The 111811-nt window shown below is 70.3% G+C and carries 102 protein-coding genes and 10 pseudogenes (1 of these 112 cut by a window edge); 55 read left to right on the top strand and 57 right to left on the bottom strand.

Features of this window, described 5'->3' with window-relative positions; genetic code table 11:
- The 3 genes from ACZ5SK_RS29175 to ACZ5SK_RS29165 form a co-directional block, all read left to right on the top strand.
- Window positions 1-212, top strand: partial view of an NADP-dependent oxidoreductase gene (locus ACZ5SK_RS29175; protein ID WP_468576693.1) — the 3' portion only. It extends 694 nt beyond the left edge of the window; 212 of the gene's 906 nt are visible here — the last part of the coding sequence; the start codon falls outside the window, past its left edge; its stop codon occupies window positions 210-212.
- Window positions 213-276: 64 nt separating this feature from the next.
- A complete protein-coding gene (locus tag ACZ5SK_RS29170) occupies window positions 277-1338 on the top strand; it encodes an alkene reductase (protein WP_468415410.1) in 1062 nt (353 codons plus the stop codon).
- Window positions 1339-1359: 21 nt separating this feature from the next.
- Window positions 1360-1839 carry a MarR family winged helix-turn-helix transcriptional regulator gene (locus tag ACZ5SK_RS29165; protein ID WP_334580317.1) on the top strand — a complete coding sequence of 160 codons (480 nt, stop codon included), beginning with the start codon at window positions 1360-1362 and terminating at the stop codon, window positions 1837-1839.
- Window positions 1840-2040: 201 nt separating this feature from the next.
- Here ACZ5SK_RS29165 and ACZ5SK_RS29160 read toward each other — a convergent pair whose 3' ends face one another.
- Window positions 2041-2565 (bottom strand): hypothetical protein, encoded by a 525-nt coding sequence (locus ACZ5SK_RS29160; protein WP_334580315.1) that lies wholly within the window; start codon window positions 2563-2565, stop codon window positions 2041-2043.
- A 328-nt stretch (window positions 2566-2893) separates the two neighbouring features.
- Here ACZ5SK_RS29160 and ACZ5SK_RS29155 point away from each other — a divergent pair, with 328 nt between their 5' ends.
- Complete coding sequence (locus ACZ5SK_RS29155; protein ID WP_334580314.1) at window positions 2894-3670, top strand: maleylpyruvate isomerase family mycothiol-dependent enzyme; 777 nt, start codon at window positions 2894-2896, stop codon at window positions 3668-3670.
- Window positions 3671-3712: 42 nt separating this feature from the next.
- On the opposite strand, the gene ACZ5SK_RS29150 is transcribed toward ACZ5SK_RS29155, so the two are convergent.
- Both ACZ5SK_RS29150 and ACZ5SK_RS29145 read right to left on the bottom strand, forming a co-directional pair.
- Complete coding sequence (locus ACZ5SK_RS29150; RefSeq protein WP_457494256.1) at window positions 3713-5632, bottom strand: hypothetical protein; 1920 nt, start codon at window positions 5630-5632, stop codon at window positions 3713-3715.
- Window positions 5633-5801: 169 nt separating this feature from the next.
- Window positions 5802-5981 carry a hypothetical protein gene (locus ACZ5SK_RS29145; RefSeq protein ID WP_334580311.1) on the bottom strand — a complete coding sequence of 60 codons (180 nt, stop codon included), beginning with the start codon at window positions 5979-5981 and terminating at the stop codon, window positions 5802-5804.
- Between the two features lie 204 nt (window positions 5982-6185).
- On the opposite strand from ACZ5SK_RS29145, the gene ACZ5SK_RS29140 reads away from it, so the two are divergent.
- Window positions 6186-8867 carry a tetratricopeptide repeat protein gene (locus ACZ5SK_RS29140; protein ID WP_334580310.1) on the top strand — a complete coding sequence of 894 codons (2682 nt, stop codon included), beginning with the start codon at window positions 6186-6188 and terminating at the stop codon, window positions 8865-8867.
- Between the two features lie 44 nt (window positions 8868-8911).
- Here ACZ5SK_RS29140 and ACZ5SK_RS29135 read toward each other — a convergent pair.
- The 4 genes and pseudogenes from ACZ5SK_RS29135 to ACZ5SK_RS29120 form a co-directional block, all read right to left on the bottom strand.
- Window positions 8912-9106 (bottom strand): annotated as a pseudogene (locus ACZ5SK_RS29135) (LysR family transcriptional regulator); the annotation flags it as partial.
- Between the two features lie 114 nt (window positions 9107-9220).
- Entirely contained in the window at window positions 9221-9904 is a 684-nt protein-coding gene (locus ACZ5SK_RS29130; protein WP_334580309.1) for a response regulator transcription factor, read from the bottom strand.
- Window positions 9905-9955: 51 nt separating this feature from the next.
- Window positions 9956-11158, bottom strand: a complete 1203-nt coding sequence (locus tag ACZ5SK_RS29125) for a sensor histidine kinase (RefSeq protein ID WP_334580308.1) — start codon at window positions 11156-11158, stop codon at window positions 9956-9958.
- Window positions 11159-11218: 60 nt separating this feature from the next.
- On the bottom strand, window positions 11219-12421 hold the full coding sequence (locus ACZ5SK_RS29120) for a sensor histidine kinase (RefSeq protein ID WP_328482074.1): 1203 nt from the start codon (window positions 12419-12421) through the stop codon (window positions 11219-11221).
- 346 nt (window positions 12422-12767) lie between these two features.
- Here ACZ5SK_RS29120 and ACZ5SK_RS29115 point away from each other — a divergent pair, with 346 nt between their 5' ends.
- Together ACZ5SK_RS29115 and ACZ5SK_RS29110 are read left to right on the top strand one after the other, a co-directional pair.
- Complete coding sequence (locus tag ACZ5SK_RS29115) at window positions 12768-13223, top strand: hypothetical protein (RefSeq protein WP_328482073.1); 456 nt, start codon at window positions 12768-12770, stop codon at window positions 13221-13223.
- Window positions 13224-13594: 371 nt separating this feature from the next.
- Window positions 13595-14290 (top strand): DUF4232 domain-containing protein, encoded by a 696-nt coding sequence (locus ACZ5SK_RS29110; protein ID WP_334580307.1) that lies wholly within the window; start codon window positions 13595-13597, stop codon window positions 14288-14290.
- A gap of 72 nt (window positions 14291-14362) precedes the next feature.
- Here the strand turns inward: ACZ5SK_RS29110 and ACZ5SK_RS29105 are convergent, their stop codons facing one another.
- From ACZ5SK_RS29105 to ACZ5SK_RS29095, 3 genes and pseudogenes are all read right to left on the bottom strand, one after another.
- A complete protein-coding gene (locus ACZ5SK_RS29105) occupies window positions 14363-15556 on the bottom strand; it encodes a N(5)-(carboxyethyl)ornithine synthase (protein ID WP_328482071.1) in 1194 nt (397 codons plus the stop codon).
- Window positions 15557-15620: 64 nt separating this feature from the next.
- The gene (locus ACZ5SK_RS29100; RefSeq protein WP_334580306.1) at window positions 15621-15893 is read right to left on the bottom strand and encodes a hypothetical protein; all 273 of its coding nucleotides are present in this window, start codon (window positions 15891-15893) and stop codon (window positions 15621-15623) included.
- Window positions 15894-16334: 441 nt separating this feature from the next.
- Window positions 16335-16533: pseudogene (locus ACZ5SK_RS29095) on the bottom strand (PIN domain-containing protein); the annotation flags it as partial.
- A gap of 110 nt (window positions 16534-16643) precedes the next feature.
- Between ACZ5SK_RS29095 and ACZ5SK_RS29090 the strand changes: the two are divergent.
- From ACZ5SK_RS29090 to ACZ5SK_RS29075, 4 genes are all read left to right on the top strand, one after another.
- Window positions 16644-17075: an Asp23/Gls24 family envelope stress response protein gene (locus tag ACZ5SK_RS29090; RefSeq protein WP_328482069.1), complete on the top strand. Its 432-nt coding sequence runs from the start codon at window positions 16644-16646 to the stop codon at window positions 17073-17075.
- A 38-nt stretch (window positions 17076-17113) separates the two neighbouring features.
- On the top strand, window positions 17114-17341 hold the full coding sequence (locus ACZ5SK_RS29085; RefSeq protein ID WP_334580304.1) for a hypothetical protein: 228 nt from the start codon (window positions 17114-17116) through the stop codon (window positions 17339-17341).
- Entirely contained in the window at window positions 17338-17784 is a 447-nt protein-coding gene (locus tag ACZ5SK_RS29080) for an Asp23/Gls24 family envelope stress response protein (RefSeq protein WP_334580303.1), read from the top strand. Before ACZ5SK_RS29085 ends, ACZ5SK_RS29080 begins: the two co-directional genes overlap by 4 nt.
- Window positions 17785-18250: 466 nt before the next feature.
- Window positions 18251-18742 (top strand): STAS domain-containing protein, encoded by a 492-nt coding sequence (locus ACZ5SK_RS29075; RefSeq protein WP_328482067.1) that lies wholly within the window; start codon window positions 18251-18253, stop codon window positions 18740-18742.
- Window positions 18743-18936: 194 nt separating this feature from the next.
- On the opposite strand, the gene ACZ5SK_RS29070 is transcribed toward ACZ5SK_RS29075, so the two are convergent.
- Window positions 18937-20256 carry a glycoside hydrolase family 32 protein gene (locus ACZ5SK_RS29070; RefSeq protein WP_334580301.1) on the bottom strand — a complete coding sequence of 440 codons (1320 nt, stop codon included), beginning with the start codon at window positions 20254-20256 and terminating at the stop codon, window positions 18937-18939.
- A 104-nt stretch (window positions 20257-20360) separates the two neighbouring features.
- Here ACZ5SK_RS29070 and ACZ5SK_RS29065 point away from each other — a divergent pair, with 104 nt between their 5' ends.
- From ACZ5SK_RS29065 to ACZ5SK_RS29040, 6 genes are all read left to right on the top strand, one after another.
- Window positions 20361-21416, top strand: coding sequence for a LacI family DNA-binding transcriptional regulator (locus ACZ5SK_RS29065; RefSeq protein ID WP_328482065.1), 1056 nt, complete (start codon window positions 20361-20363; stop codon window positions 21414-21416).
- 214 nt (window positions 21417-21630) lie between these two features.
- Entirely contained in the window at window positions 21631-22929 is a 1299-nt protein-coding gene (locus tag ACZ5SK_RS29060; protein ID WP_328482064.1) for an ABC transporter substrate-binding protein, read from the top strand.
- A gap of 106 nt (window positions 22930-23035) precedes the next feature.
- Window positions 23036-24016 carry a carbohydrate ABC transporter permease gene (locus ACZ5SK_RS29055; RefSeq protein ID WP_328482063.1) on the top strand — a complete coding sequence of 327 codons (981 nt, stop codon included), beginning with the start codon at window positions 23036-23038 and terminating at the stop codon, window positions 24014-24016.
- Entirely contained in the window at window positions 24013-24933 is a 921-nt protein-coding gene (locus tag ACZ5SK_RS29050) for a carbohydrate ABC transporter permease (RefSeq protein ID WP_334580299.1), read from the top strand. The genes ACZ5SK_RS29055 and ACZ5SK_RS29050 overlap by 4 nt, the downstream gene beginning before the upstream one ends.
- Window positions 24934-24975: 42 nt before the next feature.
- Window positions 24976-26637 carry a glycoside hydrolase family 13 protein gene (locus ACZ5SK_RS29045; protein ID WP_443041291.1) on the top strand — a complete coding sequence of 554 codons (1662 nt, stop codon included), beginning with the start codon at window positions 24976-24978 and terminating at the stop codon, window positions 26635-26637.
- A 96-nt stretch (window positions 26638-26733) separates the two neighbouring features.
- Window positions 26734-27072 carry a PfkB family carbohydrate kinase gene (locus ACZ5SK_RS29040; protein ID WP_328482060.1) on the top strand — a complete coding sequence of 113 codons (339 nt, stop codon included), beginning with the start codon at window positions 26734-26736 and terminating at the stop codon, window positions 27070-27072.
- A gap of 388 nt (window positions 27073-27460) precedes the next feature.
- Here ACZ5SK_RS29040 and ACZ5SK_RS29035 read toward each other — a convergent pair whose 3' ends face one another.
- From ACZ5SK_RS29035 to ACZ5SK_RS29000, 8 genes are all read right to left on the bottom strand, one after another.
- Window positions 27461-31030 (bottom strand): glycoside hydrolase family 32 protein, encoded by a 3570-nt coding sequence (locus ACZ5SK_RS29035; protein WP_361703417.1) that lies wholly within the window; start codon window positions 31028-31030, stop codon window positions 27461-27463.
- Window positions 31031-31112: 82 nt separating this feature from the next.
- Window positions 31113-32657 (bottom strand): glycoside hydrolase family 32 protein, encoded by a 1545-nt coding sequence (locus ACZ5SK_RS29030; protein WP_468576692.1) that lies wholly within the window; start codon window positions 32655-32657, stop codon window positions 31113-31115.
- Entirely contained in the window at window positions 32654-33706 is a 1053-nt protein-coding gene (locus ACZ5SK_RS29025) for an ATP-binding cassette domain-containing protein (protein ID WP_328482057.1), read from the bottom strand. The genes ACZ5SK_RS29030 and ACZ5SK_RS29025 overlap by 4 nt, the downstream gene beginning before the upstream one ends.
- A complete protein-coding gene (locus ACZ5SK_RS29020) occupies window positions 33703-34656 on the bottom strand; it encodes an ABC transporter ATP-binding protein (protein WP_334580296.1) in 954 nt (317 codons plus the stop codon). The genes ACZ5SK_RS29025 and ACZ5SK_RS29020 overlap by 4 nt, the downstream gene beginning before the upstream one ends.
- A gap of 3 nt (window positions 34657-34659) precedes the next feature.
- On the bottom strand, window positions 34660-35580 hold the full coding sequence (locus ACZ5SK_RS29015; RefSeq protein ID WP_328482055.1) for an ABC transporter permease: 921 nt from the start codon (window positions 35578-35580) through the stop codon (window positions 34660-34662).
- A 13-nt stretch (window positions 35581-35593) separates the two neighbouring features.
- On the bottom strand, window positions 35594-36571 hold the full coding sequence (locus tag ACZ5SK_RS29010) for an ABC transporter permease (RefSeq protein WP_468576691.1): 978 nt from the start codon (window positions 36569-36571) through the stop codon (window positions 35594-35596).
- 95 nt (window positions 36572-36666) lie between these two features.
- Entirely contained in the window at window positions 36667-38349 is a 1683-nt protein-coding gene (locus ACZ5SK_RS29005; protein ID WP_334580294.1) for an ABC transporter substrate-binding protein, read from the bottom strand.
- Between the two features lie 74 nt (window positions 38350-38423).
- Window positions 38424-39446, bottom strand: coding sequence for a LacI family DNA-binding transcriptional regulator (locus ACZ5SK_RS29000; RefSeq protein WP_328482052.1), 1023 nt, complete (start codon window positions 39444-39446; stop codon window positions 38424-38426).
- Window positions 39447-39641: 195 nt separating this feature from the next.
- Here ACZ5SK_RS29000 and ACZ5SK_RS28995 point away from each other — a divergent pair, with 195 nt between their 5' ends.
- Window positions 39642-40634: a carbohydrate kinase family protein gene (locus tag ACZ5SK_RS28995; protein ID WP_328482051.1), complete on the top strand. Its 993-nt coding sequence runs from the start codon at window positions 39642-39644 to the stop codon at window positions 40632-40634.
- A gap of 69 nt (window positions 40635-40703) precedes the next feature.
- On the opposite strand, the pseudogene ACZ5SK_RS28990 reads toward ACZ5SK_RS28995, so the two are convergent.
- A pseudogene (locus ACZ5SK_RS28990) lies at window positions 40704-40955 on the bottom strand (ImmA/IrrE family metallo-endopeptidase); the annotation flags it as partial.
- 301 nt (window positions 40956-41256) lie between these two features.
- Complete coding sequence (locus ACZ5SK_RS28985) at window positions 41257-41835, bottom strand: TetR/AcrR family transcriptional regulator (RefSeq protein WP_328482050.1); 579 nt, start codon at window positions 41833-41835, stop codon at window positions 41257-41259.
- A gap of 751 nt (window positions 41836-42586) precedes the next feature.
- On the opposite strand from ACZ5SK_RS28985, the gene ACZ5SK_RS28980 reads away from it, so the two are divergent.
- From ACZ5SK_RS28980 to ACZ5SK_RS28955, 6 genes are all read left to right on the top strand, one after another.
- Window positions 42587-43597, top strand: a complete 1011-nt coding sequence (locus ACZ5SK_RS28980) for an alpha/beta fold hydrolase (RefSeq protein ID WP_334580293.1) — start codon at window positions 42587-42589, stop codon at window positions 43595-43597.
- Between the two features lie 453 nt (window positions 43598-44050).
- Window positions 44051-44866: an oxidoreductase gene (locus tag ACZ5SK_RS28975; protein ID WP_328482048.1), complete on the top strand. Its 816-nt coding sequence runs from the start codon at window positions 44051-44053 to the stop codon at window positions 44864-44866.
- A 52-nt stretch (window positions 44867-44918) separates the two neighbouring features.
- Window positions 44919-45770, top strand: a complete 852-nt coding sequence (locus ACZ5SK_RS28970; RefSeq protein ID WP_328482047.1) for an alpha/beta fold hydrolase — start codon at window positions 44919-44921, stop codon at window positions 45768-45770.
- A 73-nt stretch (window positions 45771-45843) separates the two neighbouring features.
- On the top strand, window positions 45844-46998 hold the full coding sequence (locus ACZ5SK_RS28965) for a low temperature requirement protein A (RefSeq protein ID WP_328482046.1): 1155 nt from the start codon (window positions 45844-45846) through the stop codon (window positions 46996-46998).
- 108 nt (window positions 46999-47106) lie between these two features.
- Complete coding sequence (locus ACZ5SK_RS28960) at window positions 47107-47769, top strand: response regulator transcription factor (protein ID WP_328482045.1); 663 nt, start codon at window positions 47107-47109, stop codon at window positions 47767-47769.
- Window positions 47770-48015: 246 nt separating this feature from the next.
- Window positions 48016-48210 (top strand): class I SAM-dependent methyltransferase, encoded by a 195-nt coding sequence (locus tag ACZ5SK_RS28955; RefSeq protein WP_334580291.1) that lies wholly within the window; start codon window positions 48016-48018, stop codon window positions 48208-48210.
- 40 nt (window positions 48211-48250) lie between these two features.
- Here ACZ5SK_RS28955 and ACZ5SK_RS28950 read toward each other — a convergent pair whose 3' ends face one another.
- Window positions 48251-48382, bottom strand: a complete 132-nt coding sequence (locus tag ACZ5SK_RS28950; protein ID WP_361703429.1) for a hypothetical protein — start codon at window positions 48380-48382, stop codon at window positions 48251-48253.
- Between the two features lie 56 nt (window positions 48383-48438).
- Here ACZ5SK_RS28950 and ACZ5SK_RS28945 point away from each other — a divergent pair, with 56 nt between their 5' ends.
- Both ACZ5SK_RS28945 and ACZ5SK_RS28940 read left to right on the top strand, forming a co-directional pair.
- On the top strand, window positions 48439-49272 hold the full coding sequence (locus ACZ5SK_RS28945) for an enoyl-CoA hydratase/isomerase family protein (protein ID WP_334580289.1): 834 nt from the start codon (window positions 48439-48441) through the stop codon (window positions 49270-49272).
- Window positions 49217-49603: an MFS transporter gene (locus ACZ5SK_RS28940; RefSeq protein WP_334580288.1), complete on the top strand. Its 387-nt coding sequence runs from the start codon at window positions 49217-49219 to the stop codon at window positions 49601-49603. The genes ACZ5SK_RS28945 and ACZ5SK_RS28940 overlap by 56 nt, the downstream gene beginning before the upstream one ends.
- Before the next feature lie 157 nt (window positions 49604-49760).
- On the opposite strand, the gene ACZ5SK_RS28935 is transcribed toward ACZ5SK_RS28940, so the two are convergent.
- Both ACZ5SK_RS28935 and ACZ5SK_RS28930 read right to left on the bottom strand, forming a co-directional pair.
- Window positions 49761-50537 (bottom strand): hypothetical protein, encoded by a 777-nt coding sequence (locus ACZ5SK_RS28935; protein WP_334580287.1) that lies wholly within the window; start codon window positions 50535-50537, stop codon window positions 49761-49763.
- Between the two features lie 228 nt (window positions 50538-50765).
- Window positions 50766-51206 (bottom strand): hypothetical protein, encoded by a 441-nt coding sequence (locus ACZ5SK_RS28930; protein ID WP_328482040.1) that lies wholly within the window; start codon window positions 51204-51206, stop codon window positions 50766-50768.
- A gap of 177 nt (window positions 51207-51383) precedes the next feature.
- Between ACZ5SK_RS28930 and ACZ5SK_RS28925 the strand changes: the two are divergent.
- The 3 genes and pseudogenes from ACZ5SK_RS28925 to ACZ5SK_RS28915 form a co-directional block, all read left to right on the top strand.
- Window positions 51384-51725, top strand: a pseudogene (locus ACZ5SK_RS28925) (DUF418 domain-containing protein); the annotation flags it as partial.
- Between the two features lie 428 nt (window positions 51726-52153).
- Window positions 52154-52411, top strand: a complete 258-nt coding sequence (locus ACZ5SK_RS28920) for a type II toxin-antitoxin system VapB family antitoxin (protein ID WP_334580286.1) — start codon at window positions 52154-52156, stop codon at window positions 52409-52411.
- On the top strand, window positions 52408-52821 hold the full coding sequence (locus ACZ5SK_RS28915) for a PIN domain nuclease (protein WP_328482038.1): 414 nt from the start codon (window positions 52408-52410) through the stop codon (window positions 52819-52821). The genes ACZ5SK_RS28920 and ACZ5SK_RS28915 overlap by 4 nt, the downstream gene beginning before the upstream one ends.
- 518 nt (window positions 52822-53339) lie before the next feature.
- Here ACZ5SK_RS28915 and ACZ5SK_RS28910 read toward each other — a convergent pair.
- Window positions 53340-54434, bottom strand: coding sequence for a helix-turn-helix domain-containing protein (locus ACZ5SK_RS28910; RefSeq protein ID WP_334580283.1), 1095 nt, complete (start codon window positions 54432-54434; stop codon window positions 53340-53342).
- A gap of 69 nt (window positions 54435-54503) precedes the next feature.
- Complete coding sequence (locus ACZ5SK_RS28905) at window positions 54504-55163, bottom strand: hypothetical protein (protein ID WP_457494258.1); 660 nt, start codon at window positions 55161-55163, stop codon at window positions 54504-54506.
- Between the two features lie 233 nt (window positions 55164-55396).
- Here ACZ5SK_RS28905 and ACZ5SK_RS28900 point away from each other — a divergent pair, with 233 nt between their 5' ends.
- The 5 genes from ACZ5SK_RS28900 to ACZ5SK_RS28880 all read left to right on the top strand — a co-directional run bounded on the left by ACZ5SK_RS28900 (window position 55397) and on the right by ACZ5SK_RS28880 (window position 60634).
- On the top strand, window positions 55397-56983 hold the full coding sequence (locus ACZ5SK_RS28900; protein WP_334556120.1) for an ABC transporter substrate-binding protein: 1587 nt from the start codon (window positions 55397-55399) through the stop codon (window positions 56981-56983).
- Window positions 56984-57003: 20 nt separating this feature from the next.
- Window positions 57004-57972 carry an ABC transporter permease gene (locus ACZ5SK_RS28895; RefSeq protein WP_468576690.1) on the top strand — a complete coding sequence of 323 codons (969 nt, stop codon included), beginning with the start codon at window positions 57004-57006 and terminating at the stop codon, window positions 57970-57972.
- A gap of 154 nt (window positions 57973-58126) precedes the next feature.
- Window positions 58127-58933, top strand: coding sequence for an ABC transporter permease (locus ACZ5SK_RS28890; RefSeq protein ID WP_334556122.1), 807 nt, complete (start codon window positions 58127-58129; stop codon window positions 58931-58933).
- 56 nt (window positions 58934-58989) lie between these two features.
- Window positions 58990-59907: an ABC transporter ATP-binding protein gene (locus tag ACZ5SK_RS28885; RefSeq protein WP_468576724.1), complete on the top strand. Its 918-nt coding sequence runs from the start codon at window positions 58990-58992 to the stop codon at window positions 59905-59907.
- Window positions 59900-60634, top strand: coding sequence for an ABC transporter ATP-binding protein (locus tag ACZ5SK_RS28880; RefSeq protein ID WP_468576689.1), 735 nt, complete (start codon window positions 59900-59902; stop codon window positions 60632-60634). Before ACZ5SK_RS28885 ends, ACZ5SK_RS28880 begins: the two co-directional genes overlap by 8 nt.
- Window positions 60635-60672: 38 nt before the next feature.
- On the opposite strand, the gene ACZ5SK_RS28875 is transcribed toward ACZ5SK_RS28880, so the two are convergent.
- The 6 genes from ACZ5SK_RS28875 to urtA all read right to left on the bottom strand — a co-directional run bounded on the left by ACZ5SK_RS28875 (window position 60673) and on the right by urtA (window position 66316).
- Complete coding sequence (locus ACZ5SK_RS28875; RefSeq protein WP_328431421.1) at window positions 60673-61314, bottom strand: superoxide dismutase; 642 nt, start codon at window positions 61312-61314, stop codon at window positions 60673-60675.
- Between the two features lie 152 nt (window positions 61315-61466).
- The gene (gene urtE / locus ACZ5SK_RS28870; RefSeq protein WP_468576688.1) at window positions 61467-62159 is read right to left on the bottom strand and encodes an urea ABC transporter ATP-binding subunit UrtE; all 693 of its coding nucleotides are present in this window, start codon (window positions 62157-62159) and stop codon (window positions 61467-61469) included.
- A 5-nt stretch (window positions 62160-62164) separates the two neighbouring features.
- Entirely contained in the window at window positions 62165-62962 is a 798-nt protein-coding gene (urtD, locus tag ACZ5SK_RS28865; protein WP_334556126.1) for an urea ABC transporter ATP-binding protein UrtD, read from the bottom strand.
- Complete coding sequence (gene urtC / locus ACZ5SK_RS28860; protein WP_334556127.1) at window positions 62959-64080, bottom strand: urea ABC transporter permease subunit UrtC; 1122 nt, start codon at window positions 64078-64080, stop codon at window positions 62959-62961. The genes urtD and urtC overlap by 4 nt, the downstream gene beginning before the upstream one ends.
- On the bottom strand, window positions 64077-64964 hold the full coding sequence (gene urtB, locus ACZ5SK_RS28855; protein ID WP_334556128.1) for an urea ABC transporter permease subunit UrtB: 888 nt from the start codon (window positions 64962-64964) through the stop codon (window positions 64077-64079). Before urtB ends, urtC begins: the two co-directional genes overlap by 4 nt.
- Window positions 64965-65059: 95 nt before the next feature.
- Window positions 65060-66316, bottom strand: coding sequence for an urea ABC transporter substrate-binding protein (urtA, locus tag ACZ5SK_RS28850; RefSeq protein ID WP_266395301.1), 1257 nt, complete (start codon window positions 66314-66316; stop codon window positions 65060-65062).
- Between the two features lie 405 nt (window positions 66317-66721).
- Here urtA and ACZ5SK_RS28845 point away from each other — a divergent pair, with 405 nt between their 5' ends.
- Window positions 66722-67192: a MarR family winged helix-turn-helix transcriptional regulator gene (locus tag ACZ5SK_RS28845; RefSeq protein WP_457494263.1), complete on the top strand. Its 471-nt coding sequence runs from the start codon at window positions 66722-66724 to the stop codon at window positions 67190-67192.
- Here ACZ5SK_RS28845 and ACZ5SK_RS28840 read toward each other — a convergent pair.
- From ACZ5SK_RS28840 to ACZ5SK_RS28830, 3 genes are all read right to left on the bottom strand, one after another.
- A complete protein-coding gene (locus ACZ5SK_RS28840; RefSeq protein WP_468415428.1) occupies window positions 67149-68267 on the bottom strand; it encodes a substrate-binding domain-containing protein in 1119 nt (372 codons plus the stop codon). The two genes, ACZ5SK_RS28845 and ACZ5SK_RS28840, sit on opposite strands and share 44 nt — an antisense overlap.
- Before the next feature lie 143 nt (window positions 68268-68410).
- A complete protein-coding gene (nicT, locus tag ACZ5SK_RS28835) occupies window positions 68411-69568 on the bottom strand; it encodes a Nickel transporter NicT (RefSeq protein WP_468155560.1) in 1158 nt (385 codons plus the stop codon).
- 156 nt (window positions 69569-69724) lie between these two features.
- Window positions 69725-70174, bottom strand: coding sequence for a GNAT family N-acetyltransferase (locus tag ACZ5SK_RS28830; RefSeq protein WP_361703462.1), 450 nt, complete (start codon window positions 70172-70174; stop codon window positions 69725-69727).
- A gap of 166 nt (window positions 70175-70340) precedes the next feature.
- On the opposite strand from ACZ5SK_RS28830, the gene ACZ5SK_RS28825 reads away from it, so the two are divergent.
- The 5 genes and pseudogenes from ACZ5SK_RS28825 (at window position 70341) to ACZ5SK_RS28805 (ending at window position 73713) form a co-directional block, all read left to right on the top strand.
- Window positions 70341-70649, top strand: a complete 309-nt coding sequence (locus ACZ5SK_RS28825) for a hypothetical protein (protein WP_433917668.1) — start codon at window positions 70341-70343, stop codon at window positions 70647-70649.
- Window positions 70649-71221: a GNAT family N-acetyltransferase gene (locus ACZ5SK_RS28820; protein ID WP_361703464.1), complete on the top strand. Its 573-nt coding sequence runs from the start codon at window positions 70649-70651 to the stop codon at window positions 71219-71221. Before ACZ5SK_RS28825 ends, ACZ5SK_RS28820 begins: the two co-directional genes overlap by 1 nt.
- A gap of 292 nt (window positions 71222-71513) precedes the next feature.
- Window positions 71514-71855 (top strand): annotated as a pseudogene (locus tag ACZ5SK_RS28815) (TSUP family transporter); the annotation flags it as partial.
- A 184-nt stretch (window positions 71856-72039) separates the two neighbouring features.
- Window positions 72040-72831, top strand: a complete 792-nt coding sequence (locus ACZ5SK_RS28810) for a COG4705 family protein (RefSeq protein ID WP_334556133.1) — start codon at window positions 72040-72042, stop codon at window positions 72829-72831.
- Window positions 72832-72879: 48 nt separating this feature from the next.
- Complete coding sequence (locus ACZ5SK_RS28805) at window positions 72880-73713, top strand: ABC transporter permease (protein WP_334556134.1); 834 nt, start codon at window positions 72880-72882, stop codon at window positions 73711-73713.
- A gap of 112 nt (window positions 73714-73825) precedes the next feature.
- On the opposite strand, the gene ACZ5SK_RS28800 is transcribed toward ACZ5SK_RS28805, so the two are convergent.
- A complete protein-coding gene (locus ACZ5SK_RS28800; protein WP_334580273.1) occupies window positions 73826-74086 on the bottom strand; it encodes a hypothetical protein in 261 nt (86 codons plus the stop codon).
- A gap of 94 nt (window positions 74087-74180) precedes the next feature.
- Here ACZ5SK_RS28800 and ACZ5SK_RS28795 point away from each other — a divergent pair.
- A pseudogene (locus tag ACZ5SK_RS28795) lies at window positions 74181-75022 on the top strand (COG4705 family protein).
- A 136-nt stretch (window positions 75023-75158) separates the two neighbouring features.
- The gene (locus ACZ5SK_RS28790) at window positions 75159-76049 is read left to right on the top strand and encodes a COG4705 family protein (RefSeq protein ID WP_334556136.1); all 891 of its coding nucleotides are present in this window, start codon (window positions 75159-75161) and stop codon (window positions 76047-76049) included.
- Between the two features lie 315 nt (window positions 76050-76364).
- Here ACZ5SK_RS28790 and ACZ5SK_RS28785 read toward each other — a convergent pair whose 3' ends face one another.
- From ACZ5SK_RS28785 to ACZ5SK_RS28765, 5 genes are read right to left on the bottom strand one after another with little or no spacing between them, the layout of a single operon-like run.
- Window positions 76365-77741, bottom strand: a complete 1377-nt coding sequence (locus ACZ5SK_RS28785) for a sensor histidine kinase (RefSeq protein ID WP_334580272.1) — start codon at window positions 77739-77741, stop codon at window positions 76365-76367.
- On the bottom strand, window positions 77738-78400 hold the full coding sequence (locus ACZ5SK_RS28780; protein ID WP_334556138.1) for a response regulator transcription factor: 663 nt from the start codon (window positions 78398-78400) through the stop codon (window positions 77738-77740). The genes ACZ5SK_RS28785 and ACZ5SK_RS28780 overlap by 4 nt, the downstream gene beginning before the upstream one ends.
- Complete coding sequence (locus ACZ5SK_RS28775; protein WP_334580271.1) at window positions 78354-79085, bottom strand: phosphatase PAP2 family protein; 732 nt, start codon at window positions 79083-79085, stop codon at window positions 78354-78356. Before ACZ5SK_RS28775 ends, ACZ5SK_RS28780 begins: the two co-directional genes overlap by 47 nt.
- Window positions 79082-79687 (bottom strand): phosphatase PAP2 family protein, encoded by a 606-nt coding sequence (locus ACZ5SK_RS28770; RefSeq protein ID WP_099964376.1) that lies wholly within the window; start codon window positions 79685-79687, stop codon window positions 79082-79084. The genes ACZ5SK_RS28775 and ACZ5SK_RS28770 overlap by 4 nt, the downstream gene beginning before the upstream one ends.
- The gene (locus ACZ5SK_RS28765; RefSeq protein WP_468576723.1) at window positions 79684-80352 is read right to left on the bottom strand and encodes a DedA family protein; all 669 of its coding nucleotides are present in this window, start codon (window positions 80350-80352) and stop codon (window positions 79684-79686) included. Before ACZ5SK_RS28765 ends, ACZ5SK_RS28770 begins: the two co-directional genes overlap by 4 nt.
- Window positions 80353-80478: 126 nt before the next feature.
- Between ACZ5SK_RS28765 and ACZ5SK_RS28760 the strand changes: the two genes are divergently transcribed.
- Together ACZ5SK_RS28760 and ACZ5SK_RS28755 are read left to right on the top strand one after the other, a co-directional pair.
- Complete coding sequence (locus ACZ5SK_RS28760) at window positions 80479-80853, top strand: BlaI/MecI/CopY family transcriptional regulator (RefSeq protein ID WP_468155555.1); 375 nt, start codon at window positions 80479-80481, stop codon at window positions 80851-80853.
- Window positions 80853-81779, top strand: coding sequence for a M56 family metallopeptidase (locus ACZ5SK_RS28755; RefSeq protein WP_361703472.1), 927 nt, complete (start codon window positions 80853-80855; stop codon window positions 81777-81779). The genes ACZ5SK_RS28760 and ACZ5SK_RS28755 overlap by 1 nt, the downstream gene beginning before the upstream one ends.
- Window positions 81780-81841: 62 nt before the next feature.
- On the opposite strand, the gene ACZ5SK_RS28750 is transcribed toward ACZ5SK_RS28755, so the two are convergent.
- Together ACZ5SK_RS28750 and ACZ5SK_RS28745 are read right to left on the bottom strand one after the other, a co-directional pair.
- Entirely contained in the window at window positions 81842-82744 is a 903-nt protein-coding gene (locus tag ACZ5SK_RS28750) for a M48 family metalloprotease (RefSeq protein ID WP_334580267.1), read from the bottom strand.
- Complete coding sequence (locus ACZ5SK_RS28745) at window positions 82741-83124, bottom strand: BlaI/MecI/CopY family transcriptional regulator (protein WP_099964380.1); 384 nt, start codon at window positions 83122-83124, stop codon at window positions 82741-82743. The genes ACZ5SK_RS28750 and ACZ5SK_RS28745 overlap by 4 nt, the downstream gene beginning before the upstream one ends.
- 110 nt (window positions 83125-83234) lie before the next feature.
- On the opposite strand from ACZ5SK_RS28745, the gene ACZ5SK_RS28740 reads away from it, so the two are divergent.
- Both ACZ5SK_RS28740 and ACZ5SK_RS28735 read left to right on the top strand, forming a co-directional pair.
- Window positions 83235-84758: a hypothetical protein gene (locus ACZ5SK_RS28740; RefSeq protein WP_334580266.1), complete on the top strand. Its 1524-nt coding sequence runs from the start codon at window positions 83235-83237 to the stop codon at window positions 84756-84758.
- Window positions 84755-85708, top strand: a complete 954-nt coding sequence (locus ACZ5SK_RS28735) for a lysylphosphatidylglycerol synthase transmembrane domain-containing protein (protein ID WP_334580265.1) — start codon at window positions 84755-84757, stop codon at window positions 85706-85708. Before ACZ5SK_RS28740 ends, ACZ5SK_RS28735 begins: the two co-directional genes overlap by 4 nt.
- 258 nt (window positions 85709-85966) lie before the next feature.
- On the opposite strand, the gene ACZ5SK_RS28730 is transcribed toward ACZ5SK_RS28735, so the two are convergent.
- Both ACZ5SK_RS28730 and ACZ5SK_RS28725 read right to left on the bottom strand, forming a co-directional pair.
- Entirely contained in the window at window positions 85967-86704 is a 738-nt protein-coding gene (locus ACZ5SK_RS28730) for a polysaccharide deacetylase family protein (RefSeq protein ID WP_334580264.1), read from the bottom strand.
- The gene (locus ACZ5SK_RS28725; protein ID WP_334580263.1) at window positions 86701-88092 is read right to left on the bottom strand and encodes an MGDG synthase family glycosyltransferase; all 1392 of its coding nucleotides are present in this window, start codon (window positions 88090-88092) and stop codon (window positions 86701-86703) included. The genes ACZ5SK_RS28730 and ACZ5SK_RS28725 overlap by 4 nt, the downstream gene beginning before the upstream one ends.
- 166 nt (window positions 88093-88258) lie before the next feature.
- On the opposite strand from ACZ5SK_RS28725, the gene ACZ5SK_RS28720 reads away from it, so the two are divergent.
- From ACZ5SK_RS28720 to ACZ5SK_RS28710, 3 genes and pseudogenes are all read left to right on the top strand, one after another.
- Complete coding sequence (locus tag ACZ5SK_RS28720; RefSeq protein ID WP_334581364.1) at window positions 88259-88672, top strand: BlaI/MecI/CopY family transcriptional regulator; 414 nt, start codon at window positions 88259-88261, stop codon at window positions 88670-88672.
- Between the two features lie 4 nt (window positions 88673-88676).
- Window positions 88677-89693, top strand: coding sequence for a M56 family metallopeptidase (locus tag ACZ5SK_RS28715; protein WP_334580262.1), 1017 nt, complete (start codon window positions 88677-88679; stop codon window positions 89691-89693).
- Window positions 89694-89883: 190 nt separating this feature from the next.
- Window positions 89884-90052 (top strand): annotated as a pseudogene (locus ACZ5SK_RS28710) (helix-turn-helix domain-containing protein); the annotation flags it as partial.
- Window positions 90053-90127: 75 nt separating this feature from the next.
- Here the strand turns inward: ACZ5SK_RS28710 and ACZ5SK_RS28705 are convergent.
- The 5 genes from ACZ5SK_RS28705 to ACZ5SK_RS28685 are packed head-to-tail and all read right to left on the bottom strand — an operon-like array spanning window position 90128 to window position 95581.
- A complete protein-coding gene (locus tag ACZ5SK_RS28705; protein ID WP_334580261.1) occupies window positions 90128-90856 on the bottom strand; it encodes a response regulator transcription factor in 729 nt (242 codons plus the stop codon).
- A gap of 52 nt (window positions 90857-90908) precedes the next feature.
- Entirely contained in the window at window positions 90909-93551 is a 2643-nt protein-coding gene (locus tag ACZ5SK_RS28700; RefSeq protein ID WP_468576687.1) for an FtsX-like permease family protein, read from the bottom strand.
- Complete coding sequence (locus tag ACZ5SK_RS28695) at window positions 93548-94237, bottom strand: ABC transporter ATP-binding protein (protein ID WP_468576686.1); 690 nt, start codon at window positions 94235-94237, stop codon at window positions 93548-93550. The genes ACZ5SK_RS28700 and ACZ5SK_RS28695 overlap by 4 nt, the downstream gene beginning before the upstream one ends.
- Complete coding sequence (locus ACZ5SK_RS28690) at window positions 94224-94955, bottom strand: ABC transporter ATP-binding protein (RefSeq protein WP_468576685.1); 732 nt, start codon at window positions 94953-94955, stop codon at window positions 94224-94226. The genes ACZ5SK_RS28695 and ACZ5SK_RS28690 overlap by 14 nt, the downstream gene beginning before the upstream one ends.
- Before the next feature lie 5 nt (window positions 94956-94960).
- The gene (locus ACZ5SK_RS28685; RefSeq protein WP_334580258.1) at window positions 94961-95581 is read right to left on the bottom strand and encodes a hypothetical protein; all 621 of its coding nucleotides are present in this window, start codon (window positions 95579-95581) and stop codon (window positions 94961-94963) included.
- 158 nt (window positions 95582-95739) lie between these two features.
- Here ACZ5SK_RS28685 and ACZ5SK_RS28680 point away from each other — a divergent pair, with 158 nt between their 5' ends.
- On the top strand, window positions 95740-97059 hold the full coding sequence (locus ACZ5SK_RS28680; RefSeq protein WP_334575865.1) for a HAMP domain-containing sensor histidine kinase: 1320 nt from the start codon (window positions 95740-95742) through the stop codon (window positions 97057-97059).
- A 7-nt stretch (window positions 97060-97066) separates the two neighbouring features.
- On the opposite strand, the gene ACZ5SK_RS28675 is transcribed toward ACZ5SK_RS28680, so the two are convergent.
- Complete coding sequence (locus ACZ5SK_RS28675) at window positions 97067-98101, bottom strand: bile acid:sodium symporter family protein (RefSeq protein WP_334580257.1); 1035 nt, start codon at window positions 98099-98101, stop codon at window positions 97067-97069.
- A 1078-nt stretch (window positions 98102-99179) separates the two neighbouring features.
- Here ACZ5SK_RS28675 and ACZ5SK_RS28670 point away from each other — a divergent pair.
- Together ACZ5SK_RS28670 and ACZ5SK_RS28665 are read left to right on the top strand one after the other, a co-directional pair.
- Window positions 99180-100079 carry a serine hydrolase gene (locus ACZ5SK_RS28670; protein ID WP_099964393.1) on the top strand — a complete coding sequence of 300 codons (900 nt, stop codon included), beginning with the start codon at window positions 99180-99182 and terminating at the stop codon, window positions 100077-100079.
- Between the two features lie 96 nt (window positions 100080-100175).
- Window positions 100176-100442, top strand: a pseudogene (locus ACZ5SK_RS28665) (site-specific integrase); the annotation flags it as partial.
- Window positions 100443-100815: 373 nt separating this feature from the next.
- On the opposite strand, the pseudogene ACZ5SK_RS28660 reads toward ACZ5SK_RS28665, so the two are convergent.
- The 4 genes and pseudogenes from ACZ5SK_RS28660 to ACZ5SK_RS28645 form a co-directional block, all read right to left on the bottom strand.
- A pseudogene (locus tag ACZ5SK_RS28660) lies at window positions 100816-101015 on the bottom strand (hypothetical protein); the annotation flags it as partial.
- A gap of 352 nt (window positions 101016-101367) precedes the next feature.
- Window positions 101368-102639: a COG4705 family protein gene (locus ACZ5SK_RS28655; protein WP_334580256.1), complete on the bottom strand. Its 1272-nt coding sequence runs from the start codon at window positions 102637-102639 to the stop codon at window positions 101368-101370.
- A 38-nt stretch (window positions 102640-102677) separates the two neighbouring features.
- Window positions 102678-103946: a sensor histidine kinase gene (locus ACZ5SK_RS28650; protein ID WP_457495705.1), complete on the bottom strand. Its 1269-nt coding sequence runs from the start codon at window positions 103944-103946 to the stop codon at window positions 102678-102680.
- Complete coding sequence (locus tag ACZ5SK_RS28645) at window positions 103937-104590, bottom strand: response regulator transcription factor (RefSeq protein ID WP_457495706.1); 654 nt, start codon at window positions 104588-104590, stop codon at window positions 103937-103939. The genes ACZ5SK_RS28650 and ACZ5SK_RS28645 overlap by 10 nt, the downstream gene beginning before the upstream one ends.
- Window positions 104591-105008: 418 nt before the next feature.
- Here ACZ5SK_RS28645 and ACZ5SK_RS28640 point away from each other — a divergent pair, with 418 nt between their 5' ends.
- The gene (locus ACZ5SK_RS28640) at window positions 105009-105389 is read left to right on the top strand and encodes an MATE family efflux transporter (protein WP_361703488.1); all 381 of its coding nucleotides are present in this window, start codon (window positions 105009-105011) and stop codon (window positions 105387-105389) included.
- A gap of 10 nt (window positions 105390-105399) precedes the next feature.
- Here the strand turns inward: ACZ5SK_RS28640 and efeB are convergent, their stop codons facing one another.
- Together efeB and efeU are read right to left on the bottom strand one after the other, a co-directional pair.
- Window positions 105400-106680 (bottom strand): iron uptake transporter deferrochelatase/peroxidase subunit, encoded by a 1281-nt coding sequence (gene efeB, locus ACZ5SK_RS28635; RefSeq protein WP_334581362.1) that lies wholly within the window; start codon window positions 106678-106680, stop codon window positions 105400-105402.
- A gap of 53 nt (window positions 106681-106733) precedes the next feature.
- Window positions 106734-108791 carry an iron uptake transporter permease EfeU gene (gene efeU, locus ACZ5SK_RS28630; RefSeq protein ID WP_334580253.1) on the bottom strand — a complete coding sequence of 686 codons (2058 nt, stop codon included), beginning with the start codon at window positions 108789-108791 and terminating at the stop codon, window positions 106734-106736.
- 934 nt (window positions 108792-109725) lie between these two features.
- Here efeU and ACZ5SK_RS28625 point away from each other — a divergent pair.
- Together ACZ5SK_RS28625 and ACZ5SK_RS28620 are read left to right on the top strand one after the other, a co-directional pair.
- Window positions 109726-109839 (top strand): annotated as a pseudogene (locus tag ACZ5SK_RS28625) (IS5/IS1182 family transposase); the annotation flags it as partial.
- Between the two features lie 541 nt (window positions 109840-110380).
- Window positions 110381-111625 carry an IS110 family RNA-guided transposase gene (locus tag ACZ5SK_RS28620; RefSeq protein WP_468576684.1) on the top strand — a complete coding sequence of 415 codons (1245 nt, stop codon included), beginning with the start codon at window positions 110381-110383 and terminating at the stop codon, window positions 111623-111625.
- Window positions 111626-111811: the final 186 nt, after the last annotated feature.

The raw sequence follows: 111811 nt of genomic DNA, 5'->3' as shown, positions 1-111811 counted from the left end.
TCGCCGACTTCCGCGCACACCAGCTCGGCATCACCTTCTCCAGCGGCGGCCGGGAACGCTCGGCCGCCCGCCTGACCGCGCTGGCGCAGGACGCCGCGACCGGCAAGCTCGTCACCACCGTCACCGCCTACCCGCTCGACCAGGCCGCCACGGCCCAGCAGGTCAGCGACGCCGGGCATGTCCGGGGCAAGCTCGTCCTCACCGTCGACTGATCACGCCCGTCTTTCCCTCTTGTCCCGATCATCACCTGGCCAACACCGCACCGAAGGACCCCTCATGCTGAACGCTCTCTGGACACCGACCACCGTCGGTGACATCCCCCTCCCACACCGCCTGGTCATGGCGCCCATGACCCGCGACCGCTCCACACCCGAAGGCGTACCGACCGAGCTGAACGCCGAGTACTACGCCCAGCGGGCCTCGCACGCGCTCATCATCACCGAGGGCACCCAGCCCTCCCCCGACGGCCAGGGCTACCTCCTCACCCCCGGCATCCACAATGACGAGCAGATCGCCGGGTGGCGCAAGGTCACCGAAGCCGTGCACGAGGCCGACGGCCGGATCGTCATCCAGGTGATGCACACCGGACGTATCGCCCACCCCGACAACACCCCGCACGGCCGTCAGCCGGTCGCCCCTTCGGCGATCCAGCCGCAGGGCGCGATGTTCACCGCGTCCGGGCCGCAGGAGATGCCCGTGCCCCGTGCGCTGTCGACGCAGGAGGTCGCGGCGACCGTCGACGACTTCCGCCGCGCCGCGGCGGCCGCCGTCTCGGCAGGCGCCGACGGCGTGGAGATCCACGGCGCCAACGGCTACCTGGTGCACCAGTTCCTCGCCGACAACACCAACCAGCGCACCGACCGCTACGGCGGCTCCCTCGAAAACCGCATCCGCTTCGCCGTCGAGGTCGCCGCTGCCGTGGCCGACGAGATCGGCGCCGACCGCACCGGCCTGCGCATCTCCCCCGGCAACCCCTACAACGACATCGCCGAGTCCGACACCGCCGAGCTGTATCCGGCGCTCCTGCGCGCCCTGAGCCCGCTCGGCCTCGCCTACCTCCACGTACTGCACGGGGGCGACGAGGAGATGCTGGGCACGCTGCGCGCGCTGTGGCCGACCACGCTGATCCTCAACCGGGCCGGCACCGACCTGCCCACCCGCGCCAAGGACGTCGACAACGGCACGGCCGACCTTGTCTCCGTCGGCGCCCTCGCGCTCGCCAACCCGGACCTGGTCGAGCGGCTACGCTCTGACGCGCCGCTGAACACCCCCGACCCGGCGACCTTCTACGGCGGCGGAGTGGCCGGCTACACCGACTACCCCACCCACACCGTCTGAGGCCGTCTGAGGAACCGCATCATGCCCGCCTCCACCCACCACACCCCCTCCACGGCCGGCGAGGGGCCGATGAGTTACGCGATCTTCCAGCTCGCCCGCGCCCACCGCGCCCGCGCCGCCGCCATACTCCGCGAGATGGATCTGCATCCCGGACAGGAACTGCTGCTCATGCAACTCCTCGACCGGGACGGCCAGACCCAGTCCGAACTGCTCGAAAGCGTCGGCCTGGACCACTCCACCGTCTCCAAGTCCCTCCGCCGCATGCAGGACGCCGGCCTGCTCGTGCGCGAGCCGGCCGCACACGACCGGCGCGTCATGGTCGTCCACCTCACCGACAAGGGCCGCGCCATGCGCGAGCCCCTGGCAGCCATGTGGCGGGCCCTGGAGGAGACCTCCGCGGTGAACCTGTCGGCGCAGCAGGCAGAGGCCTTCATCCGCACCGCCTACGCCATCGCCGACGCGATCAACGGCCGCGCTGTCCCACGGGAAGACTCCGAGTAACTCCTCTGGGCCCGCACCCCGGTTCAACACCCCGCAGGGACGGGGAGCCCTGCCCTGTCGCCGGCCGGCCGCACATCGAGGACGGGCCCGCAGCCCGGTCGCATGCCGGAGTCACGCGGTGCGTGGCCGCACCGACTGCGCAGGTTGGCCGAGGCGGACGGGGAGGGCCGGGCACGGCCCGGCCCTCCCCGTCCGCTGCCGTCAGTGCCGGCCCATGTAGTGGAAGCTGCCGTAGTGATCGTTCGTCCAGAACACGTCGCCGGTCCGGACATTGCGGACGATCCGGTTGGCGTCACGCCGGGGAATGGCGGCGTTCAACTGCTGGTGGTACACGGTCGTGTTGTACTCCTGGAACGCGCCCCCGGCGTGCACGCTGGACGGCCCGGCGTGCCCGCTGTCCATGAAGCGGCGCAGCGAGCCGTCTCGGTCCTGGTACCAGCCGCCGGTGAAGACGATCTCGTTCACCCTCTGGCGGGTGCTCGGGTTCACGAACGAGCCGGCGGTGACCCAGTCCCGGTTGCCGAGGTTGTGGAAGTTCGGCCAGCCGAGCTGCTCCCACAGGTGGATGCCCTCGTCCATGTAGGTGGGCGGCTGCTGGGGGTGCGCTGTGCTGCCGGACACGGGGGCCGGCGCCGGGGGCGGCGGGGGCGCCTGGGCAACGGACGTGCCGGCGCCGACGAGGGTCAGGCACGCGCCCAGTGCCGCCGACGCGAGACCGGCGGCCATCGCTCGCCTGGTTCGGGAAGCTCGCTTCACCTTGACTGACCCGTTGGCTGTGGGAGACATGGCACTTTTCCTTCTGTGAGACGGGCGGAACGTGGACCTCGTTCTCCGGCGCCGTACTCGACGCCGGATGACCTGGTCACGGCTCGATCGTCAAAGCCGCAGAGTTGATTGGCCAGCCGAATCATCGATGCAAACAAACTGGTCAACGGCCCGCAGCCCGAAGGTGCGGAGCGGACCGGCCAAGGAGATGCCGGGGCCGGGGTTCCCCGTCGTACCGGCTGGGAAAACCACTGTCGGGCAAATGGATCAAGATGATAGAAGTACCGCCGTGCACAAGACTCTGGAGTTTCCCGACCTGCTGCGGCTGATCGACGAACGGGCAACCGCCTTCCGCGCCGCGATCGCCGCCGCGCCCAGCCTCGACCTGCCCGTGCCGACCTGCCCCGGGTGGACGCTGTCCGACCTGGTGCAGCACATCGGCGAGGGCCGCCGCCGCTGGGCCGCCACCGTCGCGGCCGGGCCGGACGCCACGTCCAGGACCCCGGCCCAGGGTGACGCGGTCGCGCCGCAGGAGCGCGAGGCCGTGCAGGCCTGGCTGGCCGCCTCGACCGAGCTGTTGCTGGCGGCCCTGCGGGAGGCCGGTCCGGACCAGGGCTGCTTCACCGGCTGGGGTAACACGCAGACGCCGCACACCGCCGGTGGCGTCGCCCGGCACCAGGTCCAGGAGCTCGCGGTGCACACCTACGACGCCCAGCTCACCGTGGGCGAGCCGGCCTCACTGCCTGTCGAGTTGGCGCTCGACGGTGTCGAGGAGACCCTGTTCATCACCTGCTTCACGACGAGCGCCTGGCCGCACAAGCCCACCGCCTTCGACTTCCACGCCACCGAGGGCCGCTCCTGGCGCCTCACGGCCGACGGCGACGGTGCACGGACCACCCGGCTGCCCGCTACCGGCGAGGACCCGGACGCGGCAGGCGTCTCCATTCGCGGCACGGCCAGTGAACTGGTCCTCTACCTGTACGACCGCATTTCGGCGGACTCCCTGCAACTCGACGGGGATCCGGAGCTGCTCGACCTGCTCCGCGCCTGGGAACCGGAGGACTAGGGCGCGTTCCAAAGTCCCGTCTGCCCGGCGGGGTGTCGGTTTTCAGCGCAGGGCTGCCGCAGCCGCGGTGAGGATGCGGTGCAGGACGGGGACCGGGATCGCCGGGTTGGTGACCGCCTCGCATGCCGTGGCACGGTCGTGCAGCAGCCCGGCCAGGACGCGGGCCGGCAGCTGCGGATTGCGTATCGCGGTGCCGCGGACGTAGTCCGCCGGGTCGTTCAGCAGCCGCACCGCGTCGGCCGGTGACAGCCGGGGGTCCTCAGCCGCGCGGCGGCGCACCTCGGCTTCGGGATCGCGGGCGAGACGCGCGACGTCGGCCGGTGTGGACTCCGGATCGTCCAGGGCCAGGCGGCGCATTCGCCCGCTGGGGTCGCCGATGTAGCGCAGCAGGCCCGCACGGGGGAAGTTGGGGTGGCTGCGGGGCCGGTCGGGGTGGCTGAGGCTGCCGTCCCACCAGCGCCAGACCTCCAGCAGCAGGTCGGCCGGCGCGTCCTCGCACGATTCCGCCAGGAACAGGCGGACCACCCGGTCCCCGTCCCGCGCCAGGCGCGCCACGACATCCGGCGGGAGGTGCCGCGCTCGGGCCACACTGCGACGGATCAGCGGGTGGGACGAGGCGGCGAGACGGCGCATCGCGTCGGCGTCGCCGTGCAGGTCCGCGACCCAGGGCAGAGTGTGCGACCTCGACGTCGGGTCGAAGTCGTGGCGCACCGCCGCACGTTGCTCCTCCGTGAGGTCGGGGCGCAGCGCCACCGCGGAGCGGACGTCGTCCTGCGGGTCCTTTGCCAGCACGGCGACGCCATACACGCCCAGGCCCGGGTTGGCGGCCAGCGCCCGACGTACCTCCGTGTCCCCGTCCCGGACCAGCTCCGCCTCCAGGTCGGGTGCGAGGCGGCATCGTTCGAGCGCCCGGCGCGGGTCGGGCAGGGCGGCGAAGACCTCGCGAGGCATGGGTACACCGGTGTGGTGGGCGAGCAGCGCAGCCGTCCGCACCGCGTGGTCGGTGTCGGCCAGCAGCCGCTCCCGCAGCGGCGCAGCGAGGTCCTCCCACCGGGCACAGGCCGCCGCCCGCACCCGGGGATCGGCGTCGGCCGCGAGGCCGGGCAGGTGCCGTGCGGGGAGCCCCGGAAGTTCGGCGGCCCCCGCGCGAGACGGGCCGGCGAGGAGGTCGTCGTAGAGGTCCTCGGGGAGTTCGGCGCCCCAGATGCGGGCGTGCTCCGCCCAGAGCAGGCGTCGATCGGGCGACGGCTCGGCGCGGACCAGGCGTACCCACTGATCGGACGTGAGCTTGGGCCGGAAGGTGTCGGCGGGCCTTGACCGCACCCGCGGATCGGGGTGCGCCACGGCGGCGTCGAGGACGGCGGGCCGGTCACATCCGTGCAGGAAGCCCTCCTCCACATCCAGCAGCCGGATCAGCAGGTCGTCCGTCGCGGCCGGATTGAACCCGATCCGCTCCGCCCAGTGCAAAGGCCACGCACGGGGGCCGGGCACCGCCGCCCACACCTCGGCGCGCTCGGCCTCCGTCTCGCGCCCGGCGGCCACGGCGGCCTCCTCCAGCCGCTCCGGCAGCCGGTCGAGGGCCGTCACCCGAGGCCCGCCCGCGCCGGGCACCTCCGCCAGCAGCACCTGCCCGTCGAGGGAGAGCGCCACGAGCCCCACGAGCCCCAGGTCGCCAGTCAGCTCCGGCACGCCGCTCCCGGCGTACCGGACCCGGGTCCACCAGGAGTCGTTGCCGCCGATCCGGTGTCTGAGCGCGGCCACCAGGAACTCGCCCTCGACGTCGCAGAGGCGGTGCCACCACGCAGCATCGAACGCTTCGAGGGTCACGCCGTCCGGCGCCGCGATCCCCCGCGCGATCCGCCAGCCGGCCTCCGGCGGGAACAGGCTGCCCGGGCTGACGTCCTCGACGACCGTGAGTCCGGCGCATGCGAGTAGTTCATGGAGCTTCTCTCGGCGCTGCACACGGTCATGATCCCCGCCGGTTCTCGGTGGGACAAGGCCCGCAGCTCAGGCCCAACCGCCCCTCACCTGCGTACACGTCATCGACTGCGATGTCGTTCGGCGGCCCCGCCCGGACGGCTGGAATCGGCCCCCGCGTGAGCATCGGCAGTCTTTCCACGGCTGTCGCTCGCTACGACCGCTGCTTGCGCCGTGCCGACATCAGACCGATCAGTCCGACGATCGCGAGAGGGGCCGCGACGAGGGTGATGACCGGTGCCCCGCCGATGAGGCCGACGGCGTTGCCGAGGACCCCGATGAGGAGCAGTGCCCGCCATCCGGCGAGGTTGCCGCCTGTCTGTTCCTGCGTCATGTCGCTTCCTCCGCGTTGCTGGATCCGATGGAGCGGCAACGTACTTCGCCACCGACCCGCCCCGCTGCGCGCAGACCTCCCCCCAGGTGGCATCAGGGCAGGTCGGGCCGGGCGGGAGAGCGGTACGGGAAGTCCCCGGACCGGGCCGGACCGGGGGGGCGGAACCGGTCCCGTAATCCGGGCGTTCCGCCTAGAGTTGCTGAGATGGAAGAGTCGGAGTCCCCGGAGTCGGAGGAGTCACCGAGAGCGGCGTTCGCTGCTGCGCTGACGCGACTTCGGCACCGACTGCCGGATCTGTCGGACGAGGTGCTGGCCCGGCGGGCAAGCCGTACGGCGCTGCCGTCCGGACGCCGCGTCAGCGTCAACGCCCGCAGGCTCGGTGAGTGGCTGAGCGGGCGGGCGGTGCCCCGTGACTTCCATGCCGTGGTCGCCCTCGTGCGCGCCGTGGAGTCGCTGGCAGGCCCCGCCGATCCGCGGTCCTCGATCGCCGGCTGGGAGCAGCTGTGGCGCGCGGCGTACGAGGACCGCGCCCCTGCGGTGCCCGCGCCGCGTAGCGCCGCCGACCGGGCCGGAGGCGCCGCGGACGAGGTGGTCGTCGGGCGGCCGCCGAGCGACGCCGCCTCGTTGCAGGAGCGGGCGGCCCTGTCGAGTGCGATCGACGTGGCGCTGCGGGACGACGCAGTCCGGGAGGTCATCCTGACGGGGGCGGGCGGAGTGGGGAAGTCGCAACTCGCCGCAGCCGCCTTCCACCGGTCCAGGCAGCCCGGCGGGGTCCGGGTGTGGGCGCCCGCCTCATCCCATCAGTCCGTGCTCACGACGTACGCGCGCGCGTGGCGGGTGGTCTCGGGCGGGGAAGGCGGAAACGGGTGGGACGACGAGACGCAGGCCGACCTCTTCGTCGCATGGCTGCGTACGACGACGCGGCCATGGCTTGTCGTACTGGACGATGTCGACGAACCGGTGGACCTGCGGGGCCTTTGGCCGGTTGGGGAACACGGCAAGAGCATGGTGACAACCCGTCGGCGGGACGCGGCGGTGATCCGTTCGTCCTCCCGGATCGTGCAGGTCGCGACCTTCGCGCCCAAGGAGGCCGTCGACTACCTCCGCTCACGGCTCGCGGCCGGCGAAGGCGGGGACGACGAAGGGGAGCTGCACGCGCTGGCGGAAAGACTCGGCCACTTCCCGCTCGCGCTGTCCCAGGCGGCGGCGTTCCTCATCGACACCGGCATGCCCCTGACCACGTACCGTCAACTCCTGGAGGACCAACGGCAGACGCTCTCCGATCTGCTGCCGGCAACCTCCCCGGCCGACGAACACGGCGAAACCGTGGCCACCGCCTGGCAGCTCGCCCTGGACCGGGCGCAGACTCTCGCGCCCGCCGGAAGCGCCAAGGCCACCCTGGAACTTCTGTCGATGCTCGCACCGGACGGCATCACGGAGGCGGTGTTGCACACGACGGCGGCCCGCCGGTGGATCGTCCAAGGAGCGGACGCCCACAGCGACACAGGCCGCGGACCGGCACAGCCCGGCGAACGGGCCGTGCTCCTCTCGCTGCGCGCTCTGCACCGGCTCAGCCTGGTGACGCACGACCCGTCCCGCACGCCCGCGTCGGTCGAGGTGCACGCCCTCGTCCAGCGCGCCGCCCGCGAGAGCGTCCCGGAGCAGGTCCTGCCGCGCCTCGCCGTGGCGGCCGCCGACGCCATCGAGGAACTCTGGTCGTCCGCGGCGGAGAGCGCACACGAGCCCGAGACGGAGGCGGCCCTGTACCGCAGCGTCGAAGTCCTGCGCCGGACGACGGGCGGCGACCGGCTGTGGGACGGCCGCATGCACCCTGTCCTGCGCCGTATAGGCCCCTATCTGGCCGGACTCGGCCGCGACGCGGCGGCGCGGGACGTCTGCCAGGAGCTGCTGGACCTGGCGCGGCCCCGCCTCGGGGACGAGCACCGCGATGTCCTGTACCTGCGCTGCCGGATCGCCCTGGCCGCCGGCGAGCTGGGGGACGCGGCGTCGACCCGCGCTTCGCTGGAGAACATCCGGCGGGACGCCGAGCGGATCCTGGGCCCGAGGGACCCGGACACCCTGACGGTACGGCTGCACGAGGCCCGCTTCCGGATGGAAGAGGGCGCGGTGGCCGCCGCCCTGAACGACTTCACCGAACTCGCCGACCAGGCAGCCGAAGCCCTTGGCACGGGCCATCCCCTGGTACTCGACGCGCGAAGCCACGTTGCGCTCTGCCGTGGCCTGGCCGGTGACGCCGTCGGCGCGCGGGACGCCTGCGCCGCCCTCGTCGAGATGCTGGAGCAGCGGCACGGCCCCGGCCATCTGCTCACGCTGAGCGCCCTCACCAGTCTGGGCAGGTGGGCCGGAGAGGCGGGCGACACGCATGCGGCGGTCGACATCCACCTGCGGGCGGTGGCACGGTGCGAGTCCGCCGTCGGCCGCCTTCACCGGGACACCCTCATCGCCCGGCACAACCTCGCGTACTGGCGAGGACTGGCGGGCCAACACGAGCGCGCGGTCGAGGAGTTCACCGCCGCGGCCGAGGACGCCGAGCGCGCGCTCGGCGCCGACCATCCGACCACTCTCACCTACCGCGTCAACCTGAGCTTCTGGCGCGGCCTCGCCGGTGAGCCGGCCACGGCGCTCGCAGAGCTGGCCGAACTGCAGCCCAGGGTCGACAGCGTGCTCGGCTCCGACCACCCACGTGCGCTGCGGACCCGCCAGCAACGCGCCGAGCTCCTGGAACGCTCGGGCGACAGGGGCGGGGCTGCCACCCTGCTCACCTCGCTGCTGGCCGACATGATCCGTGTCCAGGGCAGCGGCCACCCGCGTACCCGCGAGGCCGCGGAAGCCCTGGCCCGCTGCGGCGAGCGGGAGATCCGGTGAGGTTCGCCGGTCTGGCGTCAGGTCCGCGTATCCGCCTCGCCGGTTCAGTCGACGGCGTCGCGCAGCAGATCCCGCAGTTTCAGTGCCGCCGGTAGCGGGGCAACAGGCAACGCCCCATGGACGGTTCGGCGCAGGGCCGAGTCGGTGAGGCGGCGCAGGACGAGTTCGTCCGGGACCGCCCGTGCGGCCGGCGAGGGCGCCAGCGCCACTCCCAACCCGGCGGCCGCGTAACCGAACTTGCGGGGCGGCAACCCGGCCAGGCGGCGAACTCAGCGCCGGCACGTCCCGCCCTCTCGGCACACGGCGCCCGCCGAGCGCGCCGCAGCGGTTGAGGCACGGCGGTGCCAAAAACCTCAGGTGATGTCCGTTCCCCAGGTTGCGGGGCTGCGAGAGGTCAGTCCGGTCTCGTATGCGAAGACGACCGCCTGGGCCCGGCTGTTCAGCATGAGCTTGCGCATGCAGCGGTGGACGTGTGTCTTGATGGTCGCCGTGCTGAGCACGAGTCGCTGGGCGATGTCGGAGTTGGACATGCCCGCCCCGACCAGCCCGAGGACTTCCAACTCCCTGGGAGTCAGTGTCTCAAGCGCGGAGTGCGGCTCCGGGCCGGCCGGGCGAGGGGTGTAGGTCTCGATGAGCTTCTTGATCACTGAGGCGCTGAACAGCATGTCGCCGGCGTGCACGGTGTCGATGGCGGCGAGCAACCGGTCCGGTGGGGTGTCTTTCAGGAGGAAGCCACAGGCACCGACCTTCAGCGCGCCGTAGACGTACTCGTCGAGGTCGAAGGTCGTCAGCACGAGGATCTTGGGGGGCGGGGGCGCAGCCTGGGCAAGGATGCGCTCGGTGGCGGTGATCCCGCTGATGCCAGGCATCCGAATGTCCATCAGGATGACGTCGGGTCTGGTCCGCGCGGCGATCTCGATGGCCTCCTCGCCATCCTGCGCCTCGCCGATGACCTCGATTCCCGGGGCGGCCCGCAGGAGTGCGACAAGTCCCGAGCGGATGAGGAACTGGTCGTCCACAACGAGCATTGTGGGCATGCGTGATGTCGCCTTCCTCCTGGCTGCCCGGCCGGGAGCCGGGACGCTTGTTCATCTGCCGCGGGACACGGGGACGGTCAGTGCGACTACGAACCCGCCCTGCGGACCGGGGCCGGCGGTCACCGTCCCACCGTAGACACCGGCCCGCTCACGCATACCGATCAAACCATGGCCGGCGTGCCCCGCGGTGGTGCCTGCCAGAACTGGTTTCTGTCCGTCGTCGGCCACCCGGACGCGGACCGCGGCCTCGTCGTAGTGCACCGTGACGCTCGCGTTCGCCGTCGGCGCGTGCTTCATGACGTTGGTGAGAGCTTCCTGGATGACCCGATAGACGCACAGGTCGACGCCCGGCGGCAGCGCGAACGGGGCACCCGTGATCCGGACGTCGACGGGGACGCCCGCGGCGGTGACACGCCGGGCCAACTGGTCCAGCCGCCCGAGTCCGGGGCTCGCGGTGGGGTCGGCCGTCCCTTCCTGGGCGCACTCGGTCCCTTCCCTGAGCACGACCAGCATGCGGCGCATTTCCGCCATCGCCTCGTGGGCGCTGCCCCCGATGGTCTCCAGCGCCGCGCGGGCCGTCCTCGGATCGGAGGTGAAGACGTATCCGGCCAGGCCGGTCTGCACGGAGATCGCAGACACGTGATGGGCGACCACATCGTGCAGTTCACGGGCTATGCTCATGCGCTCGGCCATGACGGCCCGCTGCGCCTTCTCCTCCTGCTCCAGGCGCAGTTGCTCGCCGAGCACCGCGAGCCGCTCGCCGCGCTCCGCGAGCCGGCGGGACCGGTCGCCGGTCACCCACAGGACGGCGACCGTCACGGTCACGAAGACCACACTGAGCAGGCCGATCCCGGGCTCGGCGAGCCGCGCGCCCCACAGCAACACGAGCAGCGATCCCACGGCGCACTTCGCGGCGACCTTGCGCGGGCACTGCGCCGCGACGGTGTAGAGCGCCAGGCCCAGTCCGCAGACGACGACCACGTGGTAATAGCCCAGGGTGACATAGCACAGCGTGCAGGCCGCCGTGCTGACAAGCACGGTCAGGGGAGCCCGGCGGCGCACGGCCAGCGGAAGGTAGACCAGGGCGATCAGCACGTAGGCCCATACATCGGTTTGCCGCCAGTAGCCCTGCGAGTTCGGCCAGTTGCGCAGCATGGTGCCCATGATGCCGAGCGACACCACCGCGTAGACGATGTCTGCCGCCTGCGGGAAGGCCCGGCGAACCGTCCCACCCCACGTGCGCTGCGCGAACATCGTCCGAGCGTAGGCCCCCAGCGACCGCTCCACCCGGCTTTCCACCGCAGAGACGCCCGTTCACCTGTCGCGTGGCACGGGGACGGTCAGTGCGACTTCGAACCCGCCCTGCGGGCCGGGACCAGCGGTCACCGTCCCACCGTAGATACCGGCCCGCTCACGCATGCCGATCAAACCATGGCCGGCGGCCCCCTCGGTGGTGCCGGCCATGACCGCCTCCTGTCCGTCGTCGGTCACCCGGACGCGGACCGCGGCCTCGTCGTAGTGCACCGTGACGCTCGCGTTCGCTGTCGGCGCGTGCTTCATGACGTTGGTGAGAGCTTCCTGGATGACCCGGAAGACACACAGGTCGGCGCCCGGCGGCAGGGCGAACGGGGCACCCGTGATCCGGACGTCGACGGGGACACCCGCGGCTTCGACGCGCCGGGCCAGTTGGTCCAGCCGTCCGAGCCCGGGGGTCGCGGTGTGGTCGCGCGCCGCGTCCTGGGCGCGCGCGGTCCCTTCCCTGAGCACGACCAGCATGCGGCGCATCTCCGCCATGGCCTCGTGGGCGCTGTCCGCGATGGTCTCCAGCGCCTCGCGAGCCGTCCCCGGATCGGAGGTGAAGACGTATCCGGCCAGGCCCGTCTGCACGGAGATCACCGACACGTGATGGGCGATGACGTCGTGCAGTTCACGGGCTATCTTCATGCGCTCGGCCATGACGGCCCGCTGCGCCTTCTCCTCCTGCTCCAGGCGCAGTTGCTCGGTGAGCACCGCGAGACGCTCGCCGCGCTCCGCGAGCCGGCGGGACCGGTCGCCGGTCACCCACGTGACGGCGACCATCACGGTCACGAAGGCCACACTGAACGGGCCGCTCCCGGGCTCGGCGAGCCGCGCGCCCCAGAGCAGCACGAGCAGCGATGCGGCGGCGCACTTCGCAGCAACCCTGCGCGGGCACTGCGCCGCGACGGTGTAGAGGGCCAAGCCCAGGCCGCTGACCACGACCACGTGGTAGTAGGCCAGGGTGAAGTAGAAGAACACGAGGGCCGCCGTGCAGATGAGCACGGTCAGGGGAGCCCGGCGGCGCACGGCCAGCGGAAGATAGACCAGGGCGATCAGCACGTAGGCCCATACATCGGTGTGCCGCCAGTAGCCGTGCGGGTCGGGCAGGTTGCGCAGCGCGGTGCTCGAGATCCAGACCGACACAACCGCATAGACGATGTCCGCCACCTGTGGGAAGGCCCGGCGAGCCGCCCCGCTCCATATGCGCTGCGCGAACATCGTCCGAGCGTAGGCCCCAGGCGACCGCTACAGCCAGTTTTCCACCACAGCTACAACCCTGGGGGTAGACCAGCAACCACCCTGGTTGCAAGCACAGTTCAACCCACGGTTGGTCGAGAAGCATCGGCCCCTCCAACTAGCTTCCATACACCCGGGCAGCAACGCCCGGGAAAGTTCTTCGGCAGGCGACAGGGCCCTTGGGCCCCCGCCCTGTCGTGTACTCCGTCCTGGTTTCGAGGAGACCGGACTCCCCTGTGTCCCGACGGCCACGACGGCGCTGTTCGCCGCCATGTGGTGGACGGCGATCGGTCACGAGGTCCGCAACATCGACGGAAGGAAACTCACAGTGCCCATATCGAAGATTCGAACTGCGGCCGCGGCAGCCGGCTGCGCGATCGCCCTGATCGGTATTGCCACAGCCGCTCCGGCTTCCGCAGCCCCGGCGGCGCCGGACAGCGCGCGGGCCGGCGCTGTCGCGGCAGCCGGGCGCAGCGATTTCTGCGACAGCTACGTGTGTGGAAGCGGAACGTTCACCCTCTCCGCCTCCAGAAAAAACCTCACCGGCGCCATGTCGGTGCGATTCCCCTGCGGTATCGGAGTGACCTCCGCGCGTATCCGCCTTGTCACCCATGCGGTCACCACCGGTTATCAGTACGGCGCCTGGCACACGACCACTACGTGCGGTACGTACAAGACCTTCGGCGGCCTTTCCTGGACCCAGAACGAATCGATCTACGAGTGGTACATCCAGGAGACTCGAAGCGGGGGCGGTATCGCAAACGGGAACCGGGTCCAAATCTGAACATCACGGGGGAGCTCGGCCGAGTCCCCTCTGGCCTGTGCGAGCCGGCGGTCGAGGTGGCCGATCGCCGTTCGTTCGCTGCTGCCGGCATGACGTGAGGGTGAGGCGGCTGCGGGCCGCAATCCTGGTAAGCCGGAAGGTACGGGTAGGGCCCGCACACGGGGCTGACTCCGGTCATCGGCGCTACCCGCCCGCCACCGTCCGGCCGAAGAAATCTCAGGGCAGTCCCTGAAGCGGCGAAAGGGAAGTACGACCTCCATACCTGCGTTCCCTCACGGTTACGCGGGAACGGGAGTTCAGCGATCTCCTCGCTGCGTCATTCAACCTGGTTGGTCGAAATTCGCACCACATGGCTGCACACGGGGGATCACATGTGTACTGCACACAAGAGCTGGAAGAACTACGCCCTGGGAGCCGCGGCCCTCACCGCCCTCCTCTCCGCCACGGCCTGTGAGCCGGACGGCACGAACAACGGCACAGGCACCACCCCGTCCGCCACCCCGAGCGCGACCATCTCCACTCAGTCCGGCGGCAAGGGCGCCGGCTCGCAGGACTCGGGCGCCGGCTCGCAGGACTCGGCCGGTGGGTCGGGGAACGCCGGTGGCGGTAAAACGGCGACCGCCGCCTGCACCGACGCGAACATCTCGATCGCCACCACGCTCTACGCACATGACTCGGTCCGCCACCTCCTCCTCACGGCCACCAACACCGGCGGCAAGAAATGCGCCCTGTACCGCTACCCGATCGTCCGCTTCGGCGACGGGCGGGAGGAGCAGGTCGGCCCGATGGAGTCCGAGATGAAGGGAGCCACGATCGGGCCGGGCGAGAAGGCGTACGCGGGCATGCTCCTCTTCCGGGTCGGCGCGCCGACCGAGGCCGTGGAGACGATGACCGTCAGCCTCCAGGGCCGCGTCTCCAACGCCGATGCGGACAGCGGGCCGATCGAGGTCCCGCTGCCTGACGAGGCCGACTTCCTCAACATCGACGACAACCCCCTGGTCTCGTACTGGAACGTCAGCCGCGAAAAGTCCGAGAACTACATGTTCAAGGCGGCCGGCGGCAACTGACGGTGCGACGCCACCGGCCCGGCCGTCGCGTGACACCCCGCAGAGGAAGTGACACGCCCGGTCCGGGATGTGTCAGGCCGGCTGCGCGGCGGGGTGCAGCAGCGGGGTGGGAGCGGACGCCGGGGCCTCCGGCGGGTGGGGGTAGGCGGCTGACCGGTGCTGGAAGGAGAGGATCTTCGGGTTCTGGACGACGCCGTCGCGGATCTCGATGGCCTTCCTCACCGTGACGTCGGTGTCCCATGCCCCGGGACCGCTCATGACCTTGCGCAGGTAGGGAAGGAGCGCCTCGCTGATCTCCCAGCTGGCGGAGTTCCACAGGTGGGACGGGCTGTGATCCACCGCGTAGTAGTGGCACCCCGCTCCCACCGCGGGCATGGGCTCACCGAAGGTGGTCGGACGGGCCCATGCGAAGCCCATCCCCTCGTCGCAGGCGACGTCGACGAAGAAGGTCCCCGGCCGGAACAGGGCGAGTTCCTCGTCGGTGACGAACATGAGCGGCGCGTCGGTGTCTTGCAGGACGCAGTTGACGATGATGTCGAACCCGGCCAGGTACTCCGCCAGCGGCACGGCACCGGCCGCGGTGACCGCCTGTAGCCGCGACGGATCGTCCGCCTGCTCCTCGAAGTGGCCCATCACGACCGAGGGCATCGGCGAGGCCACCGCCGCTGCGGCACGCTGGGTGAGCACGGTGACGTCGGAGACCCCCATGGCGCCGAGGCCCGTGACGGCTCCACGCGCCGTGGCGCCGAAGCTGATGACCACCGCGCGCAGGCGGCGCCCGTAGCTGCCGGTCAGCCCGCCGAGCTGGAGGGCGTGCAGCACCGAGCAGTATCCGGCGAGCTCGTTGTTCTTGTGGAACACATGGACGCTGAAGGCGCCCGTGGAGGTCCAGTGGTTCATGGCTTCCCAGGCGATCAGGGTCAGCCGTCGATCGATGCCGATCTGGGTCATCTTCTCGTCCTGCACACAGTGCGGCCACCCCCACAGCACCTGGCCCTCGCGGAGCTCGGCGATGTCGTCGTGCATCGGTTTGGGCAGCAGCACGATGTCGCACTCGGCGAGGATCCGCTCGCGCGGGCGCAGTCCGGCCACGAGGGGTCGCAGCGCGTCGTCGGCGACGCCGAAGCGTTCGCCGTATCCCTGTTCGAGGAAGATCTTCTCGCGTACGTCCGGGGCGATCCGGCCGAGGTGGGCGGGGTGCAACGGCAGGCGGAACTCGTTCTCCTTGCGGGAGGAGGCAAGTACTCCGAGACTCATCAGGCTCATGGCTTCCCCAGTATTTCGTTGGCTTCGTTCTCGGCGTGCTCGTCGCGGCTGCCCGGCATCAGGCTCAGGAGCTCTCGGCCCGGTGCCTGCGGACGCGCTCGGCCAGCGGGAGCGGCGTCTCGTCCAGGCCGTCGGCCGACCCGCTCGCCATGCGTGCGCACGTCCCGTGGCAGGCGAGGAGCTGCTTGTCGTCGCGGTGGGAGACCACCACCGCCTGGGGGTCGGCTGCGTTCCGGTAGTCGGTGCCGCAGATGAGGCAGGCCAGTCCTGAGAGCACCTCCGCGCTCGGTTCGGGACGGCCACGCCGGCGGCCGGAGATCGAATCCTGTGAATACATGCGTCTCGCATCCTCTTGAGCGGTTCGGACGTGCTGACCGGTTCGGACGTGCTGATGGGTCCAGGGCCGTCGGCGAGATGCCGGAATGCCCCGGGGGGCATCCCGGAAGCCGGTGATCCGCTACCGCTCTGCGCGGGTCCGGATACGGAAGACGGCGGGAGAGTACGAGCCTGGAGGCATGAGGCGGCTCATTTCCGGCCGGATCCGATGTGGGCCGGCCTGTGCCGTTCCCCGAGGGCGACGCCGAAACCGATGACGGCGTGCGAGGTGCGCTCGGTGCCGCAACCGTACTCCCCTCCGGACCCCGCAAGTACCGCATGCCGACGGGCACGCGGACCGACCAGGTCCGCGGGCCCGGACCCCCCGTGGGCAGCGCCCGTGGTCCCAGCCGGCAGCCGGGGCGGCCGCGCGACCTCCGACGGCGGGGTCGCGCGCCGCGCGGTCTCGCTGCTGAACCTCCTTGAGCACTCTGGCCACCGTCGCGAAGTCGTTGTCCACGTGGAGGACGGTGTCCGTGGTGGACCGCGGTCGCACACACCGACAGGTCGGTCCCTCCTGCCGCGCGATGCCGGCCTCGCCGGGTCAGTTCGTACTGGGCGGTGTCGACCCAAGGCCAGGCAGTCTTCGGAACAGGAGCCACTCGGCCGGTCACCCCCCACCCACGGTCCGCAATTCGGTCATAACTCACTAAAAAGACTACGATCTGAACGGTGAGTGCGCAGGTGGTCCCCTCAAGGAAGGAATATCCCGATGACTGAGAACACCGGCGTAAGGCACGGTGGTGCGCCCGGTTCTCGAGGCCGGACGACCGTCGCCGATGTGGTGGTGGAGAAGATCGCCGGAATGGCGGCACGGGACGTGCTCGGCGTCTATGCCCTCGGCAGTGGATTCGCCCGCTCGATGGGGTCCATGCGGGAGCGGATGCCCGGCGCCGGTAGTGGCAAATCCGCCACCCGAGGGGTCAGTGTCGAGGTCGGAGAGCTACAGGCGGCCATCGATCTGGAGATCGTCGTCGAGTACGGCGTCTCGATCACGGACGTGGCCGGTGCGGTGCGGGAGAACGTGATCTCCGCAGTGGAGCGGATGGCGGGTCGGGAAGTCGTGGAAGTCAACATCACGGTCAGCGACGTGAAGCTGCCCGAGGACGAGGACGAAAGCGAAGATCGGCAGCGTATCCAGTAGCCGGGGCGGAGCAGCCCGCTTGAGTGAAGGAGCGCGTCATGAGCAGGGCCGTGGTGGGCTTGATGGCCGGAATGGCGCTGGGTTTCGCCGCGTATTTCGGTGACTTCTGGGCTTTCCTGCTGGTGCTGGGGCTGGGTGTCGTCGGTCTCTTGATCGGGCGGTTCACGGAAGGTGATGTCGAACCGGGCGACTTCGTCCGCCGCCGAGACCGGCAGGAGCGGTTCCGCGATGACCGGCGACGGGCTCGGGGAGACTGGCGGCAGTGACTGGTGAAGACGATCGGCGTCCCGGCATTCCCCGCGGGGAGCGGGGTGCGACCACTGTTGCCGACCGGGTCGTCGCGAGGATCGCTTCCCACGTGGCGCGCGATGCGCTGAGCCGGTTCACCGAGTCGGCCGGCCACGTGCCACCCGGCCGCCGGACGCCACGCGTGACCACATCCGTGCGGCGGGCACCGGAGCGGAACACCGCAGGACGAGACGCCGAGTCTCCCGCGACACGGCAGGCGGTGCTCGGCGAGGCACGGCTGCGCATCACAGTCGAGCTCGGCTACCCGTCCGACATCGGGGCGCAGTGCGCCGCAGTGCGCCGGGAGGTTACCGAACGGCTCAGGACATGGGCGTGCATGGAGGTGTCCGACCTCGCGGTGTCGGTCGAGAGGCTCCACTCGGTACATGCGCGGCACACGGGCCAGGAGAGGGTGAGATGAGCGCGAACACCCGGCGGCAGCCGACCGGTGACAGCGACCTTCCCTCCGATTCCGGACAGGCAGCTCCGCCGCCTGGGAAAACGCTCGCGCACGCGCGGGACTCGGCCGGCCTGGACCGTCTCCCGTCGACGGTCCGACTCCGGGAAGTCCGCCACCGCGCCGACCGCGTCGCGGGGAATGGGCGGCTTCCGGCCGTCCGTCGGACCGGGTAGAGGGCTATGCTCCGTACTGACGTCCCAGACCCCGGCGGCTTGTCGTTGCTCGATACAGATGGTGCGGGGAAGCGGACCTTTTCGTTCGTCACCCGGCGCATCCCTGGAGGGAACCGGGTGGGTCCTCATGTCCTGTCGGACCGGCCGTTGCTCCACCTCCGCCGAACGTACGCCCCTGCCGGGAGCGGGCCAAGGGACAGGGAATCCCTGCGTCACCGCGTGCGCTGCCGGATGGTCGTGAGAACCGAGGCATCATGCCCCTCCCACAGCTCACCGTCTACCGCCGTGACCGAAGGAAGAGGGCGCTGCTCACCCTGACCGGTGAAATCGACCTGGAATCGACCCCACTGGTGCGCACGGCACTGGAGCGGTGTCTTGGCGACGGTATCCGCACCATCGATGTCGACCTCACGCCTGTCACCTTCTGCGACTGCAGCGGCCTCAACGCCTTCCTCCACGCCTCCCAGCAGACCACCGAGACGGGCGGGACCCTGCGCCTGCACCACCCGCCACCGATGCTGGCCCTGCTGGTCGACCTCACCGGCTGCGGGTTCCTGCTCCTCGGCCTTCCGTTCGGGCACCTGTCACCTCCACTCGGGGAGGCCCCGGCCGCGGAGCACCGGCCTGTTCCGACGGCGCCTGTCCTCTCGGGCGATGTGCGGTGGCGGCCCGATCCGTTCGGCGCCGCGACGCCTCGGGCTTCGCGCACTGAGTGGCGGCCCGAAGTCGGGGGCCACGAGGGATGAGGCAGGTCACCGGGCGGGCGCTCCGAGCATCAAGCCCCGGTGCACGTCTGGATCTCCTCGGGGATGCCACGGGGCCGGACGAGAGACATCCGTTCTGATCACCGCCCCTGGAGGCAGCGAGCTCTTGGCGCGGGTTCGTGGTCGGTCGGTGAGCCCTGGAGGCCATATCGATGTGGGGCCGGGGGCCGGCCAGGTCAGACGCACCGGCATATGGCGTGGTGCCCGGCCGCCGGGCCGGTCAGGCGCTTCGGTCGGGCAAGTTCCCAGACCTCGGCCCGCCCGCCCGCCGCATCCGTGTCACCGTCCAGCCGCAGTTGGGCGACCTCGGTGATGCGAAGGTCGGACCATGTCCCGGCCACGCCGCCGCGGAAGACCTCGACGATGCCCGCGTCCCAGAACAGCCGCAGCGGTCCGTCGAGTCCGGCGAAAGCCGCCAGGTCGACGGCCATCTCGGCTCCGTCCAGGGAGCGCAGGGCGACTGCCCGCACGCCATCCGCCGCCGTGGCGTGGAGCACCAGCTCACCGGCGGTCCTCCTGCCGTCGAGGTCAGCCGTACCGGTCACCGGTATGGGTGTCGAGGCGAGCCGAAGCCGCGTCAGTTCGGCCGCCGGCTCGCAGTGCAGGCGGCCGTGCCGTACCGAGAGTTCGCGTGGCAGGGTCATGGCGCCGACCGCCTTGCCGCCGAGGCCGGTTGGGTCCTGGTGGGTGCGTATCCAGCCGAACTGGATCCTGCGGCCGTCCGACGTCCAGTACGACTGCGGGGCGTAGAAGCGGTCGCCCACATCCGCGACGCCGGTCTTGCGTACCTCGAAGTCGGCCCCCGAGGTGGTGCCGGTCATCCACCACACCGCGGGCCCCTCCTCGCCGTCCTCGTGGATGACGGAGATCAGCAGTGCTCCTGTGCCCTCCACGGCGAAGTAGTCCGGGCACTCCCAGACCGCGCCCGGCACCTTCGAGCCGGCCCGGTCGACGAAGACTCCGTCGTAGTCCCACGTCCGCAGGTCGGGCGAGGACAGAGCGAACACCGAGCCCCCGTGGTCGCGGCGGGCGCCCGCGACCAGTTGCCGCCACAGCCCGTCCTCTCGCCACACGCTGTGGTCGCGGAATTCGGTGATGTCGTCCGCGGGTGGAGCAGGGACGAGGGGGTTGGCCGGGTCCTTGACGAAGCCCGACAGCCCGTCGTCGGCGGCGCGTGCCAGGCACGGGAGCTGGGCGTCGCCGAGGACACCGGTGTAGAGGATCGAGACCCCGCCGTCGTGCTCGACCGCGCAGCCCGAGAAGCAGGCGGTCGCGTCGTAGGGCGCGGTCTCCCGCGGGCCGGGGAGGAGCGCCACCTCGTGCTCGGTCCAGGTGAGCAGGTCCGGGGAACTGGCATGGCCCCAGTGCTGGTTGGTGAAGTCGGTGCCCTCCGGGTTGTACTGGTAGAAGAGGTGGTGCCGCCCCTTCCAGTGGATCAGCCCGTTGGGGTCGTTCATCCAGCCCTTCGCGGGGGCGTAGTGGAGCCATGCGGGCATGTCGAAGGTTCCTCTCATTGCAGGCGAAATGTGATGAAGCGCACGAGGGCCGGTCGGCGTGACAGCCGGTTCTCAGGTGCGGGGTGGTCTCGTACTCTGGCGGCGTGTCAACCCATGAAGATCACCGACCGAGGGCGGGCAGACCGCGCCGGACCGATGTCGCGCGCCTGGCGGGCGTCTCCCCCGCGACCGTCTCCTTCGTGCTCAACAAGACGGCCGGCCAGACGATCAGTGACGAGACCCGGCAGCGGGTCCTGCAAGCGGTCGCCGAACTCGGCTACCGCCCCAACCGGGCCGCGCAGGGGCTCCGCCAGGGGCGCAGCGCCACCATCGGCTTCGTCAGCCACGACGCCGACTTCGGCGTGTTCGCGGCCTCCGCGATCAAGGGGGCCCACGAGGCGTCGGTACGCCAGGGCAATCTGCTGCTCCTGGTCAACACCGGCGGTTCGAACCGCCAGGCAGCTCAGCTGGTCGGCGAACTGCTCGACCGGCAGACCGACGCCCTGATCTTCGCCGCGGCCGGCACCAGGTCGGTGGTGATCCCGGAGAGCGCCGGGCGGGTCCCGACGATCCTCGTGAACTGCTTCGTCCCGGACGACTCCACCCCGTCGATCCTTCCCGACGAGGTGCGCGGCGGCCGGGAGGCCGCCCAGGCGCTGCTCGATCTCGGCCACCGGGACATCGCCTACCTCACCGGCACGGCCAGCGCCTGGGCCACCAAGGCCCGCCTGCGGGGCTTCCGCGAGGCACTGCGCGGCGCCGGACTCGATCCGCGGGATCACACCGTGCTGTCCGGCAACTACCATGCCGACTCCGGTTACGAGCTGGCCCGCAGGCTGCTGCGGCGCGACGCCAGGCCCACGGCGATCATGTGCGGCAACGACCGGATGGCCGTCGGCGTGCTCCTGGCCCTGCTGGAGGCGGGACTCCGCGTGCCCGAGGACGTGTCGGTGATGGGCTACGACGACCAGTTCCAGCTCGCCGCGGAGATACACCCGGCACTGAGCACCGTACGGCTGCCGTACGAGGCAATGGGCCGCCTGGCCGCCGAACAACTCGCCGCCGGCGGGCCCGCCGTGCAGACCGGACGGACCTTGCTGCACTGCCCGCTCGTGATACGCGGCTCCACTGCGGCCCCGGCGCGGCCCGCCAGGGGCTGAGCCGGGCCGGGTCCGCCGCACCCGTACATCCACGGATAACTCCCTCGTAACAGCTTATTGACGCGACAAACAGGTGAGGACTAGCTTTCGGCAACTAACCCGAATTAGTAACGGCTGAGGTGACCCGGCGCAAGCCCCCGCCCCAGCAGCGAGATCACCTCAGGTGCGAGACGTCGGCCCCTGCGTCGCCGGCTCACCGACCAAGGAGGAACACATGCCCACACGGAAGCTGGTTCTCGGGGTGAGCGCCGTCAGCGCGCTCACGCTGCTCGCCACCGGCTGCTCATCCGGCTCCGACAGCAGCGCGGGTGGCGGCACGAAGACCGTCACGATCTGGACGGGCATGGACCAGCCGATCATCGACGGCCTCAAGTCCAAGCTCGCCCCCCAGGCCAAGGCCGAGGGAATCACCGTCCAGTGGCGCAAGGTCGACAACATCAACCAGCTGCTCGTGCAGAAGGTGCAGGCAGGCGACGCACCCGACATCGCACTCATGCCGCAGCCGGGCATCATCAAGGACCTCGCATCCAAGGGCAAGGTCACCCCGCTGGACGACGTCCTCGATCTCCCGGCGCTACAGAAGAGCATGACGGCGGGCACGCTGGACGTCGCCAAGGTCGACGGCAAGACCTACGGCCTGATGGTCAGCATGAACGTCAAGGGCCTGGTGTTTTACCCGAAGAAGGCGTTCGAGACCGCCGGCTACGCCGCGCCGAAGACCCTCGACGAGCTCAACACCCTCACGGCGAAGATCAAGGCCGACGGGAAGACGCCCTGGTGTCTGGGCATCGAGTCCAGTACGGCGACCGGCTGGCCGGCCACGGACTGGTTCGAGAACCTGGTCCTGAAGTACGGCGGCATCGACAAGTACAACGAGTGGATCTCACACAAGATCAAGTTCGATTCGCCGTTGGTCCGCCAGGCCGCCGCCCAGTTCGAAAAGATCGCCTTCACCGACGGCAACGTGCTCGGCGGCCGCAAGTCGATTGCCAGCAACGCCTTCGGCACCGCCGGCAACGCGATGTTCAACAGCAAGCCCGGCTGTTACATGTACCAGCAGGGCAGCTTCATCACCGGGTTCTTCCCCAAGAGCGTCCAGAAGAACCTGGACACCGAGGTCGGCGTGTTCGGCCTGCCCCCGGCCACGGCGGGCGGCGACAACCCCGTGGAGGGCGGAGGCGACACCGCCTCCATCTACAAGGACAGCCCGGCCGCCCGCAAGGTCATGAAGCTGCTCGCGGCCACCGACCTCGGCACCACCGCGGCGGGCAACGGCTCCTCCTTCATCTCCCCGCACAAGGACTTCCCCCTCAGCAACTACCCGCTGAAGACCACCCAGACGATCGCCAAGGTCGCCTACGACTCCACCGGCTTCGCCTTCGACGCCTCCGACGCCATGCCGACCGCGGTCGGCACCGGAACTTTCTGGAAGGACATGACGGCCTGGATCGCGGGTGAGGAGTCGCTGGACACGGCCCTGAAGAACATCGATGCCGGCTGGCCCGCCAACTGACCGCGCGGCAGGGCTGCCGAGGACGGGCGACCGCAGCGCCCCCGTCCGCCCTCGGCAGCCGCCGAACAGACCCGACACCAACTAGCGTTCGAGGAAGGTGACCGCAGTGGTCAGCCAAGTACTCTCGACGGTGCTCACGGTGCTGGCGGGTGTTACCGCCGCCCTGGCCGTCTACTGGGTGCTCAACAAGCTCGCCGAAGCCCTGCCGGGCCGCTGGGAAACCCGGATCAAGCCCTATCTCTACATCGCGCCGGCCATCGCGGCGATCGGGGTCTACCTGGTCTACCCGACCATCGTCACCATCGTCGACAGCTTCAAGAACAGCGACGGCTCGGGCTTCGTCGGACTGGACAACTTCAGCGAGCTCCTCGGAACACCGGCCTTCCGGCAGACCCTGCTCAACTCGCTGCTGTGGATCGCCATCGTCCCCGCCGCCTGCATCGTGGTGGGCCTACTCGTCGCCGCGCTCGCCGACCGCCTGTCGCCCAACGCCGAGAAGGCGGCCAAGACCATCATCTTCATGCCCATGGCCATCAGCGCCGTGGGCTCCGCCACGGTATGGCGCTTCATGTACGCCACCCAACCGGCCGGCACCCCGCAGACCGGCCTGCTCAACGGCGTCGTCACCGCCTTCGGCCACGACCCTGTCCCCTGGCTCCAGCAAAGCACCCTGCACTCCAACAGCATGCTGCTCATGGTCATGCTGCTGTGGGGCCAGGCCGGCTTCTCCATGGTGCTGCTGTCCGCGGCCATCAAGGGCGTCCCCGCGGACACCCTCGAGGCGGCCCGCCTGGACGGCGCGGGCGAGATGCGGATCTTCTGGCGGATCATCATCCCGCAGATCCGGGGAACGCTCATCACGGTCTTCGTCACCGTCCTCATCACCGTCATGAAGATCTTCGACGTGATCTACGTGATGACCAACGGGTCCTTCAACACCAATGTCGTCGGCCTGGAGTTCTTCAACCAGCTGTACACGAACTACGACTATGGCCACGCGTCAGCGATCGTCGTCATGCTGCTCATCGCCATCGTGCCGATCATGATCTACCAGATTCGCCACTTCAGGGCGGAGGAGTCGGCATGACCATCCAGAAGACCGCCTCGACGGCACAGCACCGCAACCGCACCCAGGCCGCCCCCGCAGAGAGCGGCAGGCGCAGCACGACGCGCGGCCGGCTCCCGGTACGGCTGAGCGTGCTGTTCGTCTGCGCCCTGTGGATCGTGCCCACCCTCGGGGTGGTCATCACGTCCTTCCGCAGCGTCGACGACGCCAATTCCAGCGGCTGGTGGACGCTGTTCGCCCACCCCGGCGGACTGACCGACCTGACCACCGGCAACTACTCCAAGGCCATCGAGCAGGCGGATCTCGGCTCGGCCTTCCTCAACAGCGTGGCCATCACGCTCCCGGCAGTCTTCCTGCCGATCCTCATCGCCGCCTTCGCCGCCTACGCCTTCACCTTCATGACGTTCAAAGGCCGCGACACCCTCTTCATCATCATCGTGAGCCTGCTCGTCGTACCGAACTACGTCGCGTTCGTCCCGATCATCAAGCTCTACGCCTCCGCGCACCTCAACGGCACCTTCCCGGCCGCCTGGCTCGCGCACATCGGCTTCGGCATGTCGATGGCCGTCTACATCCTGCGCAGCTACATGGCGACCCTGCCCAAGGACGTCATCGAGTCCGCCAAGATCGACGGCGCCAGCCACTTCCAAACCTTCTACCGACTGATCCTGCCAATGTCGACCCCCGCACTGGCCTCCTTCGCGATCTTCCAGTTCCTCTGGGTCTGGAACGACCTCCTGGTCGCCCTCATCTTCGTGGGCCCCGGCGACAAGCAGCCCATCACCGTCGCGACCAACAGCCTGCTGGGACAGCAGGGCGCCGGCTGGGAACTCGTCACGGCAGGCGGCCTGTTCTCCATACTCGTCCCCATCCTGGTCTTCCTGACCTTGCAGCGGTACTTCGTCCGCGGCCTCACCAGCGGAGCCGTCAAAGGCTGACACGAGCCGCGCCGGGACTCGACGCACCCCACCAACCCCCACATGCACACCGAACACAGTCAGGAACCCGGCAACGTGAGCACAGCACACGACCCCTGGTGGCGCTCCGCCGTGATCTACCAGGTGTACATACGCAGCTTCGCCGACGGCGACGGTGACGGAACCGGCGACATCGCCGGCCTACGCTCCCGCCTGCAATACCTGGCCTACCTCGGTGTCGACGCGATCTGGATCAACCCCTGGTATCCGTCCCCGCTGGCCGACGGCGGCTACGACGTCTCAAACTTCCGCGACATCCACCCCACGTACGGCACCCTCGACGAAGCCCGGAAGCTGATCACCGAAGCCCACGAGCTGGGCCTGCGCGTCATCCTGGACATCGTCCCCAACCACACCTCCGACCAACACGCCTGGTTCCAGAAGGCGTTGGCGGCAGCGCCCGGCTCCCCGGAACGAGACCGGTTCATCTTCCGTGACGGGAGAGGGGAGAACGGCAGCGAGCCCCCCAACGACTGGCACGCGGCCTTCGGCGGCCCCACCTGGACCCGCACGCCGGACGGACAGTGGTACCTCCACCTCTTCGCCCCCGAACAACCCGACCTCAACTGGGACAACCCCGAGGTCCGAGCCGAGTTCGAGTCCATCCTGCGCTTCTGGTTCGACCTGGGCGTGGACGGCTTCCGCATCGACGTCGCCCACGGCATGGTCAAGGACCCGGCCCTCCCGGACCTCGGCCTGACGGAGTTCTCCGTCATCGCAGGCGAGGACCAGGAGAACCACCCGCACTGGGACCGCGACGGCGTCCACGACATCTTCCGCAGCTGGCGCGCCGTCGCCGACGGCTACCCCGACCCCCTCGTCTTCGTCGCCGAGGCCCACGTCCGCCCCGGCCGCCTCGCCCACTACCTGCGCCCCGACGAACTCCACACCGCCTTCAACTTCGACTTCCTCAAGTGCGCCTTGGAGGCCGACAAGTTGAGGGAGGTGATCGACCGCACGATCACCGATCTGGCGAAGGTCGGTGCCCCCGCCACCTGGGTCCTCTCCAACCACGACGAGACACGCCACGTCACCCGCTACGGCCGCGCCCACACCGGCGTGACGACCCCGCTGCGCGACCGGCACCACCCCTCCGACCTGGCCCTCGGTACCCGCCGCGCCCGCGCAGCCGCCCTGCTCATGCTGGCCCTGCCCGGCAGCGCGTACATCTACCAGGGCGAGGAACTCGGCCTCTACGAGGTCGAAGACCTCCCCGAGTCGGCGCTCCAGGACCCCACCTGGGAACGCTCCGGCCACACCGTCCGAGGCCGCGACGGCTGCCGCGTCCCCCTCCCCTGGACCGGCGACACCCCACCCTTCGGCTTCAGCACCGCCGAAGCCGTCCCCTGGCTCCCCCAGCCCGAAAACTGGAAGTCCTACACCGCCGAGGCCAACCAGGCCGACCGCACCTCCATGCTCCAGCTCTACCGCTCCGCCCTGCGCCTGCGCCGCACCCACCCAGGCCTGCGGGGCGAGGACTTCCGCTGGCTCGACAGCCCGGACGGCACCCTGCTCTTCGAACGAGGCGACGGCGTGTCCTGCGCGGTCAACCTCAGCGAACAGCCCCTCCCCCTTCCCGAAGCCTGCACAGTGCTGCTGGCGTCAGGCCCGCTCGACAGCGGCCTGCTGCCGGCGGACACCGCCGTCTGGCTCCAGCAGGACTGACGGGACACAGACCGGGCGCGTCAGTCAACAAACTCCCCGCTACTGGCGCGCCCTCCCCCTTTGCACGATCCGCAGCCATCAGAAAGGACATCCGCCTTGACCATCGCCGTGACAGGTGAGGTACTCGTCGACTTGGTCTGGCGCACCGGCGCCGACCACCTCACACCGCACCCCGGCGGAAGCCCGGCCAACGTTGCCGTCGGCCTCCACCGCCTGGGCAGGACGGCGACCTCGATGAGCTGCTGGGGCGACGACGCCCCCGGCGCCCTGATCGGCGCCCATCTCGCCACCACCGGTGTGCCGGTCCACCGCCTGCCCAGCGCCTCCCGCCGCACCACAGTCGCCCTCGCCTACGTGGACACCGCCACAGGGGCGGCCACGTACGACTTCCTGGCCGCTGGGACCCCGAGGACCTCGCCCTCGGCCCTGACGTGACTCTGCTGCACACCGGTTCGCTGGCAGGGGTGGTCGAGCCGGGGGCGACCCGGGTCGTCGAGACGTGCCGCCGAGTGCACGACACCCCTGGGCACGCGGTCGCGGTCGACCTCAACGTCCGCCCCGCCGTCCTCCCCGACCCAACCGCCTACCGCGCGGCCATCACCCGGCTCGCCCAGCTCCGAAGTCGCGAGCAGCGGATTTCAGTCCGTTCAGGCAAAGTTGACGATCCGACACCCATAGATGCACGTTTCCGCAGGTCAGAAGCCTGCACAGGTGGGGCGGGTGGGACTCGAACCCACGGCCGACGGATTGTGAGTCCTTTGAGGATCTTGGGCGGTCCTGGCCGATCAGTGTCCGTTCATGACGTTTTTGCAGGTCACACAGGTTACTCCCGCACGTACGTGTCCTGGTACGCCGCCCTCCCCCCGAACACGTTCAAGCCGACGTGTCCGCTTGTGTACGTCGTGTCCGTCACGTCGATGATCCGGGTGCCGTTGAGGAACACCTGGATGCGGTCGCCCTCGGTGAGGACGCGGACGGGGTACGTCGTGCCGCGGCGGACCAGGGCTGGGACGCGGGCGAGGGCTTTGGCGTCGTCGAAGTAGCCGTCGGCCTTGGCGACCAGGCGGATCACTCGCAGGTCGGGGTCGATGTTGAGGCAGTAGGCGTCGGTGCCGTCGGAGGAGGCGCGCCATAGGAGGGAGAGGGCGCCGCCGGTGTCCGGGTCGGGGCCGCCGAGCCGGACCAGGGTGGTGAGGTCCAGGTCCGTCGCCGTGCGGGCCGAGATCGCGTTGGAGTCCTTGTCGAAGCTTCCGGCGCGGCCCGCGCTCTCCGTCGACCAGCGGCCGGCGGGGGTGATCGTCAGCTTGCCGACGTCCGAGCGGAATTCACCGCCGGTCGGGGCGGCCACCAGCGGCTTCACCCGATCCACCAAGCGGCAGGTGCTGTCGAGCCTGTGTACCTTGAGCGAGTCGATGTGTGCGGTGCCGCCCTTGGCGTAGAAGGCCATGCCGTCGGCGTCCGGGCCGGGGAAGATCAGGCTGGTCACGACGGCCTGTCCGTCCGCGCCGAATGCCTCGACCGAGGACGAGTCGACGTACACGCGCAGGGTCACGCGGCCGCCGGTCGTCTTCATCGGTGCGGTCGTGCGGCCCGTGAAGTACTGCGTGAAGTCGCTCAGGCCCGATGCCGAGCGGTCCACGAACAGCTCCTGCGCCTCGGCGTCGTATCCGACTGTCGTGTGCTGGTCGTCGTCGGTCCGGAGCCGGAAGCCGACCTCCGTCGCGGTGCCGAAGGTGACCTCGGCCTCGATCTCGTAGGCGATCCCCCGGACTCCCGCGAGCGGGTTCGCGGAGGTGGGGTCGACGGCGAGGTCCTTGCGGGTCGTGGTGGACGTGCGCAGGGCCGTCAGCTCCCGGACCGGGCGCTGCGCCAGGCGTACGCCGTCGGCGGTGTCCGTGAGGGTCAGTTCGCGGGGGGTGCTCAGCTGGCCGTTCCAGCCGCCGGTCGGGCCGCTGAAGGGGTAGTCCCAGTTGCTCATCCAGCCGAGCCAGACGCGGCGGTCGTCGGGCAGGCCGTAGAAGGACATGGCGGCGTAGTAGTCGCGGCCGGAGTCGGCGCGCAGGACCGTGCCGGCCTTCTGGTCGGGAGTGAAACCGGTGCCGTTCCACTCACCCGTGAAGTACTGGGCGGCTGAGCCGTTCGTGGCGCGTACGGCACCGGTGCTCAGGGTGAGGACCCACTTCACCTTGTCCTTGTCGCCGTCGACGGGGAGCGGGAAGAAGTCGGGGCACTCCCAGACGCCGGGTGTGGCCCAGTCGCCGTAGCCGAAGGAGCTGACCTGGCTCCAGGTGAGGAGGTCGGTGGAGGTGAAGAAGCGGATGTGGTCGCCGCCGGAGACGACCATCAGCCACTGGTCGTGAGCCTCGTCGCGGATGACCTTCGGGTCGCGGAAGGTCCAGCCGGCGTCGGGGCCTCCCGGGTTCTGCACGGCCGGGGTCGATTCGCCGTGCCACTGCCACGAGCGGCCCTTGTCCTTGCTGTAGGCGATGCGCACGCTGGCGTTTCCGCCCGGCTTGTCCGGGTGGTAGCTGGTGTAGTACGCGATCAGGCCCGAGCCGCCGTCGAAGAGACCGGAGGTGTCGTCGGCGTCCACGACCGCGCAGCCGGTCCAGCAGTGGCCGTAGGCGTTCCAGGGCAGGGCGCTCGGCAGGGGCTGCCAGTGGACGAGGTCGGTGCTGACCGCGTGCGCCCAGCGGCCCTCGTCCTGGTGGAAGAGGTGGTACTCGCCGTCGTGGTGCAGCAGGCCGCAGGGGTCGCTGGTGGGGCCGGTGAGCTGGGAGTAGTGGTACGTGGGGCGGTACGGCTCGGTGAAGTAGTCGGCGGTGCCGCGCACTTCGACGTTCTGGAAGTACGACGTCCCGTGCGCGGCCGCGGTGCCGAAGGCGGCGCCCTTGGTGCGGGACACGCGGGTCTTCAGCGCCCGTACGCCGTCCACGTACACCTCGATGGTTCTGCCCGTCGCGCGGGCCTCGACGCGGTAGGTGCCGCCTGACGCGATGCGCCGGACCGGGCCGGAGGCGGATGCGAGGCGGGTGCCGGAGGAGCGGTCCAGCAGGACGACGGCGTCGCGGCCGGCTTCCAGGCGGGCTTCGTAGCCGCCGGAGCCGTTCGCGGACGCGCGCAGGACGAGGCCGGCCGAGGAGGAGCGGTCGCCGGGTGTGATGTCGGCCCTCGCCACCAGGTCGCCGTCGGTGCAGGGGGCCGTGCGCAGACCGTTCTCGCCGCGGATGCCGCGCAGGTCGGGGGTCCAGGTGCCGGAGCGGGCCGTCCAGCCCTGGAGGCCGGTGGCGAGGTCGGCCGCGGCGATGTTCTCGAAGGACACCTCGCCGGCCGAAGCCGTGACGGCGAGTCGGCCCTTCGTGTGGGTGGAGTCCTGGGCGGTGATGACGGGGCTGTAGCCGTCGGGAGAGAGGAAGTCGGTCTGCCAGTGCACGCGCAGTTCGTCGTGTTCGGCTTCGACGCGCAGACGGTAGACCTTGTCGGCCTTGATGGTGGTCGCGCAGGTGCCGAGGGTGACGTCGCCGTCGATGCGGTAGAGCCTCAGCCTGCCCTGGTCCGCGTCGACTTGGACGCCGTAGCCGTGCGTGGCCGTGGCGTCGGTGCGCACCAGCAGTGAGGCGATGGCGGAGGCGTCGTGCAGGAGCAGGTCGGCCTGGAGCGTGGTGTCGTACGTCTTGGTCGTGGTGATGGCGCGGGCGGTGGCTCCCTGGGTCGGTGCCGCGCGCCAGCCCAGCGGACTCGCCGTCCAGGTGCCGCCGCTCGTGGTCCAGCCGGTGAGGTTGGTGGTGACCGAGGAGAGGGAGGGCGGGCCGAAGGTGACCTTGCCGCCCTGAGCGAGCAGGCCCAACGAGCCGCTGTCGTGGCGGTGGTCCTCGGTGTGGAGGAGCCGCTTGCCGTCGACACGCACCGTCAGCTCGGGTCCGTCGAGCGTCACTTCGAGGTCGTAGGGCTTTCCGGCCTGCGCGCCCGGGAGCGGAGCGGTGGCAAGTGTGTCGCCGCCGGCCAGGTCGTAGAGCCGTATGCGGGCGCGGCCGGGGTCGAGGGCGACCGCGTATCCGGTCGAGCCGTCGAGGGCGGCCCGGATCACCAACGCGCCTACGGAGGAGGAGGATTGGGGCGTGACGCGGGCCGCGTACGTGCCCTTGGTCGCGAGTTGCTGCTCGGACAGGGCGAGGGCGGGCCCGCGACGGTCGGCGGTCGCCTTCTGGCCGCCGTCGGAGGTGCGGGTCCAGGTGCCGGTGACGGGGATGGGGTCGGGAATCGGGGTGGCGGCGGGGGTCGCTCCGGCGGCGCTCGGGGCGGCGGCCTGTGCTGCGGGGAGGATGGTTCCGAGAGGCAGCAGGGTGGCGGCGGTTCCTCCGGCGAGCAGGAGGGAACGGCGGGACACGCTCATGGCGGCTCCTGAGGGAGAACAGGGGGTGGGCCACGGCCCGGGGGGACGTCCACCCCGCGGGCCGTGGCCGTGTGTAAGACCGTCACGGCCACAGCGGCCGGGGTCCGTCGGTGAAGGCCGACGCCATCTGCCAGGCGTCGAACCGCTCCAGGGCCACGTCGCCGTCGGCACCGATACCGACACCGACGGCCTCGTCCGGGCGGGTGGGGTAGATGCGGGCGGTCAGGGCACGCCCGTTGGCGAAGATCTCCAGTGCGGAGTGGTCGACGAGGACCCGCAGGTCGACCCGGCCGTCGGGGTCCAACGGCAGCTGCCCGTACCGGGGTTCGGTGTCGACCGTCGGGTCGAGGCTGGTGGTCTCGCGGTGCAGGCGGAGGGTGCCGCTCGCTCCGTCGTGCGACCGGCTCACCTCCACGACCGTGCGTTCCACGCCGTCCGGTGTCTCCCGGACCACGAGCCGGGCGGTCGCTCCGGGAGCGAGACGCAGGGTCGTCTCGATGTCCAGCTGGTCCCCGCGCACGGCGGGCAGCGAGGTGTACGGGTCGGCCAGCGGGCCCGCCGCCACCTCTACGCGTTCCCGCCGCAGCTCGATCAGCTCCGGCACCGGGGCCTGATGCAGGCCGCCGTCCGTGGCGACCGTGACGACCCTCGGCAGGGACATCACACCGCACCAGCCGGCCTGCGCGTTCGCCTCGTCCGTCCGGCCCTCCTGGAGCCAGCCGAACATGACGCGGCGGCCGTGCTCGTCACGGGTGGACTGGGGGGCGTAGAAGTAGCGGCCGCCGTAGTCGAGGCGGTGGAGGGCGGTCGGCGTGAAGGTGTCGCCCTGGTAGCGGCCGGTCCAGTACAGGGGGTGGTGGGTGGTGCCCTCGTCCCAGGCGGAGAAGACCAGCGCGTCGGTGCTGCCGGCCTCCTCGTCCTCGCCGAGCCGGAAGAGGTCGACGCACTCCCACATCGTGCCGGTCCAGTCGAGCTCGCCCTGGTTCTGCGAGGCGTCGCCGGTCAGCAGGGGGCCGACGTAGCGCCAGCTGCGCAGGTCGTCGGATTCGTACAGGAAGGCCGTTCCGCCGGCGCCCCGGATTCCCGACCCCACCAGCTGACGCCACACCGTGTTCTCGCCCGAGCCCTCCCGCCAGACGCAGTGGTCGCGGAAGGCCGTGATGTCGACGCCCTCCGGCGGGGCGGTGATGACGGGGTTGACCGGGTCCTTGGTCCAGTACCTCAGGTCCGCCGATCCCCTGGCCACGCAGGGGAGTTCATGCTCGTCGTGCCTGCCCGAGTAGACGAGCGTGGGCACTCCCCCGTCGTCGACGAGGACACCGGACCAGCAGCCGTCGCGGTCTGGGCCAGTGGTGCCGGGGACGAGGGCGACCGGTTCGTCGGTCCAGTGGACGAGATCGGTGCTTGTGGCGTGGCCCCAGTGGATGCGGTGGTGAGCGGCGGCGAGCGGGTTGTACTGGTAGAAGAGGTGGTAGACGCCGTTCCAGTGGCTCAGCCCGTTGGGGTCGTTGAGCCAGCCGCCGGGCGAGGTGAAGTGGAAGCGGGGGCGGTGGGGGTCGCGCAGGGCGCGTTCGGCCAGCCCCTCGGCGGTGGGACTGCCGGAGGGGAGGGTGAGGTCGTGGGTCATGCGGCGGTGGTCTCCGCTTTCTCGGTGGCGTCGGTGTCGTCCGTGGCCTCGCCGTCCGGCCGGTCGGTGGCCTTGAGGACGCGGCGGGCGATGTCGGAGGCGGGTGCGCGCAGGTGGCAGCGCACCCAGTGGGGCTGTCCGTCGTCTTCGCCGACGATGTGGCGGACGGACTCGGTGCGGCTGCACGTGCCGTCGTCGTCGTAGGGGCAGGACGTGGGGTTGAGGATCGCCTCGCGCAGGCGGGCGCGCTCGACGGGGTCGTAGCTGCCGGCCCGTTCGGGATCGGGCACGGCGGACAGAAGGAGGCGGGTGTAGGGGTGGGCGGGGGCGTCCATCACCGCCAGCGCGTCGCCGCCCTCGACGAGTTCGCCGGCGAACATGACCATCGTGGTGTCCGCGAGGTAGCGGGCGGAGCCCAGGTCGTGGGTGATGTAGAGCATGGCGATGTTCCGCTCGTCGCGCAGGCGCCGCATCAGGTTGAGCACGCCGACGCGCACGGAGACGTCCAGCATCGACGTCGGTTCGTCGGCCAGGACGATGCGCGGTTCCACCGCCAACGCGCGAGCGATGGAGACGCGCTGACGCTGGCCGCCGGAGAGTTCGTGCGGGTAGGACTGGAGCATGTCCTCGGTCAGGCCGACCGTTTTTATGAGCTCGCGCAGCGCCTCGGGAGTGGCGGAGTGGCCGTGCAGGACGAGCGCCCGGGTGAGGAAGTGCTCGATACGGTGGACGGGGTTGAGCGAGCCGAAGGGGTCCTGGAACACCATCTGGACCTTGCGGCGGTAGGCCCGTGACGCCCGGCGTCGCTCGGTGCGCAGGATGTCCTCGCCGTCGAGCAGCACCTGTCCGGCGGAGGGCTGTTCGAGGCGGGCGAGACAGCGGGCGATGGTGGACTTGCCGCTGCCGGACTCGCCGACCAGGGCGGTGATCCGGCCGGCCGGCAGGTCGAAGGAGACGTCGTTGACGGCACGGACGCGGCGCCGGGAGAAGACGGTGCCGACCTGGAAGTCCTTGGTCAGACCGCGTACGGACAGCAGGGGTTCGGTCATCGGGGGGCTCCTTCGAGGCTGCGGGCCACCCAGCGGCCGGGCGCGATCTCGCGCAGGTCGGGGATGTTCATGGAGCAGTCCGAGCGGTCCTCGGGACAGCGGACGTGGAAGCCGCAACTGTCGGCGGTGCGCGGGGCGTCGAAGAGGCCGGTGAGTTCCTGGCGCGGGCCGGTCAGCGGCGGGAAGGCGTTCATCAGCGCCTCGGTGTAGGGGTGCAGCGGATGGGCGAACAAGTCCTTGGCGTCGGCGAGTTCGACGATCCGTCCGCCGTACATCACGCCCATGCGGTCCGACAGCTCGACCATCAGGGACATGTCGTGGGTGATGAAGAGGATGGAGAAGCCCAGCTCCCGCTGGAGGTCGCGGATCTGCGCCATGATCTCCTGCTGCACGACCACGTCGAGCGCGGTGGTCGGCTCGTCCATGATCAGCAGCCGGGGGCGGAGGGCGACGGCCATGGCGATGACCACGCGCTGGCGCATGCCGCCGGAGAGCTGGTGCGGGTACGCCTTCAGCCTTCCCGGGTCGATGCCGACCAGCTGAAGCAGCTCGCCGGCCCGCTCCCGCGCGGCCCGCTTCTTCATCCGCTCGTGGGTGGTGAAGATGTCGACGATCTGCTCGCCGATGGTCAGGACGGGGTTGAGCGAGTTCATCGCCGACTGGAAGACCATGGCGATCTCCCGCCACCGGAAGGCGCGCAGCTCGCGTGCGTCCAGGGCGAGGACGTCCCTGCCCTGGAAGCGGATGCTGCCCGCGGTGATCTCCGCCGGGGGCTTCAGCAGCCGCATCACCGCGTTGGCGATGGTCGACTTGCCGCAGCCGGATTCTCCGGCGAGGCCGAAGACCTCTCCGGCGCCGATGGAGAAGGAGACGTCGTCGGCGCCCACGACGGTTCGTCCGTCGCCGCGGTATTCGACGCGCAGGCCGTTCACCTCAAGTACGGGTTCCATGGCTCAGCCCCTCCTCTCTCGGCGGGCACGGCGGTTGCGCAGCCTGGGGTTGGTGATCTCGTCGACCGCGTAGTTGACCAGCGCGATGGCGAAGGCGACGAGGGCGATGCACAGTCCGGAGGGGACGAAGGCCCACCATGCGCCGGTCATCAGCGCGCCGTCGTTGCTGGCCCAGTACAGGTTGGTGCCCCAGCTGACGACGCTGCTGTCGCCGAGGCCGAGGAACTCCAGGCCGGCCTGGGCGCCGATGCCGAAGATCACGCAGCCGAGCAGCGTGGTCATCACCACGGACGCCATGTTGGGCAGGATCTCGCGGAACATGATCCGCAGGGGGCGTTCTCCGGTGACGACGGCGGCGGCCACGAAGTCCTTGCCGCGGATCGACTTGGCCTGCGCGCGCAGGACACGGGCCGAGCCCGCCCAGCCGGTGACGACGAGGACCAGGATCACGGTGGAGGTCCCGGGCGGCAGGAACGCGGCCAGGATGATGAGCAGCGGGAGGCCGGGCAGCAGCAGGAAGATGTTGGTGACCAGGGTCAGCGCGTCGTCGACGACGCGGTCGAAGTACGCGGACGCCAGGCCGACGACGATGGCGACCGCGGTTGCCACGAGCCCCACGGTGAACCCGACGAAGAGGGAGCTTCGCGCACCCCACAGGGTGAGGGCGAGTACATCCTGTCCCTTGGCGGTCGTACCGAGCCAGTGTGCGGCCGAGGGGGTCTGGCTGCCCGTGGAGTTGATGAGCGACGGGTCACCCGGGACGAGGACGGGAGCGAGCAGGGCAAGGAGCGCGAAGAGGGCGAGCAGGATCAGCCCGGCCAGTGCCTTCCTGCTGTCGATGAGCTGGCGCAGCAGTCCGCGCCGACGGGAAGCACGTGCGGGGGCCGTCGGCGTGGTGGCCGTGGCGATTTCGATGGCGGTCATGTCGGCAGCCTCCTCAGCGGACGCGGACGCGCGGGTCGAGGCGGACGTAGACGAGGTCGACGAGGAAGTTCGCGATCAGTACCGCCGCCGTGATCGTCAGGAAGATGCCCTGCATCAGTGGGTAGTCCAGGCCCTGGACGGCCATCAGCAGCTGGTAGCCGATGCCGGGGTAGGCGAACACGACCTCGGTGAGCAGGGCGCCGCCGACGACGAAGCCGAGGGCCATGCCGAAGTTGGTGACGGAGGGCAGCATCGCGTTGCGAGCGGCGTAGCGGAACATGATCCGTGAGGGGCTGAGCCCCTTGGCCTCGGCCATGGTGATGTAGTCCTCGGCCGTTGTGGCGATCATGGTGTTGCGCATGCCGAGCATCCAGCCGCCGATGGAGACCAGCACGATGGTCAGCGCGGGCAGCACCAGGTGGGTGGCGACGTTGGAGAGGAACTCGCCGTTGAAGCCGGGGGTCAGTCCGACGTCGTAGGCGTGCCGCATGGGGAACCAGCCCAGGCTCACCCCGAACAGGTACAGCGCGCCCATGGCCAGCCAGAAGTACGGGAACGAGCCGACGAAGATCAGCAGAGGCGGGAAGGCGGAGTCGAGGACGCCGCCGCGCCGCCAGGCGGCGACGATGCCGAGCAGGTTGCCGAGCACGGCGGCGATGACGAGCGCGACGCCACCGAGGAGCAGGGTCCAGCCGATCTGCGAGCCGATCACGTCGGAGACCGGGGTGGGGAAGCGGGAGATGGAGATGCCGAGGGCGCCGGTGAAGACGCTCTTGACGTAGGAGACGTACTGCTCCCAGAGGGGGCGGTTGTCGAGGCCGAAGAGTTTCCGCAGCTGGGCTATCTGGTCGGGCTGCATGGTGCCCTGGGCCTGCGCGAACATCCGGGAGACCGGGTCGCCCGGCATGAAGCGCGGGAGAACGAAGTTCAGGGTGATGGAGGCCCAGAAGGCGAGCAGATAGAACCCCAGGTTGCGCAGGATCAGACGCACGGGTCGTGCTCCCTGTCGGTGGGGGGTGAACGTGTGGCTCGGTGCGCGGGGGCGGCCGTCCGGGGAGGAGGGCGGCCGCCGGTCCGCGGGCGGCGTCAGCTCTTGACGGGCTTCAGCGAGGTGAGCACGAGGACCGTGCTGCCGTTGCGGTTGCCGAGGGTGGCGTACGGGTTCTTCTCGGTGGGCCAGCCGGTGAAGCGGGCGTCCGTGTACGCGCCCCACTCGGGGCCGGTGAACAGCGGGACGACGGGTGCGTCCTTGTTGTACAGCTCTTGCAGACCGTTCATCTGCTCGCGCTGCGTCTTCTCGTCCGTGGCGGCGGCGAAGGCGTCGATGAGTTCGTCGGCCTTCTTGTCGCCGAAGCGGTGGTAGTTCTCGGTGGCCTGCTTGCCGACCGGCTGCACCATCTTGGTCGACATCACGCCGCGGAAGTACTCGTACGGGGTGGCGCCGTTGTTGCTCCACACGATGCCGGTGTCGAAGGTGCCGGTGTTGTACGACGACGAGACCGCCGACCAGTCGGGCGTCTTCACGGTGGCGGTGATGCCGACCTTCGCCAGGTCCTGCTTGATGATGTTGGCGACCGAGATCCAGTCGGAGGAGGCGGAGCCGACGGAGATGTCGAGGGTGAAGTTCTTGCCGTTCTTCAGCTTCCGCTTGCCGCCGCTCTCCTTGTAGCCGGCCGCGTCGAGGGCCTTGGCCGCCGCGTCGGTGTCGGACTTCGTCCAGGTGCAGGAGGCTGCCAGCGATGTGTCGCGCCACTTGTCGTACGTGCGGGTCAGGCCCGTGCAGTCGGCGGGTTCGGCGTAGCCGTTCATCGCGACCTTGGTGATCTGGTCACGGTCGACGGCCATGCTGAGCGCCTTGCGCACGGCCGGATCGTTGAACGGCGCCTTGGTGGTGTTCAGCTGCCAGTTGATCATGGCGCCGGTGGCCGGGAACCAGTAGTGGTTGTGCTTCTTGTCCTTGGCGACGAAGGACTTCTCGATGTCCGGGATGAACGACTGGGTCCAGTCCACCTCGCCGTTGGTGAAGGCGATGTTGGCGCTGTCGTTGCCGGAGAAGGCGAGCATCTGGATGCCGGCGATCTGCTGCTTCGCGGGCTGCCAGTAGTCGGGGTTCTTGCGCAGCTCGTACGACTGGCTCTGGAACTTCTCGATCTTGGTGTACGGGCCGGTGCCGACCGGGTCCGGGTTGGTGAACTTCGCCGGGTCCTTCACCTTGGACCAGATGTGCTTCGGCAGGATGTAGTGCCCGCTGATCTCGTAGAACGCGGTCGAGAACGCCTTGTCGAAGGAGAACTTCACCGTGTGGGCGTCGACCGCGGTGACCTTGTCGAGGTAGTCGAAGCCGCCGAGCACCTTCTTCTGGAGCTCGAAGGTGTAGACGACGTCGTCGGCGGTGAGCGACTGGCCGTCCGACCACTTGACGCCGTCGCGCAGCGTGAAGGTGAGGGACTTGCCGTCCTTGGCCTGCTCCCACTTGGTGGCCAGCCACGGCGTGTCCTTGGCGTCGGCCATGCTGTGCACCGCCAGCGGCTCGTAGACCGACTGGAGGGTCATGGGGGCGGCCTGCGGCGAGAGTGGGTTGAAGTTGCGCGTGAACGTCGCCAGATCCTCGCGCGGGATGGTGAGCAGCTGGTTGCCAGAAGTGTCACCGGCGCCGGCGGCGCCCGAGCCACCCGTACAGGCGGACAGGACCAGGGCCGCGGCGGCGGTCGCGGTGACTGCTCTCAGGACGGCTCGTGGCCGCCGTGAAGGTATGCGGGAGGGTGCCATAATGGAGACTCTTTTCCTCTCTTCAACACACAGGGCGAAGACGGGATGGGATTCCTCGGCGGGCTGATTAGTGGTCAGACCGACGAGCGTTCGAGCAGCGGGCAGTCGATCGTCACCCGGTGGGTGTCGAGCGGCTGCCCTGCTGCGAGGGCGGCGAGCATGTCGACGCCCTTGGTGCCCATGGCCTCGAAGGGCAGGGCGAGCGTCGTCAGCTTCGGCCGCAGATAGGCGGCGATGAGTTCCTGGTTGTCGAACCCCACCACGGCCACGTCGTGCGGGATGCGCAGCCCACGTTCCTTGATCGCGTCGTACGCGCCCATCGCCATCCGGTCGTTTCCGCAGAACAGCGCGGTCGGCCGGTCGCCGGCCGGGCGGTCCAGCAGTTCGCAGGCGGCGGTATAGGCACTGTCGGCGGTCGCCCAGCCAGGGAGAACGAGGGAGGGGTCGGGGGTGATCCCGGCCTCGCGCAGGGCGCGTTCGTACCCCTCGCGCCTGCCGATGGCGGCCGGGATGGCCGGGTCGAGGTTGATGAACCCGATGCGGGTGTGACCGGCGTCCAGGAGCCGACGGGTCGCCTTGTATCCGCCCGACACCTCGTCGGGCAGGATGCACGGCAGCTCCCCTTCGGCGTCGTAGCAGTTGACGAGCACCGTCGGCACCTCCCGGGCGGCCTTGGGGAGCGTGACGGCGCGGTGCCAGGTCGTGGCGTACAGGAGCCCTTCCACGCGGTGCTCCAGCATCTGGTCGAGCGCGGCGGCCTCCTGGGCGGGGTCGCCCTCGCTCGCGGCGATCAGCAGGAACCTCCGGTCACCCCAGGCGCGGCTCTGCGCGCCCGTGATCAACTCCCCCGCGAAGGGACCGGTCACGATCTCGGTGATCAGCCCGAACCACCCGCTGCGGTTCGCGGCCAACGCCCGCGCCCCGGCGTTGGGCCGGTAGCCGAGCTCGTCGATCGCCTCCAGGATCCGCCGACGGGTCTCCTCGGGGATGGCGGCGCCGGGCTTGTCGTTGAGGACGAAGGAGACGGTGGTCCGCGAGACACCCGCGTAGAGCGCCACATCGCTCATGGTCACGCGATGCGTCTTGTTCGTGGCCACTTCCAGTCCCTTTCGGCCGTCCGGAGGTGAGACAGCACCTCCGGTTTCGCGCTTTAATAACGCGCGTTACTTCCGTGTGGCAGGGAAGTTACGTGCGTCTTGAGCGGCATGTCAATACCTGCGCATGGGTCGCATCAGGCCACCGGCCCGGTGCCCTTCGCCCCCCGCTCTTCCCGAGAGAGGCAAGCAACCACCATGGCCCGACCCCAGGCCCCCAGCAGCGTCACCGTCCTCGGCGAGTGCGTCGCCGACGGCTTCACCGACCCCGCCCGGTCCAGCTCAGATGAACTCGCGCTGCGCGCCCTGCCCGGTGGCGGCCCCGCCAACACCGCCGTCGCCCTCGCCCGGCTCGGCACCCCCACCCGCTTCCTCGGGCGCTTCTCCACGGATGTCTTCGGCACCCTCTTCCGTGCCCGCCTCAGTGCCTCCGGCGTCGACCTGACCGGCAGCGTGACCGCCGCCCCCGAGCCCAGCACCCTCGCCGTCGCCGACCTCGACGACTCCGGCCAGGCCACCTACACGTTCTATGCCGACAGCGCCGCCGACTGGCAGTGGACCGACGACGAACTCGCCGGCGCCCGGCTGGACGATGCGGCCTGCCTGCACACCGGCTCTCTGGCGCTGATACAGCAGCCCGGCGGCAGCCGCATCGAGGACAATCTCGCCAGGGCGCGCGAGCACGTCACCGTGTCCATCGACCCCAACGTCCGGACCCAGCTCGTACCGCCCTCCGTCTACCGCGAACGGCTTCCCCGCTGGTGCGCCCTCGCCGACATCCTTCGCCTCAGCGAGGACGACCTCGCGCTGCTGCTTCCCGGTGCCGACCCCGAGGAGGCGTGCGACACCTGGCATGCCGCCGGCGCGCGCCTCGTCGTCATCACCTTGGGCGGGCGCGGCGCCCTTGCCTCCCTCGACGGCCTGCGGGTCACCGTCCCAGCCCCGGCCGTGGACGTTGTGGACACCGTCGGCGCCGGGGACTCCTTCACCGCGGGCCTGCTCCACCGCCTCGCCGCCCTCGGACACCTTGGCGGGCGACTCGACGCACTGAGCCTCGAGGACGTCACCGACTCCTGCTCCTTCGCCGCTCGCGTGGCCGCCGTGACCTGTTCCGTCCACGGCGCGAACCCGCCCTGGGTGGACGAAGCGGCGATGGAGGCCGGCGTGGAGCAGCTCCTGCCGCATGCCTGAACGTGGCATGCCCGTTCCCGCAGACAGGACTGCGGGAACGGACGTCGAATCCACACCCGCGGCGGGCATGAGGAACGCGCTGGCGAAGTCGTTCGCCTGACGTTCGGCGTCCGGTCCGGTGCAGAGGCGCTCGCCACTGCCGTGCATGACCAGGTGGCCCAGTTCGTGGGCGGCGTCGAACCTGCCGGGCTCGACGGTCTTCATCGTGTTCAGGAAGACGAACGGGACGCTGCCCCGCCATACCGCGAAGGCGTCCACCTCCAGTGAGTCCGGTGGGAGGGAGAAGACCCGGACGCCGTGGGCTTCGAGCAGGTGCACCATGTTCGGCGCCGGTGCGTTTCCGAGTTCCCATCGGGTACGGACCATCTCGGCGGCCGTCTCCGGGTCGGGTTTGCCGAGTGAGGGCAGGTCGGGGGCGGGCAGTTGGAAACGCTCGTCGATCCACTCATAACCGTGCGGAGACAAGTTTCGGTACAGGGAAAGGGGCCGAGGTGCCCCACCGCGCGTCCGCGTGGCTACGCGGGCCAACCAGCGCCGCCAGGCGTGAGTGAGGGCCGCCGACACGCTTCGGCGGCGTCGGCGGTCGGTCAGTGGATCCGGCGTCGTGTCGAGCAGTCGCGGCTCAGCCGCGTGGTCCCGCGCCGTGCAGGAGTGTGTCGATGACGAGTGCGGCCAGCGCGTCCGGGTCCTGCGCGGCTGGATCCTGGTCGGCGCCCGGCCTGTCGAGGGCTTCGCTCAGGAGGGCGTAATACACCTGCCGCGTCCAGTCCAGGTCCGCGTCCGGGGCGAGGAGTCCCTCGTTCTGCGCTCGTGCGAGGAGTTCGAGGGTGTAGGTGTCGATCTCTTCCCAGATGGCGGCTGCGGCGCTGGTATGGGGCGTGGCGTGACTGAGGGTGAAGCGCCAGGTGCCCTTGACCCGCAGGACGTTCGCGGTCACGCGGTACAGGGCCACGAGCGCGGGGGCGGAGTCGGGCCGGGCTTCCCCGATGGCGTCGAGGAGCTGCTGCTTCGCGGAGACGGCGAGCGCCTCCAGCAGCGCCTGCCGATTCGCGAACCGGCGGTGCACCGTGATCCTGGTCAGCCCCGCTGCCTCGGCGATCTGCTCCATGGAGGCACCGGCGTCGTCGGCGAGGACCCGCTCGGCCGCCTCCAAAATCGCACGCACACTGCGCTCGGCATCTGCCCGCAGCGGTCGGCCCATAGCGGTCTCCCTGTCTCGTTCGCTTTCGTCCCCACGTAGAGGATACGTGACCGCTACGGGTATCCCGATAACTGATTCTTTCCCGCCGCGCATGCGACTCTATCTGATACATAGATGATACATATTGGAGTTTGCGCCGCACCGCCCGACAGGCGACGACTCGACGAAGTCGCCGGTCAGGCAACGCTTTCGCCCTCCACGCCGGCGCCCACTCGACAGGTGCGTCGCGACAGCGGCCGGAAGCCGGCGGCACCGGCTCGCGCAGCCCACGATGTCGGCGCACGACAGATTCACCACTCCGGGGCAAACCCTCCGGTCACGACCCGCGCAATTGTCATGCTCTCGATGCTTCGGGCCCGACCCGACGGCGGCTGTCGTCATGATCCAAGGGAGCGGACTGATTCACCCTGGCGGATGACGCAGTCGAGCGCCCGGGACGACTCCCGACGACATTGCCGATCCCTAGCTTCAGCACATGTCGATCATGCGGGAGTCTCTTCGCCGCCCCCGGCTCACCGGCGTCGTCGCTCCCAGTTCCCCACCCTCGCGCAGTCCGTGACCTCTGGTCTGCATCCAAGCGGGAGGTCCCCGGACCCGTTGGGGCTTTCACATGCGTACGGGGGCGAGCCCGGTTCGACGAAGTCGCCGGGTCAGGAATAGCCCCGACTCCCGTGCGCCCGCAGAGCATTCACGGAGCGCACGGCAGGTTCAACGCGCCGGGGAGATCTCCGGCCCGACTCAAGGAATTGGCATGTCCTCAAACACTCGAGGTACCCGTATCTCCCGGCGGACCGCGGTGGCGCTGGCCAGTATGTCCGTCGTCGCGGCTGTCGTCGTCACGGCACCGAGCATGGCCAATGCCGTGAGCGGCAGCTCCGGCGGCACGCGGCACTCGGCCACCCAGGCGCAGAACGCGGAAAGCGCCAGCACCGCCCCCAACCTGCGCGCCAAGGCCGCCAACGGCGTCACCTACCAGTACCGCCGCTTCGGCCACCCCAGCGGGGGCAGCGTGCCGCTGGTCTTCTTCCAGCACTTCCGCGGCACTCTCGACAGCTGGGACCCCAAGCTCATCGACACCATCGCCGCCAAGCGTGAGGTCATCCTCGTGGACAACGTCGGTGTCGGCGGCTCCACCGGCACCACCGCCAGCACCGTCCAGCAGATGGCCCTGGACGCCATCGACTTCATCGACGCCCTCAAGCTGCCCCGCTACGACGTGTTCGGATTCTCCCTCGGCGGCGAGGTCGCCCAGGAGGTCGCCCTGCGCCGCCCCTGGCAGGTCCGCCGTGTGGTCCTGGCCGCCACCGGCCCCCAGGGCGGAGTGGACCAGCGCGCATCCGACCCGAACATCCTGCGTCGGACCCTGAAGGACACCCCGGGCCCCGAGGACTACCTTTTCCTCTTCTTCAAGAACACCGCCTCCAGCCAGGCCGCGGGAGGCGAGTTCCTCCAGCGCCTCGGGCAGCGCATCACTGACCCCGACGCCCCCTCCAGCCTCGCCACCCGCGACCGCCAGCTCACCGCGTGGTCCGAGTGGGGCATCCCCGACAAGTCCAAGCTGGTGCGCCTGAACGCCCTCTTCCAGCCGACTCTGGTCGCCGACGGCGAGAGCGACATCCTGATGCCCGCCAAGAACTCCCACCTGTTGGCCAAGTACCTCCCCAACGCGCAACTGCACATTTACCCGGACGCCGGTCACGGCTTCCTCTACCAGTACGCCGTCAAGTTCGGCACCGAGGTGAACGCCTTCCTCGACCGCTGACAGCCCCTCCCTCTGAGACGGTCGCCGGCGCCGACAGGAGCGGTGACCGCAGACCGGCCTCATGCCCGATGCCCCGCCGGAGCCGAGCCCGGCGGGGCATCGCCGTGCATCGGGCCGCCGACCTGGTCCATCCGGAGGGCAGCAGCGGGGCGGGCACCGACACAGAGGCATGCCTCCCACAGTGCCCGAGCGGGCGCTCCTCGGGTGCGGTGCGGGCGCTCCGGGGGAGGACCCGCTGACGTCGTGACCCTCCGCAAGAGATACGTGAACGCTACGGATGTCTTTTTAATTGATGCTGTCATGTTGCCTTTGAATGAGAAGTTGATACATTGGTGAAACCGATTGGAGGTTGCGGCGACGGCGACGGACCTCGGCATGACGGGCGTCCGCGTCCGACGCCGCGACCCCCACACCCCCGCAAAGACGAAGCAGTCCATGAGTCAGGAGCCCACAATGGCGACAACACGTCCGGTAGCCCTCGTGACGGGTGCGTCCTCCGGCATCGGCAAGGCGGCCGCCCTCGCGCTGGTGGCGGCGGGCCACGAGGTGGTCGGCACCAGCCGCAACACCGCGCAGGTCACCCCCCTCAAGGGCGTGACCTTCCTCGACCTCGACGTGACCAGCGACGCTTCGGTGACCGCCGCGGTCGGCGAGGTGATCGACCGCTTCGGGCGGATCGACGTCCTGGTCAACAACGCCGGCATCGGCTCGGCGGGCGCCGCCGAGGAAAGCTCCGCCGCACAGGCCCAGGGCCTCTTCGACATCAACGTCTTCGGCGTCATCCGCATGACCAACGCCGTCCTGCCACACATGCGCGCCCAGCGCAGCGGACGGATCATCAACATCTCGTCCATCGTCGGCTTCATGCCGCAGCCCTACATGGCGGTCTACGCCGCCTCCAAGCACGCCGTCGAGGGCTACTCGGAGTCCGTCGACCACGAACTCCGCGAGTACGGCGTGCGCTCCCTGCTCGTCGAACCCGCCTGGACCAACACCGCGTTCGACGCCGCCAGCGTGCGACCCGACCAGCCCCTGGACGTCTACGCCAAGCAGCGCCACGTCTTCGAGGAGTACATGGCCGGCGCGGTCAAGGACGGCGACGACCCCGCCGTCGTCGCCAAGGAGATCGTCGCGGCGGCGACCGACGCCAAGCCGAAGCTGCGCTACACCGCCGGCGCCATGACCGGGCGCGTGCGCACCATGCGCCGCATCGTGCCTTCCCGCATGTTCGATCAGCAGCTGCGCAAGCTCAACCGCCTGCCCGCCTGACCACTCCCACAAGACCGTCATGAAACGCAGCGACAGGAAAGCGAAGCCCGCCATGAGCACCTATCTGGCAGACGCGGCGAAGGACCTCACCGTGGAAGGCCCCTCCACGACGTTCACTTACCGGCGCGTCGGCCCCCGGGGCGGCATCCCGCTGGTCCTGCTGAACCGGGTCCGCGGGACCCTCGACTGGTGGGACCCGGAGTTCCTGGACCACCTCGCCGCCGCCCACGACGTGATCGTGTTCGACAACGTCGGCACCGGCTACACCACCGGCACCCCACGCGACTCCGTCGAGGGACTCGCCGACGGCACCGTCGAGTTCATCGAGGCCCTCGGCCTCACGCAGGTCGACCTGCTCGGCTGGACCCTGGGCGGCACCGTCGCCCAGCACATCGCCCGCACCCGGCCCCACCTGGTCCGCAAGCTGGTCGTGGCGGCCGCCAACCCCGGCGGGACGGTGCCCGGTGCTCCCGACCCGGACCCGAAGGTGCGGGCCACCATGACCAAGCCCGAGGTCACCGGGGACGACCTGGTGTTCCTCTTCTTCCCCGACACGGACACCGGGCGCGCCGCCGGGTACGCACACCTCGCCCGGGTCGCCACCCGGCTGGCCACCGGACGCCCCGACGTGTCCGAGGCGGCGGCCATGGGCCAGATCGCCGCGATCCAGAAGGATGCGTCGATCCCCTTCGAGCAGGTGCGCGCGGACCTGGCGACCATCCGGCAGCCGGTCCTGTACGCCACCGGCATCAAGGACGCGATGATCCCCGCCCTGGCGTCCTACACCGCTGTCCAGTACGTCCCCGACGCCACCCTCGTCGCCTACAGCGACGCCGGGCACGCCTTCCTCTTCCAGCACGCCAAGGACTTCGCCCGCCAGGTGAGCGCCTTCCTCGCCGACTGACCGTTCACACGGACACCGGCCCCACAGGAGGCACGACAAAGTCGGGACGCCTCCCGCACTGAGGAGAGTCATCGTGCAGGTGACCAGCGACCCGGCGCGCCGGGAGGTCACGCCGCTGGAGCTGTTCTTCGACCTGGTCTACGTCTTCGCGATCGGCCAGTTGTCGCACCGGCTCCTCGTACATCCCACCTGGACCGGCGCCGCCCAGGCGCTCGTGCTCTACCTCGCCGTCTATGCGGCGTGGGCGTACACCACCTGGGCGGTCACCCTCGTCCCGGCCGAGAACCCGCGGACCAGGCGGATGCTGCTGGGGGTCATGCTCGCGGGGCTGTTCATGAACGCCGCGATCCCACGAGCCTTCGGCGACGCCGGCTGGGTCTTCGTCGCCACCTTCCTGCTCATTCACATCGGCCGGACCGTATGGCTGCTGACCGTCGGCCTCGACCGGGTCAACCAGGAACATTTCATCCGCGTCCTGGTCTGGTTCGTCGCGGCCGCACCTCTGTGGCTGATCGGCGCGGCGGTCGACGGCGGCGCGCGGCTGACCTGGTGGGCCGCCGCCATCCTGATCGAGCTGGCGGGCACCTGGGCGGCGCATCCACTGCCCGGCCGCAGGCTGGACTCCCGAGAGGTCGCCTTCGCCGGCGGCCACCTGCTGGAACGCGGCCGACTGTTCATGATCATCGCGTTCGGCGAGACGATCATGACGACCGGCACCGCGCTCACCACGGCGCCGTACGCGCCGATGACGTTGCTGACCAGCAGTGTGGCGCTCACCGGAACGGTCGCGTTGTTCTGGCTGTTCTTCAGTCGCTCCGAACACGTCGTCCGCCACTACGAGCGGACCGAGGACCCCATCAGGGCCGGGCGCAGCGGCGTCCTCAGTCTCATGGCCTCCGTCGCCGGGATCATCGCCGCCGCCGCGGGCGACGAACGGGTCATCGCACCTCCGGTGGAGCACGCCGGCATCACCACCAACCTGCTCCTCTTCGGCGGGCCGGCCCTCTACATCGGGGCGCAGACCTGGCACGGGGCGGCCCTGTTCGACGCACTGAGCCCGGCACGGCTGATCACGCTGTCCGCCCTGGTCGTCGGATGCGCGGTCACGACAGCGGTGCCGGCCTGGCTGTCGGCCGTCGTCGCCGCCGCAATCGTCGTCGCGCTGGCCGTGTTCGAAGACCGCCATCAGCCGGGGAGGGCGCGTGCGAAGCCGATCCCACCGCGCTGACCTCCACCGATGCGCTTGCTCACCGACCGACTCACCGGAGCCTTCCATGAACCTTTCCACTCACACCGTCCTCGTCACCGGGGCCGGCCGGGGCCTTGGCCGGGCGCCATGACGCAGAAGGCCAGCGTGCTGATCTGCGACGATCAGGAGCTGATGCGGGCCGGCCTCCGCATGGTCGTGGACGGCCAGCCGGACCTCACGGTCGTCGGCGAGGCCGGGGACGGCGAGACGGCAGTGGCGCAGGCGCTCACCCTGCGCCCGGACCTCGTCCTCATGGAGGTACGGCTGCCTTGCCTGGACGGCATCTCGGCGACCGAGCAGGTTCGGGCCGCGTTGCCCCGGACGCAGGTACTGGCCCTCACCATGTGCGACCGCGACGAGTACGTCTACGCCTCGCTGCGTGCGGGAGCGAGCGGCTTCCTCGTCAAAGACGCGCCGACCGCCGAGCTGCTCGTGGCCATCCGCAGCGTCCTGCGCGGCGACAAGGTCATCGCCCCCTCGGTGACGCGGCGGCTGATCGACCGCTACATCACAGGTGCCCTCGCTCCGCTCACCGACGCAACGCTCGACGTGCTCTCCGACCGCGAGCGCGAGGTGCTGAGCCTGGTGGCCCGCGGGCTGAACAACGCGGAGATCGCCGGGAAGCTGTTCCTCGGCGAGACCACGGTCAAGACCCACGTGGCCAGGATCCTCACCAAGCTGCGCCTTCGCGACCGGATTCAGGCCGTCGTCATGGCCTACGAGAGCGGACTGGTTCGTCCTGGCGGGTGACCCCGTCGGGCGCTCGGGATGGTTTCCGACGACCCAGACGCTCCCTAGGTTTCGGACATGTCGATCATGCGCGAGTTCCTTCGCCGCCCCCGGCTCACCGGCGCCGTCGCCCCCCAGTTCAGCGACACTGGCGCAGGCCATGACCGCCGGCCTGGATCTGGAACACGGCGACGCCGTGGTGGAGTTGGGGTCCGGCACGGTGCGATCACCGAGGCGATACGGCGACGGCCGGCACCGGGGACACCGGTGGTCGCGGTCGAGCTCAACCCCCTCTTCGCCCGCCGGCTCGCGGACCGGTGCCGGGACAGCACCGTCGAGGTGGTCCACGGTTCCGCCGAGGACCTGCCGGCGCTCGTCCCCCATCCGGTCGACGCCGTCGTGTCCGGTCTGCCGTGGACCGTCATGCCGCACGGCGGCAGCGTCGGATCCTCGACGCGGTGACCGGCGTACTGCGCGCGGACGGCCGGTTCAGCACCTTCGCCTACGTCCACGCGGCCTGGACTCCCCCGGCCCGCCGGTTCGTGGCCGAGCCGGCGACGCGGTTCTCCAGCGTGGAGCGCAGCCGGGTCGTCTGGCCGAATCTCCCGCCGGCGTACGTGCACCGCGCGTTCACGCCGGCCCACGCAACCCTTCCCACCCCGCTCGAACACTTCAGAACCGGAGCACACCATGACGCAGCACGGCATGTTCAGCATCGAGACCGTGGCGCCGAAGATCCGCCGCGTTACTTTCACGAATGCGCCCGTGAACGTCGTCGGCGCGGACACTGTCATCCAACTGATCGCTGTCGTCGATGAGTTGAGCAGAGACGAGAAGGTCCAGGTCGTCGTCTTCGACAGCGGTACGCCCGGATATTTCTTCAACCACGCCGATCTCGGCCAGGTGCCCGAACTCCTGGCGTTGAACGCCGCGGACGGGACCCCGACGTGGGTCGAACTCGTCACCAGGCTGAGCAGCGCCCCCTTCATCAGCATCGCCTCCATCCGCGGGCGTACGCGGGGCGGGGGCGACGAGATCACCCTGGCCTTCGACCTGCGCTACGCCAGCCTCGAGGAGGCGGTCTTCTGCCAGCCCGAGGTCGCGATCGGCATCGTCCCTGGCGGTGGCGGCAGTGACCGTCTGGCCCGGCTGCTGGGACGGGACCGCGCGCTCGAAGCGGTCCTCACCAGCGAGGACTACGACGCCGAGCGCGCCGAGAAGTACGGATGGGTGACCCGGGCCGTCCCCGACGCCGAGCTCGATGACCTCGTCAACGGCGTGGCAGCGCGCATCGCGTCCTTCGACAGGGCGTCCGTCCTGGGCGCGAAGGCACAGATCAACCGGTCGACTCTGCCGCCGGTGGCCGACCTGCGCGCGTCCTGGGCGGAGTTCGCCGAGTCGGTCAACTGGCCGGGATTCCAGGCGCGCGTGCCGCAGCTGGGCAAGGCCATCGCCGAGGTCGGTCTCGATGAGATCGAGCGGAACCTCGGCTATTACGCCGGGCTCATCAACCAGCAGGCATAGCGGCCGACGGCGCACCGCCCTGGCGCCCCAACGGCGGTGCGCCCAGCAACCGACTCCGACCACATCCTCGGGAAACGAGGGGTACGTCAGCCCGAGTGCGTTGATCTGGATCACCAGCGCGCACACGCTGGTGGTGGCCAGTCTGGTGCTGTCGGCCGGCACGCTGGGCAACCTCTTCGGCCGCAAGCGGATGTTCTGCGTCGGTGTGGTGGTCATGGTCGCGGGAGGGCTGCTCGCCGCGACCGCCGACACCACCGCCGTGGTGAGCGCCGCGCAGCTGATCTCCGGCCTCGGCGGCGCACTGGTCCTGCGTCCTCGCACGGCCATTTAAGGGAGGTCTTCCCCGTGGGGTGCCTGCGGCCGGCGGTCCGCGCCCATGCGACGAGCCCGTTCTCGCGAGCCTGCCGGAGCCGAATGCGGGCGGCAGATTCCGGGAGCCGCACACGGGGGAACCGTGCGCAGTGGACAGAGCGCAGGGGCGGGCCCGATCAGTTGGCCGACGTGTTCCGTGTCATCTCGGCCGCCTCGGTGATGGCGCGTTGTCTGAGATCGCCGAACAGCTGCATCGTGACGGCGGCCAGGACGTCACCCCCGCCAACAGTGCGCCCGTCCCCGCAGCGGGTGGACAGGGCGAGGAGCGGATCCTTGAGCAGCGGGGCCGGGGCCGGCTCGCCCGGCACCACCAGACTGACCGTCCCGAACCGCTTGACCCCGCCCTCGCGGACGACCTTGGCCGCGTCCCGGGCCAGGGCCGTCAGGAACACGCTCGCGATTCCGTCCAGGTCGCGGACCATCGCCGGGACGGCCCTCACCCGCCGGCTCCCCAGCAGCCTTCTCACCCCGGCCTCGAACCGGTGGGCGCCGGCCACACCACTCGGTGTACGCGCCCCGCGGCGCTCACGAAGAGACACGAGCGCACCATCGGCGTTGCGCATCTCGCCCATCAGGCCGTGGAAGGTCGGGCTGTGCAGGTACCACGCCGATCCCACCTCCACCTCGACGTTCCGGTCGATCGCCGAGATGAGGTCCTTGGGAGTCAGCCTCGTCCTGGCCTCCTCGGCCGCCGCGCTTCTCGCGCCGTCGATGATCTCCGTCAGCACGGTCCGCGTCACCGACGCGGCGGCCCACGCGGCCGGCCGGGAGACGTGCAACGAGGTCACGTCCCTGAACACCGCTTTGACGAGCTGAGGCTTGAACGGCAGGTCGGTCACGGCGGAAGCGGTCTGCGGACCGCTGCGCTCGGTGCGTAGGAGTTGTGTGGTCATCGAAGAATGTGCTTTCTGCTGTCGGAGGTGTCAGAGGCCCCTGCCGCACCGGGCGGCGAGACCACAGAGCTCTGCGGAGGGCGCCGAGCCGGCGCAGGGCCTGCCGGGCGGGGCCGGCCGCCACACAGAGGTGCAGGCGGCCCCGCCCGGATTCTCGGCGTTCCGGCGACCGGGCGTGCGGCAGGGGGTGCCACCCGGGCGACGCGCTGTGGTGCGGCGCCGTGCCGGTCAGGCGACCTGGTACCTGCCGACTTCCAGGAAGCGGCGCAGTGCATCGGGTGTGTTGTCGTCGAGTGCGGCGTTGGCTGCCGCGCGCAGGGCCGGGCTGATGGACGGGTCGGCGAGGATGCGGGCGATGGCAACGCGGTCGTCCTCGGCCTGGGCGATCCGGTAGCCCGTCTCCAGCCAGGCGCGCATCGCGTCGGAGTCGTTGGCGTCCAGGAGGGCGTTGACCTCGGCGATGACGCGCCGGCCGCTGTCCGGGTCGGCGAGGATCCGGACTATGGCCACCCTCAGGTCATCGGCGTCCGGCTCGGCCGCGGACGAGGACACCGCGGGCACCGTCACCGCGGTCGGTGCCGCCGTGGCGGCGAAGGACGGCGTGGCGAGCAGGAGGGCCGGGGCGAGGATGCCCGCGGCAATGCCGGGCGCTACGTGATGCAGTCGCAAGGGGAATGCTCCTCTTCGTGGGCTACGGAGGTGAGTTGAGGACGCCTCAGGGCGTTCACTTCGGTGATGCTGCCACCTGGGTCTGACAGTGGTAGTTGCCCCGCTGCGGTCGCAGGGCACCCGTCGCCGCGGACGTGGCCGGTGTTTCATGGCGGCGCGCCTTCGAGAAGGGCATTCACGGCCGGCCCGCACAGCGGCACCACGTTCGACATCATGAGCAGCGTGGGAGTGGCGATCCTCATGATCGCGGGCGTGCCGGTGACGATGGACCGCCTCCCGCGACTGCGCCGCCTGGCCAAACCGGTCGTCGCCGTGGGCACCATGTCCCTGACCGCCTACGTCGGCCACTTCGTCGTGCAGCCCTGGCTGTCCGAGCTCGGGGTCGGGCCCGGCACCGAGCAGTCCTGGGTGCCGCTGCTCATGTTCGTCCTCGGGGCGATCGTGTTCGCCGCGATCTGGTCCCGCTTCTTCCGCCGCGGGCCCCTGGAGTACCTGGTCAACGCCGCCGCCAAGCCGGCGAGTACATCCGATGGGACCCGACCGGGGTGGAAAGCCTCCACATCCCACCCCGGCGGACGGCTCAGAGAGTCCAGTTGCCACTGAGCAACCCGTGCCCTGCACCGAACGAGCGGATCCAGCGCCTTCCGAGTCGACGCCTGCGAGGGAGAGGGCCCTTCCCGTACGGCACGGCAGCCAGGCCGGCTTTGCGGTTCAGGTCCCGCGCGAGCAGGGGTCTTCGTCACTGTGCCGGAGTGATCGACTTTCCGCTGTCCGTGGCCCGTCGGCAGCGGACTGACCTTCCCACCCGCTGAGGCTCGCCCCGCTGCCAGGGGAGCCTCAGGAGCAGTTTTGACAGGCCAGGACCTCTGCTACCTCCCACCGACGTGCCATATATAAAAGATCTTGTATCTTGGTACACTCTAGTCGATATATACAGGAGGGCACCCATGAGTCGTACCGTGATCGACCTCGACGACGAGGCCTTGGAAGAAGCGGCCAAGGAACTCGGCACCACCACCAAGCGCGAGACCATCAACACCGCGCTGCGGGAAGTAACGGCCCGTTATAGGCGTCTGCGCGCGCTCGACGAAGCCCGCGAGCTGGTGACCGACGGCGCACTGGACATGGACCTTCTCCTGGACAAGAGCAAGTACCGGCCCACGAGCACAGCCGACGCCGCCTCCGACACCGGAGCGTATGAGTGACCGTCGCCGATTACCTCATCGACACCTCCGCGCTCGCCCGCGTCCTGCTCCGCCAGAACACGGCCGACTGGGATGACAGGATCGGCGCCGGCCTCGTCGCGATCTGCGACATCACCGAACTCGAGGTCCTTTACTCAGCCCGTTCGGCCGCAGACCGTACGCGTGTGAAGGCGGCGCTCGACGCCCACTACGTCTGGTGCCCCATGCCGGACGGCGTCTACCGCCGCTCCCGTGTCGTCCAGGAACAGCTGACCGCCAAGGGTGAGCACCGCAGCGCGGGCCCCGTGGACCTCCTAGTCGCTGCCGCCGCCGAGGAAGCGGGGCTCACACTGCTTCACTGCGACCACGACTTCGACACCATCGCCCGCACCACGGGACAGCCGGTCCGCACGATCGACCTCAGGCAGTAGAGCCTCCACAGCCGCCCAGTCGGCGACGAGGAACGGGAGTGGCCCGTCGCAACGGGGCACTCGCCGTCGAACTCGCGAGCAGCGGATTCAGTCCGACGAGCCCGAGTTGACGTTCCGGCACCTGAGAGGCGACGTTCCACAGGGGAAAGACCTGCACAGGTGGGGCGGGTGGGACGCGAACCCACGGCCGACGGATCATGAGTCCTTTGAGGATCTTGGCGGCCCTTATCGATCAATGCCGATCCGCGGCGTATTTGCAGGTCAGATGGGGTGAGCCATGCCAGCTTTTCTCGGCCCTTGCCAGTCCGTTCCTGTCCTTGCGTCCCCAACGCGTCCCCAACGCGTCCTCAACGAGTCCACACGGCTCCAACCCCCCGAGGCGCGGGACGAGCATCGCTCCACCTGAGGAAGAATCTCAAACTCGGGCGCAGCGCATTCCCGTTCCAAAGGTCAGGGCTTCGACCATCCCCAGCGAGAGATCCTGCACGACGTCCAAGACCAGCGACTTCGCTGACCGCTCAGCGTACGAGGCTTAGAGTCCCCTTGCTCTGATGGTCGCCTAGCCCTTCTCGCCCGTCCTCCGGCGTCGCGATGGTCAGCCCGAAGAGCATTTTGCCCATCTCGTCCGCTGTGACGCCGAGCTGACCGGCGACGTCACCTGGACGGATGCCTTTGCCCCAAAGGCCTTGGAAGACCTTGGTCAGGATCTGCGACGTCTCTCTCCTCTTCAGACCCTGCGGTTCGTCCGTGCGGTATCCCCGCGCGCTCAGTTCCGCGCAGGCCGAGCGGTACTGCCAGTCGGTGAGGAGGCCGAGGTCGTGCATGCGGTACGTCAGCGCCATGGCGGAGACCTTCCACATCCGCTTCCCCTGGAGGATCTGGTCGACTCGGGCTCCCGCCGGCATGTGGCCCAGCACACCCGCGGCGGGCATGAGGAACGCGCTGGCGAAGTCGTTCGCCTGACGTTCGGCCTCCGGTCCGGTGCAGAGGCGCTCGCCACTGCCGTGCATGACCAGGTGGCCCAGTTCGTGGGCGGCGTCGAACCTGCCGCGCTCGACGGTCTTCATCGTGTTCAGGAAGACGAACGGGACGCTGCCCCGCCATACCGCGAAGGCGTCCACCTCCAGTGAGTCCGGTGGGAGGGAGAAGACCCGGACGCCGTGGGCTTCGAGCAGGTGCACCATGTTCGGCGCCGGTGCGTTTCCGAGTTCCCATCGGGTACGGACCATCTCGGCGGCCGTCTCCGGGTCGGGCTTGCCGAGTGAGGGCAGGTCGGGGTCGGGCAGTCGGAAACGCTCGTCGATCCACTCGTACAACTGCGCGGCGAGGGTGCCCGCGGCCCGGGCGGAGTCCAGGATGCGGGGCGGTGTCTTGGTCCGGGCGCGCCAGGAGATGCCGTCGGCCGGGAGTTCGTCGATGTCCGGTCCGTTGAAGAACTTCTCCGGGAAGTCGAGCGCGTCCGCGATCCGTCGAACGGTGGTCGGGCGGGGTGCTGTGCGCCCGGTCTCGTAGTTCGACAGGCTCTGCAGAGACACGCCGGCGCGGTTCGAGAGATCTGCGAGGGTCAGTCCCCGACGCTTCCGGGCCAGCGTGATGCGTGATGGGGTCACCATGGTGGACTGCCTCGTTGCTCGGTGGTGCAGGGTGCGGCATTGACAACAGTGCCGCACCGGGACGGAGGGTCAGCGGAACGGCACCTGGATGTCGATCTCGCCGCCCCCATCTTCGTACGGTGGTTCGATTCCGTCCATTTCGAGGGCGGGGAGAGGGATGCGCCGCTTCCACTTCGTGACGTAGCCGTTCGCGACCTCGCCGGGCAGCGACAGCTCGTTGTGGATGTGGACCTTGCCGCCGGCCTCGACGCGGTACGAGACGAGGAACCAGACCTGGAGCTGGGCGACTTCCTCGGCACTCAGGACGACCTCGTCCCGACGGTGCACCGCGAACATTTCCAACTGTGCGGCGTTGCCCTCGGCGACCCGCTGCGTGGCCGCGCCCCGCCGACGGAGGTTCCGGGGAAGGCTGGACCGCTCACCCGTCGCCGCATCCCCGACCATGACACCGATGGCGACAGTCCCGTCAGGGTTGCAGACGACCTCCAGGTGGTCGTGCAGAAGCCGCTTCCAGCCCTCGTGCTGGATGTGCATCTCACGGATGATGCGAACGTGTTCCTGGTACGCCCGAGTACCGGCCGTGTTGGCCGGGTGGTTCCGCGTCGCGGAGCGGCGGGCGATCTCGCCGGCCCGCAGGGCCGGGTGCAGGTACTCCAGCTTGGTACCGAGGGCAGCGAGCTGCGCGCGAAAGTCGTCGGATTCGGGCGCAGTGACGGACAGGACGGCCATTCAACCTCCGGGTTCGGTGGGCACGATCTTATAAGAACGCTACCGCAGATGCGGCGCTGTTCTTATAAGCGTCATCCTTCAAGTCGGCGTTACACCCGGGGACTTGCTCATCTCAATTGGTGCATAGCCGCCGCGTTCCCCGAGGTGTGGACTGTTGCGGGATCTCACTGGGTAGCCCTTGCCGCGAATGATTCGCAAGAGCGGTTGAGACGCAGCAAGGGTGTGAGGCACTGATGACGACCCGCCGAATACGACGTGCCGCCATTACGGCGGTTGTGCTGACCGGGCTCGCCGCCTGCTCGGCGCCCAGCAGCGGTGAGGGCGGCGACACGGCCGCCACGTCCGTCGTGATCGGGGTCGCGTCCGAGCCGGACACCCTCAGCCCGCTGCTCGGGTACGGCAAGGACGGCAACTCGAAGATCTTCGATGGACTCCTCGCCCGCGACGGGGACCTGGAGCTCACGCCCGCCCTGGCGAAGGCGCTCCCCCAGGTCGCCGACGACGGGCTCACCTACACGTACACCCTGCGCGACGGCGTGAAGTTCAGCGACGGTGAGCCGCTGACGGCCGCCGACGTGGTCTTCACCTACCGGACGGTTCTGGACGCGAAGACCAACAACACCTCCCGCAGCGAGCTGGACGCCGTCAAGGAGGTGCGGGCGGACGGTGCCAACAAGGTCGTCTTCAGGCTCAAATACGCCTACGCGCCGTTCGCCGGACGCACCGTTCTGCCCATCGTCCCGGAGCACATCGCCGCCGAGCAGGACCCCAACACCGGCTCGTTCAACACGAAGCCAGTCGGCACCGGACCGTACGTCCTCTCCTCCTGGAGCAAGGGCGAGAAGCTCACGTTCAAGGCGAACCCGAACTACTGGGGCGGCGCGCCCAAGGTGAAGACGTTCACCATGGCGGTCATCGGGGACGACAACGTACGGGCCACCCGCCTGCGCTCCGGTGATCTGGACGGTGCGATCCTCCCGCCCAACCTCGCCGCCACGTTCAAGGGCGACGCGGGCCTGAAGACGTACGACGCGAAGTCCTACGACTTCCGCACCGTCACCCTCCCCCAGGAGAACAAGGTCACCGGCGACCGGGCGATACGGCAGGCGCTCGACGCCGCCGTGGACCGCAAGGCGATGGTCGACAAGATCCTCGACGGAGCGGGACGGCCCGCGTACGGGCCGCTGCCCGTCGACGACCCCTGGTTCGCCAAGGGGATCGAGCGCAACCAGGACCTCGACAAGGCCCGTCGGGTCCTCGACCAGGCGGGCTGGAGGACCGGCGACGGCGGCATCCGGGCCAAGGGCGGGCAGCGGGCGGCGTTCACTCTGCTCTACCCCTCGGGCGACAAGGTCCGCCAGGACCACGCCCTCGCCTACGCCTCCGACGCCAAGAAGGCCGGCATCGACGTGACGGTGGAGAGCGCGACCTGGGAGGTGATCGAGCCGCGGATGAAGAACGACGCGGTCCTCGCGGGCTTCGGCAGCACCGGCGACCCCGACTTCGGCCTGTACACCCTGCTGCACTCCTCTCTCGCCGGCGACGGCTTCAACAACATGGCCCGCTACGACAACCCGGCCGTGGACAAGGCCCTGGACGCCGGCCGCCGCAGCCAGGTCGAGGCCACGCGCGAGACGGCGTACGACACCCTCCAGCGTCAGCTCGTGAAGGACCCCGGCTACACCTTCCTCACCCACATCGACCACCTCTACGTGCTCGCCGACCGCTGGAGCGGACTCACGACGCAACTGGAGCCGCATGAGCACGGCTTCGCGAGCGGGCCGTGGTGGAACATCGAGGACTGGCAGCCGAAGAAGTGATCCGGCCGCCCTGGGGAGCGATGGCGCGTCTGGTGGGACGGCGGGCGCTGTTCGCCGTGCCCGTCCTCCTGGTCGTCACCTTCGGCGTCTTCGCCATCGCCGCCGCCTCCCCCTTCGACCCCGTCAGGGCGTATGCCGGCCCGGCCGCCCTCGGCGCCGACCAGGAGACCCTGGACCGGCTGCGGGACAACCTCGGCGTGGACGAGCACTTCGCCGTCCGCTGGTGGCGGTGGCTGACCTCCGCGCTCGGCGGGGACCTCGGTCAGTCGAGCGTGCTGCGCCAGCCGGTCGGCCAGGTCATCGGCGAACGCCTGCTCTGGTCCACGCTGTTGTGCGCGGTCGCGTTCGTGGTCGCCGTACTGGCCGGCACGCTGCTGGGGGTGCTGGCGGCCCGCCGTCCCGGGTCGTGGCTCGACCGGATCGTCACCTCGCTGGCGTACACGCTGGAGGCGGCGCCCGTCTTCTGGATCGCGCTGCTCGTCATCTGGCTGTTCGCCCTCCAGCTGGGTGTGTTCCCGGCGGGCGGGCTGACGGACACCGCCAGCGAGCAGGTCACTCCTGAGCAGGTGGCGAGTCATCTGGCGCTGCCGGCGGGCGTGCTCGCCGTCTCACAGCTGCCCTGGTTCGCGCTGTACGTACGTCAGGGCGTGGGCGACGCGCTGGCGGAGGACCCGGTCCGCGGCGCCCGGGCGCGCGGATCGAGCGAACGCACCGTCCTGCTGTGGCACGCCCTGCGCTCCGGGATACTTCCCGTCCTCACGCTGATCGGTTCCCGCGTCCCCGAACTCATCACCGGCGCGCTGCTGGTGGAGAGCGTCTTCAGCTGGCCGGGCATCGCGGCGGCGACCGTGGAGGCTGCCACCGCCGTCGACTTCCCGTTGCTCGCCGCCCTGACGACCCTGGCCACCGCCGCCGTGCTGGTCGGCAATCTGCTCGCGGACCTGCTCTACTGCCTGTTCGACCCGAGGGTGAAGTTCAGTGACATGTGACGCGCCGGGCTCCCCGGCTCCGGACTACCGGTCTCCCAACTCCCCGGCTCCCGACTCCCCGGCTCCCGACTTCCCAGGCCCCGACTCGCCGGCCCCCGCCGAAGCCGTCTGGCGGTCGTACGGCACGAGGCGCCGCTCGACTCGCACAGTACGGGTGCGGGCCTCCGCCGCGCTCGTCGCCGCGACCGTCCTCGCCGTACTCCTCGTACCGCCGCTGGTCCGGCTCGACCAGCAGGCCGTGGATCTGGCCGCCAAGCTGCTGCCACCGAGCTGGCCCCACCCCTTCGGCACCGACGACCTCGGGCGCGACCTGCTGATCCGCTGCGTCTACGGGCTGCGGGTCTCCCTGCTGGTCGGTGTGGCGGCGGCTCTGACCGCCACGGTGATCGGTACCGCCGTCGGGGCCACCGCCGGGGCCCTGGGCGGCTGGGTCGACCGCGGCCTCATGCGCGTCGTCGACGCCTTCTCGTCCGTGCCCCACCTGCTGATGGGCATCTTCATCGTGGCCATGTTCCGGCCGGGAGTCTGGCCGGTCGTGATCTCGGTCGGGCTCACCCACTGGCTGTCCACGGCCCGGATCGTGCGGGCCGAGGTGATGTCGCTGCGATCGCGCCCGTACATCGACGCCGCGGTCTCCGGTGGCGCGTCCCGGTGGCGGGTCGCGGTACGGCACCTGCTGCCGGCCGTGCTGCCCCAGGCCGCGCTCGCCGCCGTTCTGATGGTGCCGCACGCCATGTGGCACGAGTCGGCCCTGTCCTTCCTCGGCCTCGGGCTGCCCACGCACACGGCGAGTCTCGGCACCCTCATCCAGGGCGCACGGGGTTCGCTGCTGGCCGGGCAATGGTGGCCGACCCTCTTCCCGGGCGTCTTCATCATCGTCCCGACCCTCGCCATCGCCGGACTCGCGGGGGCATGGCGGGAACGGATCAATCCCCGCCGCCGATCGGAGCTGATGCTGTGACTGTCACCGAGCGACAGCCGGTGCTGTCGGTGCGCGGGCTGTCCGTGCGCTTCCTCATGCCGGGCGGCCGCCGGATCGCCGCCGTCACCGACGCGCACTTCGACGTGGCGGCCGGCGAGTGCCTGGCCCTGGTCGGGGAGAGCGGCTGCGGCAAGTCCGTCCTCGTCTCCGCGCTCCTCGGCCTGCTCCCCGCCAACGCCCAGACCACGGGCGCGGCCCGGCTCGGTGACCTCGACCTGCTCTCCGCCGACGAGCGCACCCTCGCCCGCACCGTCCGTGGCCGCCTCATCGGTCTCATCCCGCAGAGTCCGGCCGCGCACCTCACCCCGGTGCGCACCATCCGCTCCCAACTGGAGGAGACAGTCGGCGTCTTGACCGGCATCCGAGGCCGCGCCGCCCGGCGGTCCGCCGCTCGGACAGCCGCCGAACGCGCCGCGTTTCCGCCCGACCACCTCGACCGCCACCCCCACCAGCTCTCCGGCGGCCTCGCCCAACGCGCCGCCACCGCCCTCGCCCTCGTCGGCGACGCACCTCTGCTGCTTGCCGACGAACCGACCACCGGGCTCGACCGCGACCTGGTCGACCGCACGGTCGACGAGCTACGGCGCCCCGTGGACTCCGCCGGACAAGCCCTGCTGATGATCACCCACGACCTGACGGCGGCCGCACGCATCGCCGACCGCGTCGCCGTCATGTACGCGGGCAGGCTCGTCGAACTGGCCGACGCTCAGGCCTTCTTCGGCTCCCCCGGCCCCCGCCACCCGTACAGCCGCGGTCTCCTCCAGGCCCTTCCCGACCGTGCCTTCTCCCCCATCCCCGGGATGCCCCCGGAACTCGGCGACCTGCCCGACGGCTGTGCCTTCGCCGCCCGCTGCGAACGGGCCACCGACGCCTGCGCCACCCTGCCGCACCTGACTGGCGAGGGTGCCGTCGCCTGCCACCACCCGTACGTGCAGGAGGACCTCCGTGCTTGAACTGCGCGGTATCACCGCCGGATACGACCGGCGCGCACCCGTGGTGCGGAACGTGTCCCTGGCCATCGCGCCCGGCGAAGCCGTCGGGCTGCTCGGGCCCAGCGGCTGCGGCAAGTCCACGCTGGCCCGTGTCGCCGCCCTGTTGCACCGCCCGGACTCCGGCGCCCTCGTCCTGGACGGCGTCCCGGTGCGCCGCTGGCGCCACCGCGCCCCGAGCGAGCAGCGCACCGCCGTCGCGATCGTCTTCCAGCAGCCCCGGCTCTCCGCCGACCCCCGGCTGCGGCTGACCGACCTGATCGCCGAGCCCCTGCACGCCACCGGCCGACGCGAGGCCGTCCCCGAACGGGTTCCCGAACTGGCCGCGACCGTCGGCCTGACACCCGACCTGCTGAGCCGACGCCCGCACGAAGTCAGCGACGGCCAGTTGCAACGCGCCTGCCTGGCCCGCGCCCTCGTGCTGCGCCCGCGCTGGCTGGTCTGCGACGAGATGACGGCGATGCTGGACGCCTCCACCACGGCCGCACTGGTCACGGTGGTCGAGGACTACCGCCGGACCACCGGCGCGGGCCTGCTCACCGTGGGCCACGACCGCGTACTCCTGCGACGCTGGTGCGATCGCACGGTCGACTGGGACACGCTGAGCGAGGAGACCCTGTCAGCAGAAGGGCTCCCACGAGTCACGTCCTCGCGGGAGCCCTCTGTTGTGCTGCCTGCAAGTGAAGGTTGAGAAGACGATCACGAGCAGGACATCTTGGAGTCAGACCGTCACGGCGCGAGCAGCAGGCTGTCGCCGCGCTCCTTGGCGGCGGCGTAACGCCGGGCCACGTCCTGCCAGTTGACGACGGCCCACATGGCGTCGATGAAGTCGACCTTCTGGTTCTTGTACTGGAGGTAGAAGGCGTGCTCCCAGGCGTCGAAGACCAGGATCGGGGTCGAGCCCTGGCCGACGTTGCCCTGGTGGTCGTAGACCTGCTCAACGATGAGGCGGCCGCTGAGCGGCTCGTAGGCGAGCACGCCCCAGCCCGAACCCTGCGTGGTGGCCGCCGCCTTGGTGAGCTGCGCCTTGAAGCCCGCGAACGAGCCGAACGACTCGGCGATCGCGTCCGCGAGATCGCCCACGCCGTCGGCGGCCAGCGGCTCGCCGCCGCCGTCACCGGTCATGTTGTGCCAGTAGATGGAGTGCAGGATGTGCCCGGAGAGGTGGAAGGCCAGGTTCTTCTCCAGGCCGTTGATCGAGCCCCACTGCTCCTTGTCGCGGGCCTCCGCCAACTGCTCCAGGGTGTCGTTCGCGCCCTTGACGTACGCCGCGTGGTGCTTGTCGTGGTGCAGCTCGACGATCTGCGGGTTGATGACCGGTTCGAGCGCCGCGTAGTCGTACGGAAGCTCCGGGAGCGTGTAAACCGCCATGTCCATCATCCTTCGGCCGTGTTATTGCCACTAGTATGCAACTGCACGCTAACAGCAAGACAGGGCACCCGCCGATCAGGCATTGGTCCTAGACTAGGACCATGTCGTGTCGCGAGAGGACAACCGCCACGGCCGGACTCCTTGGAGCGTGCTCACACGCTGAGCGCCGCCCGTACGGTCTGCTCGGCTCCCGTGCCTCCCTCGCCGGAGGAGGTCACGCGGCCCGCCTCCAGTACGTAGTAGTGCTGAGCGGCCCGCATGGCGAAGCCCACGTGCTGCTCGACGAGGAGTACGGACAGTCCACCGCGCCTGGCCAGGGACAGGATGGTCTGCTCGATCTCGGTGACGACGGACGGCTGGATGCCCTCGGTCGGCTCGTCGAGCAGGAGCAGGCGCGGGCGGGTCACCAGGGCGCGGGCGATGGCGAGTTGCTGGCGCTGGCCGCCGGAGAGCAGACCGGCGCGGCGGCCGGAGAGTTCGCGCAGGACGGGGAAGAGGTCGAGAGCTTCGGCGATGGCCTCCTTGCCGTCGGGGCGGCCGTCGGCGACGAGTTGGAGGTTTTCCGCGGTGGTGAGGTGCGGGAAGGACTGCTGGCCCTGCGGTACGTATGCCATTCCGCGGGCCACCCGCTGGTGCGGGGCGAGGCGGGTGATGTCCTCGCCGTCCAGCAGGATCGTCCCGTTCTTCGGCTTGATCAGGCCCATGACGGCGCGCAGGAGGGTGCTCTTGCCGGCGCCGTTGTGGCCGAGGACGGCCGCGACGCCGTCCCCCGGGACCTTGACGGTCACGCCGTGCAGCACAGTGGTGCGGTCGTAGCCGGCCTGGACGGTGTTGATCTCCAGCATGGGCGTCACGCCTCCTCGGCGACGGATACGGGGGTGGCGGACGGTTCGGTCCCGGACGCGGGTTCCGGCTCGGAGGCACGGCCCAGGTAGACCTCCTGGACCTTCGGGTCGGCCTGGACCTCGGCGACCGTGCCTTCGCTGAGGACCTTGCCGGCGTGCAGCACGCTGACGCTGCGGGCGAAGGAGCGCATGAAGTCCATGTCGTGTTCGATGACGACGACGGTGTGGTCCGCGCTCACCCGCTGGAGCAGTTCGCCGGTGGCCTCGCGTTCGTCGTGGCTCATGCCGGCGACCGGCTCGTCGAGCAGCAGCAGTTGCACGTCCTGGACGAGCAGCATGCCGATCTCCAGCCACTGCTTCTGGCCGTGGGCGAGGACACCGGCGGGGCGGTCGCGCAGCTCGGTCAGGCCGGTGGTCTCCAGCGCCTTCGTCACCGGCTCCGGTATGCCCTTGCGGCGGCGGAGCATCGTCATCATTCCCCGTCCGGCGCCCGCGGCGATGTCGAGGTTCTGCAGCACCGTGAGCTGTTCGAAGACCGTGGCCGTCTGGAACGTACGCCCGATGCCGAGGCGGGCGATCCGGTGCACGGGCTTACCGATGAGTTCCTGGTCGCCGAAACGGACCGATCCGGTGGCCTTCGCCAGGCCGGTGACCGCGTCGACCAGGGTGGTCTTGCCGGCACCGTTCGGTCCGATGAGGAACCGCAGGTCTCCGGCCGACACGTCCAGGTTCACGCCGTCGACGGCGGTGAAGCCGTCGAAGGTGACGCGCAGGTCGCGGATGGTCAGTCCTTCGCCGCTCATGCTGTCTCTCCTGAACGGGTGGTAGGGGTACGGCGGTTGCGGATGACGGTCACCAGGGAGGCCAGGCCACCGGGGAGGAAGCCGACCGCCACGATGAACAGCAGTCCCTGGAAGTAGGTCCAGGCGGCGGGGAAGGCGTCGGAGAGGGTGCTCTGCGCCCAGGCCACGGCGACCGCGCCGAGCACCGCGCCCACGAGGGACGCTCGGCCGCCGACCGCCGCGCCGATGACGAAGCCGATGGACGGCACGATGCCGATCAGGGCCGGGGAGATGATCCCGACGGCCGGCACGAACAGGGCGCCCGCCAGGCCGGCCATGCCTGCCGCGACGACGTAGGCCACGAGCTTGACGTTGGCCGGGTCGTAGCCGAGGAAGCGGACCCGCTCCTCGGAGTCCCGTACGGCGATGAGGAGTTCGCCGTAGCGGCTGACGAACAACTGGCGGGCGAGGGCCATCAGGAGCAGCAGCACCACGGCGATGATGAAGTACACCATCTTCTGGTTGGCCGGGTCGTCCAGGGAGTAGCCGAAGAAGCCCTGCATGTCGGTGAGTCCGTTGGTGCCGCCGGTGGTGGCCTGCTGGCCGACCAGCCAGATGGACAGGGCCGCGGCCATGGCCTGGCTGAGGATGGCGAAGTAGGCGCCCTTGACCCGGCGGCGGAAGATGAAGAAGCCGAGCACCGCGGCGACGGCCATGGGCAGCAGGACGGTCGCCGCGAGCGCGAAAGCGGGGTTGGCGAAGGGCTTCCACCACCAGGGCAGGGCGCCGCCGGACCCGTACAGCTGCATGAAGTCGGGCAGTGCGCCGGGGCTGCCGCCCGGGGCCGCGGCGGCGTCGGCGAGCTTGAGGTGCATCGCCATGGCGTAGCCGCCGAGGCCGAAGAAGACGCCCTGGCCGAGGACGAGCAGTCCGCCGCGGCCCCAGGCCAGGCTGACGCCGACGGCCACGATCGCGTAGCAGAGGTACTTGGCGAGGAGCGAGAGGCGGAAGTCGGAGAGGGCGAGCGGTGCGATGCCGAGGAGGAGCACGGCGCCGAGGGCGAAGCCGCCGGGCACGCGGAAGCGTTCCAGCAACGATGCGGACTGCGAGGGCACGGCGGTGGTGGTCGTTGTCGTCATGCCAGGCTCCGGGTGCGCAGTGTGTACAGGCCCTGGGGTTGCCACTGGAGGAAGGCGACGATCGCCACGAGCACCATGACCTTCGCGACACTGACCGTTGTCGAGTATTCGAGGACCGACTGGAGCACACCGAGCGCGAAGGCGGTGATCACACTGCCCTTCAGCTGTCCGATGCCGCCCACGACGACGACGAGGAATGCGTCGACGATGTAGTTGGTGCCCATGGTCGGGCCGATCGGGCCGACCAGTGTGAGCGCGACTCCGGCCACGCCCGCGAGGCCCGAGCCGATGAAGAACGTGATCCGGTCGACCTGCCCGGTGGCGATGCCCGACACCTCGGCGAGGTCCCGGTTCTGCACGACGGCCCGGATGCGACGGCCGAGCGGGGTGAGCCGCAGGATGAGCGTGAGGGCGAGGACGCTCAGTAGGGCGAGCCCGAGGATGAACAACCGACTGTTGGCGAGGGTGATGCCGCCGCCCACGGAGATGTTGCCGGTGAGCAGGTCCGGGGCGTGGGTCTGCACGTTCGGGGCGCCGAAGATGTCGCGGGCGAGCTGCTGCAGCATCAGCGAGACGCCCCAGGTGACCAGCAGCGTGTCCAGGGGCCTGGTGTAGAGGCGCCGGATGAGCAGCCATTCCAGCAGCATTCCCATGGCGCCGGCGACGAGGAAGGCCACGGGCAGGGCGACGAGCAGCGAGATCCCGGCGCTGCTGATGGACTTCTGCAGCACGTACGTGGTGTAGGCGCCGGCCATGATGAACTCGCCGTGCGCCATGTTGATCACGCCCATCTGCCCGAAGGTCAGGGTCAGGCCGAGCGCGATGAGCAGGAGGACGGCACCGATGCTGATGCCGGTGAAGGACTGGTTGAGGATGACCGTCATGAAGCGGCTCCGGGTCGGGGACGAAGGTGCGGGCGCGCGGGACGGGACCCGGCCTCGAGAAGGCCGGGTCCGTCCGGAAGGGGCTGGGCCGGGACTCAGGACAGGCCGGAGGCCCAGTCGTAGCCCTTGAGGTACGGGTCGGGCTTGATCGGCTTGCCGGAGTTCCAGACCTCGGTGATCAGGCCGTCCGCACCGACCTTTCCGATCCGGGCCGTCTTGTAGACGTGCTGGGTCGCTCCGTCGACGGTGACCTTGCCCTCGGGGGCATCGAAGGTGATGCCGTCGGAGGCCGCCTTGACCTTGGCGACGTCGAAGGAGCCGGCCTTCTCGACCATCGCCTTCCAGAGGTAGACCGAGATGTAGGCGGCCTCCATCGGGTCGCTGGTCGGCTTGTCCTTGCCGTACGCGGCCTGGTACGCCGCCACGAATTTGGTGTTGGCCGCGCCGGGCGTGGTCTCGTAGTAGTTCCACGCGGTCAGCTGGCCCTCCAGGTACTGGGTGCCGATGCTTTTCACCTCCTCCTCGGCGATGGAGACCGACAGCACCGGCATGCTCTTCGCGGTCATCCCGGAGGACTTGTACTCCTTGAAGAAGGCCACGTTGCTGTCACCGTTGAGGGTGTTGAACACGGCGTCCGCGCCGGAGTCCTTGACCTTGTTGACGATCGTGCTGAACTCCGTGGAACCCAGCGGGGCGTAGTCCTCGCCGACCACCGTCATGCCCTTGGCTTTCGCGTACGCCTTTATTTCCTTGTTGGCGGTGCGCGGGAAGACGTAGTCGCTGCCGACCAGGTAGAGCTTGGTCAGGCCCTGCTTCTTGAGGTAGTCCAGCGCGGGGATGATCTGCTGGTTGGTGGTCGCGCCGATGTAGAAGATGTACGGGGACTGCTCCAGGCCCTCGTACTGCACGGGGTAGAAGAGCAGCGACTTGTACCGCTCGAAGACCGGCTTGACGGCCTTGCGGCTGGCCGAGGTCCAGCAGCCGAAGGTGGCCGCGACCTTGTCGTCCTTGATCAGGGCCTCCGCCTTCTCCGCGAAGGTCGGCCAGTCGGAGGCGCCGTCCTGGCTGACGGGCTTCAGCTTCTTGCCCAGCACACCGCCGGCCGCGTTGATCTCCTTGATGGCGAGCAGCAGCGAGTTGTGGACCGTGACCTCGCTGATGGCCATCGTGCCCGACAGCGAGTTGAGCAGACCGACCTTGACCGTGCTGCCGGAGGTGTCGGCCTTGGCGCCGGCCGCGTCGGCCGAGGAGGTGTCCCCCGTCTTGGCGCCACAGGCGCTGAGGGCGGCGGACGCGCCGACCGCTGACATACCGGCCAGCAGACCGCGCCTGCTGATGCTGAGCCCGGACATAGAAAACCTCCATGCCCCGAAGGGCGATGCGAAGAGAGCGGAAGACTCTGGGGAGGGAGCAGATGGGACGCGCTTCAGAAACGGCGGTGGTGGCGCACGGATCCCCCAGCCGTTCCTCAGGTGGCGTCCGGGCTGGTCGCTGAAGTGCGTCCACAGCCTGCGAGGAAACTGTTTCCACCGCGTTTCGACGCAATAGAAGATTAGTTTCCAGGGGAAGCAACAAGAGGGCCAAAAGAAAAAGCCGCCACTGGATACGCCAACTTGACGGCATCTCAGCAAACGGCAATTAATGCTTCCTGCCGGAAGGATCTATTTCCCGGTACCTCTTGTCAAGCCTGCGGTGATCGACGGTAGGCTCCAGGCATCCCCCGTACGGGGAACCAGGGCTTCGAGCGGAGGAGCGCAATGCCGAGGCGGCCGCAGGACCTGCTCCACCTGCTCACACGGGCCGAGCGCCTCTCCGTGCGCCGAGTGCAGTCCGTCCTCGACGAGTTCGAGTGCTCGGTGGAGGCATGGCGGGTCCTCGACCTGCTCTCCGACGGGCAGGGACACAACATGACCGCCCTCGCCGACCACGCCTTCCTTCCGGCACCGACTCTCACCAAGCTGGTCGACCAACTCGTCGACCAGAACCTGGTCTTCCGCCGCGTCGACCCAGCCGACCGACGCCGCATCCTGGCTCACCTCACGCCGCGGGGCGTGCAGCACTGGCAGCTGCTGGCGCGTGAAGTGCGCTCGGACTGGGCGGAGTTGGAGCCACTGCTGGCGGGGGAGGACGGGCCGCGGCTGGAGACCCTGCTGGACCAGCTGGCCGACGCACTGGACAGCGGTGTCACAACAGGTGATGAGGAGCGTCCAGTTGGGCGAGCACATTGAAGTCGAGGCCGTCCGCCTCCGCGAGGTAGATGCGCTGGCGTACGTGCCGCTCGTGGAGGTGAAGCAGCCCGCGCGGCCCTTCGTAGGACACCGTGTCGGCGGCGGCGCCGATCGCGGAGACGTCCAGGGTGCGGGCCCGTTCGATCAGCGCCGCCAGCAGCAGCACGCCTTCATAGCAGGACTCGCCGAGACTGCCCGGGGCGGGTGCCTCGATCCCGAACCGGGCGGCGTACTGCCCGTGGAAGTCGAGGGCGTCCTGGTTGGCCAGTGACGCGAAGTACCCGGCGGTGCTGAACAGGTCGCCGGTCGCCTCGGGGCCGCTGGCCATCAGCATGTTCTCGTCCATCAGCGTGCTCAGCCGCAGACACCGCTGGTCGAGCCCGGAGGCGGCGAAGGCGCGGTTGAAGCGGACCGCGTCGCTGCCGACCAGCAGCATCAGCACGCCGTCCGCGTCCGTGTGCTCGATCCGCCGCAGCACGTCGCGGAAGTCCTCGGCGCCCAGGGGGAGGTACGCCTCGCCGCAGACCCGGCCGTTCCCGCAGGTGCGGGCATAGCGGCGGGCGGCACGGGCCGTGCGCCGCGGCCAGACGTAGTTGTTGCCGACGACGAACCAGCGCCGCACACCCCGCGCCTCGGCGAGCAGCCGCATGGCGGGCAGCAGCTGCCAGTCGGGCGTCTCGCTGGTCATGAAGACACCTTCGGTGCGCTCGCCGCCCTCGTACAGGGCCGTGTACACGTACGGCGCCCGGTGGGCGACCCGCGGCGCGACCGCCTCCCGGACGGAGGAGATGTGCCACCCGGTCACGCCGTGCACCGTCCCGGTCGCGACCAGCGCCTCCACTTCCCGGGCCACAGCCTGGGGATCCCCGCCGCCGTCGACTTCGAGGAGCCGCAGCTCCTTGCCGAGCACCCCGCCGGCCTTGTTGACCTCCTCGGCCGCAAGCCGCGCGCACGCCTCACAGGTGGGACCGAAGATCCCGGCAGGCCCCTGCATCGGGTACACAAGGGCGACGTTCACGGTCGAATCGTCGGCCGTGAACCACTCGGGGGTGTGGAGGCGGAGCGGCCGGTGCATGGCCACATGATTGCCCGGCCGGCGGCGTGGCCCAAGCGACGGCCCGGATCGAGACCGATTCGTAGAGATCGGGGGCAATCCGCCGCTGCGCGAGAGGCCGGCGGCACGCAGGCGGTTCCGGCCGACCGGAGCCAGAATCGTGTCTACTCCGCCCCCCGCTCGGCGGCGGAGGCCAGGCCGGCCGTCCACTTCTCCTCGATCCGGCCGACCTTCCACACCAGCAGGGCCACCGCCCAGGTCGCGAAGAACAGCCCGACGATCACGTATCCGATGATGTTCAGGTCGAGTCCGGAGACCCAGTCCCAGAACGGGCCGTGCAGATCCGCCTGATCGGCGATCAGGCCCAGCAGTTCGACCGTGCCGATGATGAGGGCGACGGCGACGGACAGGCCGGTGATGGTGAGGTTGTAGTAGACCTTGCGGACCGGCTTGGAGAAGGCCCAGCCGTAGGCGAAGTTCATGAACGAGCCGTCGATGGTGTCCAGCAGGGACATGCCCGCCGCGAAGAGGACCGGTAGGCACAGGATCGCGTACCAGGGCAGGCCGGAGGCCGCGCCGGACCCGGCGAGGACCAGGAGGGCGATCTCGGTGGCGGTGTCGAAGCCGAGGCCGAACAGCAGACCCAGGGGGTACATCTGCCAGGGCTTGGTGATCGACTTCATCAGCCGGCCCAGCAGGCGGTTCATGAAGCCCCGGTTGTTGAGCTGTTCCTCGAGCGCGGCCTCGTCGAAGCGGCCGGTGCGCATCTGCCGGAAAATCTTCCAGATCCCGACCATGATCACCAGGTTGATGATCGCGATGACGTAGAGGAAGGTCCCCGAGACGGTCGTGCCGATCCAGCCGGTGACGCTGTGCAGCGTGGAGTCGTCGTTCTCCACCGGTCCTGCCAGCGCCTTGACGCCGAGGGAGAGCAGGGAGGCCAGCGCGAAGACGATCGAGGAGTGGCCGAGCGAGAACCAGAAGCCCACCGACAGCGGGCGCTGCCCCTCGCTCATCAGCTTGCGGGTGGTGTTGTCGATGGCGGCGATGTGGTCGGCGTCGAAGGCGTGCCGCATGCCGAGGGTGTAGGCGGTGACGCCGATGCCGATCCCGAAGGTCTTGGTGCCCAGGCTGTAGTGCTCGGGCGCGACGATCACCACCAGCGTGAACCAGCCGATGACGTGCAGCGCCAGGATGAAGGCCGCCATCCCACCGAGGCTTGCCCACTCCTTGCGGGTCATCGAGGTACGGATGCGGCGCCAGGAGACACCCCGCGCGCCGGTCTTCGTGGCCGGACGGACGGAGTGGGGAGCGGACGGCATGGAAACGTGAACCTCACTGCCGGGGCGGGTGGCTGTTTTCAGCCGCACCCTCCAGGCTTCTGCCAACCAATTGCAGTAACAAGATCAAGGCAGTAAAGACCGGGCCAGGTTTCGGCCAGCACCAGGAAAAGCGGGCCGGCAGGGACCCAGGCCCGGTCATGCGAGGGCGAACCGGAGCTCGGGACGCTCCCACGTGACCTTCGGCGGGACCGGTGCGACCGTACCGACCCGGACGGCACCCAGCCGCCGGTAGAAATCCTCCGCCGGAGGATGGGCGACCACACGCACCGCGACCAGTCCGGCGCCCCGCGCCAGGCCGATCATGTGCTCGACCAGGAGGCGCCCCACACCCCTGCCCTGCGCGTCGTCCGCGACGAACGCCAGATCCAGCTCCGGCGGATCAAGGATGAGGGCATAGAAGCCCAAGATCCGCCCGGCCGCACCGACCGCGACGAACACCTGGTGGCCCTCGATGTAGTCCGCGGTGACGCGGTAGCCGGAGATGATCGAGGCGTACGGGCCCTGATAGGCGCCGGACGCCTGGACCAGGGCGGTGAGATGCTCCGCGTCCCGGGCGACAGCCCGCCTGATCGCCACCGTCGTCATCAGTTCCTGCTTTCTCGCTGCCGCGTCGCGGTCACGTCGCCAGGCACCCGAAGCGAGGGAAGGTCCTCGCACCCGACGACCCGCAATCGACCCTGGGCTCCACAGCACCCCTGGCCTTATTGCATAATAATTGCAATAACTAGCAATGCGCAGGGAGTGGGGGCGCGTGGGTCCGGTCGTGCTCGGCATCGAGTTGTCCTGCTATGTGAGCGGCGGGGGGCTGGTCGCGGGCGGGCGGCTGCCGGGCCTCGCGGTGGCGTCGAGCACGGACAAGCGTGCCCGCTACGGCAGCGCGGTCCCCGAGATCTCCGACCGCGCACATGTCCACTCCGTACGGCCGGTGATCCGGCGCGCGGACGTCGTCGTCCGCGCGGGGGCCGAGCCCGCGCCGCTGGAGCTGTCGATCGACCCGGCGGCGTCGGTTGCGTTCGCGGCGTCGCACCCGATGTCGGCGATCCCGGCGCAGGTGGCCTGATGCGCCCGGACATCCGCCTCTTCACAGACGCCGACCTGCTCAAGCACACCGCTGCTCTGCACTCCGTTTACGCCGACGCTTTCCGCACCTCGCCATGGAACGAGGACGAGGAGAAGGCGATCGAGTTCGTCGGGCGGCTCGCCCGGGACGTACGCCGGCCGGGCTTCACCGCCGCGCTCGCCTTCGCGGGTGCGGACGTCGTCGGCTTCGCCACCGCCTGGACGACCCTCTCCCCCTTCCCCACCGACCGCTGCTACCCACAGGCCGCCGCCGGCCTCGGCCCCGACCACACCACGGACTGGCTGGTCGGCGCCCGAGAGATCGACGAACTCGCGGTCCGTCCGGCCGCCCACGGCACGGGCCTGGCGGCCGACCTGCTGGAGGCGGTCACCGCGGACGCCCCGGACGGCCGCTGCTGGCTGCTCACATCCGTCCGGTCCGGGCGGGCCATGTCCTTCTACCGCCGCCAGGGCTGGACCCAGGCCACCCATCCCTCCCCCGACGGCAGGGGCATCGTCGTCTTCCTCGGCCCCCGCCACCCTGCCCGCTCTCTGGCACCCCGGCCCCTGTAGACCACCGCCGGCGGGATCCTGCGGCAGGCACCTGCGCGGGATCGCGTGGTTGACATCCTGGATCTGCGCGGGAAAAGACAGCTGCCCCACTCGAGCCACTTATTGCGACTGATGCCATGCCAGAAGGCTCTTGGGTGCTCAGGCGGATGCTGGGACGCGAGCGGACCGGGCGGTTGTTCCTTGCCTCGGGAGGCTGTTGGATCAGGCCGGGTCGATGTTCACGAGAAGGAGAGGCACCCGATCCGAAGTCGGCCCCGGTGCGCTTCGGGGCGGTGGCCTTCCAACGGGTGTAGTGACGTGGTCGTCGGGGTTGCTCGGGTTCGTCGCCGGGCTCCTGATCTCGGTGGCCACCTCGCCCGTCGGAGTCTCCGGAGCGGTCTTTCTGCTACCCGTCCAGTTCAGCGCCCTGGGCGTGCCCAGTCCGGCGGTGACACCGACGAACCTGCTGTACAACGTCGTGGCCGGCCCCGGCGCCCTCCTTCGCTACTGGCGAGCCGGGCGACTGGGAGGACCGCTGACCCGCCTGCTCATCGGGCACCGTGCCCGGCGTCGTCATCGGCGCGATGATCCGCGTCTTCGCCGTTCCGGCCCACGGATCTTCCGCCTCCTCATCGCCGCACTGCTGCTGCCACTCCTACCGCGGCCGCCCCGGCGGGTAGTTCTACCAGCGTTCCAGCGCCGTTGACCAGCGGACGCGGGCCGTTGTTCAGGTTGCTTTCAGGTTGCCGGGGCGCTGTGGCAACACCTGTACCGGAGCCGCCAAAACAATGGCAAAGGGGTCTGGGGGAACGGCATTTCACCATGCCATCGTGCGAGCCATGACGACAGAGCACCTCCTTGATCACCGGTCCGTCGCTCCCGCCCGCCGGATGGCGAACAAAGTGCCAGAGGTGACTGTCTACTTCTGGGTCATCAAGGTGCTGACCACGGGGATGGGGGAGACCGCCTCCGACCTCCTGGCCCGGCTGCTCGGCCCCGTCCCGGCGGTCGCACTCGGCGGCCTCGCTCTGGTGGCCGCGCTGACTGTGCAGTTCACCGTGCGCCGATACGTCACATGGGTCTATTGGACGGCCATCGTGATGGTCAGTGTGTTCGGCACGATGGCCGCCGACGTCCTGCACGTCGGCCTTGGCGTCCCCTACACGTTGTCGACGCCTGTCTTCCTCGTGGCGCTGGCCGCCGTCTTCGCACTCTGGTTCGCGAGTGAGCGCACGCTGTCCATCCACAGCATCCACACCCGCCGCAGGGAGGCGTTCTACTGGGCCGCCGTCCTCGCCACGTTCGCCCTGGGCACCGCCGCGGGTGACCTCACGGCCACCGCAGGCTTCGGCTACCTCGGCTCGGTGGTGCTGTTCGCGGCTGCCATCTGTATTCCCGCCGTCGCCCACCGCCTGGGCGGACTGAACGCGGTGGTCGCGTTCTGGGCTGCGTACGTCATCACCCGCCCCCTCGGTGCCTCCCTCGCCGACTGGATGGCGCTGGGCCGTACCCGCGGCGGACTCGAGCTGGGCCTGGGGCCGGTCACTCTCGCGTGGACCGTGGCCATCGTGGGATTCGTCGGATATCTGGCCGCGACACAGCGCGAACGAGGAGGCGCGGTGACAGTGTGAGGTGCGGCCGCCGCCGCCCGTCGACCACGGAATTGAGGATGGTGCGGTGTGACGCTGAGTGCGAGATCCCTGCTGCCGGTCAACATCACCCTCGGCGTGCTGCTCGTGGTGCTGCTCGCGGTGGCTGCGGGGGTCGCCCACTGGTTCCATCTGTCGCCGGACTCCTTGACCAATCGGCCACGGGAGATCGTCGTGGCGGGCCTGCGTGCGGCAGTTCAGCTCGCCGTGGTGTCATCGGTCATCACCTGGGCTGTCACCACGGTGGCGGGCCTGTTGGCGTTCCTGGTCGTGATGTTCGCCGTCGCCGTGCGCACGGCGGGGCGGCGGTTGACCGGTAACCGGACCTGGTGGTTGGCGGCGGCGCCGATCGCCGCCGGGGTCGTGCCCGCGGTGGCCGCGCTGTCACTGACGGGGCTGGTGCCGCTGAAGGGCATCGCGCTCGTTCCGATCACTGGGATCCTCATCGGCGGCGCACTGACGGTGACGGTGCTCGCCGGACGCCGGGCACTGGACGAATTGGAGCAGCGCCGCGGCGAGGTCGAGGCAGCAATGGCTCTGGGGTTCCTGGACCGCGACGCGCGGATGGAGATCGCGCGCCCCGCGGCGTCCGAGGCGCTGCTGCCGGGTTTGGACCAGACCCGAACCGTCGGGCTCGTTACGCTTCCAGGCGCGTTCGTGGGCATGCTCCTGAGCGGGGCGAGTCCGGTGATGGCCGGAGCCGTTCAACTGTTCGTGCTGATCGCGCTCATGGCCGTACAGTCCATTGCCGTCGCCGTGACCGTCGAACTGGTCGCTCGGCGGCGCCTGTTCCGTCCTATGGCCAGCGACCACTTTGAAGGCCCAGCTGGCGGACGGGGACCTGGAGCCCGGCGGAGAAGGTAATTAGGGAGAGCAAGCAGCGGGCCGGCGGCCAATGTCTCCCAAGGCTGCCTCGGAGCGGTTTGGCTCAACGATCGTCCGCCAGATCAGGACCCTTCCAAGATCCCCGACAGCGTCAGGCACTCAGCGGCGGGCAGGCCGGAGCACACAGCGGCAGGGTGTGGTCCCGGCGCAGCCACAGGCCGGGGCTGGGCTCAAGAAGGGCGGCGACGTTGGACAGCGCGACGGCCCGGCCGAGCCGTCGGCGCAGCCAGAGCATCGCCCGGTCAGTGGCCGGGTGGGAGACAGTCGTTGGGTGCAGGGCGGCCTTCTTCCATCGCGGCGGAGAGGAAGGGCGGGGCGCCGCTATGCGTGGGCGGTAGTCGTGGGTGGTCATGGTCCCCATGGTTCTCGGGTGTGGCGGGGTGCGGCAGCCGACGCCGCAGGGCAGTCAGGATGCGTTCAGGTATCTCGTGGCACCGTCGGGCCTCATGACATACGAGGCGTCAGAGACGCCTGTGCCCTCGGCGGTCGGCACCCAAACGGTGCCCTCCGGTCGCCGGACGCACTGGAACAAGGTGCCGGAAGTCACCGTCTACTTCTGGGTCATCAAGGTGCTGTGCACGACGGTCGGCGAGACCGCGGCCGACCTGCTCAACGAGAAGGCTGGTCTGGGCCTGACCGGTGTGTCGGTGCTGATGAGCGCGCTGCTGGCCGTCGTCCTGGTGGTGCAGTTCCGCACCAGCGCCTACCGCGCGGGCGTGTACTGGACGGCCGTCGCCCTGATCAGCGTCGTGGGGACTCTGATCAGCGACAACCTCACCGACAACATGGGCGTCCCACTGGAGACGACCACCACCGTGTTTGCGATCGTCCTCGCAGTCGTCTTCGTAGTGTGGTACCGGCGTGAGCGCACGCTGTCCATCCACAGCATCGACACCCCCAGCCGCGAGTCCTTCTACTGGCTCGCCGTCCTATTCACCTTCGCCCTCGGCACCGCGGCCGGCGACCTGGTCTCCGAGCGCATGGACCTCGGCTACTGGCTCTCCGCAGTCCTGTTCGGCCTGGCCATCGCCGCGGTTGCCCTCGCGCACTTCAAGCTCGGCCTGGACGCGGTGTGGAGCTTCTGGATCGCCTACATCCTCACCCGCCCATTGGGCGCGTCCATAGGCGACTACCTCTCCCAGCCAACCGGTGACGGCGGCGTGGGCATGGGCACCGTCGTCACCAGCGCGCTGTTCCTCACCGTCATCCTCGGTCTGGTCGTGTATCTCTGTCGGTGACCCGCAAGGACGTGACTCAGGCGCGGCAGAGCGCGCGACACGCAGCCTGAGCGGGCACGCGCCGGGCGTTCAGGATGTGTCCAGGCTGACGCTGCCAAGATGGGTTCCGGCGATCGCCTCCTCGCGATCACCCCTTCTCGCGGGGCGGGCGCCCTGCCGTACGACCGGACAAGGAGCCCCCCCACCTTGGAGCAACCGGAAGTCCTCACCGATCTCGATGTCGCGAGCACGACCACATCGGTCATGAAGAAGCTCCCGGAGGTGACACTGGCCTTCTGGATCATGAAGATCGCCGCGACCACCCTCGGCGAGACGGCCGGCGACCTCTTCGCGCAGACCCTGAAACTTGGCTACTTCCTCACCACGATCGTGCTTTTTGTGGTCTTCGCGGTGACGTTGGCCGTCCAGCTCGGGTCCCGCCGCTACAACCCGTTCTTCTACTGGACCGTGATCCTGTCGACCAGCATGGCCGGCACCACGATGTCCGACTTCATGAACCGTGACGCCAGCACCAAGTACCTGCCCAGCGGTGCCGCTTCGCTCGGCTGGGGCCCTCAGGGACTCGGACTCGGCTACCCGACCGGCGCCGCGATCCTCATCTCGATCCTGCTGGTCATCTTCGCGATCTGGAAGGCGACCGGGATGACCTTCCAGATCCGCGACATCGTCACCTTCCGCGGCGAGGCGCTGTTCTGGTCGGCGATCCTCGTCTCCAACACCCTCGGCACCTCCATGGGCGACTTCCTGTCCGACAGCTCCGGCCTCGGTTACGCCGGCGGCGCGCTGCTCGTGACCGGCGTGCTCGCGGTCCTCGTCGCCCTCATGAAGCTGCCCACCGTGCCGAACGTGCTGCTGTTCTGGATCGCCTTCGTGCTCACCCGCCCCCTCGGTGCGACCGCCGGTGACTTCCTGACCAAGCCGGTCGCCAAGGGCGGTCTGGACCTCGGTACCGCGGGTTCCTCAGCCGTTCTGCTGGCCCTCTTGCTCGGTCTGATGGCCTACGCGCAAGTCCGGGAGCGCAGGAGCACCGCTGCGCCTGTGCCGGTACGGGAGCCGGTCCCCCAGCAGGCCGACTGAGCCCGAACCGCGGCTTGGGGGCGCTCGTCCGCGCCGGGAGCGTACTTTCCATGTGACAAGGACCGGCCGCACGGCATCGCGTCGGTCATCGCGCGCGGTTGGGGTACTCGTTCGTCTGCGGGTGGGCTTCTGCGTGTGAAGGACCGACTGGATGGCGGTCGTCGGTCGGCACGCGCGCTCGTCTCGCGGTGGGTGCCCTTCCGCGCTTGGAAAACAGGTCGGCCTGCACACGCGCGACGACCGGCACACCGCTGAACGTGACGGCAGGCCCGAGGGCGACATCCTCCCGGAAGGCCGCACGGCTTCGGCGGCCGGTCACCCCGCAGGCAGGTCGGCCAGGAACCGCGCTCCGGCGGTGTGCCCGGGATCGTGAGACACCTCGCCGCCGACGGCGCGGGCAAGGCGTCGTGCGAGCGGCAGTCCCAGGCCCGCGCCGTCGTGCCCGTCGTCATGGTCGGCGCGGCGGCCGGGCTGGAAGAGGTCGTCGACGAATGTCTCCGGTACGCCGGAGCCGTCGTCGGTGACGGTGATCCGCACGCCGCCGGGCAGCCGCAGCGCGGACACCGTCACCGTGGAGCGTGCGTAGCGGATGGCGTTGGTCAGCAGCGGGCTGACGATGCGTTCGAGGAGAGCCGGCGCGACCCCTGCGTCCAGCTCCGGATCCGTCGCGTCGACGACGATCTTCACCCGTTTCCGTGCGCCGAGTTTGTCGGCCAGCCTGCGCAGGACGGGACCTACGGCAGTCGCGCCGGGGGGTGTTGCGGTGTTCAGCGCGCCTTCGCGGGCGTCGTTAAGCAGTGTGTCGCAGATGGTTCGCATGGACTGGGCGGCCTCGGCGATCACCTCGTGGGTGGCATGAGTTTCGGCGGCCGAGCGCGGCCGGGTCCGCCACCAGTCGAGCTCCATGACGATCCGGCTGAGCGGGGTGCGCAGTTCGTGGGACAGCTCGCCGGTCAACTGCTGCTCGTGGCGCAGTACGGTGCGTATGCGGTCCAGCAGCGCGTCCAACGAGGTTCCCAGGCGGGCCAGTTCGGTCGGCTGACCCTCGGCGCCGAATCGTTCGTCGGAGCCGACGGCGCTCCACTGGGTGGCCTGGTCGGTCATGGTGCGCACGGGGCGCAGCGCCCGTCCGACGGCCAGGCGGGTCAGCGCGTAGGTGCACGCGAGCATGACGGCGTCCAGAATCAGCGAGCCCGTCAGCAGGCTGTCCGCCGAGTTGCGGTAAGGGGCGAGATCCGCGGCCGTGACGATGGTGGCGGTGCTGCGGTGTCCGGGCAAGGGCTGGGAGCACAGGCGGACGAAATGGGGGCTTTCGGTCTCGGCGGTCGTGCAGAGTGGTTTCGCCCGCGCGGCAAGGCTGCCGGCGGCGTTGGTCAGCGTGCTGTCGGCTGCGGCTGTTGGAGGCTTCTCCACCAGGCGGGTCCCGCTGTAGATCCACACGTTCGCGTCGAGGAGGCTGTCGTTGACGGTCTCCAGGACGCGCACACGGGGACCGCTGGTATCGACGGTCGTGGCGACGGCAGCCGCACGGCTCAACAGATCATCGTCCGCCTGGTGCTGCAGATGCCGGTCCATCACGGTGTTGAACACCACGGTGAGGACGGTCATCAGGAGCGCGGCGGTGGTCAGCGCCACGAGCGAGAGGCGGCCACGCAGCGTGTGTGGAGCCAGGCCACGCAGGAGACGGATCATGACAGCCGGTGCCCGATCCCGCGCGACGTCTGGAGGCTCAGGCCGCTGCCCGCCTCGCGCAGCTTGCGCCGAAGGCGGCTGAGGTACTGGTCCAACGTGTTGTCCCTGACATGTGCGCCGTCCGGCCATGCCGCCCTGACCAGGTCCCGGCGGCGCACGATGCCGCCGCCCGCGGCCACGAGCGTGGCCAGCAGACGGAACTCTGTCGGGGACAGGTCGACGTCGACGTCGCCGACCCTCGTGCTGTGCCTGGTCGCGTCCAGGACCAGGTCTTTTGCCGTGGCGACGACCGAGGGCGTGGCGCGCTTGAGTGTGGCACGCAGCCGGGCGACGAGTTCGGCGAGATGGAACGGCTTGGGCAGGTAGTCGTCGGCCCCGGCGGAGAACCCGGCCAGCCGGTCGGTGAGGTGGTGACGGGCCGTCAGGAAGATGATCGGGGCGACGAACCCGTTGGCGCGCATCGCCTGGCACACGTCCCGGCCGTCCGCGTCGGGCAGTCCGACGTCCAGGACGACTGCGGCGATGCCGTCTGTGGCCCGCCGAAGAGCGGTGGCGCCGTCAGCGGCGAGCACTGGCTCGAAGTCCTCGTCGGACAGGCCGCGGCGCAACACGTCACGAAGGGCGTGATCGTCCTCGACGACCAGAATCTTGTGGCGCATGGTCCTCCGTCGGATCTTCGGCCGTATGGGTCGTGTCTGAGACGAACGATGTGGGCAGCCACCGGGTCGCAACCCACAAGCACATTCCGAGCCACCCGGTGGCGAACAGCCAGCCACCGACGACGTCGGTGGGCCAGTGCACCCCGAGGTAGACGCGGGTCAGCCCGACCGACGCGCCCCAACCGCCGGTGATCAGGACGAGGGGAACCCTGCCGCGCGGCCCTCGCACACAGACGGCGATGACGAGCAGTCCTGCGGCGAGGGCCGCCGTGGTGGCGTGACCGGAGGGGAACGCCCATCCGGAGGCATGCGTGTCCCACTCCGTCCGGGACGGCCGGGGCCGGGCGACGAGTTCCATCACCCCGTACCGAAGGGCCTGGCCCGCGGCCAGGCAGACCAGACAGAGCGCGACGGCGAGCGCGCGCTGCCTGAGGGCGCGCCCCGCGATGATTCCGGCCAGCACCGCCAGCGCGTAGGGGACGACACCCGTCCCGGTGGCGGTCACTCCGCGGGCGAACGCCACCGCCGCGGCCGGCCGGTGGCCGACGGACCACGAGAGGAGGTCGGCGTCCGCGAACAGCGGTATGCCGTCGTGACCCACCACGACCATGGTCAGCACACCGAACGCCGTCCACGCACCGAGGCTGCAACTGCCGGCCAGGTCGGCGACGTCGCCGCGCTTCACGACACCACCAGCAGCGGCCGCAGGCGGGTGGCGGTGAGCCGCAGGGCCGCGGCCTCCGCACGCCCTCGCAGGGCGGACATGACGAGTAGCGCGACCAGGCCGCCCACCACGACCCCTGCCAGCACGTCGTGGGGATAGTGCGCGCCGACCCAGACCCGAGAGGCGGCCATCGCGCAGGCGGCCACCACCGCGACCGCGCCGAGCCGGCGGGAGACAAACAGCACGGCGACGGCGGCCGCGGCGGCGATCGCCGCATGGTTGCTGGGGAAGGACCAGTCGCCCGGCGCCGGACACGCCTCCAGCGGGGTCACGTGCAGGCTCTGGCAGGGCCGGTCCTCGCGCACCAGCAGCTTCAGGGCCGCGTCCACCCCGTACGCCACGACGACGACCAGGGGCACGGCAAGCGCCGTCACCGACGCCGTGGCGCCCACCCGCCGGGCCCGCCACCAGCCGACGCCCATGAGGACCGCGAACAGGGCGAGCCCGTACGTCGACCACGCCGACACCGTGTCGTCCAGCCACGCGGGAGCATGCCGGGCAAGGTTCACCACGTCGGTGTAGGCCGAGCCGTCGACCGCCGAGCCATTGCGAGCGAGGATCATCCGCGGGCCTCCTTGGCCTTCGCCGTGCGGCGCGAGCGGTACACCTCGGAGGCAACCGGAATCAGCGACACGGCGACGATCACCGCGACGATCGGCAGCAGATAGCGGTCCACGTTCGGCACGGAGGAGCCCAGCGCGTATCCGGCCAGGGTGAGGCCCAGGCTCCACAGCAGCCCGCCGGTCACCTGCCACACGGTGAACGTGCGCACCGGCACCCCCAGGGCGACCGCCATCGGGTTCAGCACCGTACGCACCACGGGAACGAACCGGGCCAGGACGATCGCCTTGGCATACCCGTACCGCTCGAGCAACTCTTCCGCGCGTTTCGCGCCCTCCCGCAGGCGGGCCGAGCGGCTGCGGGCGAGCAGGGCGCCGCCCGCTCTTCGGCCCAGGAGATAGCCGCATTGCGCGCCCGCGAGCGCGCCCACCGCCGCGGCGATCAGCAGCGGGGCGAGCGACAGTTTCAGGCCGTGGTCGGCAGTGCCGGTGCACAGCAGACCGGCCGTGAACAGCAGTGAGTCGCCCGGCAGGAAGAACCCGATCAGCAGGCCGGTCTCGGCGAACAGCACCACACCCACGCCCAGCACACCGAACGCGGCCAGCAGTGACCGGGCATCCAACACATTGACAGCGAGCTGCGACGATAGGTGCATGGCTGTCGTCATCGTCGGGAGACCCTTCATCGCGTTCTGGACCGTCGGATGCGGCAGAACGGCGGCGTCCGACAACTGACTACAATCATGTAGACGGTCTACTGCACTGTAGACGATGACGGAATGAGGAACATTCCCATGGCCGATGCCGATGCGAGGGACGAGAGGCGGCCGGCCGGCGAGCTCGAAGCCGCAGTCATGGCGGCACTGTGGGCGGCCGGGGCCCCGCTCACGCCCGGACGAGTGCAGACCGAACTCGGCTCCGGTCTGGCCCGGACGACGGTGGCGACGATACTGACACGTCTGCACGAGAAGGGCGTCCTCAGCCGCGAGCGGGACGGGCGCGGCTACGCTTACTTCCCCGTGCAGGACGCTCCCGGACTGACCGCCCGCCGCATGCACACCGAACTCGACCGGGACACCGACCGGGAGACGGTCCTGGCCCGCTTCGTCGCCCAGCTCAACCCTGGCGACGAACAGCTCCTGCGGCGACTCCTGGAGGGGGACGAGTGATGACCGCCCTGCTCCTCGTACCGCTGATCCTGCCCTTCCTCGCACCCACGCTGGCCCGCCGGACCCTCGACCGTCTCGTCCCCGCAACCGCGCTGTGGGTCCTCACCGTCTCGGCCCTGGCACTGGCGGGAGCCTGCGTCGCCGCCCTCGGAGCCTTGGTACTCACCGGACTGCTCAAGCTCCCTGCCTTCGCTGCCCTCGGCGAACTCATCCACCCCCTGCGGACCCCCTCGGACTACCTCGTCCTCCCCGCGGCCGCCGCAGCGACCGGAGTGCTCACCCTCAGCGCCTGGACCCTCGCCCGCTCGGCCCTTCGACAGACCCGCGCCTTTCGTACCGCCCGGACGCAGGCCGACCGCCGCCCCGCCGCAGGTGACCTGTGTGTCGTCGACTCACCCCACCCCGACGCGTACGCGCTGCCAGGACGGCCCCACCGCATCGTCGTCACCACGGGCATGCTGCGCAGCCTCGGCCCCGCCGAACGCGAGGCCCTGTTCGCGCACGAACGCGCCCACAACCAGGCCGGCCACCATTACTTCCTGGCCGCCGCAGAACTCGCCGCCCACTGCCACCCCGCCCTGCGCTGCGCCCGCGCCGCGATCCGGCTCGCCGCCGAGCGGGCCGCCGACGAAAATGCCGCCACCGCCCTCGGCGATCGACGCCTGATCGCCACAGCCATCGCCCGCGCCGCCCTCGCCGGCCAGGCCTCCCCCTCCACCCGGCCGGACTTCGCACCTGCGGCGACGACCGGCCCCGTCCCGCAACGTGTCGCCGCCCTTCTCGCACCCCCGCGGCCCCCGCGCGCCGCGCACCGGGCCGCGTTCCTCATGGTGGTCTGTGCGGTTCTGTCCGTCGCCGCCGGAGCCGCCGGTGTAGTCGACGTCCACCGCGAGGTCGAGATCGCCCAAGGCGAGAACGGCCCGTGACCACTTCGCCTCCTGCGGCCGACCGCGCTGTGCTCACCCCCTCACCCGCCGCCTGGCCACTCTCAGACGAGTGCCGGTTCGAATAGTTGCAGCAGGTCGCCGGTGGCGTCGGCGGCGCCCAGCGCAGTGAGGACGCCGAGGGCCACAACGGTCGCCGCGAGCGGCCACAGCCGCGGGAGCGGGGCGGTCTGTAGGGCGACGACACGGCGGGTGACGGCGCGGTCAATGAAGGCGAGTCCGCGCGACGGCTCCCGGCATCCGGGTGTGAGTGCTGCCCGGGCGAGGGCGCGGGCGGTGCAGTCGCGGCCACCGACCACCGCGGCCGCCCGCTCGTCGGCCCAGCGTTCCACGAGGAAGACGACCATGTGCCGGACCGGGGCAAGGACCGGGTTGGCGGCGCAGGCGAGCGTCACTGCGGTGCACAGCCGTGCGTGGCGGTGGGTCAGGTGTGCCCGCTCGTGGGCGAGCAGGACACGGCGCTCGCCGGCCGAGAGCGCGCCGAGCATCGTGCTGGTGACCAGGATCCGGCCCAGTGACCCGGCGCGTCCCGGGATGGCGAACGCCTGGGCGACGGGAGAGTCAGCCACGATCAGTTCCGTGTCCGGCGGCTGCCCCTCACACATGACCTGCAGAGCCCGGCGGATGCGACACTCGGCGCGGACGGCCGCGAAGACGCGGTAGGCCAGGACGAACAGCAGTGCGCATGCGGCGAACGCAACGACCTCCGGTACCGGCTCGGGAATACGGCGGCCGTCCTCACGGGCGTCCGCGACGACCGGAGGAGCGGCGCCGACGAGGGTGGCCGCCAGCAGGAGCAGGGACCAGGCGGTCGCCGCCGCGCTCATGACGGCAGCGCAGGCCAGGACGCGGGCGGCCAGTGACGGTGCCACCCGGCGGCCGACCAGCGGGCTGACCGCGGCGAGCAGCAGGGACAGCAGGAACGGGGTGTAGACGTCGACTCTCATCGCTCGCCTCCCCCTAGCAGGTCGCGCAGCACCCGCTCCTCCTCCGGGCTCAGCCCCGTGACGAACTGCTGAAGCGCCGCTACGGGGTCGGGGCCCCGGTCGAGCGCCTCGTGCATGGCCTGCGCGGTCAGCTCGGCAGCACCCTTGGCCGGCCGGTAGGCGCCACGCCGCCCGCCCGCGTCCCGCAGGACGAGCCCCTTGTCGCAGAGGCGCTTGAGAATGGTGTGCACGGTGTTGTAGGCGAGGTCGCCGCCGAGTTCGGTTTGGATGTCCGACGGTGTCAGCGCCTGGTCCGCCGCCCACAGGGTGGCGAGTACCTCGCTCTCCAGCTCACCGGCGTTACGCCGTTCGGCTCTGCCCCGCGGGCTCGTGCCAGCCATATCTGAAACCTTACAGCGCGTAGGGGCGTGCCTGTCCGAGGCTTGGCACGGACCCTACATTTTGTAGGGTTAGCCTGACCCTACGCACTGTAGGGGTAAAGGGGTGAGCGATGAGAAACGGCCCTCAGGCCACGGACGACGCGGCGGCCACGTCGACCGGCCCGCGCAGGGTCGACCCGCTCACGAACGTTCGCCTCATCCCGAGATCCCGCGGCGAAGCGGCGCTCGCGGTCGTGGCCAGTGTCTACACCGTGGCCCAGCTCCTACTCGTGCGACCGGGGGTGGGTCTCGGCTGGGACGAGTCGGTCTACGTCAGCCAGGTCTCCTCCCACGCACCGGCCGCGTTCTTCAGCGCCCCGCGCGCGCGTGGCGTCCCGCTGCTGGTGGCTCCGGTCGCCGCCTGGTCGTCGTCCACGGTCCTGCTGCGGATCTACCTGGCCGTCCTGGCCGGCCTCGCCCTGTTCCTCGCGCTCCGTGCCTGGCGGGGCGTCTTCCCCGCCCGGGTGCTCGCGACCGCGGGCGCCCTGTTCGCCACCCTGTGGGTGACGCTGTTCTACGGTCCTCAGGCCATGCCCAACTACTGGGTCGCCGTCGGCGCCCTGGCAGGCACGGGCTGCTTCCTGCGCGCCCAGGCCAACCGCCTCGACCGCGGCGCCCTGTGGGGCGTGGGTGGGAGCGCGGCCCTCATGGCCTGGATGCGCCCCACGGACGCGGTATGGGCGACCCTTCCCCTACTCGTCCTGGTGGTATGCGTACGGCGGTGGCGGCGTCCCGCGCTGCTGGGGGCGCTGGTCGGCGGCCTGGTGGCCGGGGCGGCCGAGTGGGTGATCGAGGCGTATGTCTCCTACGGCGGTCTGGCGCAACGCCTGTCCGACGCCTCCCGCATCCAGGGCGGCCTCGGCTGGAACATCGCCGTCGGAGACCAACTGCGCGCTCTGGGCGGACGCACGCTGTGCCGCCCGTGCAGCGGTGCGGCGCCACCCGTCCTGGAGACCCTGTGGTGGTACGCCCTGCCACTGCTGGCTGCCGCAGCGGTTGTGATCGCCGTCCGCGCCCGGCGCCCTGTCGCCCCGCTCGTACCGCTGGCATGCGCCGCGTCGGCGGCCTTCCCCTACCTGTTCATGATCGGCTACGCGGCGCCGCGCTTCCTGCTGCCCGCCTACGCGCTACTCGCCGTTCCCGTCGCCGATCTCCTGGTGCGCATGGTGCGGGCACCCGGCCGGACCCGCAGGCCGCTCACCGTGGTCCTGGTGTCCCTCGCTCTGGCCGGGCATCTGGCCGTGCAGCTCGTGGTGCTGGAGGACACCGTGCGCCGTACCACCGCGGCCCACCGCGAGTGGGCCTCCGTCGCCGCCGGGCTGCACCGGCTGGGCGTTGGCCCGCCCTGTCTGGTCACGGGAGTGAACGACGTCCCGATCGCCTACTACGCGGGCTGTTCCTCCGCCGCAACCGTCGGCCACGACGCCAACACCACGGCGACCGGCATCCGGCGGACCGCTCGCCGTCTGCCCGTTGCCACTCTGGTGGCAACGGGCGGCAGCCCGCCCGACTACGCCCGATCCTGGACCCCGCACCAGGTGGCCGGGGTGCGCGTGTACGTATCGCCCGCCGTGACGGCGGGAGGGCGGCAGTGAGCGTCACCGGCATTCCGCTGTCCCGCGGCCTCGGCCGGCCCTGGCAGCTCGCCGTCACCGCAGCCGTGGTGGTGGCGGCCGTCTGGATGCTCGCCGCACACCGGCACACGGTGGACGCCGGTGCCGACCGTCTTGCCGTCGCCGATCGAGCCTGGCTGCTGGCGGCGGGTGCGGCCGCTATGGCGACCTGGGTGTGTGCGGCAGTCGCCCAACAGGGAGCGGTGGCCGAACGGCTGCCCGCCGGGCGGCTGGTGGCGGCGCAGTTCGCGGCGTGCGCGGCCAACCACGTGCTGCCTGCCGGGGTCGGCGCGACCGCAGTCAACCTGCGGTTCCTCACCCGCTGCGGCCTGTCCACCGCCCGCGCGGCGACCGCACTCGCGGTCAAGGCAACCGTCGGCGGGCTGGTCCGCTTCGCGGTCGCCGTCACACTGCTGCTGGTCTCGCCCCGCACTCCGCGGCTGGCACCGGCCGTCCCGCGCGCCTGCGTCACGCTCTCGGCGGTCAGCTGCGTCGCCGTGGCCGCCGCAGCCGTGGCACTGAGCAGAACGGCGCGTCGCGGCGTGGCGCGCGCGGTCGGCCGGGTACTGGCCGACGTGCGGGCGGTGCACTGCCGACGGGCCAGGGCATGCGCCTTGTGGGGCGGATCGCTCGGCTTCGCCTTGCTGCACGCCGCTGTGCTGATCGCCGTACTCCGGGCACTGGACGTGCCCGTGCCCGCCGGTCACGTACTGCTGGCGTACCTCGTTGCCAGCGGCGCCGCCGTACTGCTGCCCACTCCGGGCGGTCTGGGCTCGCTGGATGCGGCGCTCGTGCTGACGCTCACCGCGACCGGGGTGCCGGGAGCCGCGGCCCTGTCGGCGGTCTTCGGCTACCGGCTGCTGACGGCCTGGCTGCCGCTGTTCCCTGGCCTGCTGGTACTGGCGCTGCTGGTCCGCCGCTCCGTCCTGTGATCCTGACCGGACACCACGGGGGTCCGCAGCGTGGACGTCGCCTCCTTACGTGGTCCCGGGGACTTCGCGGTGATGTTCCTGTCGTGGGCGCAGGGTCCCCGGCGTGTCGGTCAGCTCGGTGCCGCTGCTACCGATCGGAGAGGTGCGGCCAGGATGCTCAATGCGTTCGAAGCGGGCGAAGATGCGGGTCATGGCGACGGCGCGCCGGACCGCGACCTGGCGATGGGCGATCGGCAGGGGGTCCTCGGCCTCGATACGTCAGGCCCGGTGAGCCCATCCATGGTCGCGCAACCGGCCGACCTCGTAGCCCCGTTGCTCACAGGTGTCGAGGATGTGGGGGAGCGCGCCCAGGGCCGAGCGCCAGGCGCCCGGGGCGGACGTGCAGTCGGAGTCGTGGAGCAGGATGGTGCCGCCGCCGTCCAGGTCGGATGTGACGGTGCGGTGGACGGTCTCCGGTGTGGCGCGGGCGGTCCAGTCCTGGCCCCAGGAGGTCCACAGCACAGGGGTGAGAGCAAGGCGGTGGGCGGCCCAGTGGGCTGCGGTCGACATGACGCCGTACGGGGGCCGGAAGAGCGTCGGCCAGTGCCCCGTGATGTCGGCGACGGTGTCACGGGCGCGGGCGAGGTCGTCGCATGTGGCGCGCGGGCCGCGCAGGAGCAGCGGGCGGTGCAGCCAGCCATGGACGCCGATCTCGTGTCCCGCCGCGGCGATCTCGCGGACCAGGCCGGGCGAGCGGTGCGCCTCGCTGCCCAGCAGGAAGAACGTCGCCCGGACTTGACGCTCGGCCAGGAGGCGCAGGAAGAGCGGGGTGGACATCGGATCGGGTCCGTCGTCGAAGGTGAGGGCGATGTGATCCGGGCGGCCCCGGCCCGAGAGACGGGGCATGGCGCGATTGCGCAGCGGCCCGAAGGCGGAGACGACGGGTGCGGCATGAGCGGAGACGAGGGCGGGCAGGGCGGCGAGAGCGGCGGTGCGGACCAGCCGGGAGGCGGTCACGAGTGGTGGCCTCGGGGGGCGTGGGCCGGATGGAGGACGTCCAGGTCGAGGCCGTGCCCGACGGCGTGGATCACGCCCGCGCCGTCGTCTGCGGTGGCGATCCCCGTACCGACGGCACACGCCCATACCCCGCACGCCACGGCGGTGGTGGCGACGAGCCGGCGCGCCGCCGGACGGCGCCGTCGCGCGGCGGGCCGGGAAGGCAGCGGCGGGAGCCCCGCGCGGTGGACGCGCGCTGTCTCCGCGGCGGGTCCGTCGTCGGGTTCGGCGGCGAAGAGTGCGAGGCCTGTCTTGCGTTGGCGCAGTCCGAGCGGTCCGTCGATCAGGTCGTGCAGCACGGCTTCGAGGCGGTCGGGGTCGCGGATCCAGACCGCCGCACCGGCCTCCTCCAGAGCGGCGGCGTTGGTCAGACCGTGGCCCGGTATGCACCGGTAGCTCGCGACGGGCAGACCGGTGGCGAACGCCTCCAAAGAGCTGAGCCCGCCGGCGTTCTGGACCAGGACATCGGCGGCGTGCATCAGGGAGGGCATGTCGTCGACCCAGGCGTAGGCGTGGTCGATGCCGTCCGCGCGAAGCTGCTCGGCCAGTGCCTGGTTGCGGCCGCAGACGACCACGGGGACGGCGACGGCGCAGTCGCGCAGCTCCAGGGCGACCTGCCGGACCGGTCCGACGCCCCAGGAGCCGGCGACCAGCAGGGCCAGAGGGGCGTTCTCCGGCAGCCCGAAGCGGGCCCGGGCCGCGCTGCGCTCCCGCGCGCCGCCAGGACGGAACCGCGGGTCCACCACCGGCCCGCACACCCGGACGTTCCGCGCCCCGGCGGCCCGGGCCTGGGCTGCGGGCACGGCGTGTGCGGCGAGGTGGACGTCGACACCGGCGGCCACCCACAGCGGGTGCACGGAGAAGTCGGTGAGATAGGTCAGGACGGGCACGGCCAGCCGGCCGCGGAGCCGCAGGCCGCCTAGCACACGGCTGGCTCCCGGGTAGGTGGAGACGACCGCGCCGGTGTCGGGGTGCAGCGCGCGCATCATGCGATCCTCGGCGGTCCGCAGGAGCGCCCTGGCCAACGGTCCGCCCCCGCCGGCGCGTTCGGTGCTGCGGTAGACCTGCTGGTAGGCCCAGGGGGCTTGGACCAGCATCCGGTGGTAGCCGTCCCGGACCAGTCGTCCGATCCGGGCGGGCAGCAGGTCCAGCAGGTCGAACCGGTCGACGACGAGGCCGTGGGCCGTGAGTCGGCGTTCCAGTTCGGCGGCGGCGCCGTCGTGGCCGGCGCCGATGCTCGCCGAGACGATCGCGACGCGCTCGGCCCGTGCCGTGATCGGCACCGGCTCAGGGCGCAGGGCGGCGGCCGCCAGGGCGCGCAGATGCAGCGAACTTCCGAGGTAGGGCATGGGGTTCGTTCCTCCGCGGGTGGTGTGGGCGGCCGAACTCTACAACATGTAGTAGGTGAACTCGTACAAGATGTAGTAGCCCCTGTGATGGAGATCCCGCCCGGGTCCTACAAGCCGTAGTAGCCCAGGCGCTACGCTGGGGTGCCGAGCGGGAAGGCTGGTGACGGTGCACGACCGGAAGAGCGACGAAAACGGCGGGGCGACCGGCAGAAGGGCGCGCGGGGAGCTGGAGAGCGGCGTCCTCGCCGCCCTGTGGGCCGTGGACGAGTCGCTGACCGCACGGCAGGTCCTGGAGCGGCTGCCCGGGGACCTCGCCTACACGACGGTGCTGACGATCCTGTCCCGCCTGTACGACAAGGGCATGCTCGTACGGCACCCGGCGGGTCGCGGATACGCTTACGCGCCGGTCCGGGACGAGGCGTCCGACACCGCCGTACGGATGCACAGCCTGCTGGAGCGCGGCTCGGACCCGGAGGCGGTGCTCACCCGATTCGTGTCCGAACTGTCTCCGCAGGAGGAGCAGTTGCTGCACCGTCTGCTGGGCGAGCAGGACGCCGGGCGCGGCGACGACGGGGAGTGAGCCGGTGACGATCAGCGTCTACATCCCCCTCATGGTCACCGTGGTCCTCGCGGTGCTTGCCCCCCGGGCGGCCCGCCGGCCGGCACCGCGGCCCGCGGCCTGGTCCCTGGCATGTGCGGCGCTCGTGACGGCGACCGGCTGGCTCGGCTCACTGGCCCTGCTGGCGTTCACCGGGTTCGCGCAGATCCCCGAGGTCGCGGAGGAGGGCCACTGGTCGGTGACCCTCCTGCGTACGCAGGACCCCGTCTCCCTGGCCGTCGCGACCGTCAGCGCCCTGACCCTGGCGGCGGGGCTCGTATCACTGGGGGTGGCCGCCGTACGGCAGGGGCGCCACGTCCTGTGGGCCCGGCGGGAGTGCGGCCGGACTCCCCAAGACACCGAACTGGTGGTGCTCGACGACGAGGCCCCGCAGGCGTTCGCGCTGCCCGGCGCCCCCGGACGGATCGTGGTGTCCCGCGGGATGCTGCGCTGCCTCGGCGACGCGGAGCGTGAGGCCCTCCTGGCGCACGAACGGGCCCATCTCCGCGGCCGCCACCACCACTTCCAGACCGTGTGGCGACTCACGGCGGCCGTCAACCCGCTGCTGCGACCGCTGGCCGAGGCCGGTGGCTTCGTCCTGGAGCGATGGGCCGACGAGGAGGCCGCAGCCCGAATCGGCAGCCGTACGGTCGTCGCCCGCGCCGTCGGCCGGGCGGCTCTCGCCTCTGCCGGCCTGCCACGACCCGCCACTCTGGCGGCGACCGGCGGGGCCGTGCCTCAGAGAGTGCAGGCACTGCTCGCCCCGCCACCCCCGCGCCGCACTCTGCCCTTCGTGGCGGGCGCCCTCCTGCTCACCCTGTGCTGCGCCAGCCTGGCCAACGCCGCCTCGGACAGCGAGAGCCTGGTTGAGAGCGCGGAACGGGCCCAGTGCGCAGCGGACGCCGAGGCCCCGGGCGCGGCGTGGGCGGCCCACTCTCCGCCATGGCCGAACGCCTGCTGCCACCACCACGGAGCCGACGAACACGGAAGGCACCGCAGGTAGGCGCGTAGTACCGAGGCACCACGCGCACGGCGCGGTTCAGCCTCCCGGTACCACCGGATCGGGGTGGACCGGGCCTTGGGGCGGGCTGCTGGTCTTCCTCGGCTGGGCAGTACTCGCCCTGGCGCAGCGACGTGTGACCGCCCGCACCATGGGTGACACTTTGACGACCACCACCGACGACATCGGCGGCCAGCGGCTCCTCGTCGCCGTCGGCACGGGCTGGACCAACGGCGAGATGGTCAGAGCTCCCCTTCAAAGACCACGTCGGCCGCGTCCTGGCCAAGATCGGAGCCCGGGACCGCATCCAGGCCGTGATCCTCGCCCACGACCATGGCCTCGGCCGGCCCAGCGTGGACTGAACCGAGGAGCGGCGGCCGGGCAGCCGGCGTGCCCCGGCCGCGACACCGGCAGCGCGCCGTGCCGGCGACGTTCCGTCAGAGTTCCAGGCGGTAGCCGTGCCCCCGCAGGGTGGTGATGCGGGGCAGGCTGCTGGGGTGGGCCGAGGTGGCGGCGGCCTGAGTGAGGCGGCGGCGCAGGCCGGCCATGGTGACGTCGAGGGTCTTGGTGGAGCCGAACCAGTTCTCGTCCCAGACCTCCGCCATCAGGGTCTCCCGGGAGACAGCCTCCCCCGCATGCCGGGTCAGGACGGCGAGCAGGTCGAACTCCTTGGGACGCAGCTCGACGTCCTCGTCGTGCAGGGTGCAGCGGCGGGCCACGCCGTCCAGGACGAGGTCGGCCAGCCGGACGGGTTCCTGCGGCGGCGTGGCGAGGACCCGGCGGCGCAGATGGGCGCGGAGCCGGGCGAGCAGCACGGTCAGGCTGAACGGCTTGACGAGGTAGTCGTCGGCCCCCGCGTCCAGCCCGGCGATGACGTCGATGTCGTCGGTGCGGGCCGTCAGGATGACGATCAGCAGGTCCGGGCTGCGGGCTCGCAGGGTGCGGGCGACGTCCAGACCGTCCATGTCGGGCAGTCCCAGGTCGAGCAGCAGCACGTCGTACGGGGCGCGCGCGGCCTCGGCCAGAGCGGCGGAACCCGTCCGGCTCCAGGTCGGTGTGTACCCGTTGCCGCGCAGGCCGGTCTCCAGGTGGCGGCCGATGGTGTCGTCGTCCTCGACGACGAGGACGCGGTGACGGCTGGGGTCGGCGGTCGCGTGCGTGCGCATGCTGGACAGCGTAGGAGCGGACGAGCCGCTCGGCCCGCCCGCTCCTGGCCGCTCACAGGTCACGCAGTTCCTCCACGGCGGGCCGGCCGGCGCTGCGGATGCCGTTCAGCGCGGCGGCCAGTACGGCGACGACGGCCGCGCCGGCGGTCAGGGCCAGGTAGCCGCCCGGCACCGACAGGCTCGCGGGCGGCGGATCGAAGACCCCCGTCAGGACCTTCACCAGCATCTCGGACAGTGCCCACCCGATGAGCGCGCCTCCGGCCAGCCCGCCGGCGGCGAGCAGCAGGGCCTCGGTGAGGACCATGCCGCGCAGTTGGCCGCTCTTCGCACCGAGGACGGTGGCGATGGCGAAGGTACGGCGGCGTTCGGCGAGTCCGAGGGCGAGGACGAGGCCGCCGGCTCCGGCGGCCAGCAGGACGGCGAAGGCGAGTTCGACGCGGGTGAGGCCGGCCAGGTCGACGGAGGTGAGGCTGGTGCCGACGGTGCCGCGCGTCTGCGTGAGGTCGGTGACGGTGGCGCCGGCGCCCAATCGGTGGCGCAGCTGGTCGGCGATCTGCTTCTGGTGGGAGCCGCCGGTGTCGAGCAGGAAGGCGCCGACCGCGTCGCTGCCGGTCGCCTTGGCCACGTAGGCGGCGTTGGCGACGAAGAAGCTGTCCTTCGGCGCGGTCGGGAACTCCTTGACGATCCCCGCGTAGTGGAAGGGCACGGTACGCAGGGCCTTCGTACGGGCGTCCTGGACGCGGAGGTTGACGGTGTCGCCCGGGGAAAGCTGGAAATCGTGCACGGTTTCCGCGCTGACCAGCAGGTTGTCGGGGCGCTGAGCGAGTCGGCGCATCAGCTGGCCTGCCGTGCCGCCCGAGAAGTAGGCGTCCTGTAGCGAGGTCGCCTTGGCGACGGTGGCGGGCCGGACGCCGTAGAGGTCCTGGAGGTCGGAGCCGACGTAGGCGTAGCGGTGCTGGAGGGGCTCGACGTGCCGGACGCCGGGAACCTTCAGTGTGTCCGTCGCGCTCGCCCGGACCTGGGCGCCGGGCGGTTCGGTGACGGTGACGTCCGCGCCGTTGGTGAGGCGGGCGTCGACCTCGGACTGCTGTCGGTAGGTGGAGTTGAAGACGGCCGTGGAGATCGCGAACGACACGGTCAGAGCGAGCAGTACCACGGAGCGGGCCAGCGGGTGCCGGCGCCGGGACAGCACGGCTGCCGTGGTCGTGGCGAGGGTCGCGGTCAGCGGTCGGGCGAGGCGGGCCAGCGCCGGCCGGCCGTGGGCGAGGACCAGCAGGGTCAGCCGCCACAGCAGCAGGGCCGCACCCAGCCACAGCAGGGCCGGGCCGAGGAACGCCCAGTAGGAGACGGAGACGCTGGGCACGCCCTCCGGGGCGAGGACCAGGGCGTACTGGTTGCCGGAGGAGGCGCGGAAGACCAGCCAGGAGCCGGTCAGCAGCGCGAAGTCCAGGCCGTACCGCAGCCACCAGGGCGAACGCGAGCCGCGCGGCTCCCGCCTGGTGTCGGCGACGGTCACCGTGCGCAGATCCCGCAAGGCGGGCACGAGCACGGCAGCGGCGGCCACGGCCACGCCGAGGACGAAAGCGACGGCGTACCAGAGCGCCCAGGTGCCCGCGCCCGCCCCGAAGGAGCTGGTGCCGAAGGCGACGCGGCCGGTCAGCGCGGCGAGCCCGAGACCCGCCAGGCCGCCGACGCCCCCCACCAACACGGCCTCCAGGCCCGCGAGCGAGGTGATCTGACGGGGCCGCAGCCCGCGCAGCCGCAGCAGGCCCTGCTCCCGGCGGCGCCGTTCGCCGCCGGCCGAGGCGACCGCCACCGTCAGGGCGGCGGCCAGGACGGCGCCCGGGACGCCGAGGAAGAGAAAGAGGATCTGGGCGTAGAGGGCGTCCTGGCGGGCGGAGTCGAGCGCGGCGCCGAGATTGTTCCCGACCAGCGCGGTGCCGGCCGACTTGGCTTCCAGATTGTGTGCGGCACCGGTCACCGAGGAGAAGGCGGCGGCCGGGTCGGCCGGCAGCTTCGCGTCACGGGCCACATGAATCTGCGTGGTGACGTCGGTGGCTCCCCGGGTGAGGGACGTGAACCGGGCCGTGGGTAGGAGGACGACGTTGTCCGGGGGAGCGGTCGGCTGGGACTGGGCGGGCGCGCCGACCTTCTGGAACAGCGAGTCGGCCTGGGGCAGGTCGACCACGCCGTCCACCCGCACCTGCCGCAGCCCGACGCCGGGCAGCCGCACGCCGATGGTGTCGCCGGGGGCGGCGTGCAGGTTGGAGGCGGTCTGCTGGGCGAGTAGAACGCCGGTGCCGGAGCCGGAAAGCGTGCGCAACTCGTCGGGGAAGTGACTGCGGTAGTCCGGTGGCAGGCCGAGCGCGAGACCTGGTCCGGTGGTCTGGGTGCTGCCCCCCACGGCGGCGGTGAAGCCGGTGGTCCGCTCGAAGCCGACGGGCAACCCGGCTCGGGTGCCGGCAGTGCCCTGCACCAGCGACAGGACGGCGTTCGGGTCGGCGCCCGGCTGTACCTCGACCTGCCAGTCCACGGCGACCGAGCGAACCGCGCGCTCGGTCATGGTCGCCTTGGACGCGGTCAGGAAGGAGCCGAGCGCGGCGACCAGGGCGACGGCGAGGGCGATCCCGGCGACGGCGGCCAGGAGCCGCCCGATGCGGTGGCGGGCCAGTCCGCCCGCCCAGGCGGTGATCATGACAGGCTCCCTCGTGGATCCGGCGCTTGCGCTGCTTCGGGTGCGAGCAGCCGGCCGTCGCGCATGCCCCGCCGAACGGTGAGCCGGGCGGCGACAGCGGGGTCGTGGGTGGTGACGACGAGGGCCGCCCCCGTCCGGTCGGCCGCCTCCAGCAGGGCGTCCAGGACGCGGGCGCCGGTGGCGTGGTCGAGGCGGCCGGTGGGCTCGTCGGCGAGGATCAGCCGCGGCGCCTGCGCCAGAACGCGGGCCACGGCCACCCGCTGGGCCTGACCGCCGGAGATCTCGTCGGGCAGCCGGTCAGCCAGCCCGGCCGCGCCCACCACGTCGAGCGCCTCGGCGACCCGCCGGCGGGCCTCCTCCTGGGAGCGCCCCGCGAGGACGAGCGGCAGCGCGGTGTTCTCCGTGATGTCGAGGGCCGGGATGAGGCTGTCGGCCTGGAAGACCAGGCCGATGTCCCGGGGCCCGTGGAGTCCGGGCCGGGTGATCGTGCCGCTGGTGGGGCGTTCGAGCCCGGCCAGCAGATGGAGCAGGGACGACTTCCCCGACCCGGACGGGCCGACGATCGCCAGCCGCTCGCCGGAGCGGACGTCCAGATCGGCGCCATGCACCGCCACCACGGCGGTGGGGCCCCGGCCGAAGGTGAGCGCGACGCCCCGGCAGGAGACGAGCAGGTCAGCGGAGGACATGGCTGCTCTCCTTGGCCTGAGCGGTTCCCTCGCGTCCCTCGTGGGCCCGCCCGTCGTCCAATGTGATCACTCGGTCGGCGCCCCGCACCGCTTCTGCGCTGTGCGTCACGATCAGCACCGCGCAACCGTCGGCCGCCCGGTCCCGAAGCATCCGCAGCACCAACTCCTCAGTCATGCCGTCGAGTTCGCCGGTCGGTTCGTCGGCCAGCAGTACGGCAGGGGAGTTGGCCAGCGCGACGGCGAGCCCGGCCCGGGCCAGTTCACCGCCGGACAGCTGCCGTGGCAGCGCGCCCGCCCGCCGTCCGAGCCCCACCTGCTCCAGCAGCGCCCCGGCCCGCACCGTGGGACGGCCGCGCACCGCATGCTGGGCGAGTCGGATGTTGTCGCGCACGGTCAGATGCGGCAGAAGGTTGCGGGACTGCAGAAGCACTCCAACGTGCCGCGCGCGCAGCCGGGCGCGTTCGGTTTCGGGCCGGTGGCTGATGCGCACGCCCGCCACCCGGACCTCGCCGCCCGACGGCTCGTCGAGACCGGCCAGGCACGCCAGCAGGGTCGACTTGCCCGCCCCCGACGGGCCGACGACGGCGACCGTCTGCCCGCGCCGCACCCGCAGTGACACCCCGCGCAACGCGAGCGTCTCCTCCTCACCGGCCCGGTAGAAGCGGTAGAGCTCCCGGGCGGCCAGCACCACGTCGTCGTTGGACGGTCCGGCGGGCACCGCACTCACCGCCACGCGAACGAATCGCTGACGATCCGCCACGGGTCGACGTTGTCGGCGTTGACCGGGCCGGACAGCGTCAGGTCCACCTCATGGCCCTGCCGGTAGAAGACGTACCGCTCGAACGCGTCCCGCACCACCTTGCCGGTGACCGGGTCCCTGGCCGAGTCGCCCTGATAGGTGAGAAGGACGACGGGGCCCGCCGTACGGGTCACCTGCGACACCTTTGGCGATGCGAACTTGGACACCTGCCCGCGCAGTTGAGGCACGACCGTGTTCTTGACGGAGGTGACGGTCGGGGCGGTGGAGGCATTGGCGGCGGCGATGGTGACGCTGTTCAGCTTGTCCGTGAAGACGGTTGTACCGCCCTTGTCGGTGCGGGCCCAGCCCTCCGGTACCTTCACCGTGAACCCGGTGAAGCCGCCGGTGGGCCGGTAGGCCACGAACACCTGGTTGTCGGGGATGTCCCCGGGCGGGTTCGACTCGGTGGGGGCGGGATTCGCCCGCACCGGGGCCGTCGAACCCGAGCCGGAATGCGCCCCGGGCGACGATCCCGAGCACCCTGCGATCACCGCCGCGACCACCGTCACTGCGACGAGGCCCGCGGAAGTACGTTTGTACGACATGTCACTGCCCTCCCGAGGAACTGCGGGGCACTGCTCCCTGGCCATGCCACCGACGCTAGAGAGCCGTCGGTTAACGCCCCGCACGCCGACGGTTAGACGACGGCAAAAGCGCGTGGCGGACCGCCCACGGACCGGTCGGGGCCCCGCAGGATGGGGGCATGAGACAGCGCGTGGTGCGAGTCGCCCTCACCGCCGCCCTGGTCGCCGTCGTCCTCCTCGCCGTCCCGCTGGCCCTGGCGATCAGGTCGTCCCTGTACGCCGACCAGCGCGACACCCTGGAACGGGCGGCTCTGTCGGGGGCCGTACGCGTCAGCCCGGACTACGCGACCGGCGACCCCGTGGAACTGCCCGCGCCCCCGGCCGACGGACGCCTCGGCCTGTACGATCCCGCACTGCGCCTGCGGGCTGGCACCGGCCCCCGCACCGGGGACGCGGCCGTGCGACGGGCGCTGGCCGCGGAGGTGGTGCGCGGCCGGTCGAGCGGTGACCTGGTCGTGGTGGCGCCCGTCTCGCACGCCGAGCGGGTGATCGGCGTCGTACGGGCCTCCTCACCAGGGGCTGCTGTACGCAGCCGTGTCCTGATCGCCTGGGCGGTCCTCGCCGGGGTCTGCGCCCTCGCGCTGACGGTGGCGGTCCTCGTCGCCCGCAGGCAGGCGCGGGTGCTGGCCGCGCCGCTGGAGGACCTCTCCCGGCACTGCCGGGCCGTCACCGCCGGCGACCTGAGCGCCCGGGCCGCGCCCAGCAGCGTCGCCGAAATCGACCAGGTCGCGCAGACCCACAACGAGATGCTGCACAGCCTGACCGAACTGTTGCGCCACGAGCGCGACTTCACCGCCAACGCCTCCCACCAGCTACGCACCCCGCTCACCGGGCTGCAGCTCACCCTGGAGGCGGGGATCGCCCAGGACGACGACGCCCGGCTGCGGCCCGCCCTGGAGGAGGCCCTGGCCACCACGCGCCGCCTGCACCGCACGGTGGAGGAGGTGCTGCGCCTGTCCCGCTTCCACGGCCTGCCGCGTCGGCCCGCCCCGGACACGCCCGTGTCACAGCTGCTGCGCGAGGCCGAGGAGCGCTGGCACGGACTGTTCGCCCGCGACGGCAGACGCCTGGAGGCAGGGGCCCTTGAGACGGGGGGCGACGTTCGAGTCCTCGGTGCCCCCGTCACCGAGATCGTCGGCGTCCTGCTGGAGAACGCGCGCGTCCACGGGCGCGGCACCGTGCGTCTGACGGCCCGCGACCTCGGGGAAGCCGTCGCCTTCGATGTGACCGACGAGGGCGCGGTGGACGGCGATGCGTCCCGGCTGTTCGACCGCGGCCGCACCGGCGCGGGGGAGGGCTCCGGCATCGGCCTGTCCCTCGCCCACGATCTGGCCGTGTCCCTGGGCGGCAGACTCTCCCTGAGCGGCCGCCATCCAACCGCCTTCACCCTGCTCATCCCCGTACGCCGCGAGGAGCCCGGCTCCGAGGGCGCCGGCTGAGGACGGTTCAGGTGCCTGCTGCGGTGGGAGCCGGTCGCCGCCGGGTGACGATGCGGTTCGCGGCGGTCTTCTGCAGCAGCCCGTAGGCGAGGACCGGCAGCAGCAGGTGCGGTTTGTCGGGCAGGGACGCGGTGATAAGGACCGCGCTCGCACTGCTGTTGTTCATGCCGCAAGCGAGCGTGAGCGACGAGGCGGTGCCCGCCTCCAGCCGCAGGACGCGGGCGGCGGCCCGGCCGAGGGCGAAGGAGAGCAGGCAGACCAGCGCGGCCACCGCCAGGGCTGCGGCGAACAACAGCGGGCGTGGCCGGGTCAGGACAGAGCCGAGGGCGCCGCTGGCGTTGACGTAGGTCAGCAGCACTGAGCCGGTCAGGGCCAAGGGCGTCACCGTCAGCTGCAGTCGGTGGAGCAGGCGCGCGGGCAGGACGAGCGCACCCAGCAGGCCAGCCGCACAGGGAAGGACCACAGCGGTGAGGGCGAATCCGCCCTGCGCTAGCCGGCCGGTGACGGCGAGGGTGTGCGCGTAGCCGCCGCTGAGCAGCGGCGACAGCGTCGCCAGCAGCAAGGGGATGGTGAGCGGGCTGAGGAGGGTGGAGGCCAGGACGAGGCCCACCATGGTCGGCTGATCGCCGTCGCCCTTGTCGGTCCACACGGTGGCCCCGGCGGCGACGGGCATGGCCACGACGAGGATCATCGCGGTGAGCAGTCCACTGCCACCGTCGGTGTCGGGGGTGCGCCGCAGCAGGAACGCGACGAGCGGCAGGACCGCCAGCGGGATCGCCAGGTGCAGCACGAGGCCGGCGAGCAAAGCCTTCGGGCGGCGCAGCAGGCGGCCCAGCGCGCGGAACGGCACCTGGAGCCCTGCCGAGAACAGGACCAGGGACAGAAGAAGCGGTGCGGTGTGCAGCGTCAGGTGCGTCAGCGGTAGAAGATGGGGATGGCGCAGCCACAGGCCGGGTCCGGGCAGGAGCAGCGCGAACACGTAGGCGAGGACCACGACGCGGCCGAGCCGGTGCCGCAGCCAGGACGCGGCGCGGGAGTGCATGGGCCCATCGTGATCAGGGCGGACCCGGCGGGCCGGGATCGCCGCGCGGCAGTCAGGATGCGTTCAGGCAACCGCTGGCGCGGTCGGCCCCCCATGTGCATCACGAAGCCATGGGCTCTACGGGGCGCGCCGGCACCCCATTCGAGCAGCTCATCGAACAGACCGGGCCGTTATCTGTTCGGGCAGTTTCCGCCCACCGCGCACCAGACCCTTACGCCCCGGTGCCGACGCGATGGAGTACCTCGAGGGTGCGGCCGAACTCGGTCAGCAATCCCGCAAGGAAGCTCCCCGGGCGGCGGGACAGAGGGCCCCCGGACGGTGGTCAGCAGACCCCTTCGAAACCCTGCGTCCCCAACACGTCCCCAGGATCACGAAATGAAGCCGAGGGGATGCTGCCAGCTCGCCGTACAGTTCCTGATCATCAGCATTGCCGCAGGTCAGCGCGGCGTCTGCTCGGCATGGGAGTAAGAATCTCGCCCCGCTCAGAAGTCGCGAGCAGCGGATTCAGTCCGTTCAGGCAAGGTTGACGCTCCGCCATCCAAAATGAACATTTCCGCAGGTCAGAGCCCTGCACAGGTGGGGCGGGTGGGACTCGAACCCACGGCCGACGGATTATGAGTCATTTGAGGATCTTGGCGGCCCTTGCGTTTCCACGCCAATTCGTGACGTTCTTACAGTTCAGAGGGGATGAACTGTGTCGATGCTCCCCCGCCTTTGCCAGTCTGTTCCTGTCCTTGCGTCCCCAACGCGCCCCCAACTCCGCCGCACAGTAAAAAATGGCAAACGGCTGATATGCGATCGCGCCAGCTCGGAAGAGGATCTCAAACCGGCCCGCAGCCGATTCTCCTTCCAACGCATAGAGGACACCCAGCATGGTCAGAGGAAACGAAGATCGACATCTCGGGTTTCACGGAGCTCGCTGCGGAGCCGGTATACGGAGGCCACGGCCACATGGGCCTTCTCACAATCCGGGCCGAAATGGGTTCGTAGTGACGGGGGCCACTTCACCTCGCGCACATTATCTCTACGTTTGCCATGCAGTTCCCCTTTGCCGACCCATTGTGAGGCCTGCCCGACCATGTCCTGCCCGCGTTCTATACCGTATTCGAAGACCTCAGCCAGGTGCCGTGAAAGCCGCGTCGGCGCCTGCACCGGTGTGCTCCTGGCCTCGGTGACGACCCTCTTCTCCCTTGGCGCGCTGCACACGGCACCCGCGGTCGCCGCGCCCGCGCTGTCGGCGCACACCCAGGCCACGGCCGGCGTCCACGCCGCGCTGCAGCCTCAGAGCAAGGCACGCGTGACAGCGGCCGTGCTCAGCCTCGACGGCGGGAGCCGGAAGCCGTTGTTGTACGGTCAGGACGCCCTGTACGACACCGCCAGCATCATCAAGGTCGACATCCTCGCGGCACTGCTGCTGCAGGCTCAGGACGCGGGCCGGCATCTCACCCCCCATGAACGCGCGCTGGCCGAACCGATGATCCGCAACAGCGACAACGCGGCGGCGAACCTCCTGTGGCGTGAGATCGGCCAGGCACCGGGCCTGGAGGCGGCCAACAAACGCCTGGGACTGACCTCGACCAAGGGTAGTCACGGCACGAAGTGGGGACTGACGCGGACGACGGCGAGTGACCAGATCAGGCTCCTGCTCTCCGTGTTCGACGGCGCTGCGACATCGAAGACCGGCTCCCCGCTGAACAAAGAGTCCCGGACCTACATCCAAACCCTGATGAGCCGTATCGCGAGCGATCAGGCGTGGGGCGTCTCGACAGCCTCCGGCGCCGAGTACGCATTGAAGAACGGCTGGCTGCAGCGCACCACCTCCGGACTCTGGGACGTCAACAGCGTCGGCCGGGTCACGGTGGACGGACACCGCTACCTCGTCACCGTGCTGTCGGACGGCAGCGCGTCGATGAGCGACGGCATCTCACTGGTGGAGCGGGCGGCCCGGCAGGCCGTGACCGCGGCCGCCCGGACCTGATGGGCAGACCCGCCCTCGCCTGTCCGCACGCGTCACGCCTGAGTCGGTCGCCGACTGGGCTCAACGCCCTCCGGTGCACAGCGTCGGAGGCCGGCCATGAGCGACCTCGTACCCCTGCTGCAGGGCTTCTTCACCGAAAAACTGGTGCTCCAACTCCAGGAGAGCCAGCACACCATCGCGGGCTACCGCGACACCTTCACCCTCCTGCTCGGCTTCGCAGAGCGGCGCACCGGCCGACGGCCGACCCGCTTGAGCATCGCCGACCTGGACGCACCGACGATCGGCGCGTTCCTCCAGCACCTCGAAACAGTCCGCGGCAACACCGCGGCGACCCGCCACGTCCGTCTCGCCGCGATGCGCTCGTTCTTTCGCTACGAGGCCTACGGGCGCCCGGCCACGCGGCGTGATCCAGCGGGTGCCCGAACGCCTCGACCGGACCATCGTCAACCCCCTCACCACCACCGAGACCGAGGCCCTCGTCGCGGCACCGGACCGCAGCACCTGAACCGGACGCCGCGACCACGCCCTGCTCCCATAATCCGCTGCAAAACCTGCTAAACCATGAGCTAATGGCTACAAGCTGATCATGATCATGTACACGTCGGATTCCGCTCCTGATCAGCCGCCGGGCAACCGGACGCGTCGCGCCCCTGCCGGACGAAGGGAGCGACGTAGGCGTGGAGAACGCCGGCCCGCTCCACGGACCAGGCGCGTGCGTAGGCGGGCGGACGGTGTGCACGGCCGGATGAGCCGCCAAGCAGGCTGTGACCAGGCCCACGGCGACGGTGCGCGCGGTCCCCCGAGTCGGGGCGCCAGCCAGGTGAGCGAGGCCATGGGCGACGGGGATGGCGAGCAGGGCGAGGCGGAGGGCAGGAAGCGGGGGGCCGCGTAGCCGATGAGGAACAGGTAGGGGACGGCGGCCGTGACCGCGCACGATTCGTCGGCTACCTGGCCGTGTCACAACGCGACAGGGGCGCGCACGCCGCGGCATGAGGTAAGGCCTCACACCGTTCTGAGGGCCCGGCTCCGCCTCACCCACCCACCCGGCCCCGGTGCGTGTGACGAGGGGTGCACGGTGGTGGCTCACTGTGAAAGAGCGGGGCGGTCGGAGCCGTCAACCGGCTCCGACCGCCCCGACGGAGTTCGCGGATATACCTGGGCTGCCGCAGGCGACTCACCACCTGCGCTGTCCACTGCTCGCAGGTGTGCCGAGGCGGCGTGGTTCTCGGCGTGGTTCAGCACACTCAACCCGTCGTACGGAGGGGGCTGCTGGGCGTGGGCTGGCCCGTCAGCCCATGTCCGTCAGGAGGGCGTTCAGTTCCTTCTCCTGCTGCGCGGGCGCCATAGGGGGGTTCGAGTGATCGATGCCGAAAGTCCCGAGCACCTTGTCCATCTGGGCGTCGATGGAGGTCCAGCCGGTCTGGTCCAGCGGCTGCAGCGAGGCCTCGTCGGCATCCCACAGGTCACGCAGCGACTGTGCGGCCGTGTGCGCACCCTTCGCGTTCCCGGAGCGGGCGTCCTTGAGCGCGGTGGAGGCGAGGGTCTTCAGGGCGGTGACCTTGGCGGGCGGGAATTTCTTCACCGCCTCTCCGGGGGCCATCTGGACGGCGGATGTGTTGTCGGCCTCCGGCGCCGGGCCGACGTGCGGCTGGCTGTGTGCCCAGATCAGCAGGCTCGTGGTGGCGACGGCGAGCAGTCCGAAGCCAGCCAGACCGACGCGCTCCTTTCGCAGGTCGCCGGTGGCGTGGGCGGCATGGGTGGCGTCGTGGGTCTCGGTCACGTCCGAGCGCGTCACCGTCAGGTAGACCACCGTCGCCAGGATCAGGCCGAGGAAGATCAGGCTGGTGGTGAAGGTGCCCAGTGCGATGCCGGTCGGCTCGCCCGGCTGAGCGACCTTCGGGGAGGCGAGCCAGTCGCCGATGTTCGCGCCCAGCGGGCGGGTCAGGATGTAGGCGAGCCAGAAGGACAGCACCGGATTCGCGCCGAACTTCCACAGCAGCGTGATCGCCGCGATGAGGCCGAGCGGCAGCAGCACCGAGGCGCCCGGGCTCCAGCCGGTCAGCTCCAGGGTCCAGTCGCCCGTCGCGGTGCCGAGCGCGAAGGTGACGAGAACGGCGAGCCAGTAGAACGACTCACGCGGAAGCGTCGTGACCGAGTGGATCGACAGCGTGCGCTCGCGCAGCCACCACACGCCGAAGACCACCGCGAGCAGCACAGAGAACACCGCGGAGCTGATCCACAGCGGCACGTTGAGCTGGTCGGTCAGGATGTCGGTGTACAGGGTGCCCGTGACGCTGACAACGACCACGGTCAGCCAGTACGGGAACGGCACGTACCGCTTCAGCCGCAGCTGGACCGCCAGGACCACGACGAACACCGCGGTGAAGATCCAGGCCGTGTTCACCAGGCCGACGCCCAGCTTCATGTTGATCCAGTCGGCGAAGCTCTCACCCACAGTGGTGCACAGGATCTTGATCACCCAGAACCAGATGGTGACCTCGGGGACCTTGTTGAGCATGAGCGGCCCGCTGCGCGTGCGCTCTTCCGTTGTCGTTGTCATGCGGCCAGGCTTACGCGGGGAACCTGCAAGCAACCTGACTACGTGATCGCACGCACGGCCGGGAGCGTCACCTCGACATGACCGCGGCCGTCCGCGATCGCACGGACCTCCACACCGGCCGAGGCGGCGATACGCCGGACCACCGGCAACCCCAGCCCATATCCATCGCCGCCGGTCACACCCGCCTCGAAGACCCGCTCGACGTCCGCGGGATCGAACCCTGGGCCGTCGTCCAGGACATCGACCACGACGGCCGCACCCTGGTTGCGCGCGGTGATCCACACCCGCGTCTTCGCATGCCGCAGGCCGTTCTCCAGCAGGGGTGACAGCAGCGAAACGGCAACGTCGGGCGCCATGGCCACCTCGATCTTCGCAGGAAAGGCGACCTCGACCGCACGACCGCCGATCGCCTGCCGCGCGGCGGAGCGCAGATCGCACCGCGTCCCCTCGTCCGTGCGGGCGCGCGCGGCGCGCAGAATCGTCGTGATCGCCGCGTCGAGGCGGTCGACCTCGCTCAGTACCGCCTCCGGCGGCACCGGCTCGCCGGACAGCTGAGCGAGCTGCGCCTCGCCCCGCAGCACCGTGAGCGGTGTCCGCAGCTCGTGGGCGATCTCGTCGGTGAGCCGGCGCTCGTCCGCCAACGCGTTGTCGACGCGCTCCAGGAGGCGGTCCAGCGTCTGTCCCAGTTCCCCGAACTCGTCGCGAGGGACCCCGAGGTTGAAGCGGCGCCCGGGTTCGTGATGGCCCCAGTCGTCGGCGAGGGCTGCCATTTCGTGCACGACCCGCAGCGCACGGTGCACCACGAGATGCGCGACACCGCCGGCGAGGAGGATCGTGAGGCCGCCCAGGACCAACGACAAGGTCAGACTGCGCTGCTCGGACGTCTCATAAGGCGTGAGGTCCACCCCGGCGACCACCATGACGTGGTGGCCGTCGACCGGGACCTGCCGCGCGTACAGGAGGGAGTCGCCCACGGTCGCGGTCTGCGAACGCCCCGAGTCCGCCATCTCCTCGACACGCCTGACCACGCTCGCCGGCACGTTCCCGTCGATCAGGCGGCCGTCGGCATACACCCAGGCGACCTCGTCCAACGCCTCACTGCCGTTCTCCGTGAGCACGACACGGCCGCCCTTGACGGTGACGTTCGCCGCGACCGCCTCGGCGCGCGTACGGGCCAGATCGTGCGCGTCGGCGTCCGTCACCCTGCTCAGCAGCACATGCGAGACGACGACCAGGATGGCGACTACGGCGGTGGCGATCAGGACGGTGAGCGCGACGACGCTTCTGCGGAACCCCGTCACTGCCATCGGTAGCCCACGCCGCGGACCGTCGCCAGACGCCCGGCCACACCCAGCGGACCGAGCTTGGTCCGCAGCCGGCGCACATAGGAGTCGAGGGTGTTGTCGCTGACGTGTGCCCCGTGCGGCCAGCCAGCGGCGACGAGGGCGTGGCGGCGCACCGCGTCGCCCTGCGAGGCGATCAGGCGCCCCAGTAGGCGGAACTCGGTCGGGGTCAGGCTCATGCTCGCCGCATCGTAGGTCACCATGTGCTTCGCCGGATCGAGGAGAACCTCGTGCGATGCGGGCGCCACGGTGGCCCGGCGCAGCAGCGCCCGGACGCGAACCAGCAGTTCCGGGATGTCGAAGGGTTTGGTCATGTAGTCGTCGGCACCTGCCTCGAAGCCGCCCACCTTGTGATGCAGACCGTCCAGGGCGGTGAGCATCAACACCGGCACGTCGACGCCGCGAGCCCTCAGGGCCAGGCAGACATCGCGGCCGTCTGCGTCCGGCAGCCCTAGATCCAGGACGACCAGCTGGGGCACCGGTGCGAGCTGCCGCAGCAGGCTGTCTGCCGTGGCGGCGACGGAAACGGTGTGACCGTCGTGCTCCAGGGCACGCCTGAGGATGTCGCGAACCGCCGCGTCGTCTTCGCACACCAGGATGAAAGCCACGTGCTGACCCTAGATTCTCGCATCTCAATACTCCATCTGCCCCGGCCAGGTACGTGACACCGGGGGCGCGGCCGGCCGAGCCGCGGCGGTTTCGCGGGAAGAGCGCAACGGGTGGCATGGACCCTGTGGCACTGTCGTACGGAACGAGCGCCTACCGGGTCGAGAAACGCAGGCTGTACATCGGCGTCCGGCCGCATGGCGTCTCGATCCACGGGCGGGCTACAGAAAGTCTCGAGACCGACTGACCTCTACGGCGCGGCCGAGGCAACCAGCTCGACTACACAGTCCTCCAGGTCGCCGTCGGTCTCGCGCACGCCGCGTCGTCGGCGTCAGCCGCGAACTCGCCCTGTGTGACGTGGCCGCGGCGTAGCGGCTCAAGGCCACGGCTCTCGCCTGCGCCGCCTCCGTGATGGGAGTCGTGGCCGTCCTGTCCGTGACGGTGCCCCGCCTCGTGTCGGCTCCGTTCTCCGACAGCGGTGAGGAGACCGCGACCGACACGGCCGTCCCTCTCCTGTTCATCGCCGCCGTTCTGCAGTTCTTCGACTGTGCGCAGAACATCGGGGTGGTCCTGCTGCGCGGCCTCGACGACACCAGGGGCAGATTCCGGGTCACCATCGTCGGTCACTGGCTGGTCGGCCTGCCCGTCAGCGCCCTCCTCGGACTCGCCGCCGGCCTGAACACATTCGGCGTCCGGCTCGGCCTACTCACCGGCCTCGCCACCACGGCCGTCCTCCTGCTGCGCCGCTTCAACCGGGGTGTGGCCCGCCTGAACCCCGAAGCCGTCCCCGCCACCACGTGATGGGCGCCGCTCAGGCTTCCAGCAGGGTGCGCCCGAGCCAGTCGGAGGAGTTGCGGGCGCCGGGCAGGGCGTAGAAGTAGCCACCGCCGGTGGGGGAGATGTAGTCGACGAGGGGTTCGTCGATCAGGCGGGTCTGGGTGGCTTCGAACTGCCGTTTGACGTCCTGCTGGTAGCAGCAGAAGACCAGCCCCATGTCGAGGTTGCCGACGTTGTCGACGCCGCGGTCGTAGTTGTAACCGCGGCGCAGGATGCGGGAGGTGTCGGTGGCAGCGGTGCGCGGGTTGGCCAGCCGGATGTGGGCGTCCAGCGGGATCGCGTTTCCCTTGGGGTCCTTGGCGTACTGGGGGATGTCGGTCTCCTTGGCGCCGTCCAGCGGGGCACCGGTGTCCTTGCGGCGGCCGAACATCAGCTCCTGCTCGCTGAGCGAGACCCGGTCCCAGAACTCCACCAGCATCCGGATGATCCGTATCACCTGGTAGCTGCCGCCCCTCGCCCAGGCGGGCTCACCGTCACGGTCCCCGACCCAGATCAGGCGGTTGGTCTCGCGGGCGGATTCGACGTCCGGGTTGGCGATGCCGTCCTTGAAGCCGAGCAGGTTGCGCTGGGCGCCGGTGGGACGCGGGGTGTTCTGGAACCCGTCGATGCGCCACTTGATCTGCATGGCACCGCGGGTGTGCTTGGCGATGTCGCGCAGCGCGTGCAGCACGGTGTCCTGGCGGTTGCCGCAGATCTGCAGGGAGAGGTCGCCGTGGCACTCGGCGGGGTCGAGGTTGTCGTTGGGGAAGGTCCGCATCGGTGTGAGGCGGGCCGGCTTGGCCTTGGCGAGGCCGTAGCGTTCGTCGAAGAGGGAGGCGCCGACGCCGACGGTGACGGTGAGCGCGTCGGCGGGGACGGTCGGGCCGAGGATGCCGTTGTCGGAGGGCGGTGCGCCGACGCCCAGGTCGGTGGGGGTACCGCCCTCGGTGAGGAAACGGGCCCGCTCCGTGATCGTCCTGAACAGGTCGGCCAGTTCCGCGCGGGACGGCGCGATGACGTCGAAGGTGACGAACGTGGCCGCCGTCGGCGTGGGGGTGAGGATGCCCGCCTGGTGGGTGCCGTGGAAGGGCACCTTGGCCGCGTTCGCGGTGTCCGCGGCCTGCGCCTGGGGCGCGTCGGCCTGGCTGAGGGCGAACCCACCGCCCGCCAGGACGGCGCCGGCGGCCCCGGCACCGAGCGCCGACTTCACGAAGGAGCGGCGGCCGTGACCGGCGGGGCAGCCGCCCGGCGGGGCGGGCGTTTCGGCGGACGGCATCGGTTGGTTCCCTTCCATGGAGGTGAGCGCGGGTACGGGGTGCTCTGCGGTCATCAGGCGGCCTTCCTGATCTCCAGGAGGTCCGGGACGGGCGACATGTCCTCAAGAAGCTGTCCGGTGGCTCCGTTGATCTGGGCCCGGCTGGTGGCGTCCAGGTGGTCCACGGGGGTCCAGGCGGTGCCGTGCTGCGCGGCGTCGAGGAGCGTCTGCAGACGGGCGATGTCCGCGTCGACGGTCGGCAGCAGTTTGGGCGCGCGAGTGGTCAGCAGCGGCCTGAGTACGGTGAGCAGCTCGCGGGTGCCGGCCACGTTGGCGTTCGCCGCGGCGAGGTTGGTGCCGCTGCCCTCGTCGGTGTCGCCGGTGAGCTCGAATTGGAGGGTGTTCTCCAGGATCTCATGGGCGCGCAACGGCAGGTCGGACGGGTTGAAGTCCTGCGCGGGGAACGCCTTTTGCAGTCCTGCCGCTGAACCGACGAGCTGGTCGGCCGGGGCCTTGAGGCTCGCGGCCGACTCGCCGTGCCACAGGCCGTACTCGAGGCGGTGGAACCCGGCGAAGTCCTTGTCTTGCACGCCGCCCGGAAGGCCGTCGGCCCGGCCGTTGATCTTCTTGTCGAAGTCCTCGAAGGTGCCGTAGGCGGCTCCGAGGGAGGAGTAGGTGAGGTGCGCGGTGAGCCAGTCGGTGCGGGCCTTGTCGAGGTGGTTGCCCTTGATGTCGTCGTCGAGGGTGCGGGTCTGGGCGACAAGGGTGGCCAGGCCGTGGTCGACGTACGCCTTGTACTCCTGGAGCGGGACGGCGAGGTCCTCCTCGGAGACCGGTACGACGGCCTTGGCGCTGCCGCCGCCGGTGACGCGGACAGCCTTGGAGGTGACGGCGGTCCCGCCGGTGGGCACGCAACGCCAGGCGTAGGTGCCGCCGGCGACGGTGGCGACAAGGGCGCGGGTGGTGCCCGGGGCCAGTCCCTCGATCTCGCCGTAGACGGCACTCGTCGACGGGTCGATCAGGTACACCTCGGATGTCTTGCCGCCGGTGTTGTGCATCTGGAAGGTCTGCCGACCCGGTTCGGGCGCGGTGAAGCCGTTGCCGCACTCCTTCTCGGAGACGGCGATGGTCTGCGCGGCGGTGGGCTTGGGGCGGCCGAGGGCGACAGCGAGCGAGGCGATCACCACGGGGACAGCGACGACGGCGACGGGGACGACCCAGGTGGGGCGGAGACGGCGGCCCTTGTCGGCCTTCCCGGCTCCTTCCACCGGCTGCTGCGCCGCATCAGCCTTCTCGCGCTCGGGCTTCGGGGCCCTGGTCGTGGCACGCACACCACGGACGAACAGGGTCATGACGACGGCGAGGTAACCGACGTAGGCGAGGACCTGGAGCCAGGTCATCGTCGGGGTCAGGTTGAACACGCCCTGGACGAGGGTGCTGTACCAGGAGCCGGCGTCGACGCTGCCGCTCAGGTCGACGGCGTAGGCCGTGCTGCCAGGCAGGACACCGCCCTCCTGCAGGTCGCGGAGGCCGTAGCCGAGGACGCCGGCGGCGATCACGATGAGGACGACGCCGGTGGCGGTGAAGAACTTCGTCAGGTTGATCTTCAGGACCCGGCGGTACAGGCCCCAGCACAGGCCGGTGGAAAGGACCAGGCCGATCCCGGCGCCGGCGAGGGGGCCCGCGGACTCGCCGGCCGCCTGGGCAGTGGTCCACAGAAACAGCGCGGTCTCCAGGCCCTCACGGCCCACCGCGAGGAACGAGGTGACGATCAGCACGCCCGCGCCCGTGCCGAGCGCACCGGTGACTTTCTCCTTGAGCTCGCCGGAGAGGCCGCGTGCGGAGCGGCGCATCCAGAAGACCATCGCGGTGACGAACACGACCGCGATCACGCTGAGAGTGCCACTGAAGGCTTCCTGGGCGGTGGCCGACAGGGAGGCGGCGGTGAAGGTGAGAACCGCGCCGAAGCTCATGGACAGGGCTATGGCGGCCAGGACACCCGTCCATACCTGCGGCAGACGGGACTTGGCCCCGGCCCGGACCAGGGTGGCGACCAGGATGGAGACGATGAGTCCCGCTTCGAGACCCTCCCTCAGTCCGATCAGGAAACTCGGAAACGCGTCGTCCCACATAGGGTTCTCCCAGCTCCGGCCGAGCCGGTACAAGTTAGCGAAGGCATGCCTTACCATGCCCGGACCATCATGACTACACGTCTGTAGCCAGTTGGCCATGAAGGGGTAATGGCGGGGCAAAGTCCGAGGCGAGCGTCAGGCGAGACCGAACCAGCCGAGCACCGCCAGGACCAGCAGGATGGTGGACACGGCGGCGACTCCGACGACCACGGCGGTCACCGCCAGGCCGTTGTGAGAGCCGTTAAAGGCCTCGCCGAGCAGGGCGCGGCGGTGGGTCAGAACCAGGAGTTCCTGTCCTTGCGGCCCCTCAATGGCCCCCGTCAGGGTCGTCTTCGAACCGAGAGGGAAAGGTGCTCAATCCACCTCAGAGACCGCTGCACCTGCGTTCCGGACCGTTTCCAGTACGGGCCGTTTTCGCGTCCCCGCTCGGACCGCACCCCATTCGGGCCGCCTCCGTACCCAGCCGCCGGCCCGGCAGAGCCGCCTACTCCAAGGTCCCCGGACAGCACCTCTGAATCCTCGCGTCCAGCCAGCGTCCAGAATTTGACGTCCAGACGCTCGCAAAGCCCACCCACGACGCCATCCTCCAGCCGTGGGCCCATACGTCTGCGCAGGTCAAAGTGACCGCAACTAACGCTGATGGCAGTGGAGTCGAACTCACGAGCAGCGGCCCGTGGGTCAACGCCCTGAATCCGCACCCCGAATGAAACGTTTCCACAGGTCACAGGCGTGCACAGTGTCGACACTCCTTCGCCTTTGTCAGTCTGTTCCTGCCCTTGTGTCCCGACTGCGTCCCGACACCGCCCTGATTGGGCGACGCTACCGGCCTGACGGGCACATAGCGCCAACTCGGCGAGGTGACTCGAACCCTGCCGCAGCGGAGTTCCTTTCCAGCGCGCAGAGGCTCCGCCCCTGGTACGGGGACGGAGCCTCGATGGCTCCGGAAGCGCCTACCCGGCCTCAGGGCGACGGCCGGCGTCGGCACTGCGACCGGGAGGTGCTGGCTGCGATCGTGTTCGTGGCCACGTCGGGCTGCACGTGGCAGCGGGCCGTTTATCCGCACTACAGCAGTCGCCGCGACCGGCCCTGTGCTCCGGGACTATGGAGCACCCCCGCCTGCCGCCACCGACGCCCGTTCGACTGTCTCCCGCTGGCCGGCGCCGACAGGATGGGCCCGAGGCAACCACTTCCGATTCCCTGCGTCCCATCAGCGTCCCAAATTCGGCGTCAACCGCTTGTACAGCCACGTGCGGCGGCTTCGCCTCGACCGCGGGCTGCTACGCCTGTGCAGGTCAGCGGTCCAGCGCACCTTCGGTGCGCGCCGGGGGCGTGGTAAATCCTGTGGCGCGCGCTGGAGGTGCTTCTGTCTGCCCTGACGGGGGTCGACGTCGGTCCGGGACGCTGGTGGGGTTCGTTCCGGCCGAAACCGATTGCTCTGTGATGCCGGTGAGCTCGCAGGTCAGCGTGGTGCTGGGGGCCGTCCACGGGAACCGTGGAGTGTTGCTGCGAGCACGTGCGTCAGAATTCCTGATTCACCCTGGCCCTCCCGGAACGGCGTACTGCTCGACCGCCGAGGGAGGGACCGGGACATGGACGTGCTGCACGACCGCTGCGCCGGCCTGGACATCAGCAAGAAGGACGCCAAGGCGTGCGTCCGCGCCCCGCGCGCGAAGCGGCGGGGGTCGTTCACCACCGAGACCACCACCTGGGGATCGACGACGAACGCCGTACTCGCACTGCGCGATCACCTGCTCGCCGCCGAGGTCACACTCGTCGTGATCGAGGCGACGTCGGACTACTGGAAGCCGTTCTACTACCTGCTGGCCGACGAGTTGAACGTGATCCTGGTCAACGCGCGGCAGGTCAAGAACCTGCCCGGCCGCAAGACGGACGTCTCGGACGCGGCCTGGCTGGCCCAGCTCGGCGCGCACGGCCTGGTGAGGCCCTCGTTCGTGCCACCCCAGCCGGTGCGCGAGCTGCGGGACCTGACGCGGGCCCGCACCCAGATGACCCGCGAGCGCGGCCAGATCGTCCAGCGCCTGGAGAAGCTTCTCGAAGACACCGGGATCAAACTGGCCGCGGTCGCCTCCGACATCATGGGCGTCTCCGGCCGGGCCATGCTGGAGGCCCTCATCGCGGGTGACCGCGATCCCCAGGTCCTTGCGGAGCTGGCCAAACGCAAGCTCCGCAACAAGATCCCCGAGCTCACCGAGGCGCTGACCGGCCGTTTCCGCGACCATCACGCCTTCCTGGTCCGGCTGCACCTGGACCACTACGACCAGCTCACGGATGCGGTCGGGCAGCTGGATGCGCGGATCGAGGAGGCGATGGCCCCCTTTCGTGGCGCCCTCGACCTCCTCGACACCATCCCCGGGATCAACCGGGCCGTCGCCGAGGTGATCATCGCGGAGACCGGCGGCGACATGAGCCGGTTCGCCTCCGCCCGGCACCTCGCCTCCTGGGCCGGGGTCTGCCCAGGCCACCACGAGTCCGCCGGCCGCACCAAGAGCACCAAGGTCCGGCCGGGCAATCCTTATCTCAAAGGCGCCCTCGGGCTCGCGGCGCTCGGCGCAGTGCGGACCAAGGACAGCTACCTGCAGGCCCGTTACAAGCGGCTCACCGCCCGCCGCGGCCCGATGCGGGCCCTGGTCGCCGTCGAGCACTCGATCATCACCGCGATCTGGCACATGCTCACCGACAACGTCATTTACCACGAGCTGGGCGGCACCTACTTCACCCAGCGCGACCCCGAACGCGCCACCCGCCGCGCGATCAACGCGCTCAACCAGCTCGGCTACACCGTCACCCTCAACCCGCTGGAAAGCGCGGCCTGACCGGCCAGAGCCAGGACACCCGGCGACCACCACGGCCACCGGGCACCCACACCTGCCCACACCCACCCTAGACCCAATACCAGTGACTTAAGGGATCGGGTCCCAGCTTCGTGGGACCTTGGTCGGTGGGTTGATCGGGGCTGTGCGCCAGTGCGGGGCGATGGCCACGGCCTCGGCCGGGCTCCG

It is taken from the genome of Streptomyces sp. NPDC031474 (assembly GCF_055581185.1).
The sequence above is the reverse complement of the archived record's forward strand: the minus strand, read 5'-3'. Positions and strand labels throughout refer to the sequence as shown.

What these genes read in the sequence shown, in the direction of transcription:
- ACZ5SK_RS28740 (WP_334580266.1), top strand. Translation starts at nt 83,235, where the DNA reads ATGAGAAACGGCCCTCAGGCCACGGACGACGCGGCGGCCACGTCGACC.
- ACZ5SK_RS29130 (WP_334580309.1), bottom strand. Translation starts at nt 9,904, where the DNA reads ATGCCCACAATGCTCGTTGTGGACGACCAGTTCCTCATCCGCTCGGGA.
- ACZ5SK_RS28780 (WP_334556138.1), bottom strand. Translation starts at nt 78,400, where the DNA reads ATGCGCCACAAGATTCTGGTCGTCGAGGACGATCACGCCCTTCGTGAC.
- ACZ5SK_RS29015 (WP_328482055.1), bottom strand. Translation starts at nt 35,580, where the DNA reads ATGACCGCCATCGAAATCGCCACGGCCACCACGCCGACGGCCCCCGCA.
- ACZ5SK_RS28745 (WP_099964380.1), bottom strand. Translation starts at nt 83,124, where the DNA reads ATGGCTGGCACGAGCCCGCGGGGCAGAGCCGAACGGCGTAACGCCGGT.
- ACZ5SK_RS28705 (WP_334580261.1), bottom strand. Translation starts at nt 90,856, where the DNA reads ATGCGCACGCACGCGACCGCCGACCCCAGCCGTCACCGCGTCCTCGTC.
- urtB (WP_334556128.1), bottom strand. Translation starts at nt 64,964, where the DNA reads ATGACGGTCATCCTCAACCAGTCCTTCACCGGCATCAGCATCGGTGCC.
- ACZ5SK_RS28945 (WP_334580289.1), top strand. Translation starts at nt 48,439, where the DNA reads ATGACGCAGCACGGCATGTTCAGCATCGAGACCGTGGCGCCGAAGATC.
- ACZ5SK_RS28695 (WP_468576686.1), bottom strand. Translation starts at nt 94,237, where the DNA reads ATGTCCTCCGCTGACCTGCTCGTCTCCTGCCGGGGCGTCGCGCTCACC.
- ACZ5SK_RS28750 (WP_334580267.1), bottom strand. Translation starts at nt 82,744, where the DNA reads ATGAGAGTCGACGTCTACACCCCGTTCCTGCTGTCCCTGCTGCTCGCC.
- urtA (WP_266395301.1), bottom strand. Translation starts at nt 66,316, where the DNA reads ATGTCCGGGCTCAGCATCAGCAGGCGCGGTCTGCTGGCCGGTATGTCA.
- ACZ5SK_RS29125 (WP_334580308.1), bottom strand. Translation starts at nt 11,158, where the DNA reads ATGTTCGCGCAGCGCACGTGGGGTGGGACGGTTCGCCGGGCCTTCCCG.
- urtE (WP_468576688.1), bottom strand. Translation starts at nt 62,159, where the DNA reads ATGCTGGAGATCAACACCGTCCAGGCCGGCTACGACCGCACCACTGTG.
- ACZ5SK_RS28700 (WP_468576687.1), bottom strand. Translation starts at nt 93,551, where the DNA reads ATGATCACCGCCTGGGCGGGCGGACTGGCCCGCCACCGCATCGGGCGG.
- ACZ5SK_RS29160 (WP_334580315.1), bottom strand. Translation starts at nt 2,565, where the DNA reads ATGGCCGCCGGTCTCGCGTCGGCGGCACTGGGCGCGTGCCTGACCCTC.
- efeU (WP_334580253.1), bottom strand. Translation starts at nt 108,791, where the DNA reads ATGTGGGACGACGCGTTTCCGAGTTTCCTGATCGGACTGAGGGAGGGT.
- ACZ5SK_RS29070 (WP_334580301.1), bottom strand. Translation starts at nt 20,256, where the DNA reads ATGCCCGCATGGCTCCACTACGCCCCCGCGAAGGGCTGGATGAACGAC.
- ACZ5SK_RS28895 (WP_468576690.1), top strand. Translation starts at nt 57,004, where the DNA reads ATGGCGCGTCTGGTGGGACGGCGGGCGCTGTTCGCCGTGCCCGTCCTC.
- ACZ5SK_RS29145 (WP_334580311.1), bottom strand. Translation starts at nt 5,981, where the DNA reads ATGACGCAGGAACAGACAGGCGGCAACCTCGCCGGATGGCGGGCACTG.
- ACZ5SK_RS28820 (WP_361703464.1), top strand. Translation starts at nt 70,649, where the DNA reads ATGCGCCCGGACATCCGCCTCTTCACAGACGCCGACCTGCTCAAGCAC.
- ACZ5SK_RS28685 (WP_334580258.1), bottom strand. Translation starts at nt 95,581, where the DNA reads ATGTCGTACAAACGTACTTCCGCGGGCCTCGTCGCAGTGACGGTGGTC.
- urtC (WP_334556127.1), bottom strand. Translation starts at nt 64,080, where the DNA reads ATGACGACAACGACCACCACCGCCGTGCCCTCGCAGTCCGCATCGTTG.
- ACZ5SK_RS28900 (WP_334556120.1), top strand. Translation starts at nt 55,397, where the DNA reads ATGACGACCCGCCGAATACGACGTGCCGCCATTACGGCGGTTGTGCTG.
- ACZ5SK_RS29030 (WP_468576692.1), bottom strand. Translation starts at nt 32,657, where the DNA reads ATGACCCACGACCTCACCCTCCCCTCCGGCAGTCCCACCGCCGAGGGG.
- ACZ5SK_RS29020 (WP_334580296.1), bottom strand. Translation starts at nt 34,656, where the DNA reads ATGGAACCCGTACTTGAGGTGAACGGCCTGCGCGTCGAATACCGCGGC.
- ACZ5SK_RS28970 (WP_328482047.1), top strand. Translation starts at nt 44,919, where the DNA reads ATGAGCACCTATCTGGCAGACGCGGCGAAGGACCTCACCGTGGAAGGC.
- ACZ5SK_RS29025 (WP_328482057.1), bottom strand. Translation starts at nt 33,706, where the DNA reads ATGACCGAACCCCTGCTGTCCGTACGCGGTCTGACCAAGGACTTCCAG.
- nicT (WP_468155560.1), bottom strand. Translation starts at nt 69,568, where the DNA reads ATGCCGTCCGCTCCCCACTCCGTCCGTCCGGCCACGAAGACCGGCGCG.
- ACZ5SK_RS28770 (WP_099964376.1), bottom strand. Translation starts at nt 79,687, where the DNA reads ATGATCCTCGCTCGCAATGGCTCGGCGGTCGACGGCTCGGCCTACACC.
- ACZ5SK_RS28785 (WP_334580272.1), bottom strand. Translation starts at nt 77,741, where the DNA reads ATGATCCGTCTCCTGCGTGGCCTGGCTCCACACACGCTGCGTGGCCGC.
- ACZ5SK_RS28885 (WP_468576724.1), top strand. Translation starts at nt 58,990, where the DNA reads ATGCCGGGCGGCCGCCGGATCGCCGCCGTCACCGACGCGCACTTCGAC.
- ACZ5SK_RS28910 (WP_334580283.1), bottom strand. Translation starts at nt 54,434, where the DNA reads ATGGTGACCCCATCACGCATCACGCTGGCCCGGAAGCGTCGGGGACTG.
- ACZ5SK_RS28725 (WP_334580263.1), bottom strand. Translation starts at nt 88,092, where the DNA reads ATGCCCTACCTCGGAAGTTCGCTGCATCTGCGCGCCCTGGCGGCCGCC.
- ACZ5SK_RS29105 (WP_328482071.1), bottom strand. Translation starts at nt 15,556, where the DNA reads ATGAGCCTGATGAGTCTCGGAGTACTTGCCTCCTCCCGCAAGGAGAAC.
- ACZ5SK_RS28840 (WP_468415428.1), bottom strand. Translation starts at nt 68,267, where the DNA reads ATGCACCGGCCGCTCCGCCTCCACACCCCCGAGTGGTTCACGGCCGAC.
- ACZ5SK_RS28755 (WP_361703472.1), top strand. Translation starts at nt 80,853, where the DNA reads ATGACCGCCCTGCTCCTCGTACCGCTGATCCTGCCCTTCCTCGCACCC.
- ACZ5SK_RS28975 (WP_328482048.1), top strand. Translation starts at nt 44,051, where the DNA reads ATGGCGACAACACGTCCGGTAGCCCTCGTGACGGGTGCGTCCTCCGGC.
- ACZ5SK_RS28670 (WP_099964393.1), top strand. Translation starts at nt 99,180, where the DNA reads ATGTCCTGCCCGCGTTCTATACCGTATTCGAAGACCTCAGCCAGGTGC.
- ACZ5SK_RS28920 (WP_334580286.1), top strand. Translation starts at nt 52,154, where the DNA reads ATGAGTCGTACCGTGATCGACCTCGACGACGAGGCCTTGGAAGAAGCG.
- ACZ5SK_RS29075 (WP_328482067.1), top strand. Translation starts at nt 18,251, where the DNA reads ATGCCCCTCCCACAGCTCACCGTCTACCGCCGTGACCGAAGGAAGAGG.
- efeB (WP_334581362.1), bottom strand. Translation starts at nt 106,680, where the DNA reads ATGCCGTCCGCCGAAACGCCCGCCCCGCCGGGCGGCTGCCCCGCCGGT.
- ACZ5SK_RS28800 (WP_334580273.1), bottom strand. Translation starts at nt 74,086, where the DNA reads ATGACCACCCACGACTACCGCCCACGCATAGCGGCGCCCCGCCCTTCC.
- ACZ5SK_RS29140 (WP_334580310.1), top strand. Translation starts at nt 6,186, where the DNA reads ATGGAAGAGTCGGAGTCCCCGGAGTCGGAGGAGTCACCGAGAGCGGCG.
- ACZ5SK_RS28905 (WP_457494258.1), bottom strand. Translation starts at nt 55,163, where the DNA reads ATGGCCGTCCTGTCCGTCACTGCGCCCGAATCCGACGACTTTCGCGCG.
- urtD (WP_334556126.1), bottom strand. Translation starts at nt 62,962, where the DNA reads ATGAGCGGCGAAGGACTGACCATCCGCGACCTGCGCGTCACCTTCGAC.
- ACZ5SK_RS29050 (WP_334580299.1), top strand. Translation starts at nt 24,013, where the DNA reads ATGACCATCCAGAAGACCGCCTCGACGGCACAGCACCGCAACCGCACC.
- ACZ5SK_RS29120 (WP_328482074.1), bottom strand. Translation starts at nt 12,421, where the DNA reads ATGTTCGCGCAGCGCATATGGAGCGGGGCGGCTCGCCGGGCCTTCCCA.
- ACZ5SK_RS29165 (WP_334580317.1), top strand. Translation starts at nt 1,360, where the DNA reads ATGCCCGCCTCCACCCACCACACCCCCTCCACGGCCGGCGAGGGGCCG.
- ACZ5SK_RS29170 (WP_468415410.1), top strand. Translation starts at nt 277, where the DNA reads ATGCTGAACGCTCTCTGGACACCGACCACCGTCGGTGACATCCCCCTC.
- ACZ5SK_RS28875 (WP_328431421.1), bottom strand. Translation starts at nt 61,314, where the DNA reads ATGGCGGTTTACACGCTCCCGGAGCTTCCGTACGACTACGCGGCGCTC.
- ACZ5SK_RS28650 (WP_457495705.1), bottom strand. Translation starts at nt 103,946, where the DNA reads ATGGCAGTGACGGGGTTCCGCAGAAGCGTCGTCGCGCTCACCGTCCTG.
- ACZ5SK_RS28830 (WP_361703462.1), bottom strand. Translation starts at nt 70,174, where the DNA reads ATGACGACGGTGGCGATCAGGCGGGCTGTCGCCCGGGACGCGGAGCAT.
- ACZ5SK_RS28760 (WP_468155555.1), top strand. Translation starts at nt 80,479, where the DNA reads ATGGCCGATGCCGATGCGAGGGACGAGAGGCGGCCGGCCGGCGAGCTC.
- ACZ5SK_RS28675 (WP_334580257.1), bottom strand. Translation starts at nt 98,101, where the DNA reads ATGCACTCCCGCGCCGCGTCCTGGCTGCGGCACCGGCTCGGCCGCGTC.
- ACZ5SK_RS28935 (WP_334580287.1), bottom strand. Translation starts at nt 50,537, where the DNA reads ATGACCACACAACTCCTACGCACCGAGCGCAGCGGTCCGCAGACCGCT.
- ACZ5SK_RS28655 (WP_334580256.1), bottom strand. Translation starts at nt 102,639, where the DNA reads ATGACAACGACAACGGAAGAGCGCACGCGCAGCGGGCCGCTCATGCTC.
- ACZ5SK_RS28845 (WP_457494263.1), top strand. Translation starts at nt 66,722, where the DNA reads ATGCCGAGGCGGCCGCAGGACCTGCTCCACCTGCTCACACGGGCCGAG.
- ACZ5SK_RS28980 (WP_334580293.1), top strand. Translation starts at nt 42,587, where the DNA reads ATGTCCTCAAACACTCGAGGTACCCGTATCTCCCGGCGGACCGCGGTG.
- ACZ5SK_RS29090 (WP_328482069.1), top strand. Translation starts at nt 16,644, where the DNA reads ATGACTGAGAACACCGGCGTAAGGCACGGTGGTGCGCCCGGTTCTCGA.
- ACZ5SK_RS29085 (WP_334580304.1), top strand. Translation starts at nt 17,114, where the DNA reads ATGAGCAGGGCCGTGGTGGGCTTGATGGCCGGAATGGCGCTGGGTTTC.
- ACZ5SK_RS29100 (WP_334580306.1), bottom strand. Translation starts at nt 15,893, where the DNA reads ATGTATTCACAGGATTCGATCTCCGGCCGCCGGCGTGGCCGTCCCGAA.
- ACZ5SK_RS29005 (WP_334580294.1), bottom strand. Translation starts at nt 38,349, where the DNA reads ATGGCACCCTCCCGCATACCTTCACGGCGGCCACGAGCCGTCCTGAGA.
- ACZ5SK_RS28620 (WP_468576684.1), top strand. Translation starts at nt 110,381, where the DNA reads ATGGACGTGCTGCACGACCGCTGCGCCGGCCTGGACATCAGCAAGAAG.
- ACZ5SK_RS28995 (WP_328482051.1), top strand. Translation starts at nt 39,642, where the DNA reads ATGGCCCGACCCCAGGCCCCCAGCAGCGTCACCGTCCTCGGCGAGTGC.
- ACZ5SK_RS28985 (WP_328482050.1), bottom strand. Translation starts at nt 41,835, where the DNA reads ATGGGCCGACCGCTGCGGGCAGATGCCGAGCGCAGTGTGCGTGCGATT.
- ACZ5SK_RS29035 (WP_361703417.1), bottom strand. Translation starts at nt 31,030, where the DNA reads ATGAGCGTGTCCCGCCGTTCCCTCCTGCTCGCCGGAGGAACCGCCGCC.
- ACZ5SK_RS28960 (WP_328482045.1), top strand. Translation starts at nt 47,107, where the DNA reads ATGACGCAGAAGGCCAGCGTGCTGATCTGCGACGATCAGGAGCTGATG.
- ACZ5SK_RS29060 (WP_328482064.1), top strand. Translation starts at nt 21,631, where the DNA reads ATGCCCACACGGAAGCTGGTTCTCGGGGTGAGCGCCGTCAGCGCGCTC.
- ACZ5SK_RS28680 (WP_334575865.1), top strand. Translation starts at nt 95,740, where the DNA reads ATGAGACAGCGCGTGGTGCGAGTCGCCCTCACCGCCGCCCTGGTCGCC.
- ACZ5SK_RS29110 (WP_334580307.1), top strand. Translation starts at nt 13,595, where the DNA reads ATGTGTACTGCACACAAGAGCTGGAAGAACTACGCCCTGGGAGCCGCG.
- ACZ5SK_RS28810 (WP_334556133.1), top strand. Translation starts at nt 72,040, where the DNA reads ATGACGACAGAGCACCTCCTTGATCACCGGTCCGTCGCTCCCGCCCGC.
- ACZ5SK_RS28940 (WP_334580288.1), top strand. Translation starts at nt 49,217, where the DNA reads ATGAGATCGAGCGGAACCTCGGCTATTACGCCGGGCTCATCAACCAGC.
- ACZ5SK_RS28765 (WP_468576723.1), bottom strand. Translation starts at nt 80,352, where the DNA reads ATGACGACAGCCATGCACCTATCGTCGCAGCTCGCTGTCAATGTGTTG.
- ACZ5SK_RS29045 (WP_443041291.1), top strand. Translation starts at nt 24,976, where the DNA reads ATGCACACCGAACACAGTCAGGAACCCGGCAACGTGAGCACAGCACAC.